Source organism: Paenibacillus sp. J22P90, from assembly GCF_059692195.1.
This window is the reverse complement of sequence record NZ_JCAUAY010000004.1, coordinates 517,870-633,212: the sequence shown is the minus strand read 5'-3', so window position 1 is coordinate 633,212 and position 115,343 is coordinate 517,870. Positions and strand designations below refer to the sequence as shown.

105 protein-coding genes (2 of these 105 only partly in view) are annotated in these 115,343 nt (G+C 45.9%); 89 read left to right on the top strand and 16 right to left on the bottom strand.

From position 1 onward, the window contains the following. The 4 genes in view from AC58UX_RS17245 to AC58UX_RS17230 are tightly spaced (at most 27 nt apart) and all read left to right on the top strand, a layout consistent with a single transcriptional unit that may run on beyond the window. Positions 1–1,497, top strand: partial view of an efflux RND transporter periplasmic adaptor subunit gene (locus tag AC58UX_RS17245; RefSeq protein WP_497254818.1) — the 3' portion only. It extends 267 nt beyond the left edge of the window; 1,497 of the gene's 1,764 nt are visible here — the last part of the coding sequence; its start codon lies beyond the left edge, outside the window; the stop codon is at positions 1,495–1,497. 27 nt (positions 1,498–1,524) lie between these two features. Then, on the top strand, positions 1,525–2,244 hold the full coding sequence (locus AC58UX_RS17240) for an ABC transporter ATP-binding protein (protein ID WP_497254816.1): 720 nt from the start codon (positions 1,525–1,527) through the stop codon (positions 2,242–2,244). Further along, positions 2,241–3,419 (top strand): ABC transporter permease, encoded by a 1,179-nt coding sequence (locus AC58UX_RS17235; protein WP_497254814.1) that lies wholly within the window; start codon positions 2,241–2,243, stop codon positions 3,417–3,419. The genes AC58UX_RS17240 and AC58UX_RS17235 overlap by 4 nt, the downstream gene beginning before the upstream one ends. Before the next feature lie 24 nt (positions 3,420–3,443). Then, the gene (locus AC58UX_RS17230; protein ID WP_497254812.1) at positions 3,444–5,597 is read left to right on the top strand and encodes a hypothetical protein; all 2,154 of its coding nucleotides are present in this window, start codon (positions 3,444–3,446) and stop codon (positions 5,595–5,597) included. 61 nt (positions 5,598–5,658) lie between these two features. On the opposite strand, the gene AC58UX_RS17225 is transcribed toward AC58UX_RS17230, so the two are convergent. Continuing rightward, positions 5,659–6,237 (bottom strand): beta-class carbonic anhydrase, encoded by a 579-nt coding sequence (locus AC58UX_RS17225; RefSeq protein ID WP_497254810.1) that lies wholly within the window; start codon positions 6,235–6,237, stop codon positions 5,659–5,661. A 50-nt stretch (positions 6,238–6,287) separates the two neighbouring features. Next, positions 6,288–6,611 (bottom strand): iron-sulfur cluster biosynthesis family protein, encoded by a 324-nt coding sequence (locus AC58UX_RS17220; RefSeq protein ID WP_497254808.1) that lies wholly within the window; start codon positions 6,609–6,611, stop codon positions 6,288–6,290. Between the two features lie 135 nt (positions 6,612–6,746). Between AC58UX_RS17220 and AC58UX_RS17215 the strand changes: the two genes are divergently transcribed. The 17 genes from AC58UX_RS17215 to AC58UX_RS17135 all read left to right on the top strand — a co-directional run bounded on the left by AC58UX_RS17215 (position 6,747) and on the right by AC58UX_RS17135 (position 28,458). After that, positions 6,747–8,267 carry a carboxypeptidase M32 gene (locus tag AC58UX_RS17215; RefSeq protein ID WP_497254806.1) on the top strand — a complete coding sequence of 507 codons (1,521 nt, stop codon included), beginning with the start codon at positions 6,747–6,749 and terminating at the stop codon, positions 8,265–8,267. Between the two features lie 467 nt (positions 8,268–8,734). Beyond that, positions 8,735–9,748, top strand: a complete 1,014-nt coding sequence (locus AC58UX_RS17210; protein WP_497254804.1) for an ABC transporter substrate-binding protein — start codon at positions 8,735–8,737, stop codon at positions 9,746–9,748. Between the two features lie 52 nt (positions 9,749–9,800). Then, positions 9,801–10,574, top strand: coding sequence for an ABC transporter ATP-binding protein (locus AC58UX_RS17205; RefSeq protein ID WP_497254802.1), 774 nt, complete (start codon positions 9,801–9,803; stop codon positions 10,572–10,574). Further along, complete coding sequence (locus tag AC58UX_RS17200; RefSeq protein ID WP_497254800.1) at positions 10,567–11,391, top strand: ABC transporter permease; 825 nt, start codon at positions 10,567–10,569, stop codon at positions 11,389–11,391. Before AC58UX_RS17205 ends, AC58UX_RS17200 begins: the two co-directional genes overlap by 8 nt. Before the next feature lie 75 nt (positions 11,392–11,466). Continuing rightward, a complete protein-coding gene (locus AC58UX_RS17195; RefSeq protein ID WP_497254798.1) occupies positions 11,467–12,426 on the top strand; it encodes an aromatic acid exporter family protein in 960 nt (319 codons plus the stop codon). A 114-nt stretch (positions 12,427–12,540) separates the two neighbouring features. Continuing rightward, complete coding sequence (cotE, locus tag AC58UX_RS17190; protein WP_497254796.1) at positions 12,541–13,110, top strand: outer spore coat protein CotE; 570 nt, start codon at positions 12,541–12,543, stop codon at positions 13,108–13,110. A 173-nt stretch (positions 13,111–13,283) separates the two neighbouring features. Continuing rightward, on the top strand, positions 13,284–14,753 hold the full coding sequence (locus tag AC58UX_RS17185; RefSeq protein WP_497254794.1) for a putative amidoligase domain-containing protein: 1,470 nt from the start codon (positions 13,284–13,286) through the stop codon (positions 14,751–14,753). A gap of 199 nt (positions 14,754–14,952) precedes the next feature. After that, positions 14,953–17,610: a DNA mismatch repair protein MutS gene (gene mutS / locus AC58UX_RS17180; protein ID WP_497254792.1), complete on the top strand. Its 2,658-nt coding sequence runs from the start codon at positions 14,953–14,955 to the stop codon at positions 17,608–17,610. Between the two features lie 47 nt (positions 17,611–17,657). After that, positions 17,658–19,097, top strand: a complete 1,440-nt coding sequence (locus tag AC58UX_RS17175) for a S41 family peptidase (protein WP_497254790.1) — start codon at positions 17,658–17,660, stop codon at positions 19,095–19,097. A 3-nt stretch (positions 19,098–19,100) separates the two neighbouring features. Further along, a complete protein-coding gene (gene mutL, locus AC58UX_RS17170) occupies positions 19,101–21,188 on the top strand; it encodes a DNA mismatch repair endonuclease MutL (protein WP_497254788.1) in 2,088 nt (695 codons plus the stop codon). Between the two features lie 4 nt (positions 21,189–21,192). Further along, on the top strand, positions 21,193–21,969 hold the full coding sequence (locus tag AC58UX_RS17165; RefSeq protein WP_497254786.1) for a class I SAM-dependent methyltransferase: 777 nt from the start codon (positions 21,193–21,195) through the stop codon (positions 21,967–21,969). Further along, complete coding sequence (miaA, locus tag AC58UX_RS17160; protein ID WP_497254902.1) at positions 21,960–22,931, top strand: tRNA (adenosine(37)-N6)-dimethylallyltransferase MiaA; 972 nt, start codon at positions 21,960–21,962, stop codon at positions 22,929–22,931. The genes AC58UX_RS17165 and miaA overlap by 10 nt, the downstream gene beginning before the upstream one ends. 66 nt (positions 22,932–22,997) lie before the next feature. Continuing rightward, positions 22,998–23,237: an RNA chaperone Hfq gene (gene hfq, locus AC58UX_RS17155; protein ID WP_497254784.1), complete on the top strand. Its 240-nt coding sequence runs from the start codon at positions 22,998–23,000 to the stop codon at positions 23,235–23,237. Positions 23,238–23,497: 260 nt separating this feature from the next. Further along, the gene (locus AC58UX_RS17150) at positions 23,498–26,053 is read left to right on the top strand and encodes a transglycosylase domain-containing protein (RefSeq protein WP_497254782.1); all 2,556 of its coding nucleotides are present in this window, start codon (positions 23,498–23,500) and stop codon (positions 26,051–26,053) included. Between the two features lie 245 nt (positions 26,054–26,298). Further along, positions 26,299–27,039: a peptidylprolyl isomerase gene (locus tag AC58UX_RS17145; RefSeq protein ID WP_497254780.1), complete on the top strand. Its 741-nt coding sequence runs from the start codon at positions 26,299–26,301 to the stop codon at positions 27,037–27,039. A gap of 43 nt (positions 27,040–27,082) precedes the next feature. Next, positions 27,083–27,742: an alpha/beta hydrolase gene (locus tag AC58UX_RS17140; protein ID WP_497254778.1), complete on the top strand. Its 660-nt coding sequence runs from the start codon at positions 27,083–27,085 to the stop codon at positions 27,740–27,742. A 5-nt stretch (positions 27,743–27,747) separates the two neighbouring features. Next, positions 27,748–28,458, top strand: coding sequence for a YdcF family protein (locus tag AC58UX_RS17135; RefSeq protein ID WP_497254776.1), 711 nt, complete (start codon positions 27,748–27,750; stop codon positions 28,456–28,458). A gap of 56 nt (positions 28,459–28,514) precedes the next feature. Here AC58UX_RS17135 and AC58UX_RS17130 read toward each other — a convergent pair whose 3' ends face one another. Both AC58UX_RS17130 and AC58UX_RS17125 read right to left on the bottom strand, forming a co-directional pair. Next, positions 28,515–29,381 (bottom strand): SDR family oxidoreductase, encoded by an 867-nt coding sequence (locus tag AC58UX_RS17130; protein ID WP_497254774.1) that lies wholly within the window; start codon positions 29,379–29,381, stop codon positions 28,515–28,517. A gap of 35 nt (positions 29,382–29,416) precedes the next feature. Beyond that, positions 29,417–30,223, bottom strand: a complete 807-nt coding sequence (locus tag AC58UX_RS17125) for a GNAT family N-acetyltransferase (protein ID WP_497254772.1) — start codon at positions 30,221–30,223, stop codon at positions 29,417–29,419. An 89-nt stretch (positions 30,224–30,312) separates the two neighbouring features. On the opposite strand from AC58UX_RS17125, the gene AC58UX_RS17120 reads away from it, so the two are divergent. The 8 genes from AC58UX_RS17120 (at position 30,313) to AC58UX_RS17085 (ending at position 38,921) form a co-directional block, all read left to right on the top strand. Further along, positions 30,313–30,798: a GNAT family N-acetyltransferase gene (locus AC58UX_RS17120; RefSeq protein ID WP_497254770.1), complete on the top strand. Its 486-nt coding sequence runs from the start codon at positions 30,313–30,315 to the stop codon at positions 30,796–30,798. 17 nt (positions 30,799–30,815) lie between these two features. After that, positions 30,816–31,820 (top strand): lipoate--protein ligase, encoded by a 1,005-nt coding sequence (gene lplA / locus AC58UX_RS17115; RefSeq protein ID WP_497254768.1) that lies wholly within the window; start codon positions 30,816–30,818, stop codon positions 31,818–31,820. A gap of 89 nt (positions 31,821–31,909) precedes the next feature. After that, positions 31,910–32,887, top strand: coding sequence for an AAA family ATPase (locus AC58UX_RS17110; RefSeq protein ID WP_497254766.1), 978 nt, complete (start codon positions 31,910–31,912; stop codon positions 32,885–32,887). Positions 32,888–33,099: 212 nt separating this feature from the next. Next, positions 33,100–34,428 (top strand): GTPase HflX, encoded by a 1,329-nt coding sequence (gene hflX / locus AC58UX_RS17105; protein ID WP_497254764.1) that lies wholly within the window; start codon positions 33,100–33,102, stop codon positions 34,426–34,428. Positions 34,429–34,459: 31 nt separating this feature from the next. Then, a complete protein-coding gene (locus AC58UX_RS17100; protein WP_497254900.1) occupies positions 34,460–35,680 on the top strand; it encodes a methionine gamma-lyase family protein in 1,221 nt (406 codons plus the stop codon). Between the two features lie 95 nt (positions 35,681–35,775). Then, the gene (locus AC58UX_RS17095) at positions 35,776–36,186 is read left to right on the top strand and encodes a MerR family transcriptional regulator (protein WP_028554456.1); all 411 of its coding nucleotides are present in this window, start codon (positions 35,776–35,778) and stop codon (positions 36,184–36,186) included. 56 nt (positions 36,187–36,242) lie between these two features. Then, positions 36,243–37,571, top strand: coding sequence for a type I glutamate--ammonia ligase (gene glnA, locus AC58UX_RS17090; RefSeq protein ID WP_497254898.1), 1,329 nt, complete (start codon positions 36,243–36,245; stop codon positions 37,569–37,571). A gap of 111 nt (positions 37,572–37,682) precedes the next feature. Beyond that, entirely contained in the window at positions 37,683–38,921 is a 1,239-nt protein-coding gene (locus tag AC58UX_RS17085) for an aminopeptidase (RefSeq protein WP_497254762.1), read from the top strand. 401 nt (positions 38,922–39,322) lie between these two features. On the opposite strand, the gene lexA is transcribed toward AC58UX_RS17085, so the two are convergent. Next, on the bottom strand, positions 39,323–39,940 hold the full coding sequence (gene lexA, locus AC58UX_RS17080; RefSeq protein ID WP_497254760.1) for a transcriptional repressor LexA: 618 nt from the start codon (positions 39,938–39,940) through the stop codon (positions 39,323–39,325). A 145-nt stretch (positions 39,941–40,085) separates the two neighbouring features. Here lexA and AC58UX_RS17075 point away from each other — a divergent pair, with 145 nt between their 5' ends. From AC58UX_RS17075 to AC58UX_RS17065, 3 genes are all read left to right on the top strand, one after another. After that, positions 40,086–40,487 (top strand): LysM peptidoglycan-binding domain-containing protein, encoded by a 402-nt coding sequence (locus AC58UX_RS17075; RefSeq protein WP_497254758.1) that lies wholly within the window; start codon positions 40,086–40,088, stop codon positions 40,485–40,487. A 133-nt stretch (positions 40,488–40,620) separates the two neighbouring features. Then, positions 40,621–40,806, top strand: coding sequence for a DUF896 domain-containing protein (locus AC58UX_RS17070; RefSeq protein WP_497254756.1), 186 nt, complete (start codon positions 40,621–40,623; stop codon positions 40,804–40,806). 39 nt (positions 40,807–40,845) lie between these two features. Next, positions 40,846–41,637 (top strand): HAD family hydrolase, encoded by a 792-nt coding sequence (locus AC58UX_RS17065; protein WP_497254754.1) that lies wholly within the window; start codon positions 40,846–40,848, stop codon positions 41,635–41,637. 85 nt (positions 41,638–41,722) lie between these two features. On the opposite strand, the gene AC58UX_RS17060 is transcribed toward AC58UX_RS17065, so the two are convergent. Further along, complete coding sequence (locus AC58UX_RS17060; RefSeq protein WP_497254752.1) at positions 41,723–42,262, bottom strand: 1,2-dihydroxy-3-keto-5-methylthiopentene dioxygenase; 540 nt, start codon at positions 42,260–42,262, stop codon at positions 41,723–41,725. Between the two features lie 331 nt (positions 42,263–42,593). Between AC58UX_RS17060 and metH the strand changes: the two genes are divergently transcribed. The 9 genes from metH to AC58UX_RS17015 all read left to right on the top strand — a co-directional run bounded on the left by metH (position 42,594) and on the right by AC58UX_RS17015 (position 56,642). Beyond that, positions 42,594–46,031: a methionine synthase gene (gene metH / locus AC58UX_RS17055; protein ID WP_497254750.1), complete on the top strand. Its 3,438-nt coding sequence runs from the start codon at positions 42,594–42,596 to the stop codon at positions 46,029–46,031. A gap of 90 nt (positions 46,032–46,121) precedes the next feature. Further along, complete coding sequence (rnz, locus tag AC58UX_RS17050) at positions 46,122–47,051, top strand: ribonuclease Z (protein ID WP_497254748.1); 930 nt, start codon at positions 46,122–46,124, stop codon at positions 47,049–47,051. Positions 47,052–47,323: 272 nt separating this feature from the next. Then, positions 47,324–50,611 (top strand): S-layer homology domain-containing protein, encoded by a 3,288-nt coding sequence (locus AC58UX_RS17045; RefSeq protein ID WP_497254746.1) that lies wholly within the window; start codon positions 47,324–47,326, stop codon positions 50,609–50,611. 163 nt (positions 50,612–50,774) lie between these two features. Beyond that, complete coding sequence (locus AC58UX_RS17040; RefSeq protein WP_497254744.1) at positions 50,775–51,548, top strand: GNAT family N-acetyltransferase; 774 nt, start codon at positions 50,775–50,777, stop codon at positions 51,546–51,548. Positions 51,549–51,565: 17 nt separating this feature from the next. Beyond that, positions 51,566–52,492: a lysophospholipid acyltransferase family protein gene (locus AC58UX_RS17035; protein WP_497254742.1), complete on the top strand. Its 927-nt coding sequence runs from the start codon at positions 51,566–51,568 to the stop codon at positions 52,490–52,492. Positions 52,493–52,508: 16 nt separating this feature from the next. Beyond that, positions 52,509–53,504 (top strand): metal-dependent hydrolase, encoded by a 996-nt coding sequence (locus AC58UX_RS17030; RefSeq protein ID WP_497254740.1) that lies wholly within the window; start codon positions 52,509–52,511, stop codon positions 53,502–53,504. Between the two features lie 188 nt (positions 53,505–53,692). Continuing rightward, positions 53,693–54,244, top strand: coding sequence for a PulJ/GspJ family protein (locus AC58UX_RS17025; protein WP_497254738.1), 552 nt, complete (start codon positions 53,693–53,695; stop codon positions 54,242–54,244). After that, entirely contained in the window at positions 54,228–54,779 is a 552-nt protein-coding gene (locus AC58UX_RS17020) for a PilW family protein (RefSeq protein ID WP_497254736.1), read from the top strand. The genes AC58UX_RS17025 and AC58UX_RS17020 overlap by 17 nt, the downstream gene beginning before the upstream one ends. Before the next feature lie 15 nt (positions 54,780–54,794). After that, positions 54,795–56,642, top strand: a complete 1,848-nt coding sequence (locus AC58UX_RS17015) for a hypothetical protein (RefSeq protein WP_497254734.1) — start codon at positions 54,795–54,797, stop codon at positions 56,640–56,642. A 43-nt stretch (positions 56,643–56,685) separates the two neighbouring features. On the opposite strand, the gene AC58UX_RS17010 is transcribed toward AC58UX_RS17015, so the two are convergent. Beyond that, on the bottom strand, positions 56,686–61,935 hold the full coding sequence (locus AC58UX_RS17010) for a DUF5057 domain-containing protein (protein ID WP_497254732.1): 5,250 nt from the start codon (positions 61,933–61,935) through the stop codon (positions 56,686–56,688). A gap of 298 nt (positions 61,936–62,233) precedes the next feature. Between AC58UX_RS17010 and AC58UX_RS17005 the strand changes: the two genes are divergently transcribed. The 7 genes from AC58UX_RS17005 (at position 62,234) to AC58UX_RS16975 (ending at position 69,719) form a co-directional block, all read left to right on the top strand. After that, on the top strand, positions 62,234–63,898 hold the full coding sequence (locus AC58UX_RS17005; RefSeq protein ID WP_497254730.1) for a GspE/PulE family protein: 1,665 nt from the start codon (positions 62,234–62,236) through the stop codon (positions 63,896–63,898). Between the two features lie 17 nt (positions 63,899–63,915). Then, positions 63,916–64,971 (top strand): type IV pilus twitching motility protein PilT, encoded by a 1,056-nt coding sequence (locus AC58UX_RS17000; RefSeq protein WP_497254728.1) that lies wholly within the window; start codon positions 63,916–63,918, stop codon positions 64,969–64,971. Then, entirely contained in the window at positions 64,971–66,179 is a 1,209-nt protein-coding gene (locus AC58UX_RS16995; protein WP_497254726.1) for a type II secretion system F family protein, read from the top strand. Before AC58UX_RS17000 ends, AC58UX_RS16995 begins: the two co-directional genes overlap by 1 nt. 22 nt (positions 66,180–66,201) lie before the next feature. Further along, entirely contained in the window at positions 66,202–66,681 is a 480-nt protein-coding gene (locus AC58UX_RS16990; RefSeq protein WP_497254724.1) for a type II secretion system protein, read from the top strand. A gap of 70 nt (positions 66,682–66,751) precedes the next feature. Then, the gene (locus tag AC58UX_RS16985; RefSeq protein WP_497254722.1) at positions 66,752–67,510 is read left to right on the top strand and encodes a prepilin peptidase; all 759 of its coding nucleotides are present in this window, start codon (positions 66,752–66,754) and stop codon (positions 67,508–67,510) included. Between the two features lie 15 nt (positions 67,511–67,525). Next, positions 67,526–69,133 (top strand): pilus assembly protein PilM, encoded by a 1,608-nt coding sequence (pilM, locus tag AC58UX_RS16980; protein WP_497254720.1) that lies wholly within the window; start codon positions 67,526–67,528, stop codon positions 69,131–69,133. Next, entirely contained in the window at positions 69,117–69,719 is a 603-nt protein-coding gene (locus AC58UX_RS16975) for a hypothetical protein (RefSeq protein WP_497254718.1), read from the top strand. The genes pilM and AC58UX_RS16975 overlap by 17 nt, the downstream gene beginning before the upstream one ends. Positions 69,720–69,794: 75 nt before the next feature. Here AC58UX_RS16975 and AC58UX_RS16970 read toward each other — a convergent pair whose 3' ends face one another. Further along, positions 69,795–70,388 carry a nitroreductase family protein gene (locus AC58UX_RS16970; RefSeq protein ID WP_497254716.1) on the bottom strand — a complete coding sequence of 198 codons (594 nt, stop codon included), beginning with the start codon at positions 70,386–70,388 and terminating at the stop codon, positions 69,795–69,797. A 210-nt stretch (positions 70,389–70,598) separates the two neighbouring features. Between AC58UX_RS16970 and AC58UX_RS16965 the strand changes: the two genes are divergently transcribed. The 9 genes from AC58UX_RS16965 to AC58UX_RS16925 all read left to right on the top strand — a co-directional run bounded on the left by AC58UX_RS16965 (position 70,599) and on the right by AC58UX_RS16925 (position 80,294). After that, on the top strand, positions 70,599–70,760 hold the full coding sequence (locus tag AC58UX_RS16965) for a hypothetical protein (protein WP_497254714.1): 162 nt from the start codon (positions 70,599–70,601) through the stop codon (positions 70,758–70,760). 59 nt (positions 70,761–70,819) lie between these two features. Further along, a complete protein-coding gene (locus tag AC58UX_RS16960) occupies positions 70,820–73,108 on the top strand; it encodes a DEAD/DEAH box helicase (protein ID WP_497254712.1) in 2,289 nt (762 codons plus the stop codon). Then, positions 73,105–74,538 carry a ribonuclease H-like domain-containing protein gene (locus tag AC58UX_RS16955; RefSeq protein WP_497254710.1) on the top strand — a complete coding sequence of 478 codons (1,434 nt, stop codon included), beginning with the start codon at positions 73,105–73,107 and terminating at the stop codon, positions 74,536–74,538. Before AC58UX_RS16960 ends, AC58UX_RS16955 begins: the two co-directional genes overlap by 4 nt. Before the next feature lie 100 nt (positions 74,539–74,638). Next, positions 74,639–75,442, top strand: coding sequence for an Fpg/Nei family DNA glycosylase (locus AC58UX_RS16950; RefSeq protein WP_497254708.1), 804 nt, complete (start codon positions 74,639–74,641; stop codon positions 75,440–75,442). Between the two features lie 15 nt (positions 75,443–75,457). Further along, a complete protein-coding gene (locus AC58UX_RS16945) occupies positions 75,458–76,318 on the top strand; it encodes a deoxyribonuclease IV (RefSeq protein WP_497254706.1) in 861 nt (286 codons plus the stop codon). Then, the gene (locus tag AC58UX_RS16940; protein ID WP_497254704.1) at positions 76,296–76,649 is read left to right on the top strand and encodes a cyclic-phosphate processing receiver domain-containing protein; all 354 of its coding nucleotides are present in this window, start codon (positions 76,296–76,298) and stop codon (positions 76,647–76,649) included. The genes AC58UX_RS16945 and AC58UX_RS16940 overlap by 23 nt, the downstream gene beginning before the upstream one ends. Positions 76,650–76,668: 19 nt before the next feature. Then, positions 76,669–77,451: an ABC transporter ATP-binding protein gene (locus AC58UX_RS16935; RefSeq protein WP_497254702.1), complete on the top strand. Its 783-nt coding sequence runs from the start codon at positions 76,669–76,671 to the stop codon at positions 77,449–77,451. Between the two features lie 71 nt (positions 77,452–77,522). Further along, positions 77,523–78,560: an SAM-dependent methyltransferase gene (locus AC58UX_RS16930; protein ID WP_497254700.1), complete on the top strand. Its 1,038-nt coding sequence runs from the start codon at positions 77,523–77,525 to the stop codon at positions 78,558–78,560. A 60-nt stretch (positions 78,561–78,620) separates the two neighbouring features. Further along, positions 78,621–80,294: a serine/threonine protein kinase gene (locus tag AC58UX_RS16925; RefSeq protein ID WP_497254698.1), complete on the top strand. Its 1,674-nt coding sequence runs from the start codon at positions 78,621–78,623 to the stop codon at positions 80,292–80,294. On the opposite strand, the gene AC58UX_RS16920 is transcribed toward AC58UX_RS16925, so the two are convergent. Then, positions 80,278–80,760, bottom strand: coding sequence for a TspO/MBR family protein (locus AC58UX_RS16920; protein WP_497254696.1), 483 nt, complete (start codon positions 80,758–80,760; stop codon positions 80,278–80,280). The genes AC58UX_RS16925 and AC58UX_RS16920 overlap by 17 nt on opposite strands. Positions 80,761–80,893: 133 nt before the next feature. Between AC58UX_RS16920 and AC58UX_RS16915 the strand changes: the two genes are divergently transcribed. The 14 genes from AC58UX_RS16915 to AC58UX_RS16850 all read left to right on the top strand — a co-directional run bounded on the left by AC58UX_RS16915 (position 80,894) and on the right by AC58UX_RS16850 (position 95,239). Further along, a complete protein-coding gene (locus AC58UX_RS16915) occupies positions 80,894–81,406 on the top strand; it encodes an acyl-CoA thioesterase (protein WP_497254694.1) in 513 nt (170 codons plus the stop codon). Positions 81,407–81,667: 261 nt separating this feature from the next. Next, positions 81,668–82,798: a P-loop NTPase family protein gene (locus AC58UX_RS16910; RefSeq protein ID WP_497254692.1), complete on the top strand. Its 1,131-nt coding sequence runs from the start codon at positions 81,668–81,670 to the stop codon at positions 82,796–82,798. Continuing rightward, the gene (locus AC58UX_RS16905; RefSeq protein ID WP_497254690.1) at positions 82,779–84,041 is read left to right on the top strand and encodes a TadA family conjugal transfer-associated ATPase; all 1,263 of its coding nucleotides are present in this window, start codon (positions 82,779–82,781) and stop codon (positions 84,039–84,041) included. Before AC58UX_RS16910 ends, AC58UX_RS16905 begins: the two co-directional genes overlap by 20 nt. Beyond that, a complete protein-coding gene (locus tag AC58UX_RS16900) occupies positions 84,038–84,925 on the top strand; it encodes a type II secretion system F family protein (RefSeq protein WP_497254688.1) in 888 nt (295 codons plus the stop codon). Before AC58UX_RS16905 ends, AC58UX_RS16900 begins: the two co-directional genes overlap by 4 nt. 7 nt (positions 84,926–84,932) lie before the next feature. Continuing rightward, a complete protein-coding gene (locus AC58UX_RS16895) occupies positions 84,933–85,796 on the top strand; it encodes a type II secretion system F family protein (protein WP_497254686.1) in 864 nt (287 codons plus the stop codon). Between the two features lie 15 nt (positions 85,797–85,811). Then, positions 85,812–86,039, top strand: coding sequence for a Flp1 family type IVb pilin (locus tag AC58UX_RS16890; protein ID WP_497254684.1), 228 nt, complete (start codon positions 85,812–85,814; stop codon positions 86,037–86,039). Next, positions 86,005–87,033, top strand: coding sequence for a TadE/TadG family type IV pilus assembly protein (locus tag AC58UX_RS16885; protein WP_497254682.1), 1,029 nt, complete (start codon positions 86,005–86,007; stop codon positions 87,031–87,033). The genes AC58UX_RS16890 and AC58UX_RS16885 overlap by 35 nt, the downstream gene beginning before the upstream one ends. 14 nt (positions 87,034–87,047) lie before the next feature. Then, entirely contained in the window at positions 87,048–89,306 is a 2,259-nt protein-coding gene (locus AC58UX_RS16880; protein ID WP_497254680.1) for a hypothetical protein, read from the top strand. Positions 89,307–89,322: 16 nt separating this feature from the next. Continuing rightward, positions 89,323–89,988, top strand: coding sequence for a TadE/TadG family type IV pilus assembly protein (locus AC58UX_RS16875; RefSeq protein WP_497254678.1), 666 nt, complete (start codon positions 89,323–89,325; stop codon positions 89,986–89,988). A 42-nt stretch (positions 89,989–90,030) separates the two neighbouring features. Beyond that, positions 90,031–90,546, top strand: a complete 516-nt coding sequence (locus AC58UX_RS16870) for an A24 family peptidase (RefSeq protein ID WP_497254896.1) — start codon at positions 90,031–90,033, stop codon at positions 90,544–90,546. Between the two features lie 15 nt (positions 90,547–90,561). Continuing rightward, positions 90,562–92,046, top strand: coding sequence for a DUF6382 domain-containing protein (locus tag AC58UX_RS16865; RefSeq protein ID WP_497254676.1), 1,485 nt, complete (start codon positions 90,562–90,564; stop codon positions 92,044–92,046). A gap of 114 nt (positions 92,047–92,160) precedes the next feature. Further along, positions 92,161–93,717, top strand: a complete 1,557-nt coding sequence (locus AC58UX_RS16860; RefSeq protein WP_497254674.1) for an ABC-F family ATP-binding cassette domain-containing protein — start codon at positions 92,161–92,163, stop codon at positions 93,715–93,717. A 28-nt stretch (positions 93,718–93,745) separates the two neighbouring features. Beyond that, positions 93,746–94,036: a Dabb family protein gene (locus AC58UX_RS16855; protein ID WP_497240083.1), complete on the top strand. Its 291-nt coding sequence runs from the start codon at positions 93,746–93,748 to the stop codon at positions 94,034–94,036. 180 nt (positions 94,037–94,216) lie between these two features. Continuing rightward, positions 94,217–95,239: a M42 family metallopeptidase gene (locus AC58UX_RS16850; protein WP_497254672.1), complete on the top strand. Its 1,023-nt coding sequence runs from the start codon at positions 94,217–94,219 to the stop codon at positions 95,237–95,239. A gap of 5 nt (positions 95,240–95,244) precedes the next feature. Here AC58UX_RS16850 and AC58UX_RS16845 read toward each other — a convergent pair whose 3' ends face one another. Beyond that, positions 95,245–95,421, bottom strand: a complete 177-nt coding sequence (locus AC58UX_RS16845) for a hypothetical protein (protein WP_497254906.1) — start codon at positions 95,419–95,421, stop codon at positions 95,245–95,247. Here AC58UX_RS16845 and AC58UX_RS16840 point away from each other — a divergent pair. Beyond that, entirely contained in the window at positions 95,344–97,182 is a 1,839-nt protein-coding gene (locus AC58UX_RS16840) for an ABC-F family ATP-binding cassette domain-containing protein (RefSeq protein WP_497254894.1), read from the top strand. The genes AC58UX_RS16845 and AC58UX_RS16840 overlap by 78 nt on opposite strands. 79 nt (positions 97,183–97,261) lie before the next feature. Continuing rightward, a complete protein-coding gene (locus AC58UX_RS16835; RefSeq protein ID WP_497254670.1) occupies positions 97,262–98,875 on the top strand; it encodes an ABC-F family ATP-binding cassette domain-containing protein in 1,614 nt (537 codons plus the stop codon). 81 nt (positions 98,876–98,956) lie between these two features. Here AC58UX_RS16835 and AC58UX_RS16830 read toward each other — a convergent pair whose 3' ends face one another. Next, entirely contained in the window at positions 98,957–99,178 is a 222-nt protein-coding gene (locus AC58UX_RS16830) for a hypothetical protein (protein WP_497254668.1), read from the bottom strand. A gap of 73 nt (positions 99,179–99,251) precedes the next feature. On the opposite strand from AC58UX_RS16830, the gene AC58UX_RS16825 reads away from it, so the two are divergent. The 3 genes from AC58UX_RS16825 to kapB are packed head-to-tail and all read left to right on the top strand — an operon-like array spanning position 99,252 to position 100,496. Then, positions 99,252–99,773: a hypothetical protein gene (locus AC58UX_RS16825; RefSeq protein WP_497254666.1), complete on the top strand. Its 522-nt coding sequence runs from the start codon at positions 99,252–99,254 to the stop codon at positions 99,771–99,773. Positions 99,774–99,776: 3 nt separating this feature from the next. Further along, a complete protein-coding gene (locus AC58UX_RS16820; RefSeq protein ID WP_497254664.1) occupies positions 99,777–100,097 on the top strand; it encodes a thioredoxin family protein in 321 nt (106 codons plus the stop codon). A 12-nt stretch (positions 100,098–100,109) separates the two neighbouring features. Then, positions 100,110–100,496, top strand: coding sequence for a kinase-associated lipoprotein KapB (gene kapB / locus AC58UX_RS16815; protein ID WP_497254662.1), 387 nt, complete (start codon positions 100,110–100,112; stop codon positions 100,494–100,496). Here the strand turns inward: kapB and AC58UX_RS16810 are convergent. Further along, complete coding sequence (locus tag AC58UX_RS16810) at positions 100,493–100,714, bottom strand: hypothetical protein (RefSeq protein WP_497254660.1); 222 nt, start codon at positions 100,712–100,714, stop codon at positions 100,493–100,495. The two genes, kapB and AC58UX_RS16810, sit on opposite strands and share 4 nt — an antisense overlap. A gap of 255 nt (positions 100,715–100,969) precedes the next feature. Here AC58UX_RS16810 and AC58UX_RS16805 point away from each other — a divergent pair, with 255 nt between their 5' ends. From AC58UX_RS16805 to AC58UX_RS16750, 12 genes are all read left to right on the top strand, one after another. Beyond that, positions 100,970–102,046 (top strand): Gfo/Idh/MocA family protein, encoded by a 1,077-nt coding sequence (locus AC58UX_RS16805; protein ID WP_497254658.1) that lies wholly within the window; start codon positions 100,970–100,972, stop codon positions 102,044–102,046. Positions 102,047–102,062: 16 nt separating this feature from the next. Continuing rightward, the gene (locus AC58UX_RS16800; protein WP_497254656.1) at positions 102,063–102,698 is read left to right on the top strand and encodes a trimeric intracellular cation channel family protein; all 636 of its coding nucleotides are present in this window, start codon (positions 102,063–102,065) and stop codon (positions 102,696–102,698) included. A gap of 50 nt (positions 102,699–102,748) precedes the next feature. Then, positions 102,749–103,228: a hypothetical protein gene (locus tag AC58UX_RS16795; protein WP_497254654.1), complete on the top strand. Its 480-nt coding sequence runs from the start codon at positions 102,749–102,751 to the stop codon at positions 103,226–103,228. Between the two features lie 145 nt (positions 103,229–103,373). Beyond that, positions 103,374–103,529, top strand: a complete 156-nt coding sequence (locus AC58UX_RS16790) for a hypothetical protein (protein WP_497254652.1) — start codon at positions 103,374–103,376, stop codon at positions 103,527–103,529. Between the two features lie 26 nt (positions 103,530–103,555). Then, a complete protein-coding gene (locus AC58UX_RS16785; protein WP_497254650.1) occupies positions 103,556–104,188 on the top strand; it encodes a hypothetical protein in 633 nt (210 codons plus the stop codon). 84 nt (positions 104,189–104,272) lie between these two features. Beyond that, positions 104,273–104,434 carry a hypothetical protein gene (locus tag AC58UX_RS16780; RefSeq protein ID WP_497254648.1) on the top strand — a complete coding sequence of 54 codons (162 nt, stop codon included), beginning with the start codon at positions 104,273–104,275 and terminating at the stop codon, positions 104,432–104,434. Between the two features lie 36 nt (positions 104,435–104,470). Then, positions 104,471–105,361, top strand: a complete 891-nt coding sequence (locus AC58UX_RS16775) for an ATP-binding protein (protein ID WP_497254892.1) — start codon at positions 104,471–104,473, stop codon at positions 105,359–105,361. 28 nt (positions 105,362–105,389) lie between these two features. Further along, a complete protein-coding gene (locus AC58UX_RS16770; RefSeq protein ID WP_497254646.1) occupies positions 105,390–107,294 on the top strand; it encodes a nitric oxide reductase activation protein NorD in 1,905 nt (634 codons plus the stop codon). A gap of 184 nt (positions 107,295–107,478) precedes the next feature. Beyond that, positions 107,479–108,657 (top strand): formate-dependent phosphoribosylglycinamide formyltransferase, encoded by a 1,179-nt coding sequence (gene purT / locus AC58UX_RS16765; protein ID WP_497254644.1) that lies wholly within the window; start codon positions 107,479–107,481, stop codon positions 108,655–108,657. Between the two features lie 54 nt (positions 108,658–108,711). After that, complete coding sequence (locus AC58UX_RS16760; protein WP_497254642.1) at positions 108,712–109,185, top strand: acyl-CoA thioesterase; 474 nt, start codon at positions 108,712–108,714, stop codon at positions 109,183–109,185. A 234-nt stretch (positions 109,186–109,419) separates the two neighbouring features. Further along, positions 109,420–110,256 carry a VanW family protein gene (locus tag AC58UX_RS16755; RefSeq protein WP_497254640.1) on the top strand — a complete coding sequence of 279 codons (837 nt, stop codon included), beginning with the start codon at positions 109,420–109,422 and terminating at the stop codon, positions 110,254–110,256. Then, on the top strand, positions 110,246–111,037 hold the full coding sequence (locus AC58UX_RS16750; RefSeq protein ID WP_497254638.1) for a DUF817 domain-containing protein: 792 nt from the start codon (positions 110,246–110,248) through the stop codon (positions 111,035–111,037). The genes AC58UX_RS16755 and AC58UX_RS16750 overlap by 11 nt, the downstream gene beginning before the upstream one ends. Positions 111,038–111,126: 89 nt before the next feature. Here the strand turns inward: AC58UX_RS16750 and AC58UX_RS16745 are convergent, their stop codons facing one another. From AC58UX_RS16745 to cysT, 4 genes are read right to left on the bottom strand one after another with little or no spacing between them, the layout of a single operon-like run. Continuing rightward, positions 111,127–112,230, bottom strand: a complete 1,104-nt coding sequence (locus AC58UX_RS16745; RefSeq protein WP_497254636.1) for a sulfate ABC transporter substrate-binding protein — start codon at positions 112,228–112,230, stop codon at positions 111,127–111,129. A gap of 43 nt (positions 112,231–112,273) precedes the next feature. After that, positions 112,274–113,359, bottom strand: a complete 1,086-nt coding sequence (locus AC58UX_RS16740) for an ABC transporter ATP-binding protein (protein ID WP_497254634.1) — start codon at positions 113,357–113,359, stop codon at positions 112,274–112,276. Next, positions 113,349–114,179 (bottom strand): sulfate ABC transporter permease, encoded by an 831-nt coding sequence (locus tag AC58UX_RS16735; RefSeq protein WP_497254632.1) that lies wholly within the window; start codon positions 114,177–114,179, stop codon positions 113,349–113,351. The genes AC58UX_RS16740 and AC58UX_RS16735 overlap by 11 nt, the downstream gene beginning before the upstream one ends. After that, positions 114,176–114,982: a sulfate ABC transporter permease subunit CysT gene (cysT, locus tag AC58UX_RS16730; RefSeq protein WP_497254630.1), complete on the bottom strand. Its 807-nt coding sequence runs from the start codon at positions 114,980–114,982 to the stop codon at positions 114,176–114,178. The genes AC58UX_RS16735 and cysT overlap by 4 nt, the downstream gene beginning before the upstream one ends. A 295-nt stretch (positions 114,983–115,277) precedes the next feature. Between cysT and AC58UX_RS16725 the strand changes: the two genes are divergently transcribed. Then, positions 115,278–115,343, top strand: the start of a protein-coding gene (locus AC58UX_RS16725; protein ID WP_497254628.1) for an alpha/beta hydrolase family protein. The gene runs 765 nt beyond the window's last position; the window shows 66 of its 831 coding nt (coding positions 1–66); it begins with the start codon at positions 115,278–115,280; its stop codon lies beyond the right edge, outside the window.

The following is a 115,343-nucleotide window of genomic DNA, read 5'->3' as shown; positions in this document are numbered from 1 at the left end:
GATGTTCTGATCGAGCTGACAAGCTCAAACTTGGAAAATGATCTTCAAGATAACAAAACGACTTATGAGCAATTGGAGAAAGATTTGAAAACGAAGCAGCAGCAAAGAGGAATAACTGGCGTTACTGCACCTATTAGCGGGAAATTAACGTATGCCAATATTGATGTAGGGGCAACGATTAATAAATCAACGAAAATCGCTACGATTGGCGATGCGAGCACACTAACAGTTACCTTGCCATTTTTTGTCGAGGATGCAGCACAATTACATAAAGGTGATTCCATTGACATCACGGTGGATGGCTTCATGATTACCAAAACAGGAACGATTGCAGCCATTTCCAAAGATCCGAAATCGGATGGTAAGGGTGGAAAGCTTTTCGATATCGATATTCAAATTAAGAATGATAATTCCATGGATGCAGGTATGAATGCGTTGGGTTCTGCAACGATCGGTGGACGCACAGTGGATTCGCAAGGGAAAGCAGCACTTCAATATGTACAGGTTGCGACAGTACTTGCAGGAACGTCGGGCAGTATTTCTACCTTGCCTTTTAAAACAGGCGTAATTGTACATCAAGGAGATCTGCTTGCATCCTTCCTAAATGATACCTTAGATGATGATATAACTACGGCGCAAGCTGCACTAGAGCGTCAGAAGCTGAAAGTGGATGCGGCTCAAGATCGTGTAACTGCATTGAAAATTCTTGCTCCTTTCGATGGTGTATTCTCAACAGATTTCGTGAATAAAAAGGTGGATATTCTTGCAAACTTCCGACCAGGTACTAGGGTTTCGAGCGGTACTCAGTTTGGTACAGTGGCAAGCTTTGCCAAAATGCAGCTGCCGGTTCAAGTCGATGAGCTTGATTTACCTAACATTAAAGTTGGGATGAAAGCGGAGATTAAGGTCGATTCATTCCCAGGGCGTCCATTCCCAGCTGAAGTAACACAAGTATCGACAGTAGGTACGACTACGAACGGTGTAACCTTCTACGATGTCATTTTGGCAACTGAAAATAAAGATAATTTGTTGAAATACGGAATGACGGCAACCGGTGAAATTTTGATTCAGGATAAAAAGGATGTACTCTACATACCGCCTGAAGCGCTTCAACTCCAACGTGGTAAACGTGTTGTTACGGTGAAAAAAGCGGATGGCACGTCGGAAACTGAGCATGAAGTGAAAATTGGTATTCGTTCCACAACGCAAATTGAGATCACAGAAGGTCTTAAAGAAGGCGATAAAGTCGTATTGCCTCAAGCTGTAAGAAGACAGCAAAATTTAAGCCAAGATGAGATTAATCGCTTAAGACAGCAGTTCCAACAAGGCGGCGGTGCCGGTGGAGCAGGCGGCTTTGGTGGCGGCGGCGCTGGCTTCCAACAAGGTGGCGCAGGCGGTGCTGGCGGAGCAGGCGGTGGCGGTAATGCCGGAGGCGGAGCTGCACAGCGTACTCAAGTTGGCGGTAATGCTGGTGGCGGCGGTGGCGGTAACAGATAATGCTGGCCGGAAAGGAGCTATTGCGGGATGAATATCATTGAACTAAAAGATATTACGAAAACCTATAGGCGCGGCGAGGAAGATCTTCCCATTCTCCGCAATATATCGTTATCTGTAGCTGAGGGTGATTTTGTCGCCATTATCGGACCGAGTGGATCAGGCAAATCAACCTTGATGAATACGATCGGGTTGTTGGATATTCCGACTTCAGGCAGCTACACGCTGGACGGTGTTGTAACGGAGCGTATGAGTGATAATGAACTGGCGGAGCTGAGGAATCAGAAGATCGGATTTATCTTTCAACAATTTAATCTGCTTCCGCGATTAACCGCTATGGAAAACGTGGAGCTTCCGATGATTTATGCCGGTATTTCGAAGAAAGAACGCAAAGAACGTGCGAATGCGATGTTGAAAATGCTCGGGATGGGCGAACGCGGCCATCATCGGCCAAGTGAGCTGTCCGGGGGACAGCAGCAGCGTGTAGCCATTGCGCGAGCATTGGCAATCTCGCCATCGCTGATTTTAGCGGATGAGCCGACAGGGGCATTAGACTCACGTACAGGCGAGGAAGTGTTGGAGCTTATCCTGCAGCTCAATGCCCAGGGCAATACCATTGTTCTTATTACGCATGATCATCATATCGCTGACAATGCGAAACGTGTCGTTGCCCTTCGTGACGGCGTCATCGTAGATGATTATCGGAATGATGCCAAGAAGGCTCCGTTGCAGCAAGAGGTGACCGTATGAAGGTAAGTGAACTGATCCGGATGTCGCTTCGGACGATTATTTCGAGTCCGTTGCGTACATTTCTGACCATGCTTGGCGTTATTATTGGTGTTAGCTCCGTCGTAACGCTCGTTTCCATCGGGCAAGGTACATCGGAAGCTATCGCGAAGCAATACGAGAACATGGGAACGAATTTACTCGTTGTAACGGCTACGGGGAACGGACGTGCCACGCAGCTCGGTTATGATGATCTCATGAATTTTGAAAATTTCCCGGAATTCAAATCCATCGCGCCGACGATGTCGAAGAACGGCTCTAACGTCAAGTATGATCGTACGCAAGAGAAATATAATGTGCTAGGGACAAATGACCGCTATTTCGACATCATCAAAGCTAAAATCGATAAAGGTCGCAATCTGTCGCCGACGGATCTCGAATTTCGTTCCAATGTCGCAATCTTGGGCAGTGAAGTGACGAAGAAATTTTTCGGGACACTTGACCCGGTTGGCGAAAACATCAACATTGATGGCGTTGTTTTCAACGTCATCGGGACGCTCAAAGAGAAGGGCTCGAACATTGGTGGAGCTTCCGTAGATAGCTCAGTAATCGTTCCGCTAGAATCTGCTAGACGTCAATTTAAACTGGGACAAATTCGAACTACGTACGTCGAAGCGCCTACGAAAGAAGATATTTATACGGCTCAAGAGACAATGAAACAGTACCTGACGTATAAATTCAAAAGCGAAACAGGCTTTGTGTTAACGAATCAGGACGAGCTGTTGAAAGCACGGACTGAAGCAACCAATACACTTACGAATCAATTAGTGGCGGTTGCCTTAATTTCACTGCTCGTCGGTGGAATCGGGATCATGAATATTATGCTAGTTACGGTAAGTGAACGTACGCGTGAGATCGGGATTCGCAAATCGATTGGCGCTAAGCGTCGAAATATTTTGCTGCAATTCCTTGTGGAAGCGGTCGTAATCAGCGGTATGGGCGGTTTAATCGGACTTCTGCTGGGGATTGGTTTCTCGTATGCATTGCCGTATTTCAGCCCGAAGCAGTCAACCAGCCTTTCCTTCGATGTCGGTCTCTATTCCTTCTTATTCTCTGTATTAGTCGGTGTGATTTTCGGCTTATATCCGGCAAACAAAGCATCCAAGCTGCGTCCGATTGACGCATTGCGTTCTGACTAAAATTATCTACAAGGAGGACTCCCTGTGAATCAACAACGTAAGATGAAACGTCTGCTCAGCCGTTCAGCAATTATGCTAACTGCTGCAAGCTTCCTAACACTTCCTCTGGCAACCTCAGCTTTCGCTGGTAAGGAAGGCGTATTTCTCAGTGATTCCGTCTATTTTACATTGGACAAAGTCTCGTTATCGGTAGGAGCGGAGGATGGCTCGCTTCGTTTCTCATTAGGCTTGAATAATCATAGTGATTATACGGTGGATTTCAACAACTATGGTGTCAAAGTATTGGATACGAATGGCATTACTTACACAGCAAAGCTGAATGAAAAGGTCGTTGCGCGTGTGAAGGCAGGAGAGACGGGAACGTTTAAGTTTACGTCAGAAATTCCTAACAATCTTACCCCGGGTGACTTGAAGGTCGATATTTTTAGATGGAATAACAATTCGACTTCAGACATCGGAGCACTTTCTGTCGAATCTGCGATGGTTGAAGCGGGGCAAACGCAGGAGCAGCAAGCGGTTATTAATTTAAAAGAAATTGATACTGCCTTGGCTGAAGAAGTTTTAGTTACCGCTAAGCTTGGACAAAGCTATAAAGTCTACAAAGATGGCGTGTGGATGGTCTACACGGATCTCACATTAGCGAATGAGGGCAGCTCCAGTGTAAAACTGCCAGAGGGTCTTGAACTCAATTTCCAAGACAGCAAAGGATTGACCTATGGTGCTCAGTTTGTTACGAATGTGGGCACATTGCTTCCTGAGCAACCTGTGACAGTGAAGCTGCAAGCAGCCGTACCAGCTTCGCTGGATACGAATAAATTGTCCTTATTGTTCTCACCTAAAGGCAAAGTGAAAACGACGGTCTTAGGTACACTGAATGCAGCGAAAACGTTTGCTGTAGGCAAAATTGGCGACAACGCGGCTTATCCGAATCCCGAAGCGAATGAAGATTTGAATGGTCTTGTCATTTCGACTTCTTGGGCAACGGCCGTTCAACAAACCGATGGGCTGCATGTCCAAGCGAATGTGACATTGACCAACGAGGGTGATGGCATTATTACAATTCCTAACTTGACAGCAGAGTTCCAAGCGAATCGAGGCAATGTTGGTGTGACATCCAGTGATAACGCGGTGCGTGCTTCTTATTTATCGCCAAATGAGTCAACAACGTTCCGTTTCCAAGGCGTAGTGCCTGCGGCGCTAAGCGCTGAAGCTTTACAACTTGTTGTGCTGGAGAAACAAGCTGCAGCTGCTTCCACAACGCCATCAACGGGTACAGGCGGTACAGGCGGTACAGGCGGTACTGGCAGTAATGGCAATTCGGATAGCACGAAACAAGCGTCATCCTTGCCAGTAGCTGTTACTTCGCTTGCTGGTGCAGGTGCTGCTGGTGAAGCTACAACCTATGCGGCTGCGCAAGATTATAAGATCGGTGATGCTTTTAAATTATCATCGACGAATAGCATCGACTCCAACCTTGGGTTGTCGCTCGTTGAGTTTGGTATGAGTGTGAACTCAGACTTCGGCTATAAGACAATTGTTGGAAAATATAAATTGACGAATAAAGGGACGACAACATTGACGTTGCCGGATTTCCAAACGGATTTAACAAACGAAGATGGTTACACCTATGCAGGGGTTCGTCAAACAAATGTGGCGAAGAGTATCGCTCCGAACACAAGCTATGTTTTGAACTACTCGTACATGGTGCCAGATACAGAAGACGCGGATAAGCTTGCGCTGAATCTGTACGATGCGAGTCGATTGGCCATTGGTTCATACAAAGCAGAAGTGCAGCCAGTTCCAGCAACAGGACCTATCTCCGTGTATCCATTTACGATCAACTTTGACAATTATACGCTCAGCACTACCTATAGCAAAGACGGCTCCTATGGTTACCGTTTACGCTTAGATCTGGACTTGGAGCGTCAAGCACAAGTGATCACGGATGCGAATTTCTCTTCACTCTTGTTTGAAGTTGTGGACACAGAAGGACGTTTGTTGAGCTCCAAAACTATGACCTTCACAGGTCAGCAAAAAATTATGTCCGGCGTTCAATTCCTAGAATTTACGAATGTGAGATCCGAGCAAATTACTTCGAATTCTGTTTTTAACATTTATGAAGTGATTGCCACTCCGAATGGGGAAGCAAAACGTTTGATCAGAACGATTACGCCATAAGCTAATCGGTTGAAATGAAAAAAGAGTAGGTCCAGTGTGAACTGGATCTACTCTTTTTAGTTTACAGCGACTCTGGTGATGGGGGATAAGCCGCATCAACTAGATCTAAACGACCAGTTTCCGGATCGATGATCAGGCCGTGAACGGGAAGATTTTTCGGTAATAATGGATGATTTCGTATAATATTTACGCTTTTCTCGATGCCATCACGTACATGATTGAATCCTGTTAACCATTTCTTCAGGTCAATACCAGCATGTCCCAACGTTTCAATGACATCGTCGGAAATGCCTCTGGCCTTCGCATTGGCAATGACAACATCCGAGTTAAGACCTGTCATCCCGCAATCATAGTGACCAATGACGAATACTTCGTCCGCTTCCAACTGATAGACAGCGACAATAATACTACGCATCAGACTGCCAAATGGGTGAGAGACGATCGCGCCGGCATTTTTAAGTATTTTAGCATCTCCGTTATGTAGATTCATGGCCTTGGGCAGCAATTCAACTAATCGTGTATCCATACATGTGACGACAACCATTTTTTTGTCTGGAAATTTGGTGGTCAGAAACTCTTGATATTGCTTCGTTTCTACGAAATCCTTGTTGTAGCTCAAAATCTCATTAATCAAAGTCATGGTATTCCCTCCAAGAAAGTTGATGTGCTGCGTATCTATGTTGTGCAGCGTTATCGTTTATCGACTAAGCTCATACCCGCATTGTAAATCTGATTATTACTCTTCAGTATATAGGATTTATTTCCTTCGTGGAAGTCAATTTTCATATTCTCCTCGAAAAAGATCTCGTCCTTCGCTTTATAAATCAATGGGAATGCGCCTGTCTCTGCAGCAATATCACCAGAATTTGCCTCTGTGACCAACCATAGCGTAGGTACGCCATTTACGGAACAACCGCAGCCCTCAGTATCAAAAACGAGCTTTAATAAGGTGTTATTTTGTTCGAGAAATGGTGCTAATCGTTGTTTAGCTGTATCGGTAAACGTGATATTCATATGTTCATCTCCCTCGTATAGTTACACAAAAAACAGCCTGTCATTCCAAGGCATGTCCTTATTCTACCACAAATTTGATTCTAGCCCTCGTTGGAAGTATGATAATTATTGAAACATTTGGGAGGAGCTGAGCACATGAGTGTTGGTGTTGTAAATGCCAAATTGGCATCGTTCAAAGCTTATGTTCGTAAAATGAAGCAGTACGAAGAGGCAATCTCTTTGATTTATTGGGACATGCGCACGGGTGCTCCGAAAAAAGGGATCGAAACGCGTTCTGAGGTTGTCGGTGAGCTCTCCACCGAAGTATTCCGGATGTCCACCTCAGATGAGATGGGCAGCTATGTCGATTTCTTCATGCAGCCAGCTGAGCTGGAGCAGCTAGATCCTATTTCCCGCAAAATGGTGCAGGAATGCAAAAAGGAATACGATCGCAGCAAAAAAATTCCAGCTGAGAAATATCAAGCCTATGTCGTATTAACTTCGCAAGCTGAATCCGCATGGGAAGGCGCGAAGCATAATTCGGATTGGGCATCTTTTCAGCCATATTTGGAAAAAATCGTTGCAGCTACGCAGGAATTTATTGAGCTGTGGGGCTATGAAGGGCATAAATATAACACCCTGCTGGACATGTACGAGCCAGGGATGAAGGTTGAGAAGTTGGATGAGGTATTCGGTACCTTGCGTGAAAAAGCAGTTCCACTGCTTCAGCGGATTGCGGCTTCGGCCAACCAGCCGAATCGTGCTTTCCTAGACCAGCAATTTGATATCGGTAAGCAGAAGCAATTCTCGCTTTCTATTTTGAAGCAGATGCAATATGACTTCGAAGCGGGGCGTTTGGATGAGACCGTGCATCCTTTTGCAACGGCTTTAAATCCAGGCGATGTGCGGATCACGACGCGTTATTTGCCAAATGATATCACCTCGGCTTTGTTCGGGACAATTCATGAGGGCGGACATGCGCTGTATGAACAAAATATTTCAACGGACCTCGTGGGCACAAATCTGTGCACGGGTACATCCATGGGGATTCACGAGTCGCAGTCCCGCTTCTGGGAAAATGTCATTGGCCGCAGCAAACAATTCTGGGAGCGCTACTATGGCGAGCTTCAGACAACATTTAGCGGGCAAATTGATGATGTCAGCGTAGAGGATTTTTACCGCGCCATCAACCATATCGAGCCTTCTTTGATTCGCATTGAAGCTGATGAGCTTACGTACAACTTACATATCATGATTCGCTATGAGCTCGAAAAAGGCTTATTTAACGGCTCCATTGCCGTAGCGGATTTGCCTGCGGCGTGGAATGCCAAATACGAGGAGTATTTGGGCGTTACGCCTCCGAATGACGGCGAAGGTGTCCTTCAGGACGTACACTGGTCCGGCGGCGCATTCGGCTACTTCCCATCGTATGCTCTTGGGAACATGTACGCGGCGCAATTCACGAACACCTTGCGTAAAGAGCTGCCAAACTTTGATAGTCTGATTGCTGAAGGCAATCTAACGCCAATCAAAGCGTGGCTCACTGAGAAGGTGTACCAGCACGGCAAGCTGCTGACACCGAACGAAATTATTCAACAAGTTACCGGCGAGCCGTTAAATCCGGAGTATTTGGTGGCATATCTGGAAGAGAAGTATTCGGAAGTGTATGGGATTTAGTAGGTGAGTGAAACAGCTACCCGCGACGAATTGATTCGTCGTGGGGGCTGTTTTTTTGTTATGCAAGTTGTTTGCGGCCGAGCATCACCCACCACCTCCGCGTCAAAGTTGCAAATAGGCATCTTTTATCAGCACTTTGCGGGCGTTTAAGCATAATTGATGCAAATAGGCACTCATTTTCGTGATTTCATCCCATTTCGAGCCCATTCTTGAAAAATAGTTGCCTTTTCGCACTTATTTTTCACCTGCGCCTCACGCCACATCAAATGGTTGCACTTTAGCATTTTTGCCTTTAGAGAAGTCGCCAATCCCCCCCAACTTGTCTTCGTACGCGCGCACAACAAAATCAGCCTATTTCGCTTAAATCCCAAATATTATCAGCTTCTTGTGCTTTTCTGGAAGAACCATTAACCGACGTCTGGGCTCCTGCATACGATACATTACAATTCAAATCGGAGGGACGTCCTATGAAAAATCGGAAAAGATGGGGATTCACTTTATCCGTTGTTCTGCTCTTAAGCTTAATCGCTACAGCATGCGGATCGAAAACGGAAGAAACAACAAAGGTGCGTATTGGTGAGGTGACGCGTTCCTTATTTTATGCGCCGCAATATGTGGCGTTATCGCAAGGTTTTTTCAAGGATGAGGGGCTCGACGTGGAGCTGACAACGACGCCAGGCGGCGACAAAACGATGACCGCGCTGCTCTCGAACGCTATTGATGTCGCCTTGGTAGGATCGGAAACATCGATCTACGTCTCACAGCAAGGGTCAGATGATCCGGTGATCAACTTTGCTCAGCTGACACAAACAGACGGAACGTTCCTAGTTGCCCGTAACAAAGTGGATAAATTGGAGTGGAATGCACTCAAAGGGAAAGTGTTCCTCGGACAAAGAAAAGGTGGCATGCCGCAAATGGCCGGCGAGTTCACGCTGAAAAAGCATAACATCGATCCGCAGAAAGACTTGCAGCTGATTCAGAACATTGATTTTGCGAACATTGTATCGGCGTATGCCTCTGGAACAGGTGAGTATGTACAGCTTTTTGAGCCGCAAGCGTCAATCATTGAAAAAGAAGGCAAGGGCTATGTACTTGCATCCTTCGGTGTAGAAAGCGGACATCTGCCGTACACCGTCTTTATGTCGAAGCAAAGTTTCATCAAAGCGAACCCGGCCACGATTCAGAAGTTCACGAATGCGATTCAACGAGCGCAGCTGTGGGTTGCCGCCAAAAGCGTAGATGAAATTACGGAAGCGGTTCTGCCTTATTTTAAAGATATCGATGTTGCGATTGTAAAAAATGTCGTGAAACGCTATAAGGATCAAGGCTCCTTCGCTACGGATGGCATTGTAGATGAAGCAGAATGGAACAATTTACTCGATGTGATGACATCAGCTGGAGAGCTGAAAGAGAAAATAGCATGGAGCAAGCTAGTGAACAATTCATTTGCGGAAAAAGCGAAAGCAAACGTCAAAAAATAAATAAGCGGCAACAGGAGTCACAGTAAATGGAGATAAGAGGAGGTTAGGCGCCATGGACACAGCTGTACAGGTTGGAGATGTCACACAGGTTTACGTAACAGAGGAGCGAGCGACGCTTGCCCTACAAGGCATTTCTTTTGACATTGCGAAAGGCGAATTCATCAGTCTGATTGGTCCTAGCGGTTGTGGCAAAACAACGCTCTTATCGATCATTGCGGGACTCCTCCCGCCTACTTCAGGCCAGATTACTGTAGCAGGTCATCGCGTGCAGGGTCCATCGCCTAAAGTGGGCTACATGCTGCAGCAAGACTACTTATTCCCGTGGCGAACCATTGAAGCGAATGCTTGTATGGGGTTGGAAATAGCAGGCACGCTGACGAAAGAGACAAAGCAGGGAGCACTCCACTTGTTAGAGGAGATGGGCCTTCTCGCCTTCAAAGATTATTACCCGGGGCAGTTGTCAGGGGGGATGCGCCAGCGCGTAGCTCTCGTTCGGACGTTGGCCACAGAACCAGAACTGCTTCTATTAGATGAACCTTTCTCGGCACTGGACTATCAAACGAAGCTGCAACTAGAGGACCTGGTTGTTGAGACGTTACAAGCGAAGAAGAAAACAGCGATTTTGGTCACGCATGATATTTCAGAAGCAATCGCCATGAGCGACCGAATTATTGTGCTGGCACCGAATCCGGGGCGCATTCGCAAGTCCTTCCTGATGCCTGAGGCGGTAAGGGCTGCAGTACCTTTTGAGGCGAGAGAATTGCCTGAATTTCATGTACTATTTCGACAAATTTGGCAGGAATTTGGGGGTGTGCAGCATGGATAGCCAAAGCCAGTTACCAGATGAAAAGTTAAAACAGGACGTACATCAACGTTATCTGAAAGCGAAAAAGAAAGAAACGAAGTGGGTCCGTCTTTGGCAGCTCGCTATCCTGCTGCTTTTTTTATCCCTCTGGGAGCTCGCATCACGTTTGAAATGGATCGATGTTTTGCTTTTTAGTTATCCAACCAAGGTATTTCAACTGCTGTGGGAAAAGCTGCTTGACGGGACGCTTCTTCCTCACGTTGCGGTGACGGTGGAAGAGACGATCATTGGTTTTTTCCTCGGGACAATATTTGGAACGGCACTAGCAGTGGTCATATGGTGGTCGCCATTTCTGTCACGCGTACTGGATCCGTACATTGTGGTGCTGAACAGTATGCCGAAGGTAGCGCTGGGACCATTGTTTATCGTAGGCTTTGGCCCTGGCTTGCTTTCGATTATCGCAACTACACTTTCGATTACGGTCATTATCACGACACTTGTCGTCTACGGTAGCTTCAAGGAAGTGGACCATAACTACGTTAAGGTCGTGAAGTTATTCGGAGGCAATCAGCGAAAAGTATTTCTTAAAGCGATTCTGCCCGCTTCATTTCCAACCATTGTTTCTACGCTAAAAGTAAATGTAGGCTTGGCCTGGATCGGCGTCATCGTCGGTGAATTTCTAGTATCCGAGAAGGGGCTGGGGTACTTAATCATATACGGCTTTCAAGTGTTCAATTTCACCTTGGTAATATCCACGCTATTCGTGATCGCCTTAGTCGCTACAGTGATGTACCAGCTTGTTGCCAACCTAGAGAAGAGACTAACAAAGCATAGGTAGCAGGAAAGGCTTGCCACATCGAAATCAAAATGAAATAATGAGCCCATAGAAAAACCTGTAAAGAGGTGAAAAACTATGGGCTTTCGCGTGCTCAAAACAGCCGTGGCCGTCATAATCGCGATGTATTTGGCGTATATTTTAGGGGTTCATACACCAGCAGCAGCGGGGCTTCTTGCGATTTTGGGCATTGAGGTGACGAAAAAGAAAGGCATCCAAAGCGCCCTTCACCGCATCGCGGCTTCCATTCTGGCACTACTCATCGGATCGCTCTTATTTCACGTACTCGGCTTTCATATTTGGGTCGTTAGTTTATTTATCCTGATCGCTTTTCCCGTTCTCGTGCGCTTACGGATTACGGAGGGGGCGGTTACAGGAGCCGTCGTGATGCTGCATCTTTTTGCCTATGAATCAGCGGGCTGGGCGTCAGTGTGGAATGAATTGTTGTTACTAGTGATTGGATTAGGCTCCGCAACGGTGATCAATATTGCCTATATGCCGAAGGCGGACAGCGCCCTCATCGCGCACAAAGAACAAATAGAAAGTTTATTTTCTGACATTTTTATCAACATTGCACAGCATCTTCGGGATTTTACGGTGATATGGGATGGGAAAGAGCTGCTGGAAGTCAGTGAGGTCATTGAGCGCGGTGCAAGCTTAGCGAAACGTTCGATGGATAATACATTGCTGATTGGTGGAGATCCTTACTGGCGCGTGTACTTCTATATGAGAGGCGAGCAACTGGAATCGATTCAGCGGATGATGGATTTGGTTGCTCAGGTGTATCAGACTTTACCCCAAGGGGAGTGGGTTGCTGCGATCTTCGAAGATATTAGCCAAACTGTGAAGGAAGACTACTATACGGGGGATGCAGAGAAAAGATTGCAAGAGCTGAATGCCCGTTACAAGGGAATGCCATTGCCGGAGAGTCGCGAAGAATTCGAAGTGAGATCAGCGATTTTACAGCTTAACAGAGAGTTAATGCACTATTTATCTATTGCCAAAAAGCAAAAAAAACACCGTCCGGAGGCGGGTTGACTCTGACAGATATAAGTATTTTTGAATCCCAAAAATAATATAAAATAATTGTCACTCTAGACTACTGTCCTGCATACACTTGTAATGAATGATTGTATGGAGGAGGTTGAAAGGATGTCATTAGATAAAGATTTGCAATGCAGAGAGATCATTACAAAGGCTGTCTGCGGTAAAGGTCGCAAATTTTCTCATGTAAGTCATACCGTGACTCCGCCTTTTTCTCCAACCAGTATTTTGGGCGCTTGGATTATTAATAACCAATTCGAGGCAGTCCATTCATCTGGAGAGGGCGTAGAGGTAGTTGGTACTTACGATATCAACATCTGGTATTCTTACGATCGTAACACCAAAACAGACGTAGCAAAAGAAACCGTATCGTATGTAGAAATTGTTGGACTAAGCTACTTGGACAAAAAACATAAGTCGACGACAGCCGAAGTCTCAGCTGTCGCCACCCAAGAGCCGAATTGCGTTGAAGCCAGCGTATCATCCAGCGGCAACAGCGTTATCATTCGGGTGGAACGTGAGTTCCAAGTAGAACTTGTTGCCGAAACGAAAGTCTGTGTAGTCGTTTGCACCAACGGCTGCAATGACTTCGACGACAAGCACGTGGATTTCGATGACAGTGGCGATGGGGATTTTGAGGATCTGGACGCCGATCTGCTTGAGGATGAACTGGATTAAGGGAGCTTTCAGAAATTCGATACTTGATTTCGGAAAGTCTCCTAAGGAATCTTATACGCCATTATATGCGGGCTGAAGAGGTTCGGCAGAGGGCATTTGCCCTCTTTTTTGTTGTATTCGCACATTTGGGCAGGCGCAGGCGTGAGCCCGATGTGAAATGAGGGGTGTTTGCTTTGGAAACCTTCTTGCTGCATGCACAGGAAAAAGAAGCACTTGAGCTCGCGGAGCGCAGCCGCATTCCCAGCGGTACCCGGCTTCCTGAGAACTGGCAGGGTCGAATGATCATTCATTGGGGCGCAGCGCATGATGAGTATCCGCACCAACCTGCTCTGCAGCCCATTAAAGCGATCATGCGTGCACAGAACCGCAAGAAGCGGGATGAACTGCTTAAGCTTCATGGGATGAAAACAATGGCCTCACAAGCCGCCGTAGCGCGTGGGAAAAGAGAAGCTGAGACATTTACGCATAAGTATAAAGTGGCGGTCTTTCATCTTCAAACGCTGCTTATTTATGAGAAAAAGGAGACGCTGCTGCTTTCGGAGAAGACCCTGCAGCAGCAGCGGCAACTAAGCGTGAATGCAGCCTACATAGAGGTTGGGCCAGCCCAGACCAACTTCCACTCGCGCAGAGCAAGCCGTGAGTCGGTCAAAGCGATCTACGCACTCGGCTTAGATTACGGCCTTGTCACGATTGGGATAACGCCAAGCGGGCATACGCTTGTGCTGGACGTAGACCCCGTTCCGAAGCTGAACGGGCGGCTCCTGCAGCTCTTCGCACAAGCGATCGATCTCTATGATCAATCGCTTGCCAAAGAGCTGGAACGGAAAGAGCGAGCGATGCTCGGCTGCGATCCAGAGTTCCTGCTCGTGAACCCGCAGGGCAAGGTCGTCTTCGCCGACCGCTTCCTAACCCGGGATGGCGCCGTAGGCTGCGACGCCATCGTGTTAAGCGGCCATCGCGTCATTCTGCCGCTGGCTGAACTACGCCCGCAGCCCAGCGTGGACCCGCTGCAGCTCACAAGAAACGTGCGAGCAACGATGGGGCTCGCCGCGCGAAAAATCAACGACGAAAGCCTCGCTTGGCTTTCGGGCGGGATGCCCGTGCGGGGATACCCGTTAGGCGGGCATGTGCATTTTAGCCGCTGCTGGATGAATGGACATCTGCTGCGGGCGCTGGATAATTATCTCGCGCTGCCGCTAATCCTGATCGAGGACGAATCTACACGTGGGCGTCGACCGCGCTACGGCTACCTTGGCGACTACCGCAAGAAGTCACACGGGGGCTTTGAATACCGTACACTGCCGAGCTGGCTGGCCTCTCCTGTCGTAACCCAAGGCGTATTCGCACTTGCCTCGCTGATCGTGAATAACTACTGGCAGCTGACCCGGAAGCCGCTTCAAGAACCGGATGTGCAAGCTGCGTATTACAGCGGTGATAAGCGGAGGCTGCAAGATGAGGTCGCGAAGCTTTGGAAAGAGTTGGAGCAGCTGAAGGGCTACGAGGTCCACGCGGCTGATCTGGAAGGTCTTCGTTTGCAGATCACCTCGATGAAGTCGTGGGATGAGAAGGCGGACATTCGGTCCGCTTGGAAAATTGCACCCGGGGTGCGTAAAGAAGCTTTTGACGAAGGAATCATGTTATAATAGATTATCTATCGCATGATAGGTTTATAGAAAAAGATCATGAAAGCAAAGGCTGTACACGATTTCCTCGATCTGCTTGCTGGAGTTCAATTACCTGCGGCAAGCAGAACGATGTCTACTAGGCTGTGTATGGATGAAAATAAGAATGATAGTTTCAAAGAGTTCAAATTTATTTTGGAATAGGTTGGGGGAACACAAGTTGGCTACATATACGCCGATGATTCAGCAGTACTTAGCCGTTAAGGCACAGGTTCCAGATGCTTTTTTGTTTTTTCGTTTAGGAGACTTCTATGAGATGTTTTTTGAAGATGCGATTAATGCGTCACGTGAATTAGAAATTACGTTAACAGGCCGTGAAGGCGGCGGTGACGAGAAAATTCCGATGTGCGGCGTCCCTCACCATGCAGCTGAGAACTATATGTCCCGATTAATTGAAAAAGGGTACAAAGTCGCGATCTGTGAGCAAGTGGAAGATCCCGCTGAGGCGAAAGGTGTTGTGCGCCGCGAAATCGTTCGGATTGTGACACCTGGTACAGTGATGGATAGCAAGCTCCTTGGTGAATCTGTCAACAACTATATCGTATCTCTGGTAAACCAAGCGGATAGCTATGCATTTACGGCGTGCGATATTTCAACAGGGGAGCTTTATACGACGCAATTTGCGCATTCATGGGAGCTCGTCGTCGACGAGTTGAATGTGTATAACCCTTCAGAAATTGTAACGAATCAGTCTTTGCTGACGACAATCCGCGAGTCTGGCGCAGCATGGGGCCGCAATATGGTACTGACGGAGTGGACGCATAGGGACGAAGCGCTACTGGATGAGCATTTTGCCGAAGATGCCGCGCTATCTGAGCTATCTAGTATCAGTCGACAAGGCGTTGCTTTGTTACTTTCCTACTTAAAAGAAACGCAAAAAAGAGCGCTCACGCACGTGAAGCACATACGCATCTATGAGCCTGATCAATTTATGACGATGGACCCGTTTACTCGTCGCAATTTAGAGCTTGTTGAAACCGTTCGTGAACGTGCTAAAAAAGGGTCGTTATTATGGCTTTTGGATAAAACGGTAACCGCCATGGGCGCGCGTATGCTGCGCCGCTGGATCGAGAAGCCGCTGATGAATGTGGCGCGGATCGAAGAACGCTTGGAAGCGGTCAATTTGCTCTACAATCAATTGATTGTGCGTGACGATGTGAAGCAAGCACTGAAAGAAGTCTATGATTTGGAGCGGTTAGTGGCCCGAATCTCCTACGGCAATGCGAATGCTCGCGATATGATCGCGTTGAAGCATTCTTTGCAGCAGGTTCCGATGCTCCAGCAATTATGTGCCACATCAGGATCCGAAACGCTGCGAAAACTCGTTGAAAATATGGACGTTTGTGATGACGTGATGTCCTGGATTGCCAATGCCATCGAGGACGAGCCTCCGGTCTCCATTCGTGACGGGGGAATGATTCGCGAAGGCTATCAGCCTTACTTAGATCAGCTTCGCGAAGCGAGCAAGAACGGCAAGCAATGGATTGCCGAGCTGGAGCGTCAGGAACGCGAGGCAACGGGCATTAAGTCGCTCAAAATCGGCTACAACAAAGTGTTTGGTTACTTTATTGAAGTGACGAAGGCGAACATGTCCGCCCTGCAAGAAGGACGCTACGAGCGCAAACAGACGCTCGCCAATGCAGAGCGCTATGTAACGCCAGAGCTCAAAGAGAAAGAAGCGCTCATTCTGGAAGCGCAGGATAAAATGATTGATCTGGAGTATGAGCTGTTTACGGAGCTGCGCGACCGGATTTCGAAGCATATCTCCAGATTGCAAAAGCTGGCGGAGGTCATTGCCACCGCCGATGTGTATCAATCGCTGGCGACAGTTTCCGCGGCGCATCACTTCCGCAAGCCGGAGATCGGCGAAGGCTTCGATCTTGAAATCGTAGACGGCCGACACCCAGTGGTGGAGGCTGTCATCCAAGACGGCTCGTTCATCGCGAACGGGACGAGCCTGCTCCAAGAGCAGGGCCGCATCCTGCTCATTACCGGGCCGAATATGGCCGGTAAGAGTACGTATATGCGGCAAGTGGCCGTGATCTGCCTGATGGCGCAGATCGGCTGTTTCGTGCCCGCGAGCTCAGCGCGCATACCGGTCACAGACCGGATCTTTACGCGCATCGGCGCGGCCGATGATCTAATCGGCGGCCAAAGTACGTTCATGGTCGAGATGATGGATATCCAGATCATGACGGAGAAGGCGACGAGTCGGAGCCTTGTCATCATTGATGAGCTGGGCCGCGGCACCTCGACGGGTGAAGGGATGGCGATCGCACAGGCCGTCATAGAATTCCTTCACGATCGGATCGGCTGCAAGACGCTCGTGTCGACGCACTTCCATGAGCTCGCCCACCTGGAAGAGAGCCTTGTGCATCTGCGCAACCACTGCATGGCTGTGAAAGAAAGCGGCAGGCAGGTGACCTTCCTGCGCAAGCTCATCCCTGGCGCAGCAAGCACGAGTTACGGCATCTACTGTGCCGAAATCGCCGGGCTGCCCGATACGATCATTCAGCGCTCCTATGCGCTGCTGAATGGTTTTGAAGAGCGGGCGGCGGCAGCAACGCCGCCTGCACAGAAGGCCACGGCGGAACCCGTGGCCGCAGCAGCAGTGTCAGCCACAGTGGAACATGTGGCTGTGCCGATCAAGCAGCTGTCCCTCTTCGAGGAGGACAGTCCACCCGAAGCAGCCGTCAAGAAGAAGCTTGACGGCAAATCGCAACTGGTGCTCGACCAGTTGAAGGGCATTGATCTTATCAATATGACGCCTCTACAGGCGCTTAATTTAGTGTATGAATGGAAGCAAAAGCTGCAGTAATCCTGACTAGACCAGACGATAGATTGTAAAGGAACGGAGAGAGGCATATGAGAGTATCACCAGTCAGCAAGAAAGCTTTTAAGGCTACCTTAGCGCTAGCATCTGCTCTGGCCATCGTGATGCCGGTGAGTGCGATGGCACAAGAGGATGCAAAAACCGTCCTCGTGCGAAAAACGCTTGCCGAAAACCATGTCAGCGGCGTTACGGAAGCTCAGCTTGCGAATCAAACGATTGAGCAAATGCTGGAGGGGTTGAAGGATCCCTACACGGTATTGTTCACGCCTCAAGACTATAGTGATTTTTCCAATTATTTAGAAAATAGCTTTGAAGGCGTAGGCTGTGTTATTGGGCTTGATGATCAGGGTGTTTATGTATCGAGAACGATCCCAGGTTCGCCAGCTGAAGCGGCTGGCTTGCAGAAGGATGATTATGTCCGCGCGATTGATGGCGTTCCTGCCTCTACGACGTCCATTGACGAGGTTCGGAACAAAATCATCGGTGTCGCAGGGACCAAAGTGAAGGTTACTGTCCTACGTGGGGATAAAGAAATTACATTTGAGCTAACGCGCCAAGCCGTAAATTCGCCAGAAGTGTACAGCAGCAGTTTTGCCAATGGTGTTGGTTATGTGCAAATTACGGATTTTTCAGATGAAGCTGATGAGGAATTTGACAAGCAGTTAAGTGCTCTGCAAGCCAAAGGTCTGAAGTCGTTAATTCTAGACGTTCGTGACAATCCCGGCGGTTATCTTGAAACAGCGACAAACATTGCGAAGCATTTTGTGAAAGACGGTGTCCTCATTCATACGCAGGATCGCAATGGTATTGATGATCCCGTACCGATTAAAGATGGAAATCCGCTTGGGATCCCTGTGTATATTTTAGCCAATGAAAATAGCGCAAGTGCTTCAGAGGTACTCTCGGGTGCTTTGCAAGACTACGGCGTAGCGAAAGTGATCGGGATGCAAACCTTTGGCAAAGGAAGTGTTCAGCAGCTTTTCAAGCTTCCGGATTCCAGCATGCTGAAGATCACAATTGAAGAATACTTAACACCGAATAAGCGAAAAGTGAACAAAGTAGGCATTACGCCTGATATGCAGGTTGATGGTGTAGCGGCACAGCTGATTACAGCGCTACATGAAACAGGGATTTCGGATGTCCAAGTGTTATTCACAAAACATGGTGTTAGCTATAACGGCAATGACCTTGGTTATGGCTTCGGCAGCTTCAATGAAAAGGATAAGTTTTTTGCATCAGCACGAGGACTAGCTGCTCTAATCGGGGCTAAGATTACTTGGAATAATACAAATCGCACAGTTGACATTACCGATGAGAAGGGAACGCATGCGTTTCCAATAGAAGCGGACAAGCTGGTGATTGTCAATGGCATGAGCTATATCAATGTCGATTTATTTGATGATTATTTTCCGCAGCTAAAGGTTAATCATCAAGGAGAGAATGTTTCTATACAGGCAGTAAAGGGGAATTAATCCATGGGCAAAATTCAGCTCTTAAGCGAGCATATTGCGAACCAAATTGCAGCAGGTGAAGTGGTGGAACGGCCTTCATCGGTCGTGAAAGAGCTGGTTGAGAACTCGGTTGATGCGGGGAGTACACGGATTGATGTCACGATCGAAGAAGGGGGCTTAACCCTCATTCGTGTGTCCGATAACGGCTCTGGTATGGCGCTGGAGGACTGTGAATTAGCTTTTCAACGTCATGCGACGAGTAAGATCGCGACAAGCAAGGATCTGTTTTCGATCCGTACGCTGGGCTTCCGAGGCGAGGCCTTGCCGAGTATCGCTTCTGTCTCCAGATTGGAGTGTGTTACTAGCGCGACTAGCGATGGACTTGGCCGGAAAATCACCATCGAAGGCGGCACCATTCGCGCTGTGGAAGAAACAGCGGCTTCGCGTGGAACGGAAGTGACCGTGCGGGATTTATTTTATAACACGCCCGCTAGGCTAAAATATATGAAAACGATCCAGACGGAGCTTGGACACATTTCGGATTACTTATATCGGCTTTCGCTCGCTCATCCTGGGATTGCGTTTACCTTAAAACATAACGGCAATGTGCTGCTCCAAACGTTAGGAAACGGGGATCTGCTCCAAGTCATTGCAGGCATCTACGGCACTGCAATTGCTAAACAAATGCTTCCTCTCCAAGTGGAAAGCTTGGATTATACGATCACGGGCTTCGTTGCCAAGCCCGAAATGACTCGCGCGAATCGCGGCGGCATCTCGACCATTGTCAATGGTCGGTATGTACGCAACTTCGCGTTGAATCAAGCGCTTCTGCAGGGTTATCATACCCTGCTGCCGATCAACCGCTTCCCGGTGGCTGCGCTGCACATTGGGATGGACCCTGCACTTGTGGATGTCAACGTACATCCATCCAAGCTTGAAGTCCGCTTCAGTAAGGAAGCGGAGCTTACGGCGTTGATCGAAGCCGAGGTGAAGCGGCTATTCGGCAGACAAGTTCTGATTCCTACGGGAGTCAAGACGACGTCATCAGTGCCGAAAGGCGCTTACGTGCAAGAGCAACTGGAGCTCACGCGTACGGTGGAACCTCCTCCCAAAGAAAAAATCAGTCCATTGCTGGAGCTGGAGGAAGAATTTTTTAAGGATCATAAGGAAGCTGATGACTCGAAGGTTTTGAATGAAGCAAGTCCTGCGCAGAAAGCTGACAACTCGTGGACACCACCTCAAGTGAGGGAAACGGCCCCTGTCTATCGTCAGCAGGCACCGACTGTACCTTTTTCAAATAGTAACCCTAGCCTCTCTAGCCCTAGCTTTAGCGCTAGCTCTAGCACGACTTCGACTTCCTCGTCGGATAATAGTTATGCCGTTAGAAAGACGCCATCTTCCAATCAGGGGTACAAGCCGTCAGTCGATGCTTCGTATCGAAACACGTCCATTCAGCAGCGTCGAACGAATGAGGCGTTCATGGATTTGATGCCTTCAGGTGAGGAGAGCGATGCGCCCAAGCTCCCAACGTTTCCGAGATTGGATCCCATCGGGCAAATGCATGGTACTTATTTGATTGCCCAGAATGAAACGGGCTTGTACCTCATTGATCAACATGCGGCACATGAACGTATTAATTATGAATATTTTTATGAGCGTTTTGGCAATCCTGCTGAGGCGAGTCAAGAATTACTCGTACCGATCACTTTGGAATTTACACCATCAGAAGCAGGAGTTATTTCGGATAAGCTTGCGCTATTTGAGCAAGTTGGCGTTTATATGGAGGCCTTTGGCGGGAACACTTTCCTAGTAAGAGCGCATCCCCACTGGTTCCCGGCAGGGGAAGAGAAGGGGATCGTCGAAGAAATGTGTGAGCTGATTATTTCAGATCGCAAAGCGCTTGATATCGCCAAGCTGCGTGAGAAAGCGGCAATCATGTGCTCATGTAAAGCATCCATTAAAGCGAACCAGAGCCTTAGCACCTTGGAGATGGAGACGTTAATCGACCGGCTTGCAGGATGCCGCAATCCGTATACGTGTCCGCATGGACGACCAATTGTAGTAAGTTTTACGACCTATGAGTTAGAAAAAATGTTTAAGCGAGTGATGTAACCCTGTGTTAGTAACAACTTCGTATAATCCGTCTGCCGAATTGGTAGCGGAGGCCGCACGGTTATCAGCTTTATATGGTGGCCGAATTGTTCCCCGAAAGAAGTATTCTTTGGAACTTCTTAGGAGAAATTATAAGGATAATTCTGTCCTGCTTGTGACTAGAGAAGAGATCAGGTACTATGAAGAGGATCAACCTGCAGTATTTTTCCATCCGAGTATGTCGCTCGTTCGTGTCAAACGGATGCAGCGAGGCGAAACTGATCTCCTCATTGAAGCATCAGGTGCTGCAAGTGGAGACCGTATCGTGGATTGTACAGCAGGGCTGGCATCCGATGCGATCGTCTTCTCCTATGCCGTTGGCTCAGAAGGTCATGTCACTGCGCTGGAGAGTGCAGAGATCCCTGCGATGCTGATCCAAGAAGGTTTAGTGCAGTATGAGTCAGAAATACCTGAGCTGAATGCAGCAATGAGACGCATTGAGGTCAGGCGAACACATCATCTTGCCTATTTGCAGCAATTAGACTCGCAGAGCGTGGATGTCGTGTACTTTGACCCCATGTTTCGCAGCCCGATTGAGGAGTCACATGCGATTTCATCGCTTCGACATCGTGCGAACGATGAAGCCGTCAGTTTGAATTCCATTGCAGAAGCAAAGCGCGTTGCGCGCAAAAGTATTGTGCTCAAGGAAAGCAGAGACAGCACTGAATTTGCTCGGCTCGGGTTTGAGCATGTGTTACGATCAACAACGAAAACAACGTATGGAGTGATTCGATTGTGTTAGCCCCATCAGCCAAGCCGAAATTACTCGTGCTACTTGGTCCCACCGCAGTTGGCAAGACCAAACTCAGCTTGGAAATTGCCAAGCGCTTCAATTGTGAAATTATTTCCGGTGATTCGATGCAAGTTTATCGTGGCATGGACATTGGTACCGCCAAAGCGAGCGAGGCGGAGCAAAAGCTGATCCCGCATCATCTCATTGACATTCATGAGCCGTCGTACCCATTTTCAGCAGCAGAATTCCAAGAGCGAGTCAAAGCGTTGATCCACGACATTCACTCGCGTGGCAAGCTGCCTTTTATCGTAGGCGGCACAGGGCTGTATATTGAATCTGTTTGTTATGATTATCAGTTTACGGATGTCAGCATGGATGAAGCGTTCCGACAGGCGCAAGAACGATTCGCGGATACGCATGGGGAAGAAGCCCTGCATGGCAAACTGCGTGAGATTGATCCTGAGAGTGCTGACCGATTGCATGCGAACGACCGGAGACGTGTGATTCGAGCACTTGAGATTTTCCATATATCTGGAGAAACGATGACTGCTCACTTAGCCTCCCAGAAAAAAGAGTCACCCTACGAACTATGTATTATCGGGCTCACTATGGATCGCGCGCTGCTCTACCAGCGGATTGAAGAGCGCATTGATGCGATGATTCAAGAAGGTTTGGTGGATGAGGTGCAATCGCTGCTGGATGCAGGCACGCCGAAGTCAGCGATTTCAATGCAAGCCTTAGGCTACAAAGAGATTGTTAGTTATCTGGAGCATGAGCTCACCTTCGAGGCGGCCGTGACCCTTCTGAAGCGGGATACACGCCGATTTGCGAAGCGTCAATTGTCTTGGTTCCGGCATATGAAGGACATCAATTGGGTTGATGTAACAGATACAGCAAATTTTTCTGCCCATTTCGAAATGATTAATGATATACTAGCAGGAAAGTTTGTACATAAAATAGAATATAATTAACAAATATCACCATTAGAAAATAGCGCCATCTGGCGAAAGTTTCATTCCATTAAGGGGGACATACTGATGAACCGATCCATTAATATTCAGGACAATTTTCTAAATCAGCTGCGTAAAGAAAGCATTCCCGTAACCGTTTATTTAACTAATGGGTTTCAAATTAGAGGACTTATTCGTGCATTTGACAACTTCACCATTATTATTGACAGCGAAGGCCGTCAGCAAATGGTGTACAAGCATGCCATTTCTACCTTCACGCCACAGCGTGCTGTTTCGTTAATGGCAGCTGCAGAAGGAACGGAATAATCCGTATATCCCGTCATTTTGCAACTTTTTAATGGACTGAAACGTCTAACCGAATAGAAACTTTTGGGAGCAACCTTGAATAGAGGTTGTTCTTTTCTTACCACATAAGAATTAATAATTTTCCGAGGCTCGGAAATACAAATTCTTATTGGCGATAAAAACAACCGCTTAAACGCGGTCGCTCATCTTCGAAGGACTTCGATAGAAGTTTTTCTCAGTTTTTTCTAACTAGAGAACGATACGTAAGGGAGTTGGTGAATATGGATAAACCTACGAGACATCCATCCACGCCGCAAACCAAGCCAAGGGAGCCGAAACAGAGTAGTAATAAAGGCGGCTCTAAGAAGAAGCGATTTAATGCACGTAAGCTTATTATGGGCTCCATCATTGCAGCAATTGTAGCTGTTATCTGTGCGATGGGAATTTATATTATTGTCATCATGAGCGGTTTTAAAATTTTGGATGCCAATATTGATAAAATCGTCAGCACGACAGAGTCCACCCTTATTTATGCCCAAGAAGAAGGTAAGGATAAGGATGGGAAGGACAAACCGGCCACGGAGATCTCAAAGATTTATCGCGGTGAGAATCGGGAGAGCGTGAATATCAAAGATGTTCCTGAGCGCTTGAAGCAAGCGTTCATCGCCACCGAGGATCGTCGGTTCAATGAGCACTCCGGTGTTGATTTAAGAGCAATCGGTCGCGCAATTGTTACGGATGTTATTCACATGAGTTATGTTGAAGGCGGAAGTACGATTACCCAGCAGCTTGCCAAAAACGTATTCCTTAGCTCGGAAAAGACAGCTTTCCGAAAAGGTACGGAAATGTCGATCGCGTTTGCTCTCGATGAGCGGTTTACGAAGGATGAGATTCTGGAGAAATATTTGAATCGTATTTTCTTCGGAAGTAATGCTTACGGCATTAAAGCAGCAGCCAAAGTTTACTTTAACAAATCGAATTTGAATGATTTGGAAGTATGGGAAATGGCGACACTTGCCGCTTTGCCAAAAGCACCTTCTCGATACTCGCCTTTAACACATCCTGATTTATCGAAAGAACGTCGAGCCGTTGTGCTAAGACTCATGACCGATCAGGGTTATATTACGGAGGCTGAGCGTGCCAAAGCCGCTGCAGTCGATTATGTACCGCCCGCACCTTCCGGCTCCAGTACAAAGGAATATGCTTCTTTCGTTGACTACGTCGTGGATGAAGCGGAAGAGATGTACGGTATCGAAGAAGATGAGCTTTTAACCAAAGGCTACCGGATTTACACAACCATGAATATTAAAGCCCAAAAAACGATTGAACAAACCTATGCGAATGCGAGCTTATTCCAAAAGGACGCATCCGATGGTCAGAAAATCCAGAGTGCAACGGTTATTTTGGATAATAAAACCGGTGGAATCATGGGATTAATCGGCGGTCGTGATTATAAGGCCAAGGGGTTCAGTCGTGTGTACTCGAAGAGACAGCCTGGCTCGTCTTTTAAACCTATTGCGGTATATGCCCCTGCTTTAGAGAGTGGTAATTATACGCCATATTCGTTGTTAGATGATACGCAGACGTCTTTCGGTTCGTATTCCCCGCAAAACTATGATCGTCAGACACATGGGCAAGTGACGATGTTCGAAGCGGTCAAGAAATCCTACAATTTGGCACCTGTCTGGTTATTAAGTAAAATGGGTGTTAGAACGGGGACTGCATTTGCTAATAAGTTAGGAACCACCTTAAATGATCAGAAGGATCAAAATTTAGCGGTGGCGCTCGGAGGCTTGACTGACGGCGTATCGCCATTGCAAATGGCTAGTGCGTATACTGCGTTTGCGAATCAAGGCGTACAAAATAAGACGCATGCCATTCTGCGCATCACCGACGCGCAAGGCAAAGAAATTGTTGCTTATAAGCCGGAGAAAAAGCAAGTGATGAAGCCGTCCACAGCCTACTATATGACCTTGTTGTTACAGGGCGTTGTTGAGACTGGCGGCACCGGTGTTAAAGCGAAGTTCAATCGTCCGGTTGCAGGGAAAACAGGTTCAACAGGACTTGATATTAAGGGCATCGAACAGTACGATCGGGATATATGGTTTGTTGGCTATACGCCTGAATGGACTGCAGCGGTGTGGGAAGGCTTCGATAAAGTCGATACCAAGCACTATGTGACCGTCGGAAGTGGAAATACGGCAGCACTTTTCAGGGAGATCATGTCGAAGTCTTTGGAAGGCAAGCCGGTTACGAACTTCGTGAAGCCTGCGAATGTGGATGATTTGAAGGAACCGCCGTCTGGCATTTCGGATGTTGCAGCCACGTATATCCCAGAAGTCAAACAAGTGAAAATAACGTGGACCTCTTTAGGCGATAAGGTTAACTACCAATTATATCGCAAAAGCTCAACTGAGGCTGAAGCGAAAATGATTATTCAGACACCAAAATCACAAATTGAGGACACGACGATTAATAGTGGCGAAACGTACCAATATTACGTGGTACCATTGGAGACGAGTTCGAATACGCCAGGAGCGATGTCGAACGTCGCCACTATCGAAATTCCTAAGGATGATTCGCTTCCTAACGGCGGCATTCCATCGCCAACACCGTCGATCTCGCCGTCGCCATCGCCAGGGAATGGGGGATCACCGTCTCCTTCACCTAGCGGGAAGCCAAGTCCATCGCCATCACCAGGGGCAACGATCAAACCAGGCAACGGATCGGAGAATGGGCCTAGCCCAAGTCCGAGCCCGTCAGCGAGCCCGAAGCCTAGCCCATCACCGACTCCGTCAATCAAGCCGAACGACGATAAGCCGAAGACTGGTACGTAAGGTGGAAGACAGTTGCGCGAGCACAATAGGGCCTCGAAAGGGCCTTATTGTGCCGGCGAAGGACAAGCTTTATTGCTCCAAAAAGGCGCTATCGCCACTATCCCCATCGCTCAGGTCAGCATGGGTTGATCCATCCTGAGCCAATGGGATAGTGCCCAGATACTTGAGCATTAAACTGACGCGTTCTAGCCACAGACGGCTAAGTAACCTACTTTTCAAACAAATTCTATCTGGAGGCTCTACCGATGAATCTATTCGCCAAATCCATGAAGCCCAAAATGCTGCTCACCTCTTCCTTGCTTACCCTAACCCTGCTTGCGTCCGCATGCGGGAATAAGCCAACGGAAACGGCTGGAGGTACGGCAACACCGAGCACTGCCACGAAGGCACCTACAGCGTCAGCGACGGCAGCTGCATCGCCTGCTGCTTCTACTGGGGCAGCTAAGCAGTGGAGCAAAGCGCCTGACATGATCATTGATACGAACAAAACGTATCAGGCTGAGGTAACTACTTCCAAAGGGACGTTTACCATTGATTTGTACGCGAAGGAAGCACCAAAGACAGTTAACAACTTTGTCTTTTTGTCTAAAGAAGGATTCTATAACAATGTAACGTTTCACCGTATTATCAAAACGTTCATGATTCAAACCGGTGATCCCCAAGGAACAGGAAGAGGGGGCCCAGGTTATAAATTTGCGGATGAATTGAAGACAAGTCATACGTATGAGCCAGGTACTGTGGCGATGGCGAACTCGGGACCGAACACGAATGGAAGCCAATTTTTCATTTGTTCAGGGGCGGATTGCGCGTCATTGAATAAGATGCCGAATTACTCCATTTTCGGAAAAGTGACAGCAGATAGTATGGCTACCATTACCAAAATTGCCGAGACACCAGTGGAAAGAGATCCGAATGGTGCGGATTCCTCTCCAAGTAAGCCAAAAGAGAAAGTAACGATTAACACCATTTCCATCAAAGAAAAATAAACTAACATAAATAACGCTTTCATGCTGGATAGGAGTGGATCTCATGAAACAACCGTGCCTATTGTTCCATGGATTTACAGGTGGACCTTATGAGGTTGAGCCGTTAGCTCGTCATTTACGAGAGCGTGGTCAGCTTTGTGAGGTGCCAATCCTTCCGTGGAACGGGGAAAGTCGTCATCAGCTTCATGCTTCGAGATGGGAAGATTGGGTGCAGGCAGCAGAAAGGCATGCGACTAGGATGACAGAAACATACGGCTCCTTTGATATGGTTGGATTCTCCATGGGAGGTCTTCTTGCAGCCTATTTATCGGTGAGGTACCCTGTTCGGAGGCTTATTTTGTTAAATACGGCTGTGATTTATGTCAGCCCAGGCAGGCTGCTGAACGTGCTTCGTGATGAATGGAAGTATCAGCGCAAAATCAGTCTAATCAAAGGGAAATCCACACCGCTCGTGGCCACCTGGCAATTTACGAGGCTTGTCCGACATCTGAAGCCTGAGCTGAGTCAAGTGAATAAACCTACGCTCATCGCGCAGGCGGAGAGAGATCAAGTGATTCATCCCCAGAGCGCGCGGTACATTTATAGCAAGCTAAAAGGTCAACGAGAACTGTATTGGCACGCTAGATCGGATCATTTAATTTGCTTGAGCGAGGATGCGCCAGCCCTATTTCGGCAAGTAAGTGCATTTTTGGATAAGGAGTAGGAAGGATGACGGCAAAGCCGAGCATGAACAAGAAACAACGCGCCATCTCACCCGCGCCAGTCAAGCGGAAAGCCTATTCTGCGAAAGGTAAAACGCCATCCAAGTTCTATCGCATATTTGTAAGGACGTTTCAAGTCATATTGATCTCCTTTACACTGCTGGTTGGTTGGGTTGTATTTATCCAGTGGAAGGTACAGGTTGGGCCTCAACATACGTTGCCGAAACAAGTAGATGTAGGGATCGTTTTAGGGGCATCTTTGCGCCAGGATATACCAAGTCCAGGTCTTCAGGAACGGCTGGACTTAGCCGTGGATTTGTACAAGCAGGGGCGTTTTAAACAGCTCATTGTTACCGGTGGATTGGACCATAACGGCTCTAAGCTAACGGAAGCAGAGGGTATGAGGAACTACTTGGTGAGTAAGGGAGTGCCGAAAACAAGCATATTCCTTGAGCCCAAGGCAACGAGCACATATGAAAATTTACTATTTAGTAAGCAAATTATGGATGAGAAGTCGCTGGTAAGCTCGATTATTATCACCCATAAGTTTCATGGCTCCCGATCACTGGATATTGCAGAAACCGTTGGTTTCCAAGATCCGCTAGTATCGTCGGCGAAGTCACAGGTACTCTTTATGCCTTATCATGATACGAGAGAAACGCTCGCCTACACAAATTGGTATTTGACCAAGCTGCAGCTGAAGCTCGGGCTGAAATAAGAAAAAGCATGACAGGGAAGCGGGAAAATCCGCTGAATGTCATGCTTTTTCTCGCCTTAGCCGTTTACAATTGTGCCGCCGTTAACGTGTAGAATCTGCCCCGCCATATAGGAGGCGTCCTCACTGGCTAAGAACACATAGCTCGGAGCCAACTCACTAGGCTGGCCTGCGCGTTTCATCGGCGTTGTTGAGCCGAATACTTCAACTTCCTGCTCGGTAAACGTTGACGGGATGAGCGGAGTCCAAATTGGCCCGGGAGCTACACCGTTCACGCGAATGCCTTTTGCATTCAGTTGGAGGGAGAGTGAGCGGGTAAAGGTGACGATTGCACCTTTCGTTGATGAATAATCAATTAATTGCTCGTGACCGTGATATGCGGTGATCGATGCGGTATTAATGATCGCACTGCCTGACTTTAAATGCGGAAGGGCGGCTTGCGTCATATAAAAGTAGGAGAAAATATTCGTCCGAAATGTGCGTTCCAGCTGCGCTGACGTAATATCTGTGATGCTTTTTTGGGGATGCTGCTCGGCAGCATTGTTCACCAGGATATCGAGTTTTCCAAACTCTTTGATCACTTGGGCAACAATTTGCTTACAGAAGCTCTCATCGCCAATGTCTCCCGCGACGTGCAAGCATTTGCGTCCGGCTTGTTCCACATGGCGATGGGTTTCTTCTGCGTCCTTATGCTCATTCAGGTAAACGATGATCACATCGGCTCCCTCTTTGGCGTAGGCAACAGCAATTGCGCGCCCGATGCCGCTATCACCTCCGGTGATGATGGCGACTTTATCCTTTAGCTTTCCAGCTGGTTTATAACTCGACTTCTCGAATTCGGGAAGTGGCTTCATTTCGGCTTCAATGCCTGGCTGCTGGTTCTGGTGCTGCGGTGGGAATACAGGTTTTTCCTTTGTGGCTGGCAAGTCAATTGGCTCCTTTCATCCTTAGAAATTCTTAGTTAGGATGATACAAGAGCAGCCAAATCATACTTCACTCGGTAATGATAGCCATATTTCGTTTGATAGCCAAGCTTCGCATATAAAGTGACTGCAGACACATTGCTTGCGATAACCTGCAAATATTGCTTGGTTGCACCTTGCGTAATGCTCCATGCCGTCAATGCATGAAGAATGGCATAACCGTAGCCTTTGCCGCGGTAGTCTTCATGGACAATGACATTGACGAAGCCAGCCCATTCGCCTTCTACTATGGCTGTGCCTAATGCGACAATTTGCCCTTGTTCTTTCAACGTGATAAAAGCTTTTCGAGTTGGCATCCTTTCACATAAGCCTTGATAGATGCTCCGACGTTCCTCTGGGTACTTCTCAAGCGAGAGAAATGCGTCGAGCCACTCATCGGTAACCGTAGGTGAATTCACAAGTTCAAGTGACAAGGCAGTCGGGTATTGTTGCTGTATGCGCTCTGAAGCGTAAGAAGCGATCTGCTGGCTATTACCTACCATGATGTCGCAAGGGGTATCCAATTCGTATCCTTGGGCTTGCAGGAAACGATCTAACTGTTCAGGTGAAGCATCACTAATATGAAAAATAGCAGGTAACCCGTGACTGTGGTAAAATTGTTCAACGCGCGATAGCCAATTGTCATCACTAGGGTAAGACCCGACGGCAAACACACTGTTTGCTCGTTTAGTTACCCCTTGTGTAGCTCTGACGAGCCACTGATCGATCATTGTGTTCGTTTCAGCAGGCCAAGTATTGGCTGCAATCCGATCTAATCTTTCGCAAAAATCACGTTCTGTTCCCATGAATATTTGCCTCCATCCCAATTGATATTACATAAATATACAGTTTTATGCATAAAAATTCAATCATGATTTTAAGGAGGAAATCTGCCTTGGAAATACAACTACGACTGCGATCGGCCACGCTGGAAGACTACGAGGCTGTGAATACGATCATTCGTGAAGGTCAAGAAGAGCATGCGGAGGCGTTGCCGGATATTTTTGCACGATTGGATCATGTTGTAGCGATGGGTTGGTATCGAAGCTTCTCGGACAAGGCCGACAAGGAAATTATAGTGGCGGAGCTTGGATCTGAAGTTGTTGGCGTTGCCATGTTAGAGATGAAGCATAGTCCCAACTATGAAGCACTCGTGCCTCGCAGATATGCCTATTTGAATGAGCTTGCGGTTTCCTCCGCATATCAACGGCAAGGCATTGGCAAGAAGCTGTACCAGGCGGCCGTCCAATGGGCGCGCGAACGCGATGCTACATCTTTTGAGCTCAATGTCTGGGAATTTAATGAGCGTGCTTTGCGCTTTTATGCATCCTTAGGTATGCTAACATTAAATCGAACCTTAACGACAAACTTAAAGCTATAGAACGAAGGAGATCACTTATGCTTTTTATTGATAATGAAGGAATTACGGATCCAAGGATTAATCTGGCAATTGAAGAATTCGCCTTGCGCAATCTCCCGGCAGGGGAGAGTTACTTGCTTTTTTATATCAACGAACCTTCGATCATCATCGGCAAAAACCAAAATACGCTGGAAGAAATTAATGCAGAATATGTGAAAACGAACAACTTGCATGTCGTCCGTCGCTTGTCTGGCGGAGGTGCGGTGTACCATGATTTGGGCAACCTGAATTTCAGTTTTATTACGCAGGATGATGGCAATTCTTTTCACAATTTTCAAAAGTTTACGGCCCCCGTTGTTGAAGCGCTGCAAGCACTTGGTATCCAAGCTGAATTAACTGGTCGCAACGATATTCAAGTGGGTGAGCGCAAAATTTCGGGTAACGCGCAATTTGCAACGAAGGGTAGAATGTTCAGTCATGGCACGCTGCTATTCGATTCTGATATCGAGAATGTCGTTTCGGCGCTGCGGGTTGATCCGGATAAAATCCAATCTAAAGGCATTAAATCGATTCGCAGTCGGGTCGCGAACATCGTTGAATTTCTGAAAGAGCCGATTACAATGGAGGAATTCCGCGTTAAATTGCTGCTTTCCATTTTTGACGTAAATACAGAAGAGGATGTATCTACTTATCAGCTTACTGAGGATGATTGGGCGCAAATTCATCAGATATCCGAAGAGCGTTATCAGAATTGGGATTGGAATTATGGCAAATCGCCGAAGAGCACCGTTCAACATGCTAAACGAATCGAAAGCGTTGGAAGAATTGATGTTCGCTTATCAATAGAGGAAGGACATGTGCAGCAAGTCAAAATCTATGGCGATTTCTTTGGAGAGCATGATGTGGCAGAGCTTGAAGAGAAGCTCGTAGGTATGCGGTATGAGGAGTCAGCGCTGCGTGAGCGATTGGCAGGTGTAGAGTTGAAGCGCTACTTTGGTGCTTTGGATGAGGAGACATTCATCTCGTTGCTGATGTTGACGTAAAGTACAAGGGTTGCGGTCTAAAATGGGTTTCACAAGCGTAGGATGGTGGATACGAACTAATAAACCATCATCTAAACGAGGTGATCCTCATGAGTGGTAGAAGCTTGCCATCCAGACAAATCAACATCGTTTTACGGCAGCCGGAACCTGGCAGTCAGCGGCGTACTGTTGAGGGATTAGGCGGGCAATCAGGCGCTTCACCCCTTGCTGACGCCGAGCCCATGATCTCTGGTAAAAGGACGCCAATGGAAGGTCCGCTATCGGATATTTTCAAAGAGCTGAATGCGCTCATAGGCTTAGAAAATGTCAAAGAGCTGGTGCATGAAATTTATGCGCTCCTCCAGATTTCTCAATTTCGTGCTGAAGCTGGACTTTTGAGCAATGCTCATGTGTACCATATGATTTTTAAGGGCAGCCCTGGGACAGGGAAAACGACCGTTGCAAGACTGTTAGGACGTATGTTTCATGCGATGGGTGTGCTGAGTAAGGGGCATTTCATCGAGGTAGAGCGTGCAGATCTTGTAGGTGAATACATTGGACATACCGCGCTGAAAACTCGTGAATTGATGAAAAAAGCGATGGGCGGCGTCCTATTTATTGATGAGGCGTATAGCTTGGCACGAGGTGGAGAAAAGGATTTTGGGAAGGAATCGATCGATGCGTTGGTAAAGGGAATGGAGGATAAGAAAAATGAGTTTATACTCATTCTAGCGGGATATAGCGACGAAATGGAGCAATTTCTAGCTACAAATCCTGGGCTCCCTTCACGGTTTCCCATTCAAATTGATTTCGAGGATTATCCCATTGATCAATTGATTCAAATTACGGAGTTGATGGCGAAGGAGCGAGAGTATGTCCTTTTGCCCCAAACGCTGGCGAAACTGAAGCAGCATCTATCTGAGGAAAAAGCGATGACCTGGCGTGCATTCAGCAATGCGAGATATGTTCGGAATATTTTGGAAAGAGCGATGAGACATCAAGCAGTACGACTGTTAAGCCAATATGTGAATGCACCATCCAAAATTGAACTGATGTCGATTCGTCCTGAAGATGTGAAATTTAAATGAATGCGAACGTAACGTTTGAAAACATTGAAACCATTTAACCTACTCTGGTTAGTGGTTTTTTTGCGTTTTCCAGAGGAAGTCCGTTATAATCGAATTTTCCTGCCAGGCAAATTGACTTTCCTAATCATTTCCTCCACAATGATGAAGGAATAGGCCGATTTGGCCTTATTTCCGTCATTATTAGCATTTTGCAGGAAGTAAAGGAGACGACTATGAAAACAACTTCACATATGGTTGAAAAAGATATTGATGACAGAGCGGTACTCGTCAGTCTAATTACGCAGAAGCAGAAGAAGAATGAGCTGCTGGCGGAATATTCGCTGCAGGAGCTTGTGAAGCTGGCTGAAACAGCTGGCGTTCAAGTACTGGAGACGATGACGCAGAATAAAGAAGTCAAGGATACGAAGTGGTTTATTGGTAAAGGGAAAGTCGAGGAATTAAAGCTGCGATTGGAGGAGCTTGGCGGGAATACGGCCATCTTCGACCAGGAGCTGTCAGGTGCACAGGTTCGTAATTTGGAAGCGGCGCTCGATGTGAAAATTATTGATCGGACGCAGCTTATTTTGGATATTTTCGCACAGCGTGCCAAAACGCGTGAAGGGATTATTCAGGTTGAACTGGCGCAGCTCAGCTACTTGCTTCCAAGGCTTTCTGGCCAAGGAAAAAACCTGTCTCGTCTAGGTGGCGGGATCGGGACAAGAGGACCCGGGGAGTCGAAGCTGGAAACCGATCGCCGGCATATCCGCGGGCGTATTGATGAACTGAAGGCGCAGCTTGAGGAAGTAGTTCGTCATCGTAATTTGCATCGTGAACGCCGGAAGAAAAGCGGTGTTTTCCAAGTCGCTTTAGTTGGGTATACAAATGCAGGGAAATCTACCTTGCTTAAGCAGTTAACACAAGCGGATGTTTATATTGAGAATCAATTGTTCGCTACCCTGGATCCGACTTCTCGGACGATGGTATTGCCAAGCGGTAAAGAAATTGTCCTAACAGATACGGTTGGATTCATTCAAAATCTTCCGCATGATCTCGTTGCATCATTCCGAGCTACGTTGGAAGAAGCGAATGAGGCGGATTTAATTCTTCATGTGGTGGACAGCTCAACGGATATGCGCAACGAGCAAATGCGCGTTGTACAAGAAGTGCTAGAAGAGCTTGGCGCTCATCAAAAAGAGCAAATTACTGTATTTAATAAAATCGATCTTTGCGAGCAAGCAGAACGGGAGATGTTATCTGCGGAAGGCGAATTCATGAAAATGAGCGCCTATACGCCAGAGGATTTGGAACGTTTACGGATCACCATTGAAGATAAGCTAATGGGGGACAGCAAGGAGTTCCGCATTCCGGCTAACAAAGGAGATATCATCGCGCTTATGTACCGCATTGGAGAGGTGCTTGAAACCGATGTGGATGGGGAAGACATGGTGTTCAAGGTTCGTGTGAACAAGGAAGATTATGTCAAGCAAGCTTATTTGCTAGTTGATTACGATCAATCGGTGGCAAAATCAGAGCAGGATGAGAACGAGGGAGAGAGCAACTAAGATGCAATTCGGGGATACAGTTCTTGCAAGAATGGAAAAAGCAGAGCAACGCGTAGAGAGCGCATTTCGTCAAATCGAGAAAACGATAGATCTCAATCAGTGGAAGGTGATTCGTGCCTTTCAGGAACATAAAGTAAGTGATTATCATTTTGCTTCTTCGACAGGTTATGGCTATAATGATCGCGGTAGAGAAGTATTGGACCTTGTCTATGCGGATGCTATGGGCGCTGAGGCGGCGCTTGTACGCCCGCATTTTGTGTCGGGCACGCATACGATCGGTACCGCTTTGTTTGGTGTTCTGCGTCCTAGCGAACATCTACTTTACATCACGGGTAAGCCTTATGATACGTTGCACAAGGTCATTGGCAAGCCTGGCGACGGCACAGGCTCGCTGCAAGACTTTGGGATCGGCTACAGCGAGGTCGACCTGCTTGAGGATGGCTCGCCAGATTGGCCGGCGATCACTGCAGCCATTCAGCCGAACACGAAGGTGATCGGCATTCAACGTTCCCGCGGCTATTCGTGGCGGCCGTCGTTCACGATTGCTCAAATCGGCGAAATGGTCCGATTTGTGAAAGAGATCAACCCCGAGCTCATTGTCTTCGTTGACAATTGCTATGGGGAATTCACCGAGCTGCAGGAGCCGACGCAAGTTGGCGTCGATCTGATGGCTGGCTCGCTGATCAAAAACCCCGGCGGCGGCATCGCCCCTTCGGGCGGCTATATCGCCGGGCGACGCGACCTCGTGGAGCTCGCCGCGTACAGACTGACCGCCCCCGGCATTGGGGGCGAGGTCGGGGCCATGCTCGGCGCGACGCGAGCGATGTATCAAGGGCTATTCCTTGCCCCGCATTTGGTGGGGCAAGCGGTCAAGGGCTCGGTCTTCGCGGCGGCGATGTTCGAAGACCTCGGCTTTGTCAGCCATCCGCGCTGGGATGCGGAGCGAACGGATTTGATTCAAGCGATCCGCTTCACGTCCGCGGAGCATTTGATCACGTTCGTGCAGGGCATCCAGAAGGCGTCTGCGGTGGACTCGCATGTGGTCCCAGAGCCTTGGGACATGCCTGGCTATGAGCATCCCGTCATTATGGCAGCAGGAACGTTCATCCAAGGCGGCAGCTTGGAGCTGTCTGCGGACGCGCCAATTCGTGAGCCTTTTATCGCGTACATGCAAGGCGGCTTGACCTATTCACACTGTAAGTTAGGTGTACTAACGGCAATCCAACATATGGAAGACAAGGGATTACTGTGAAAAATTAAACTGTGAACAAACCTGACACTCCTTGACACGTATTTGTTAGAAAGGTACAATGAGAGAGAGGTACTTACTGACCAGGAGTGATTAGCATGAGTGATGAAATACGTAGAAATATGGCGTTATTCCCTATCGGAATCGTCATGAAGCTGACTGATTTAACCGCAAGACAAATTCGCTACTATGAGCAACATGAATTGATCATCCCAGCTCGGACAGCTGGTAATCAACGGCTCTATTCGTTTAATGACGTGGAACGTCTTCTTGAGATTAAAGATTTGATCGAAAAAGGTGTAAACATTGCAGGTATTAAGCAGGTTCTTATCCCGGTTGATAAGGATTCTGAGGATGCAACGATTCTGAACGAGCACACCGAAGTGAAACGTAAAGAATTGACCGACTCTCAATTGCACAAAATGTTGAAGCAGCAATTGATTGGCGGGGGGAAACGCCCGGATCAGGCTTCCTTGATTCAAGGACAGTTATCCAGATTTTACAAATAGTATCGTATGTCAAACCGCTTAACATTTGAGAGGAGAATGCACACGTGAGCTATAACATTAATTATTCCAAAGAAGATATTCTTCGCATCGCTAAAGCAGAAAACGTTCGTTTCATCCGTTTGCAATTCACAGACTTGATGGGAAGTATTAAGAACGTAGAAATTCCTTTGAGCCAACTTGAGAAAGCGCTTGATAATAAAATGATGTTTGATGGATCTTCCATCGAAGGTTATGTTCGTATTGAAGAGTCGGATATGTACTTGTATCCGGATTTAGATACATGGGTTATTTTCCCATGGGTTACTGAAAGCAAAGTCGCTCGTTTGATCTGCGACATTTATATGCCGGATGGCACGCCATTCGCTGGCGACCCACGCGCGATTCTGAAAAACGCGTTGAAGCAAGCTGAGGAAATGGGCTATACAGCAATGAACGTTGGACCAGAGCCTGAATTCTTCTTGTTCAAAACAGATGAAAAAGGCAACCCAACAACCGAGTTGAATGACCAAGGTGGTTACTTCGATTTGGCGCCGATGGATCTTGGTGAGAACTGCCGTCGTGATATCGTATTGACACTGGAAGAAATGGGCTTCGAAATTGAAGCGTCCCACCATGAAGTAGCGCCAGGTCAACATGAAATCGACTTTAAATATGCTGATGCAATTAAAGCTGCTGACCAAATTCAAACGTTCAAACTCGTTGTTAAAACGGTAGCTAGACAGCATGGTTTGCACGCAACGTTTATGCCGAAGCCATTGTTCGGAATGAACGGATCCGGTATGCACTGTCACCAATCCTTGTTCAAAGGCGAGACAAATGCATTCTATGATGAGAGTGACAAATTAGGCTTAAGCACAGTAGCAAGACAATATATGGCAGGCGTTCTTCGTCATGCGCGTTCATTTGCAGCGATTACGAACCCTACGGTTAACTCCTATAAGCGTCTAGTTCCTGGTTATGAAGCACCTTGCTATGTGGCATGGTCCGCTAGTAACCGCAGCCCGATGATTCGGATTCCAGCTTCCCGTGGCCTAAGCACACGTGTTGAAGTTCGTAACCCGGATCCAGCGGCAAATCCATACTTGGCATTGGCAGTTATGCTTGCAGCTGGTTTGGATGGCATTAAGAACAAAATGCAGCTTCCTCCGCCAACAGATCGCAACATTTATGTGATGACGGAAGAAGAGCGTGAGAGCGAAGGCATCCCGAGCTTGCCGCTTAACTTGAAACAAGCATTAGACGAGTTGCTTCGTGATGATGTTGTTTGCGATACACTCGGTGAGCATGCCCTTGCACATTTCTACGAGTTGAAAGAAATCGAGTGGGATATGTACCGTACACAAGTTCACCAATGGGAAAGAGATCAGTATCTGTCTCTGTACTAAGAGTTAGCTTGATCCATGAAGTTTGAATGTTGACAACTAGATAAGATAAGCCCGTCAGACTCGAAATCGAGATCTGATGGGCTTTTTAATGCGAAGGAGACTAATTGAACTATGGACAATTTTAATCGTAATTTGGAAAAGTATGCAGAGTTAGTCATTCGCGTCGGGGTTAACTTACATAAAGGCCAAGATTTGTTGGTGGAAGCTCCTATAGAGACATTGGATTTAACGAGACTTATCGTGCAAAAAGCCTATGAGGCTGGGGCAAATTTTGTCCATGTGCATTGGCAAGATGATGTCGTTACACGTAATAAGTTTGACTATGCGCAAGATGATGCGATGGATTACTATCCAGAGTGGTATACGACGATGCTGGAGCGTTTTGTTGAAAACGGCGGAGCGTTGTTGAACATTAAGGTACCGAATCCGAATCTTTATGATGGTATTGACGCCAGTTTGATTTCTAGAGCATCCAAAGCTGCTTCGACAGCTAGAGCGAAGTATCAGCAATATGTCCGAACAGGTGCATTTAGCTGGTGTTTGATCAAAGCGCCAACAGAAGCATGGGCTAATATTGTGTACGGGGATCTGCCAGAAGAGCAGCGAATTGCTGCGATGTGGGATGCGGTATTCAAATTCAACCGCGTCTATGAAGACGATCCTGTTGAAGCTTGGCACAAACATTTGGATACGCTGAAGGCGACGCACAGCTTATTGAATGCAAGAAGCTACAAAGCACTGCGTTATCGTGCTACGGGTACGGATTTACGTGTTGAGTTGCCAGAGGGGCATATTTGGCTAGGTGGGGATAATGAGAACGCGCGAGGCATCCGTTATGTGGCGAATATGCCGACAGAGGAAGTGTTCACGATCCCGAACCGAACAGGTGTTAGCGGCAAAGTGGCGAGTACAATGCCATTGAATATTAACGGAGCGTTGGTGGATAAGTTTACCTTTACATTTGAAGCGGGTAAGGTTGTAGACTTTACGGCAGAGGTGGGGTACGAACATTTGGCTCGTTTGCTGGATATGGATGAAGGGGCGCGCTACTTAGGTGAAGTTGCACTTGTTCCTTTCGATTCTCCGATTTCTAATGTAAATCGTATTTTCTACAATACAGGCATCGATGAGAATGCTTCCTGCCACTTGGCGTTGGGGAGCTGCTATCCGATTAATTTAACGGATGGTACCAAACTGACGAATGCGGAATTGAAAGCTCGCGGAGGGAATAGCTCATTGATTCATGTCGACTTCATGATCGGTTCAGCAGAGCTTGAGATCGATGGGGAATTAGCGGATGGGACAATTGAGCCGATCTTCCGTGCGGGGAACTGGGTGTTAACGTTCTAATTGTGATTGAAATGTAAGCGAATGGGATCACAAATTGACGAGGACGAAGCATTATGTTCAAAAGTGCAAAAATGCAAAAATGCAAAAATGCAACTCATTACACGAACGTATGTTTGATATGCGAAATGCTTGCAAATAGGCAACTTTTTCTGTGAGTATTCGTCGTTTTGGTGCATCATCGGTCCTAGATGGTGCTTTTTTGCACTAATTTAGTCATTTTGGGGCGTTTTCCCCGAAAGTAAGTGTATTTTTGCATCTTTGACCTTTTGTCCCTTGCGGCTTAGTCAAACCTGTAACCAACTTCTGAATAAAAAAGAGGAGCTACGTGGCATATGCCGCTTAGCTCCTCTTTTATGCTTTTTATGGGCGGATTCCCCCACATTTGTTCGCCTACATCGATGCTACATATCCCGGAACAATCCAATCACGCGACCAAGAATCGTCACATTTTTCAATAGAATCGGTTGCAGCGCGGAGTTCTCTGGTTGAAGGCGGATATGATCCTTCTCCTTGTAGAAACGCTTAACTGTTGCTTCATCGTCTTCTGTCATAGCAACGACAATATCGCCGTTATTAGCTGTTTGCTGTTGTTTTACGATGACATAGTCGCCATTATGAATACCAGCTTCAATCATACTGTCACCCATAATGCTGAGCATGAACACGTTGTTGTCACCGACCATGCTGGAAGGAAGCGGGAAGTAGTCTTCGATATTCTCAGTGGCTGTAATAGGAACACCAGCCGTTACTTTACCTACGAGAGGAACACGAGCGACGGACACTGCGAAATTAGATTCAGCACCATCAAGTCCCAGGATTTCGATTGCACGGGGCTTGGTTGGATCTCGACGAATCATGCCTTTTTTCTCAAGACGCTCCAAATGCCCATGTACGGTCGAACTGGAGGCTAGTCCAACAGCTTCGCCGATTTCTCTAACGGAAGGCGGGTAGCCTTTGTCTTTCACTTCGTTCTTAATGAATTCCATGATGGCTTGTTGACGCTGCGAAATTTTACTCATAAGTTATCACTCCAATACTGGGAATCATTACCCAAAGTATAACATAGAACCCGAGTTCGTACAAACATAAGTTCGAAAAACGATTGACTCAAACATGTGTTCGTGTTATTCTAATATCAGAACAAATGTTTGGGGGATGAATTTTATGTATATGGCTTACTCACAATCGAACGCAACAACTACACGTCAAGGTGCTGCTCACACATCCAGAGGGATGAACAATAAACGAGGTTATGCGAAGTTACTACTTCGTTTCTTGCTGATCGCAGTCATACTTGGTACTGTGTTTTCGTTTGGTGCGATTGTACAAGCCTATGCAGGTGATGGGAGCGTTACAGTAGCTGCATCAACTGCTTCTGTTCAACCATCGGAGAAAGTTGTCCAGCACGAGAAGATTGTCATTCAAAGCGGTGACACGCTTTGGGGAGTCGCAGAACTGCACAAAAAGAAGGGTGAGAACACGCGTTCTTACATCGAGAAATTGAAGTCATTTAATCATTTATCGAGCAACTCATTGCAAGCTGGACAAGTTCTAGTACTTCCTTAAATTATTGATTTATTCATATAAATGAAAGAGAGACATGGCGCTTGAGCTATGTCTCTTTGTGTCTATCCTTGACATTCCTAATCGGTGATGGCAAAGTAGTACTCATATTGAAATTTTGACTGGGAGGATTACAATGAGTGACAGCATGGATAAGACGATTGCGCGTATCAATGAACTAGCTCGTAAGGCGAAGGCGGAAGGCCTGACAGATGCTGAGCTAGAAGAGCGTAACGAATTAAGAAAGATCTATATCAATGCCTTTAGAGGAAACCTGAAGGTCCAACTCGATTCCATTAAGTTTACTGACGAAGAGAAATAAGCCTACATATAGATACTACATTCAAAGGGGAAATGAATGATGACGTTGAAAGCTGTGCTTTTTGATTTGGATGATACTTTGCTATGGGATGATCGCAGTGTAGAGGAGGCTTTTGCTGCAACTTGTGAAGAAGCGGCGAAGCATGTGAATGTAAATCCAGAGGAGTTAGAAGCATCTGTTCGTAAAGAAGCTAGAAGCTTATACGAATCCTTTGAGACGTTCCCATTTACCAAAATGATTGGAATCAATCCTTTTGAGGGTCTATGGGCGAATTTCACACAAGGTGAGGACGAAAACTTCCGCAAACTAGAGAAATTGGCACCAGGCTATCGCACAGAATCATGGACGAGAGGGCTTGCTGCGCTGGGGATTGAAGATCGTGAGCTAGGTTACAAGCTAGGTGAGTTGTTTGCAGCTGAACGTCGCAGACGTCCCTATGTTTACGAAGAAACGTTCCGTGTGTTAGATGCTTTGAAGGGCAATTACAAGCTGCTTCTATTAACGAACGGTTCTCCTGATCTTCAAAAGGAGAAATTAGCAGGTGTTCCTGCGATTGCTCCGTACTTTGATCATATTGTGATTTCCGGTGAATTTGGACAAGGGAAGCCTGCTGCGGCTATTTTTAACTATGCCTTAAGTCTGCTTGAGATTGATGCTGCGGAAGGCATTATGATTGGGGACAAGCTGACGACTGATATTTTGGGATCGGGAAGCATCGGCATGCGTAACATTTGGATTAATCATCACGGATTACAAAGTGGCGACGAGATTGTACCTGCCTATGAGGTGTCCCGTCTGCAAGACATTTTGCCGATTATTTCGAACGGTTAGGTCAGCAGCAAGAAGGTCAAGAAGAAAGCCCAGCAGCTATTCAAGACGTTATGTCTTGCGCTGTTGGGCTTTTTAATGTGTGTGACTATGCTTTAATAAATTGTGGATCATCAACATTGTAAGCGACCCAACCATCTTTTTCGATGAATAGGCGAACAGCAACGATTTGACGGTTATCCATCAAAGTGAAGAAGTGATTTGTGTTCTCAGGAACGGAGATCACGTCACCTGGCTCAAGTTCAACATCGAAATAGCCAAGTTCTTCGGATTTGATAATGAAAATCCCTTTACCAGAAACGATAGCGCGGATTTCATCTTCGGTGTGCGTGTGCACTTGTTCGAATTTTTTAAGAAGCTCTTCTATATTTGGAGTTGCATCAGAAAGTGAGATTACGTCCCAAATTTCATAGCCGCGTCTTGCAGCCAAGTCTTTAATTTCACCTTCATAAGTGGAGATGATTTCTGCTTTCTCTTCATCATTCAGTACGAATTTCTCGCGAAGTGCTACAGGTAGCTTATCAGCGTCCCAGTGCTCATAGACAACCTCTTGACTATCCAAGAAGGCTTTAACTTCCGCTTCGCCCTCGATACGTTCATTGGTGTTGCGAATTCTAATTTGTGCCACGTTACATCCCTCTTTCATAAATAAATATATACATATTATAGAGGATATCGGGCTGACTGTCGATGGAGGGATATAAATTTTTCCGATAAATCCTATAGGAATTTACCTCCACATCATAAAGCATATTTTCGTTTACCGAAAATGACTTTATGATTGGCGATAAAAATAACCTTTTAAACGCGGTCGATAATCCTGGAATTACATCGAAGTAAGTTTTATCATAATTCAAAATCTTTTCATAGAAGCCGTATTCTGTTACACTAAAACTTAACATAATTTGTCGATTTTTTTCTCATTTTCGGTTAAGGATAAGTTGAAAGGGAGTCTTGCCATGAAAAAACCACCGATTCAAGAACAGCTTAAGAAAAAGATTATGATCCTAGATGGTGCCATGGGTACGATGATTCAGCAGGAGAACTTGACCGCTGAGGATTTCGGAAGTGATGATCTGGACGGATGTAATGAAATTCTATGTGTTACGCGCCCAGATGTTATTCAAAAAATTCATGAAGCTTATTTCGCCGCTGGCGCTGATATGATAGAAACGAATACGTTCGGAACGACGAGTGTCGTTTTGGCGGAGTATGACTTGCAAGATCGTCATCGGGAGTTGAACATCGCTGCTGCGAAATTGGCGATTGCTGCCGCTGAGAAATATTCAACACCAGAATGGCCGCGATACGTCATTGGTGCTATGGGGCCGACGACTAAAACTTTGTCCGTGACAGGCGGCGTAACGTTTGAGCAATTGGAAGAAAGCTATTACCAGCAGGCGCTTGCCCTTGTTGAAGCAGGCGTAGACGCGATGCTGCTTGAGACTTCCCAAGATACGCTGAATGTTAAAGCGGGCAGCATCGGGATTCGCAGAGCATTTGAAACATTAGGCGTAGAACTTCCAATTATGATCTCAGGTACGATTGAACCAATGGGCACAACGCTAGCTGGGCAAAATATTGAATCCTTCTATATCTCGCTCGAACATTTGAAGCCGATTTCGATGGGCTTGAACTGTGCGACGGGTCCTGAATTTATGCGCGATCACATACGTACGCTTTCCAGTATTGCGGACACAGCAATCAGCTGTTATCCCAATGCAGGCTTGCCGGATGAGAACGGTCACTATCACGAATCACCGGAATCGTTGGCGAAGAAGATGGCTGGCTTTGCGGAGCAAGGCTGGATCAATATTGCCGGTGGCTGCTGTGGAACGACGCCTGATCACATTCGTGCGATGGCAGAGACGCTTGCGAATTATAAACCAAGAACAGAGTTCGGTACCCATCCTCCTGCGATCTCCGGGATTGAGACTGTATATATCGAACCAGAAAACCGTCCAATCATGGTTGGTGAACGGACGAATATTTCCGGATCCAGAAAATTTAAGCGTCTCATTAAAGAAGGCAAGTTCGAAGAGGGCTCAGAAATCGCTCGTACACAAGTGAAGAACGGCGCACATGTGATCGACATCAATTTACAAGATACGGATATTGATGAAGCATATGCCGTAGAAGAGTTCATGCAAGAGGTTGTGAAAAAGGTCAAAGTGCCATTAATGATTGACTCGACTTACGATCACATTATTGAGCTTGGACTCAAGTATTCACAAGGAAAAGCGATTATCAACTCGATTAACTTAGAAGATGGCGAGACGAAATTTGCAGGTATTTTACCTCTGATTCATCGCTACGGGGCATCGGTTGTTTGTATTCTCATTGATGAGCGTGGGCAAGCGGTATCGCGTCAGGCGAAAATCGAAGTGGCCACACGTTCGTATGAACTTTTGACTGGCAAGTATGGCATGAATCCAGAGGATATTATATTTGATCCGAATATGTTCCCTGTCGGCTCAGGAGATCCGCAGTACATTGGTTCCGCTGTGGAAACCATTGAAGGTATTAAGATGATTAAAGAGAAGTATCCGCTTGCCAAGACGATTCTTGGATTAAGTAATATCTCCTTCGGTTTGCCGGATGCGGGTCGTGAAGTTCTGAACTCTGTCTACTTGTACCACTGTACGAAGGCAGGACTTGATTATGCGATCGTAAATACGGAGAAACTAGAACGGTATGCTTCGATTCCGGATACAGAGCGTCAACTAGCAGAGGATCTCATTTATAATACGAATGATGAGACTTTAGCGAATTTCGTAGCTCATTTCCGTGAGAAAAAGGTGGAAAAGAAGGAGAAGATTTCGAATCTATCTCTGGAGGAGCGACTGGGCTCTTACGTGATTGAAGGTACGAAGGAAGGTTTAATTCCGGACTTGGACAGTGCGCTTCAAACCTATTCCCCGCTAGAGGTTATTAATGGACCGCTGATGAAGGGAATGGAGGAAGTTGGCCGTCTATTCAATAACAACGAACTCATCGTTGCTGAGGTGCTTCAAAGCGCCGAGGTTATGAAAGCATCCGTTAATTATTTAGAGCCGTTCATGGAGAAATCTGAGACAGCGGTGAAGGGTAAAATCATTTTGGCAACGGTCAAAGGGGACGTTCACGATATTGGGAAAAATCTCGTGGAAATTATCCTTTCCAATAATGGTTACAAAATTGTCAACCTGGGGATCAAGGTACCGCCAGAGCAAATTATTGAAGCATACCGCAAAGAGCAAGCAGATGCTATTGGTTTGTCAGGCTTGCTGGTGAAATCAGCTCAGCAGATGGTTGTTACTGCGCAGGATTTACGCACAGCAGGCGTGGATGTGCCGATTCTCGTTGGTGGTGCGGCGTTAACGCGCAAATTTACCAAAACACGGATTCAGCCTGAGTATGAAGGCGTAGTTCTCTATGCGAAGGATGCGATGGATGGCCTTGATATTGCGAACAAGCTTAGCGATCCTGAGCAGCGCCAACGTTTGATTCAAGAGCTAAGAGAAAGCCTAGAGTCAGATGTGATGGATACAGGTAAAAAAGAAGAGAAGCTGCCACAGCTTACACGTGTGAGTTCATCCGCTGTGTCCAAGGATTTGCCAGTACAGGTGCCGCAAGATACAGAGCGTCATATCTTACGAGACTATCCGATTGGTCATTTGATGCCGTATGTGAACATGCAGATGCTGTTAGGGCATCATCTTGGGTTAAAAGGCAAAGTGGAGCAGCTGCTCAGCGATAAAGATGCCAAAGCACTTCAGTTGAAAGACACGGTTGACTCGATCCTACATGCGGCTCAACATAATGGGATTATTAAAGCTCACGGCATGTATCGCTTCTTCCCGGCGCAATCTAGTGGCAATGATGTGATTGTGTACGATCCATCGGATACAAGCAAAGTGCTCGAGACCTTTACGTTCCCTCGTCAAGATAAGGAGCCGTACCTCTGTCTAGCTGATTATTTGAAATCAGTCGAAAGCGGCGAAATGGATTATGTTGGATTCTTGCTTGTAACAGCCGGTCATAACATTAATGAATTGGCCAAGGAATGGCGCGACAACGGGGATTACTTGAAATCCCATGCACTGCAAGCGACTGCGTTAGAAGTCGCGGAAGGTTTTGCTGAGCGCGTTCATCACATTATGCGCGATGTGCTTGGTATTGCGGATCGTGTTGATATGACGATGCAAGAAAGATTTGGGGCGAAGTATATCGGACAACGCTTCTCGTTCGGTTACCCAGCTTGCCCTAATCTCGATGATCAAGCAAAGCTGTTTAATTTGCTGAAGCCAGAAGATATCGGCGTTGAATTGACGGAGTCGTTCATGATGGAGCCGGAAGCTTCGGTGTCTGCAATCGTCTTTGCACATAAAGAAGCACGTTATTTTAACGTAGGATAAGTAGGCGAGAGCGAGGCAGCTAGCAGGAACAATCGTGTTCCGCGGCATCCTCGCTTTCCGTTTTACTCTCTGAAGAATGGGGTTTGGCTTGTGGATTTGTACTTTTTGGGAACGGGGGCTGGCATGCCCTCCAAGCAAAGAAATGTAACTTCGATTGCCTTGAATTTATTAGACGAACGGGGAACCTACTGGCTGGTGGATTGCGGGGAAGGAACGCAGCAGCAGATTTTGAACTCGCCAGTGAAGCTGGGGCGAACGGAGAAGATTTTCATCACCCATTTGCATGGCGATCATCTATATGGGCTGCCAGGTTTATTGACGAGTCGCTCCTATTTAGGCGGCGATACGCCTTTGACGCTGTATGGGCCACGTGGACTTAAGCAATTCGTGGACACTGCCTTAGAGGTCAGCGGGGCACATCTCGGCTATACGCTGCACCTTGTTGAACTCGATGAAGAGGGCATTATTTTCGAGGACGATAGCTTTGTAGTAGAAACGGCTCGATTAGAGCACCGCATCGAATCTTTTGGTTTTCGCATCGTGGAGAAGGATCAGCCTGGCAAGCTTCTGAATGAAAAACTTAAGGAGCTTGGCATTCCGGCTGGTCCGATTTATGGCCAATTAAAGCAAGGGCAAACTGTACAGCTTGATGATGGTCGGATCATAAATGGGCAGGATTTCTTAGGCGCTCCCGTCCCTGGTCGAGTGGTTGTCATTCTAGGGGACACACGCTACTGTGAGGGAGCCAAAAAGCTTGCCCGCGGCGCGGATGTTCTCGTCCATGAAGCGACGTTTGCGATGGATAAACAGGAGCTTGCTTATGCGTTTGATCACGCGACGTCAACCGATGCCGCGCGGACAGCGCAGGAGGCAGGAGCGAACGCCTTGATCATGACGCATCTTAGCTCTCGTTATCAAGGCGAGAGCATCAATGTGCTGCTGCACGAAGCACAGCACATCCACGCTAACAGTCACTTGGCGAAGGATTTCTGGAGCTTTGAAGTACCGCGCAAAGTGTAATAAAATAAGCTTCTTTCGCTCTTTTCTTGGCGAGAGAAGCTTATTTTTTGCTTTTTAGCTTCAATTTCTGATGTTCACTTCATACACTAAACAAAACCAACGGAAATCGAGGTGGAGTATGGAGATTACACTCGGCGAAGTGCTGCTTTCTATCTTTATATCCTCGATCTTCTTCATCATTATTAAGCAAATTTGGAAGTCTTACAAAGATTCAGAATAGTTTGAAAAGTTAGCGTGGAAGCCCTATACGGAAGGCTAGGGCTTCTGATAAAATGATTGTAACCGCTTTAGATATGGGGGTGGACATGACGTACTCGGTTTACAGAGCAACTGTATACCAGATCTCCTTTTTTATTTTGATTTGTGCTATATTTGGAATTTTATGTATATCAAAGGAAGCGTATGCCAGTGAAATACCAGTTTCACAAGGTAAATCTGCAGTAGCATCATCGGTTACAGGAGTTACATATAGTGCAACCCAAGCGGTGGATGGATTTATTTATACGAAATGGGCAGCAAGTACGTCACAACTTCCACAATGGTTAACGGTAGACCTTGCGCAGAATGTCCATGTTGCTCGAGTTGAAACCGTATTTGAACATGTGAATAGTTCCTATGACTACAAGATTGAAACTTCAATTGATGGTATTAATTGGAGTGTTTTTGCAGATCGTTCGGCGAATTCAGCGATCAACTTTCCCTTTTATTTGGATGATGGTGATGTTCTCGCAAGATTCGTTCGACTACAAGTACTGGGGGTAGGCTCACCGGGCGATTCAGCTAGTGTTTATGATTTTCGCGTGTATTCAACAAGTGAACCTCTAGCGCTGCTGTCACAAAATAAAACTACGGCGGCTTTTAGCAGCTTTTCCGGTACTTGGGGCTCCGACAAAGCTGTGGATGGTCAATTGTTATCTAGTTGGGCACCAAGCAGTACTTCACTACCTCAGTGGCTAGTGGTAGATCTCGGTCAGCTGCGGAATGTGCAGCGATTCGAAACGACCTACACGAATCAGCAAGATGTGTATGGGTACAAAATTGATTTTTCAGTCGATGCACTTACCTGGTATACCTTTACGGATCGTACAGCGAATATGCAGAGGGGAGACCCGCGTTATGTTGATGATGGGAATGTCACGGCGCGATATTTCCGACTCACGACGACGAGTGCGGCCTCGGGAGGGTATGCAAGCGTAGCGGAATTTCAAATTTATGGACCTGATAACGGTTCGAGTGGGGGTACGAATCCCCAGACACTCACTAGCGTCTATTTAGATGAGGAGAGCTACAGCGTACAACCTGGTGAAGCGAGATCCAGCTTTTTATCAGGTGTTTACGCCAATGGGCAAACGAATAGTATTCAATCAGGCGCCACCTATCGAATGGCAAATACTGCAGTAGCAACAGTCAATGCGAGTGGTGTGATCACGGGAGTCGCTGCCGGCACAACTACGTTGACCGTGACCTATAATGGGAAAACGACATCTGCTAGTATTACGGTGACATCTCTTTTGACGAATGTAAATCGCATTGCCTTCGATGCTTATTCGTATACGTTCCCAATTGGTGCCACTAGATCACCTTCTATCATTGCGTATAAGTACGACAGCACTACACAAACGCTATCAACTGGACTTACTTATTCGAGTTCAAATCCTTCAGTGGCTACTGTGAACGCAAGTGGCTTGGTGACAGGTATCTCGGCAGGTACAACGACAATCACCGCTTACTATGGCAATTTTACGGCGTCAGCAAGTGTGCAGGTAACAGTTCCAGTAAGTCGAATCGAACCCGACGAAAGTTCATTATTGTTGGATGTAAATGCGACACACTATCTTGCCATCCGAGCTTATGATAGTCAAAATAATTCCTCCGATGTCACTTCCAGTACGAGCTTCATAACTTCAAATTCATCTGTCGTCACCATCAGCAGCAGTGGTTATATCACAGCCGTAAGTGCAGGAAGTGCCATTATCACTGCAACGTATAGTGGTATCTCTACAACGGTGTATGTGACAGTAGGCTTCAGAGACATCATAGCGCCGGTTTGGAACTATGGTTCAAGTGTTACAGTAACGCCAGAATCAAGTGGTTCTATTACACTAACCTGGTCCGCGGCAACGGATAACGTTGGGGTCACATCCTATCGGGTCTATATGGATTCGGAGCTAATGACGACTGTGTCTGGAAGTGTGCTCTCCACGCAGCTAACCGGATTAATGACGGGCACGGCTATAAATTTCAAAATAGAAGCGGGCGACCTAGCGAACAACTGGTCATCTACAGGTCCAACAACCTCCTACACGATAACCGATGTTGTGAAGCTAACAAGCAATTCCACAATTTTGCTTACGGGCGAGCGGGTGCGAGAAGCTGCTCCTGACGGAAGTATGCTTTCAAGAATTCATATCGATGAGAATGAGATACGAGATGCTTTTAAAGCTTTAAACAATGGCACAGCTTCGTTATTGTCGCTGCAAATTCAGGATGATCATGATACAACAATCGTCGAATTTTCAGCTAGTGTCATGAATGATCTATCTGGAACTGGAACGAATGGAAGTCTTCAACTGGATTTGTCAGCGATTCAGGTTTCAATTCCATGGCTCCTTTTTAAAAATCATGTAACAGAAGCTGAACAATCGAATGGGCTATTTTCAGTTAAAATTCGGCATGAAGCGGGTCAAGTTGCGGAAGCTTTACAGCGGAAAGCAGACCAAGAACAAGCAAATTTGCTGCTCACGAATCCAATCGAGTTCGAAATCCAAGCAGGCGGTCAATCTATTCGATTTTATGACAATATGCACATGGAAAGATCCATTGCACTTCCAGGTACATCGTACACACCTAATGTGACTGCTGTTCGATTCGATGAAGCTTCAGGTGAAATATCCTTTGTCCCCTCACGACTCACAGGTGGCGATAACAATTGGAGAATGGTGATTAAAGACCAGTATGGCGGATTGTACTCTATCCTTCAGAAGGATAAGCATTTTGATGATATGGGTACACACTGGGCGAAAGAGGACGTACAGATCCTTGCTTCCAAAGGCATTATTACAGGAGTTGATGATCTACGCTTCGCGCCTGAGAAAGAAATTTCACGTGCTGAATTTGCTACATTGCTCATTCGCGCGCTTGGTATGCGAGTTAACGGATCTGTTCAAGAGGCTACTGGATTCAAAGATATCCACGCGACAGACTGGTATGCTCAAATGGTGAGCACAGCGGCGAAATCAGGCTTAATTGAAGGGTATGAGGATGGTACCTTCCGACCTTCGCTGCAAGTGACACGCGAACAGATGGCAGCTATGATCAACCGAACGATTCAAACGACTGGTGCCCAAGAAGAAAGCTATGCACAGGATGCGATTCTGAAGTCGTATACCGATCAACATGCTATAGATAACTGGGCAAGAGAAGCGATGGCGTTTACTCTGCACAAAGGGCTGATTCAAGGAGTCACGGAGACGCAGCTTAGTCCTAATGCCTCCGCGACGCGAGCACAAGCGGCTGTTATGTTGAAACGGTTACTCATTTATTTGCAATATATAAATTAACTTAGGAAGAGAACGCAATTCGCCAGTAGGCGATAGCGTTCTTTTTCTCATTTTCGAGGCGGATGTCACGATGATTACAAATTCTTCATAACACGCAAATCAGCAGAAAATAAAGCTCTGGTAATCTAAGATTGTAAACTCTAGTTGAAGGGCGTGAGGAAGAATGAACGGAGTACCTCTATTAACGGCGCCACAACCTGCTAAACTGATGGTGAAGCTGGCAACCCAAGCATCTGAAATCGAACAAGCGATGAGACTGCGGTATCAGATTTTTGTGGAAGAAGAGAAGAATTTACTTCTTCGTAATGAGAGTAGGTTGGAAATGGATGCCTACGACGTTTATTGTGATCATCTCATTGTCAAAGAGCTGGAGTCAGATCAAGTTATCGGTACGTATCGTCTTCTTCCAGGAGACCGTGCTAGCGAGGGAATTGGGTTTTATTCGGAAACTGAATTTGACTTAGGCAGCTACAGTCATTTTAGAAAGCAATCCTTAGAGTTAGGCCGTAGCTGTATCGCACCTGAATATCGCGGCGGTAGAGCCATTAGTATGCTCTGGGAAGGGATTGCTAGTTATATTAGCAATAGCCATTTTACGCATTTGATCGGTTGTGCCAGTGTTCACATCCCAACGATAGAGGAATTAAATGAAATTTATACAATGCTTTGTCAGAAGCATGTTCTGACGGAGCGCTATGGGATCAAGCCTCGCGAGACACATCGAATCTCTGGACTTGCTCAGATTGATCTTGCTGGGAAAGAGAAAGAAATGTTTCGAAAGCTGCCTCCATTGATGAAAGGCTATCAACGGCTAGGGGCTGAAATTGGCGGAGATCCCGCGTATGATGAGCTATTTGGGACTGTAGATTTTTTCATAATCTTTCAAAAAGATCACATCACAAGTCGGTACAAACGACACTATCTGGCTACAGACTAAGAGGAGGAGGACATGTCTTGTACGAGTGGATTGCCAAACTTACTTTAAATGAGAGTAACGGTGCACAAAGCCGTTTGGCACGTGTGCTACCCATTTTCCCATTGTGGATGATGTCCTGCTTATGTGTCATGATAGCCTCGATATGGTGTGTAGCTTCACGAAATGGGTTTCTTAAGCGTGTGGAACATAATCTTGCTGATCTATTAGGACCTATTTCTAAACGCAGGCTACGGAGGCTCAGAAGACGTTACGTGAAAAATGTGGTGTACTCGTTTTGTGAGATTTTACTTTTGTCGAACCGCATGCATGAGCGGAATTTCAAGCTGCAGGGTGAGGAGCATTTGCTGGAAGCGGAGCAATTGGCTAAGGGCAAAGGATTTATCATTTACGCGCCTCATGTTGGTAACTTCTTTAGTTATTATTGGTTCTTCACCAAAAGATACGATTGCCTCACTGTCGCTTCCGCAGGAAGTCCGGAGCTGTTGCCGCTGTATATGAAATTTGCTGAGCTAGGATGTAAAGGCTTAGATTATGACAGTGTGCCCCCTCTTGAGCTGTACCGGACATTGAAAAAGCATGTGCAATCCGGTGGTGTCGTCTTCCTGTTAGGCGATTTCTGGCGATCTTCATTTCCGCTATCAAAATTATTTGGCAGGGTAACCCGAACGCCGGAAGGTGCGGCGATGTTATCACTGGAACAGCAGGTCCCCATTGTGCCGTTTTATGGGTACAGGAAGCGAAACTTTCAACATCAACTCATTGTTGGAGCCCCAATTAACTTGAGCTCCCAAGTAGAGCGAGTATCGCGATCGGCAAGAGCCGAGATGAACCTTATCCTAAATAACTTTATTGAAAAGGCTATTCGAGAACAACCAGCTTCGTGGTTTTATTGGTTTAATGCTCATGAGCGTTGGGAGAATGTACATCATCAAGTAAGAGCATAAGAACGGAGGGGTATGAATGGATTCAGGTAGCCACTTATTGTTTGGTGTTAGCCTAGCAGGACTTGCGTGTTTACAACCGGCCGTCGTTCAAGAGCCAGTGCTGTTGCAGGCGATTCTTGCGGGAACATTAGTAGGATCCTATGCGCCCGATTTTGATACGGTTGCTCGCTTGCGAGGGTATGCCAGCTATGTCCGTACGCATCGAGGCGTGACACATTCTTTGCCAGCATTATTGATATGCCCGTTATTGATCAGTTTGCCGTTCGCGGCGGTTTTTGGTGTGTGGGAGCACTTTCTTAGTTTATACCTTTGGACGTTTCTAGCAGTCGTTTGTCATGTAGGCTTAGATGTACTGAATGTTTATGGAGTACAATGCTTGCGGCCATTCACGAAAAAATGGTTTCATCTCGATACACTTTGCCTGTATGATCCATTCCTATTTGGGCTTCATGGGTTAGGTGCCATCCTATGGATTGTCGTTTGGCGAGGGGCATCAGGAGAATATATTGGTGAAATGTACGCGCTCATTTTTGCAGCTACACTGCTCTATATTGCCATCCAAGCCTCTGGGCGTAATAACCTGATGAAGCTTGTACGAAACGAGTTAAGGCTCTCAAATGGCGTCTGCCACCTTGTGCCGAGCTTAAGTTGGTTCTACTGGCAGTTTATTTTTGAAAGTGAGACTAGTTTCTATCTGGGTGAGATTCGCGCGGGCAAGGTGACCGTATTTGAGCAGTACAGTAAGCAAGATTACAATACGCAAGGTTCCCATCCGATTGTCAAAGCAACCATGGGGACAGAGGCTGTTCGTTCTTTTCTGCATTTTGCTCAGCACATTTATGTGAGTTGGAAAGAGAAGAATGGCGGGTACGAGGTGCAGTGGCGTGACATGCGGTTCTGGCACAAACGAAAGTTTTCTTTCGGGGTCGACGTTCACCTGGATAGTAACATGAATGTGGTGAGTGATCGGATTGGAATGGATAAAAAAGCATGGGATCCCCCTTATGTGTAAAAAGTGGTTGAGAAGCCTCATTCCTATTGGAATGAGGTTTTTACGTTTGGTGTGCACATACTAAATGTGCCCAATTTGTCATTTTAAAAAAGAGGGGAATAGGCTGTTCAGGTTGAAAATATGGTACAATAGTCCTAGGTAGGTTGATGTGTTTACTTTTAGAATATGTAACATTGGAGCGGGGATGAATGAAGAGAAGAGAACCGCATGATGAAGGTTTTACGCTAGTTGAAGTTCTAGCAGCAACCGTTATTTTGGCAGTAGTTTCGATGGCGATGATGGCATTCTTCATACAGGCGATGTCCTATAATAAAGGCAATCAGAATAAGACTGTCATGATCAATTTGGCGAGAAATGCTTTGTTTTATATGGAGAGGCAGTCGTTTAATGAGATGCGGGAGTACTTTATTACTGGAACGGTCGTACATACAGGTATAGATCTGAAGGAAGCTCAATGTAGTATGGACTCCGCTGTGCTCAAATGCGATACAAATTATAAGACCCTAGAAAAAATGACTGGGCTTTGGGATGTGTTTAATCCTGAAGTAAACGGGAAGCAGTATGAGGTGACAGTAAAATATCAGAAAGAGTTAACAGTGGATACGGAAGTAATAAATCCTGAAAAATTCACCTATTTGATTCCGATATCTGTCACTGTGAAAGACAAGAACGCTTCAGACAATAGCTCACGCAATCAAGCAAACGTGGAGGGGTATATTCTGGATGAATCGATTCGTTAATGGGTTTTTAAAACGGGAAGAAGGTCTATCGTTAGTCGAGTTACTCGCTGTGCTGACTATTCTTTCGTTAGTCATGGGAACGATTTATGGTGTCATTACGTTTGGTTATACCTCTTACAATAAAGTAAAGGTTGAGAATGAGCTGCGGGATGAGGCAGATATTGTCATGTCAACGATTATGACGGAATTGTACACGGTTGGCCCGACGACGATTGAAAGTAAACAAGGTGTGAACGGCATTACGCTAACACGCAAAGATCTCGTTGATGCTGAAACCTCGTACAGTGAAATCTACTTTGATCCTGTTCAGCCGGGTGTAATTAATCAGCTTCGACTAGGTGATCCGAAGGAAGTTCCGTCAGCGGTAAAAGCACTCGAGATTGCGTCTGATCTGAAGGGTTCAACTATACAACTTGAATGTGGCTCCATTATGCAGTGCCATAACGGACTTATCGTAGTCGATTTACATCTCATGCAGAAAGATGCCAAAGGGATCGCGCATACGTTGAACTTAAAAAGCAGATTCGGTTTTTAATGGGGGAGTGCGATTGTGATCAAGCGATTAAAAGATGAGCGAGGCGCTGCACTGCTGCTTGTGCTTTTTATCATTATTATATTTACGTTGCTGGGGATGGCGGTCATTAGCGCTAGTATTGGCGGGGCTGTTCGAACGCAAACGAAGCAGAAAGATGTTCAAAGCGTACACTTGGCTGAGAAAGCATTGAATGAGGCAGTTGCGATTATTCAAGGTATGCTGGCGGATCAAAGGTCGATTAATTTGGAGCTCCTGAAGAGTCAATTGGAAGCTGTGATGATTGTGGTGAATAAACCAAACGCCATAAGCACCGATTATGATCAGCAATACGGGGAGGGTCAATCCAACGTCAAGACGGTGGCCAAGCTGGAGGATAAGAAAGATCCACTAACGATCACAGTTAAAGTGACTGCTTCCATTCAAGGTGTAACTCGTACATTAGAGCAGGCTCTAGTTGTAAATGGGTATCCTGATGTGCTGAAATACGCTGCGGGTTCAGAGGATGGTAATTTAATTATTAACGGATCGCCCTATTTTTTTGGAGAAGATAGCAATGGTGGAGGTCTCTACGCAGGTAAACAATTGTTAATTAAAAACGAAGCTGAATATTTTTACGAGAGTGAAACAAAGAAACACGAGCCAACCAAGTTTCCGGATCTTGTAGGTACAGCTTATGTGCAATCGTTATCCGATATTAAATACTGTGATACGCCCAAATGTACAACGTACAAAGCAATTCAAGAGGTCAGCGGAGACAGTGAAGCCAAAAAGGCTGATAACATACTTGGTCAAACCAGTGTGCGACAAATTAAAAGTAATAAAGATTTCATTGGAATTAATATGGATGAATCGTTTATTGATAAGCTGACTGAAGCCATTGGTGGCGGAGGCATCGAATGGACGGAAATGGAATCCAGATACAAACATCAAATGAGTGATGTCATTAATTATTTATTGGGATCACCTGACAAATTTGAAACAATTAGTCCACTGCAACCTGTAACGAATGAGGAAGCTGCGGTATATAATCAAAAATTAGCGGATTATAAAAGATTAATTGAATCAGGCCGTTTAGATGGTTCGGTTCTGCATCGGGGTGATTTTAATTTGAATAATTTGGATTATTCGAAATTATTATATAGTAACGCCGATGATAGTGGGAAAAAGTTAAGAAGGGATACCAATTCAGACGGTTATTTTAAAAGTAATTGGTTTATCATCGATGGTGATTTGAACATTACGAATACATTTACATCACTGGGTTCAGAGATTCCAGTAAGAGCAAACATTCTAGTGACTGGGGATGTTCATATTACGGGCAATGTAAAGATGGATGCTACTATATTTGCGTTGGGTGATACCGTAATTGAGGATGCTTCAATCAAGGGCTTAGACGACCGTGAGCTTGTTTTGATGAGTAAAGGGAGCATATTAATCACGAGAGTAAATACGAACGGGAATACGGACGAGGATTCGAGCGGAGAAGGTATGTTTAAAAATATTGACGATGAGCAATACCAGAAAGCTTTTGCAATAACGCAAGATCATAGTGCTCGTATTCAACGTTTGGATGCTTTCTTTTATACGGATTCTACGGCTGAATTGTACGGTGTAGGATCCATTTTCTGGATTAAGGGCGGTTTTTTCGCCAGACGTGATCTTACGATTAATGCCTTAAGGGGATATGCACAGGTAACAGGCGGAAACATTGAAGGGGAGGCAAATCAAACTTCGATACCTGGCACGCGAGCCAGATTCATTATTTCGTATAACAATGATATATTTGATCATCAAGCTGCTGCGTTGCCGCGTATTAAGACAGTGCAATTGATCAGAGGGAAGAAGAAAATGACTAACCAATAATAATAATGAAAAAGCTGCCGATTTCTCGGCAGCTTTTTTCATTTTAGTATCTGTTTTGGAATTTCTTCCGCTCCTCGACAATAATTTGAACAGAATCGGAGAGAGCTGGATTGTTCTTATCTGTTACGGTAACTGTGGCTGTACCGACACGTTCAGCTTTCACTACGCCATTTTGAAGCGAAATAATGCCTGTGCCGTTGATCTCCCAGTCTAACAGTGATGACGCACGATCTTTGAGTTCGCTCGGGACGACTCTTAAGAGAGTCAAAAGGTCACTCGTATTTTCAGTCGGACTGTCTACGAATAACGTAATTGGGCCTTCTGGAAGGAAAATGCCTGTAAGAACTTGCTTAATCTCAATCGTTTTCGTATCGGATTTACCGCCAACCAGCACCTTAACAATGACTGTGCCTTCCGCTTTTCCGGTTAGTTTTCCTTCACTCGGCGTGTTCGTCGAAGCAGTCCAATCTGCTAAGTTGGATGCGCTAGAATTATCATCCTTCAGTATGAACCATTGGAAGCCGGTATGAACCGCATCCGGGCGCGTAATGATAGCCTTCAAGTTGACGGAATCGCCTACTTTGATCTGAGTAGGCGCACCTGTGATAGCAACACTTTTCACAGGATTCGTAATGTTAATTGTGAAACTTTCCGTATAAGTTGCACGCACATGCGAGACATTGTGTTCGGCTATGAGCGTGACACTACCTGTTACATTCCCGGCTTTAAGTCCTTCGAAATGATGGTGTGAGCTGTCGCTTCCTTGACGATCATCAACTAGATTACTCGGATCATTAACGGTCCAATTGACCGATCCAGAGACGATAGTTTGATTCGTCGATTCAAAGGAGGCGTTCAGCTCCACGGTGTCTCCAACTAAAAGTTCAGTAACTCCATCTACCCCAAGATTGCCATTTCCATTTCCGTTGCCATTGCCACCAGGAATTACAATGTGAATGGCTGGTTGAATAACAGTAATATCACCTGAAGCGGTAATCGATGGGTCGGACTTCGATACAATCGTAATGGTTGCTGTACCTACTTTAAGGGCTTCAATATGCCCGTTTGCATCCACTCTGACAATGCTTGGATCACTTGAAGTCCAAGTGAAGTCAGACTGGATCGTACCTACTGGATTAATAATCGGACTTAGCTGGGCTGATTCACCTAAGTCTATCCTTCTGTCTTCTAAATTCAACGTGAACACTGTTACAGATATGGAGTCACTATACGGATTGTTTTTATTCGTCTTTAGTGAGAGTGAAGCCTGTACCACTCCTGGTGTTATGCCAGTAATGACGCGTTTATAAGGATCTCCAGGAACTGTATTCCTAATAAACCCAGGTACTTCCTTTTGAGGTGAATCCCATTTAATCGTTTCGGGATCTACTTCTTCATTAACGGTAGTTAATTTTCCTGTAAGCACCATCGACGCCCCAACTCGAAGAATGGAAGAGGAGTGCTCAATGGTCAATGCTGGTTGCATGACTTTAATCTCTGCTGTAGCGGATGCGTTGGAACCATCTTTGGCTTTTGCTGTTAGGTTGGCTGTCCCAGCGGCTACACCGCGAATATTTCCGTTCTGATCGACAGTGAAGATTTGTGTGTTCGAAGAAGTCCATTCCAATGATTTATCACTTGCATTATTAGGCAAAATAGTGGGCGACATTTGGAACGTTTCTCCCACACGAATGGTGGTAGTCGTTAACGAAATGGATGTAATAGGAACTGCTTTTACCGTAACTGCAAATGGTGCTGTATACTGACTTCCTTTATTCGTCCTAATTTCAACAGTACCATTGACGGTTCCAGCTTTTTGGCCAGTCAAGATTCGTTTCATATCTCCGTCCGTGGCAAAGCTGACATTAACTCGATTATCAGGGAGCCAAGTGATCGTGGAAATTTCTTCATTCACGGTATTGAATTTGGCTTCTAATGTAATTTTTTCACCAATATTCACCGTATTCGGACCATCGACAGTAAATGTTGGCTGCATGACCGTTACCGTTGCATGACTGCTTTTATTAGAACCATCAGTCGAAGTAACAGTAACTTGTGAGGAACCTACAGCTTTACCAGTTACTCTGCCTGTACCATCGACGGTGACGAAATCCGTCCGATCTGAACTCCAAGCGAAAGTTGGATAATCAGCATTGGCTGGCAAATAATTCGTTGGTAATTGCGCAGTTTCGCTAACACGAATGGTGGTGTTCTCTAGCGTAACCGATGAGACAGGTATGAACACGGTGACGTCATAACCTTTGGTGTAAGTTCTTTTATTCGTCACTACCGTTGCTGTGACTGTTACTGTTCCTTTTTTATGACCTTGCAACGTGCTGGTGAAGGAAGCGCTTGAACCATTAATGAAACTTGCTATGCTTGGATCGGATGAACTCCAGCTTTTCGAAGTCACTTCTTCATTAGCTGTTACAAGAGTTGCTGTAAGGTCAATAGAAGAATTAACCGCTACTTGTGTTGGCCCCGTAATGTTTAGACCAGGTTGAATGACAGACACGACGGAGGTTGCTACGAGTCCACTGCCATCTGTAGCGGTCGCCGTAATGTGTGCTGTTCCTGCATTTAGTCCGTTAATTTCGCCGCTGGCGTTAACCGTAACGATAGATGTATCGTCGGAGACCCAAGTGAAGTGTTCATTCGTTTTGTATGTCGCATTAGCCGGTAATACCTTAGGGATTAACTTCGTTGTATCCCCTTTTGCGATAATGATATTATCCAACGTTAAGCTAGTTAGCTTGATGTAAGATGTAATAACTTTGTTAGTGAAAAGGACGTTTTGATTACTGGAAGCAAAATCGTTATACTTCAGATTTGCATTGGATAGTGAATAATCGCCGCTACTAGTCGGTTTTACAACAATGGTAAAGCTGGAATTGTTTGCGACAAATTGATTGCCTTCCCTGCGATAAGGGATATTGGCGAGATCACCTTCGATTGTATATCCAGAAGCAAGGTTGCCGACTTTCGTAACGTTGGTTAAATTAGCAGGCAATGTGACAATGTCTAAATATGGTGGAAACACTTCTTTGAAATGTAAACCACTAATGGTTAAGTCAGAAATGTTCGTTGCAGCACTATATGTTTTAGCCGTGGGTTTAACAAGATAATTGACGGTAACCGGTAGATTAACTTCAATTTTCTCTGACGAGATCGTTCTCTCAGGAGTTAAGCTAGTTGAGGTAATGACATTAACTATGACCTCTTTCGTTTCAAGTGCACCTGACGCATCTTGCGTAGAAACAGAGATGGTTAGGTAACCGCCGGTTGTTGAGAGTGGATTGGTGAATGTGCGATTGATGGTTTCCCCTTTTTTCGTCTGCAAGCCACTTAGCATACTCTGTGTCCGATTGTTGCCTTGACTGTCTATGTACTTAAAGGTAACGGAAGAAGTGAGATTTTTATCATTGAGATCCAAGTCATCTGGTTTAAAACTAAGTGAAATATCACTATTCGCCGAGATGTAGTTTTTGGAAGTAGAGTTAAAGGCCACAGGTGCTAAAATGTCTAACGTTGGCTTATGATTCGATCCGATAAAAGCGCGATACATCGTATTTACGAACAGTTTTTGTTCCCATTCAGGAAAGGCATTTCCGTTATAAGTGTTGCTGATACTCGTGTTTACGAAATTATGACCCGTACCTGAATAAGTTACATTTCCTTTAGAATAGGTGTAGTAGTGGTTCCAACTATCTTCAATATCCCGAGGACTTCCGTCAATATTGTACCAAGGAATTACCGTGGAATCCTCTAAGTTTAATTTGAAATACTGGTCATGTGTATTTGCGACTTTAGGCGTCAAATCACTAAGGAAAAAAGGGAATTGAGTTAATAGCCCTTCATTCACTTTTACAGTAGTGGTTGACGGATTGGGAGCACTTAACCCCATGTTCGTCATAGATCCGGATTGACCTGTAATTTCTTTGAAATTCGTAATCCAAGTTTGATTTCCCTGATAAACCGTATCATGCGTAAACATGACGCCTTGACCTGTTCCAATGAACGATTTGACTGAAGCAGCAGCCGTGTCAGTAATATTTCCAGTTCCATTATAGGAGTCATTAAAACCAAATATTACCATGTCATATTTACTGTTTAGCGTGCTATATTCCGTGGAATTAAATGTAGTAAAGTCGACGACAGTAAGATTAATGCTGTAATCATCTGTTTGTAAATAACTTTGAGTCATATTGGTTTCTTTGAGTAGACTACTCGTTTTAGCACTGGATTGGGAATTCGGTAATACTTGAAGCACTTTAATAGTTGGAGCCTGGTCCTTGAACCGAAAAACACCTGAAGCGGCGTCTTTCAGCTTTCCAGTACTTGTTTGGTCAACAAGCTCTAAGCGCCAGTAATAGAGACCGGAATAACCTTTTGGCAGGGTAAAACTAATTGTATTATTTGTAAGTGAAGTAACGGTTACAGATTGGACCAATTTCGTCGCGTCGAACGTTAAAACACTATCAATGCCAAGATACAAGTTCGCGACAAGATTGCGACCTGCAATTGAAGTAACATTTTTGACATCAAATGTGTAGGAAAGTGTGCTGCCAGGGGTATACGTTGATGCACGATTGGCAGACAACGTGTAATCCACAGGTTTGCTCGTGACACTTAACCGAGGTCTGTTCGTAGGATTCGAAATAAGCTTGGTTTTGTTAAGAAATGCACTTGATGAATCGATTTGATCATCATTAACGAATATGACACTGCTTTGATTAGACGTAGTATTATAAGGACTAAATAAATTATATAAATTTCCAGTCTTTTGCACCCAGTTATTATTACTATCCAAATATCCTTGATACAGAGCACCTCGTTTTTTTGAGTTGTCACTGTAGACAATAACAGGAAGTCCTTTTGCAATGTACTTATCTTTGATCTCATTCGATTTGAGCAGTGTGATATCATTCTCTTTGTAGCGAGTATTATGATCGTTACCAGCCTCAAGCGTAGGGTTGAATAGGCTCTTACCGAAATAGATGGCATCATATTTACCGTCAAGTTCCTCACGAAGTGCCACAAATTTCTTAATACTCATAGTCTCAATCTTAAATCGAGTATCTGAGCCAAGTATTGATGAAAGATCAGAAGTGACTGCGGACGCATCTCCATTATTCGGCTTCTTTAAATCTTTAATTTCGAGGATTTTTATTGCCTCAGTTTCCCCAGTTGCAGATACTGTTTGAGTTAACGGCCCCCCGAAGAGACCGAACAATGATGTAAGCAAAGTCATTATTAGTAAGATGCTTATTTTTCTCTTTGTGGACAACAACATAAATGCTCCTCCTTATTCATAAAGTCAAGTTTCTGTATGAGACTATTTTACTACTTTTGTGATGAAAAAATATACACTTTGTGCACGTAAAATTGATTTTTTTTATGAGATCCTAGATTTTGTGACCGAAAATACCTATTTACTTATTGATTTCCGGGAAGGAATTTGTGAAAAAAGCGCGAAGATATATACAAGAACGTATCCTAATGTTGTATAATGAATTTTGTTGACAGAAAAATAGGTATATAGTCCTATAAGGAAAAGATTACCTTGATATTCAGGGATGGAGTTGAAGGGTATGGCGCTGGTTAGAAAAAGATTGGGAGACTTATTAGTCGAGAGCGGAATTATTTCGGAGGCTCAACTCCAAGAGGCGCTGCAGGAGCAAAGAAAAACGAAACAAAAGCTTGGTGACCATCTGATCACACAAGGTTATATTACAGAGCAGCAATTGATCGAGGTCCTTGAGTTCCAACTTGGCATCCCACATGTGAGTTTGTTCAAATACCAGATTGATCCTGAGATTACGAAAATTATTCCTGAAAGCATGGCGAAGCGCTTCCAGGCCATCCCTCTTCAAAAAGAGGGCGGCAAGCTCATGGTTGCCATGGCAGATCCGCTTGATTATTTTGCAATCGAAGAAATGCGTATGAGTACGGGTTATCGAATTGAACCGGCGATTTCGAGTAGAGATGAGCTGCAGCGAGCGATAGCACGCCACTACGGTCTTCAGGATTCCATGACTCAAATGATGACCGATATGCCTACATCCGATGATATTAAAGAAACCGAAATCACGGATGAGGATTCGCCCGTTGTGCGACTTGTGAATCAAATGATTCAGCAAGCTGTGCAATTAAAAGTTTCTGATATACATGTAGACCCCGGTGAAGCTAATGTAGTCATTCGCTATCGATTGGATGGTCATCTCCGAAACGAGCGTGTCATTCCGAAACAAATGCAAGGGTTTATCACGGCACGGCTGAAAATTATGGCCAAGCTCAACATTGCTGAACGAAGATTACCTCAAGATGGCCGTATCAAGATGCAAATTGATTTCAAACAAGTCGATATTCGTGTGTCTTCCTTGCCGACGATTCATGGGGAGAAGATGGTACTTCGTATTCTAGACTTGTCGACAGGCGTTAAGCCGATCGATCAGTTGGGCTTTGGAGATCGCAACATGAGTGTGTTTCGTGAAATGATTGAGCAGCCTTACGGCATTTTACTTATAACGGGACCAACCGGAAGTGGAAAGACAACCACACTTTATTCTGCGCTTAGTCATTTGAATCGTGAAAATGCCAACATTATTACGATTGAGGATCCTGTCGAGTACCAATTGCAAGGTATCAATCAAGTGCATGTCAATCCAACCATTGGTCTTAATTTTGCAGCAGGACTCAGGTCCATTTTGCGTCAAGACCCGAATATCGTCATGGTCGGTGAGATTCGTGATTCGGAAACAGCTGAGATTGCGATTCGCGCTTCCTTAACAGGTCATCTCGTCCTATCGACGTTGCATACAAACGACTCGGTTAGTACCATTACACGGTTTAGAGATATGGGTGTTGAACCGTATTTGATTGCTTCTTCATTGATTGGCGTTGTGGCGCAGCGACTTGTTCGAAGAATTTGTTCAGAGTGTAAGACTGCTTACACACCTACCGATCAAGAATTGATTTTTATGAAAAATAAAGGGATTAAAGCTGACAAACTCTACAAAGGCAGTGGTTGCGGCAATTGTAATCGTACGGGGTATCGTGGACGCTTTGCGATTCATGAAATCCTTGTGATGAACGAAGGTTTTCGGCAATTGATCAGTGATAAAGCATCCATTCAGGAGATGCGGGCTTCAGCAGCGAAATTTGGCTTAATTCAGTTGATGGATGACGGAATTGAAAAAGTGAAGCTTGGTATTACAACTATTCAGGAAGTCATTCGTGAAACTGTTGCTTATTAGAGAAGAGGGAGGTAGCCATGATTTCTAATTCGTTAGCGCGTATGTTAAACCTATTGCAGCAAGCGCATGAGTCGAAAGCTTCAGATTTACATCTATCTGTTGGCTCACCACCGGTATTACGTGTCCATGGCGCTTTGCAGCTTGTGGGTCTAGAGCCATTATCGGCTGATGACACGCGAGGAATGGCCGAGGCATTACTGAGTCCTACGCAAATTGAGCGTTTCCAAGCTGCAGGTGAATTGGATTTCTCCTATGAGTTAGAGGGATGTTCAAGATATCGGATCAACGCATATCGACAAAGAGGACGGGTCAGTGTGGCGATACGTACCATTCCCACGACGATTCCATCGTTGGAGCAGCTACAACTTCCGTCGATTATTTCAACTTTAGCATTAAAGCCGCAAGGCTTAGTACTTGTAACGGGTCCAACGGGTAGCGGGAAGTCATCTACGCTTGCAGCCATGATTAATTACATTAATCGCAAAGAGAAGAAGCATATTGTCACACTGGAAGATCCTATCGAGTTCCTACATACGCATGCGTCTTCAATCATTGATCAACGTGAAGTTGGCAGCGATACAAAAACGTTCTCCAATGGGCTACGCGCTGCGTTGCGGCAAGATCCAGATGTCATTTTGGTCGGAGAAATGCGTGATCTCGAAACGATATCCGCAGCGGTGACGGCAGCTGAAACTGGACATTTAGTGTTTGCGACGTTGCATACATCTGACGCTCCTCAGACGATTGACCGTATCATCGATGCGTTCCCTGCTCATCAACAAGGCCAGATTCGGGTGCAGCTTGCTGCTGTTCTCGTGGCTGTCATTTCGCAGCGGTTATTTCCTAAACCAGGTGGTGTTGGCAGAACTTGCGCAACTGAAATTATGATTAATACGCCAGCCGTAGGTAATTTGATACGTACAGAGAAAATTCATCAAATTAAGAGCGTGATGCAGACTGGCCGTAATTTAGGGATGCATACGTTGGATATGTCTATCAAGGAGCAAATGCAACAAGGACTAATTGATCCGATCGCAGCAAGAGCTTATCTTGCTGAGGGTGGTGTCTTGTAATGTCGGAGTATGTGTACGAGGTTAGGGGCAGCGGTGGCAAGCAGTTGAAGGGTAAAATTACTGCTTCAGATAAGCCGGCAGCAGTCGATGAGCTTCGTAAAAAAGGATACATTGTTTTATCCGTTAGGGAAGAACAGTTCAAGGCACTAAAGACGGAGATTTACATTGGTAATCCAGTCAAAACGATTCATTTTATCGTGTTCTGCAGGCAATTTGCGACGTTGGTTCGAGCCGGTGTGAATATCGTAGAGGCGACGACTATTTTAGCGGTCCAAACGGAGAGTAAGCCCTTAAGAAAGGCATTAACTGACGTTGCTTCGAACATTTCCAAAGGGATTCCTTTCTCACAGGCTATTTCCGAACATAAACGGATTTTTCCGCCGATGTTTATTAACATGGTCCGAGCGGGAGAAGAGACCGGGGATTTGGAAGGCACGTTAGACCGTTTAGCTAAGTTTTTTGAGAAAGATCATGTGACGCGCGAGAAGATTAAGTCAGCCATGACCTATCCAGCAACGGTTGGGGGGCTCTCCATCATCGCCGTTATTTATCTTTTGAAATCGGTTGTGCCCCAGTTCGTGAGCACCTTTGAATCCCTTCATGCTGAACTGCCGATGATTACACGCGTTGTACTTGCACTGAGCAATAGTATTCAGAATCAATGGATGACATGGTTGCTCGCGATTGTTGCCGTTATCGTCGTGTACCAAGTTGCGAAACGCAACAACAAAGGCGCCTACGCCATTGATTACATGAAATTGAGAATCCCGATTTTCGGAAAGTTGAAGCAAAAAGGGTCTGTGGCCCTGATGACTAGGACGCTTGCCTCACTCTATTCAAGTGCTGTGCCCGTTCTTCAATCATTAGCTATTGTTGAAGAGGTCGTAGGTAATAAGGTCATCGGTAGTTACATACGGAAATCAGCTGAGTCCTTAAGACAAGGCAATCCGTTGTCGGAACCTTTAAAGAAAGCGTGGGTATTTCCACCACTAGTTACACAAATGATAGCAATTGGCGAAGAGACAGGTTCATTAGATCAGATGCTAGAGAAAATCGCCGATTTCTATGAAATGGATGTCGAGAATACCGTAGATCGTTTGAAATCGTTGTTGGAGCCTTTATTGTTAGTTATTTTGGCGGGATTAGTTGGAGGTATTGTAGCTGCGATTATGCTACCGATGTTTAGTATGTATTCCAATTTGAGCTGATATAAATATGGAGGTAATAACTATGTTAATGAAAATGATGAATCGTTTGAAAAAAGAAGAAAAGGGTTTTACGCTGATTGAGTTATTGGCGGTAATTGTTATTTTGGCGGTTATTGCGGCGATTGCTGTGCCTTATATTCTGGGGGTAATTAACAAATCGAAGAAGGATGCGGATGTTGCAACGGCTCGTCAAATTTATGATGCTGCTAGGTTATATGTCACTTCTGAGCTGAATGGGGATCCGAGTGGAAAGACTATTGCTGTTAAAACTGACACTACTGATACTTCTATGGGGCTAACTAAAAAAGGATACTTGGATGCTGGACTCGTTTTACCAAGCTCTAAAGAACCGATTATTGGTGGAGAAGTGAAGTTTAATGCTACAGGTGTACTGTGGTATGTGTCATTACAAACAACAACTGGAGGTACAAAATATCTAAGTGGTGCTGATGTTATAGCAAGTACTGGAACATTTGCAACGGCAACACCAACTAGTCCATAAAATAAACCATCCAAAGGAATCGGTCCATTCCGATTCCTTTTTTAAAATCAATCGAAAGCGGCATAAACATATGACCATGCTAATCGGCATTTATGTTCTCATCCTTGGACTTGTTCTAGGTTCGTTCTTCAACGTTGTAGCGCTACGCGTGCCAGCGAAGCAGTCGATTGTGAGTCCGCCATCGGCATGTCCTTCTTGCCAGACACAGTTAAAATCACGGGATTTGATCCCAGTGATTAGCTACCTTTTGAGCAGAGGAACGTGTAAATATTGCGGGGCGAAGGTTTCCATTTTATATCCGATAGGGGAATTGGTAACGGGTTTATTATTTCTATGGGTGTATATGCATTACGGAATAACAGGGGAAGCTCTTGTTGGTCTGGTGTTGGTGAGTTTATTAGTAATAATTACAATTTCGGATTTGACAGTTATGAGGATTCCAAATCCAGTTCTGCTGTTTTTCTTTCCAATTTGTGTGATTGTCAGGTTTGTATTTTCCGGTGATCAGGCTTGGTGGAGTTATGTACTTGGCGCTGTCATTGGAAGCGGGATTGTTGTGCTGATTTCAATACTTTCACGCGGTGGTATGGGCATGGGAGATGCCAAGCTCCTGTTGGTCTGCGGTGCGGTCGTAGGCTTAACTCATATTCTTGTGGCTTTCGTTTTAGCGTGTCTGATCGGCAGTCTGGTTGGCGGATTGTTGCTGCTGCTAAACATTATTAAGCGAAAACAACCTATACCATTTGGCCCTTATTTGGCAATGGGTGTTCTTATATCTTATGGATACGGATCGAATCTTATAGAGGCTTACCTCAATTTAATCGGATAGCAGGATGTGATGGGGATGTTCGGACTTGGTAAAAAACAAATCGGTATAACGATTGATCAATCGGGTATCCGATATGCAACGGCGAAGAAAAGAAAAGTTTGGGAAATCAGATCGAGCGGATTTTTGCCCATTCCTCCAGGCATGATCGTGGAAGACCAGATTTTAAACGCAGAGTCATTAAGTCTTCAAGTCAAGCAATGGGTGAAAATGGAGAAATTGCGCGGGGCTACGGCCACGATTGCCATTCCGACTTCGCAAATCATTATACGTAAACTTCGTATTCCAAGCGTCAAGACGCATGAGCTTAGACAGCTTGTGGAGCTAGAGGTTGAGACGGCGCTTCGCTTGCCTTTTGACGATCCCGTTTACGATTTTATAAGTATAGGACAAGATGATGAAAGTACACAAATTCTCGTGTTTGCTGCTTCGAAAAAATTAATTCAAAGCTACGTGCGCATTTTTGAGGATGCGGGAATTCATGTGAAAGCTGCGGAAATTTCCGCGACGTCGCTCACGAGAGCAATTTCTACTCAGCAGGCAGATTTTTTCAAAGAATCGATGCTTATTTCGTTGGATCAGAATTCATTGGAAGTCTATATGCTGCAAAATGGGAATCCGATTTTTATGCGTACGATTACATTAGTAGAACACGATACCACTGAAAATGAGGAACTGACTTCCGATCAATTAGGCGAAATCATCGCTGAAATCTCAAGAATGTTAAGCTTTTATCAATATAGTATTCAAGAGGGCGCAAGCCGAATCTCTCAAATTATTATTACCGGAACAGGAACGAAGCATGCTAGACTTCAGCTGCACAAGGAATTGCAAGCTAATTTAGTAGAGATTCAAGTAGAGACGGTAGATTTTAATGATTTCACCAAAGGTCGTGCTAGAAGCTTTAATGCGAATCCTTTTCGCGTTGTAATCGGTCTCGCGATGTTTACAAAGCGGTTTGCGCAAATTAATTTGCTGCCGCAGCGGAAAACAGAAACGAAGATTAAACTGTTTGTCTTACTAATTTTTTCCATTGCATGGGTGGTTTGTATTGGTTTAAGCGGGATGACGTACCTGGAAAATAGGAAAGAAATCACCTCAAATGAGACGAAGCTTGTACAGTCCAAACAGGAGAAGTCCGTACTTGAAGCCAAATTGATGGTCAAACCGGAATCTTCTTCGGATCCAGCTAATTTCATTGCAATAACGAAAGCTGCGCGTAAAGACGTGGTATCCATTGTGAATGATTTGAAAAAGCCGCTGCCTGTTGATGCGCAAATCAGTACGTTGGCCTATGCGGCGAATGCTCAGATTTCATTAACGGTTCTATTTTCAAGTATGGAAGATTCCGCACGTTATTTATTTGATTTAAGGAAATTGGCTTTTGGTGAAAGTACCGTTCTGCAATCTATCACAGAAACGACAGGTGGAAAAGCGCCTGCTAATGGTGCTACAGACGGGGCGGCAGCGAGTGCAACACCAACTAATTCCAATACAGGGCAAGTGTCATCCAAGCAATATACGGTGAATTATATTATTTCTCTGAAGAAGGATGCAGCGACTTCGACGAAGGTAGAAGCTACAGATGTGAAAGGAGCGGCGACGACCAATGGCGGGCAAAAATAATAAGCAATCAGTACTGTTGATTTGTGCTATGCTAATCTTTTTGTGTCTTTTCGTTTTTTATTATTTCGTGCAGCTTCCTTCCACTTCTAAACTGGAGAAGCAAGCGAGTGAACTGAGTGTACTCCAGAAACAAAATCAGCTCCTCACCCAAAAAGTTAGTGAAAAACAGAAGACATCCGTAGGCCCTTCTATGAAAGAGATTCAGGCGGCCATGCCTGTATGGGATAACACGGAGCAATTAACGCTAGATTTGAACAAAATTAGAATGGATCAGAACGTATCGCTAAGCAACGTTGCCTTCACCGTAAATGATAAAGCTGCTCAGCCTGCGGATGCGGCGAAAAAATCCACCTACCCGAATGTGCGTGAGGTAAAAGGGACAACGACACTAAGCGGTACGTTTAAGGAAGTGACGGCAGCGATTACACAGTTGCAAAATCTTCCGCGGTTGATCACGATAGATGCCGTGAATTATGGCAATCTGCCAAAGGATGAAACGAAGAAAATTACGATTAATCTTACGTTTACCGCTTATTTTGATCCGTCTTATAAATCAAAGGTTGATAAAATCGAGTCGCCGTATTAACGGAGAGATCGGTTAAAAGAAAACAGGACACCACTTGTTGAAGTGAGGTCCTGTTTTTTTGCTTGCTGAATGAAATTACTCAAATTGTCCTGCGTAGATGAATTCTTTAACTTCACGTCGACCTGACGGGATTTCGCGTTCTTGCAAATTTTCTGGCAGTGCATCGACTGGACCGCGATAGCCAATAGCAATAACAGCGTGAAGCTGATAATCGGCAGGAATTTGCAATGTTTCACGGGCTTTATTCGGATCAAATCCACCCATCGCGTGGGTGATTAGCCCTTGATTATTCGCTTCAAGCGCTAAGTATCCCCAAGCTGTGCCGGCATCGAATGCATGACTTGGATTGTCTGTCCCTTTTGGCGTTTTGGTATGTGAAAAAGCGAGCGTCAATACTGGGGCTTTTTCACACCAGACAAGATTGGATGGATTTATGAAGGTGTAGAATTTGGCTAGCTGCTCTGGTGTGCGTGCGACAATGTAGCGCCAAGGTTGATGATTACTCCCAGAAGGTGCCCATCTCGCTGCTTCAAATAAGCTGAGCAAAACTTCCTCGGACACTTCTTGGTTGGAGAAGGAACGTGGGGACCAACGCTCAAGAAACTGAGGATTGATCTCATGGTCAGGTTGGCGGTGCGCTTCAATTTCATTTGGTAAAGATGTGGACATAACGATTCCTCCTTTTTTTGGATCTCATCCTAATTTTACCTGATTATTAGTTCGTTTACGAATTTCATAGTTTTTTGGAGAATTGTATGGGTTTGGCGCAAATTGGCAAAGCTAGTTGTTATGAAAATGATGGACTAAGAAGAGGTGCGAGAAGCCGTGAATTTCACGAGTCATGATGTCATTATCATTGAAAGAGCTTTAAGAACTGCCATGAAACATGATAGAGAAGAGCACCGAACTAGAGACTATCAAGAAGTTTTGTTTAAAATGCAGGAAAGTGCAAACCAAGCGCTATCGGTCTCAGCTCAGATTACAAGCGATGATCATGATGGCATTCGATACGATTATGATGATTCAGCCGATTTAATGTAGACATACGAACGTATATTCTGTAAAATGGAAGAAACGAAATGGGTAAGGAGATTCAGTGTATGAATCCTTTCACAGGTAAAGTTTCTTCAATGATAGAGATGATTGAGGGGCTGCGCAAATCGCCTGAAATCATGGAACAAGTAACCTATTGGCACACCATACCCCCACGGGATCCGAAGCTGGCTCATTTTCCAGAAGGATTGCATGAGGGTATTCGTGCTGCTCTTCAATATAAAAATATTAGCCAATTATATACGCACCAAGCGGAGTCTTTTCGCCAAGTGAGGGCAGGGAACCACGTAGTAACGGTTACTCCGACGGCGTCTGGCAAGACGCTTTGTTACAACCTTCCTGTTGTTCAAAAGATTTTAGAAAACGATGCTTCACGAGCACTCTATTTATTTCCTACCAAAGCATTGGCACAGGATCAAGTGGCTGAGCTTCAAGAAATGATTACATTTATGGACGTTGATATCAAAACGCATACGTACGACGGCGACACGCCGCCAACGGTACGACAAGCGATTCGCAATGCGGGGCACATTGTTGTTACGAACCCAGACATGCTTCATTCTGCGATTCTGCCGCATCACACTAAATGGGTGAAACTATTCGAGAATTTGAACTATATCGTAATCGATGAGGTGCATTCCTATCGAGGGGTGTTTGGCAGCCACGTGGCTAATGTCATTCGGAGATTGAAGCGAATTTGTCGCTTTTATGGTTCCAATCCTCAATTTATTTGTGCCTCAGCGACCATTGATAACCCGAAGGAGCATGCTGAGCGTTTGATCGGTGAAAATGTCGCACTGATTGATAATAATGGGGCGCCGGCAGGGGAGAAGCACTTTGTATTTTATAATCCGCCAGTTGTTAATCAGCAACTGGGGATTCGTAAAAGCTCCGTCTTGGAGACGCGCAAGCTGGCAGGCAAGCTGCTGCGGAGCGGAATCCAGACGATTGTTTTTGCACGGAGCCGCGTGCGCGTGGAGATCTTGCTGACCTATCTGCAGGAGCTCGTGAGTCACGAGCTGGGCAGCAAGTCGATCCGCGGCTACCGCGGCGGGTATCTCCCGAAGCTGCGCCGGGAGATTGAACGGGGCTTACGCAGCGGGGAAATCCGCGGCGTTGTCAGCACGAACGCGCTGGAGCTGGGCATCGACATTGGCCAGCTGCAAGCGTGCGTGCTCAATGGCTATCCAGGCACGATAGCCAGTACTTGGCAGCAGTCCGGGCGTGCCGGACGGCGGCAGGAGACCTCGCTGACGATTCTCGTCGCGAGCAGCAATCCATTGGATCAATATTTGATCCAGAATCCGCGGTATTTCTTCGAGCGCCCGCCAGAGCAGGCGCGCATTCATCCTGACAACTTGATCATCCTCGTGGATCATGTGAAGTGTGCGGCGTATGAGCTGCCTTTTGAAGCGAATGAGAAGTTCGGTGAGGAGTCGCTCACCGATGTGCTTGAATATTTAACCGAGGAGCAGGTGCTCCATCAGGTGAATGATCGTTGGTATTGGATGGAGCAATCATTCCCAGCGCATAACATCTCATTGCGCTCTGCGGCGCAAGAGAACTTCATTATTATCGATATGACCAATGGACATCGCGTTATTGGGGAATGTGACCGTTTTAGTGCGCCAACTTTGATTCATGAAGAGGCGATATATATCCATGAAGGAATTCAATTCCAAGTGGAAAAGTTGGATTATGAAGAGAAGAAAGCTTTTGTCCGTCAAGTGAGTGTGGATTACTTCACCGATGCGAGCATGGCCGTACAGCTGAAAGTACTGCATGTGAATCGGGAGGGACGTGTTGGCTGTCTTCTTCGCCAATTGGGCGAGGTGACGGTGAATGCGCAACCAACGATTTTCAAGAAAATTCGTTTAGGTACGCACGAGAACATCGGCTCTGGGCCGATTCGATTGCCAGAGGAGGAGCTGCATACGAGCTCCTATTGGTTCACATTCGACGAGGCGATGGCGGCAGGACGTTCGGCTAATGACATGCAGCATGCGCTGCTTGGCATTGCCAACGTGTTGGCGCATTTGGCGCCGCTGTATTTGATGTGCGACCCGATGGATATTCGGGTCGTTCCGCAAGTGAAGGCGGTGCATAACAAGCTGCCGACGGTGTTTTTCTACGACCGCTACCCGGGCGGCGTAGGTCTTAGTGATCGGCTGTACGAGGTCCACGGACAGCTGATGGATCAGGCGCGCAGCCTGATCAGGAGCTGTGGCTGCATCAGTGGCTGCCCAGCCTGTGTCGGGCCGATCGAAGAGGTCGGCCTGCTGGGCAAGAAGCTCGCGCTGGAGCTGCTCGCAGAGCTGGAAGGCGGTGCCCGATGAGCGGGCTCCGCGAAAGGCTCGGCCGCTTGCGGGGACCCGCAGCGGCTGGGGCAACACCGCCGCCCCCGCCGGAGGCAGGGGGCGAGTGGGCGCAGCTCGGCGCCCATATTGCGACGAGCCCTGCGGGCTCGTTCGTCATGCGGCGCCGCCAGTACGGCGCGGACAGCGCGCACGGCAAGTATCGGCTGCGTGAGCTTGCCGATGTTGCGCCGCAGCTGTCCAGCTTCCACGACGGGGACGCCGTCGTCCGGCTCGAAGAGCTGCTCTTCTTCGATACCGAGACAACCGGACTCGGCGTCGGTGCAGGCAACGTGCCGTTCATGGTCGGCATCGGCTACTACACAGGCGAGCTGTTCACGGTGGAACAGCTCCTGATTCGCAACCCTGCAGAGGAGCATGCGATGCTGGTGTACCTGCAAGAGCTGTTAGGACGATATACGCATATCGTCTCCTATAACGGCCGGACGTTCGACTGGCCGATTCTCAAAAATCGCTTCGTCCTGAATCGTCTCACCTTAGACGATTCAGAGCTGCTGCAGCTTGATCTGCTGTACCCTTCACGAAGTCTGTGGCGCAACTCACTGCCATCTTGTCGTTTGAGTAAAGTGGAGGAGAGCCGGCTTGGTTTTGAGCGCGTGGATGATGTACCAGGGTCGATGGCGCCTGCACTTTATTTTCAATATTTGGCAGAGAAGGATCCCTCAGTTCTTCAAGGCGTATTCATTCATAATGAGCATGATATTGTGACGTTGGCTGCGTTGACGATCCATTTTGGTAGATTGCTGCGCCTAGAAGAGGATCCTATAGATGAAACTGATGACTACTATGGATTAATGGAGCCATCTTCTGATCTTGACCTCGAACATCTCGATACCGAAGAGCTTTTCCGTACGGGACTATGGCTCGAAAAAATGGGTATACCTTCTAAGTCGGAGCGATATTTCAATAAGTTATATGCAAGACTTTTAAGTCCGGATTCTTCGATCCCATCGAATGACGACGAACATGCTTATCTTCAATTGGCTGGCTACTACAAGAAAAATGGTCAGTATCCCCGAGCAATCGCGCTGTGGAAGATGGCTATTTTGCTGAAGCCTTCAAGTATTTCCTTGCAGCTGGAGCCGTATTTGGAGCTAGCGATGTATTATGAGCATCGGGAAAAGGACTTAGGGCAAGCGGTCTTTTATGCGGAGGAAGCGTGGGCGAAGCTCTGGCGGCGACGGGCGCTTCACCGTGGTGATCGCAAGGTCAACGAAATTGAGGAAGCGTGGGAAAAGCGCATGGCACGTTTACAGCAGAAAATGCGCAAGAATGATCTTAATTCGAAGTTTGAACACAGTACTCACGCCATTTTAGCGGACAAAAGTATCGCAAAAAAACGAAAGCCGAAGGCACCAAAGCCAGCCTATGTTAGCGAGGGCTTAATTTAACGATGACATGTCGCGTTTCATCCAAATAACCTTCTTTTGCGTGTTTACGCATTCCGCCATTTGGTTATACAAGGTATAAAAATGGCAAGGAGCGATTCTCGTGCCTGAACTTCCAGAAATGGAAACGTACCGTCAGCAATTGACGCGATTCATTATAGGTGTTCCGATTACGGGAGTCGATGTGACACGCCCGAAATCGTTGAATGTCGCCCCTGAACAACTGGCTGAAAAGCTGATTGGCAACCGATTTGTTCGAATTGAGCGAAGAGCCAAGCACTTATTGTTTCATTTGGCCTCCGGTGAAATCCTGCTGCTGCATCTCATGCTAGGCGGTTGGATGTTCTTTGGAACGCAAGAAGAGAAGCCAGATCGAACTGTACAAGTGGAAATCCACCTAGGTTCACGAAGTCTATCTTTTATTGGGCTGCGATTAGGCTATTTGCACATGCATAGTGCAGAAGAAATCTCTGAGCTTTTGAAAAAGTTAGGGCCAGAGCCGTTCGAATTAAATGTGGTACAATTTCGAAACGTCTTGAGACCAAAAAGGGGAAATCTCAAAGTTACGCTCGTCGATCAAACCTTTCTTTCTGGCATAGGGAATTGTTATTCTGATGAAATATGCTTTGAAGCAGGCATCCTCCCAACGCGCAAAATTCCTTCCCTAAATGAGTTGGAACAATCCCGGTTGTATCAATCCATGCAGTCTTTACTGCGTGAGGCGATTGCAGTCGGCGGCTACATGGAGGAACCCTTATTTGTGGGGGATCGGCTAACAGGACAATATAATGCGAAATGCCGTGTATACGATCGCAATGATGAGCCATGTCTACGCTGTGGACATCCCATCATTCAAATCGAGATTTCAAGTCGTAAATGCTTCTATTGTGCTCATTGCCAAACGTGAAAGGTCGGATGGAACATGTTTATCGGCGCCCATGTAAGTACGCGTGGAGGTTATGTGAATGCTGCTAAAACCGCCCTGGCCATTGGGGCGAGTGCCTTTCAATATTTTCCAATGAATCCTCGAAGTTTGGCGATGAAAGCTGTTAATCATAAAGATACGAGCGCTTGCGCGCAGTTGTGTAAAGAGCAAGGGATTCTTTCGATTGGTCATGCACCTTATGCACTGAATCCTGCTGTGGACGAACTTGAACGTGATACCATGGTGAACTTACTAAAAAATGGCTTAGACATAACAAATGCCTGTGGTTCTGTTGGACTTGTGGTGCATTTTGGGAAATATACAGGAAAAGACCCGTTACAAGGCTACAAAAATATAATACAATGTTTGAATAGAGCTACGGAGGGTTACACGGGAGCTTCTTTCATTTTGCTCGAGAATCAAGCGGGGGAAGGATCTCAACTGGGATTAACCATGGAAGAAATGGCGCAGGTTCGCAAGCTATGCGACTCCCCCGAAAAGATTGGCTTTTGCCTCGATACTTGTCATGCCTTTGCAAGCCGACTTTGGCAAGGCTCGGATTGGCACGAGTTGGAATCGAAGGGAGAGCAGCTTGATTATTTGCCGCATTTAAAGGCTGTTCACTTAAATGATTCGGTCTATCCGCTAGGCTCACGACGTGATCGGCATGCCAACATAGGTACTGGATATATTGGCATTGCGAATTTCGGGCGGCTGTTAGCATCCCCCTTTTTACAAGACATTCCGGTTGTTCTTGAGACAGGTGCCGGCGTTGATGGCACGCATCGAGAAGAGATTGCGCTCGTAAAATCGTTGCTGGAAAGGAAATGTGCGGATGATTCATGTATACTTAGATGATTCACGTCCTTGTCCCCAAGGATTTGTCCTAGCCAAAGATGCTAAAGAATGTATAACACTGCTGCAAGATTGTGAGGTCGACATTTTATCTCTAGACCATGATTTGGGTTGGATGTCGAAGCAAACCGGTATGGATGTTGTCATTTGGTTGACGCAGCAGCGTAAATTTCCAAGAACGATTTATATTCATACCTCCAGTCCTTCTGCATGCTCACAGATGTATCAGCTGTTAGATGCCGTCAAGCCACAAGGAATGGGGCTATATGCGCATCGAATACCAGATGATGTATTGCTGGGAGTTGCACAAGGAAACTATCCAAGTAAACCGTAATCTGAAAGGAAACGAACTCATGATCCATTTATCAGGTATTCATTTTATACGTGGCGAACGCCATATTTTGAACGATGTGAATGTACATATGGAATCCGGTGAACACTGGGTATTGTTGGGCCGTAACGGCTCTGGCAAAACAACACTGTTAGAAATGATGAATGGCTATGAATTTCCGAGCCGTGGTACAGTGGATGTACTTGGTAATCGCTTCGGTCAAGTTGATGTCAGGGAAGTTCGCAAGAAAATTGGATACATTTCCCAATCTCTGTTTGAAAAATTGAATTTGAGTGACCCTGTGCTTGAAGTCGTGGCAACGGGTGAGTATGCGTATCTGCGATTTTATCAAGAAATTCCACAGGAAGTGAAGGACCGAGCGCAAGCGATGCTTGAACGTGTTCGCATACCTCATCTTGCAGATCAGCCTTTAGGCACGCTTTCACAAGGTGAGCGCAAGAAAGTTATGCTGGCCAGAGCTCTAATGATGAAGCCATCTCTCCTCATTTTGGATGAGCCTGCGGCTGGCCTGGATTTATTTGAGCGTGAGCGTTTTTTATCTGACGTAAATGAACTTAGTAAGCAAGATATTACGGTCGTGTATGTCACGCATCACATTGAAGAAATTATGCCTTTATTTACGCATGTCGCCATTATTGAGCAAGGAGAAATCATTGCTTCAGGTCGCAAGGAAGAAGTATTGACGCCAGCGAATATTAAGCAAGCTTTCGATATTGATGTTTCCATTGAATGGTTTCAGGATCGTCCATGGATCAAAGTTGTTGATGGCAATTTCGCTAAGTAAGCTGATAAAGCGAACTAATCAAGCTAAGCAAGCTGGCTAAAAGGAAAGTAGATTATTTAAAGGATGCGGCTATGACACAATTAACGACCTATATTGGAACTTCGAATCACGGGTTCGCACAATATGCGCAAGATGAACTACGGAAGCTGTTTCCTCACACGAAATTTGCCTTATTGGTGCCGACGGAAGTGTTTTATTTTCAGGTTCCTGATGATACGGCAGATGTGATTTCAACAATGAAAGAGAATGAACCGATTTTTCTTCGACATGTTCAACCTGTTCATCACCAATGGGAGCTTACCCGAACGGATGCAGATATTGCGCATGTTACGACATGGCTTCGTGAAGCATATGCCGCTGGATTATTTCAATTTGGCGAGAAAATCGCAACGCAAATCCGTAAAGAAGAGCGGGCAGATGTCCCCTATGCACCTTTTTCGATTAAGGCGGCCGTAGATGAAATCCTCGTTGCGGAATGCGGTGGAGAACCTGTTGTCCGATATGCGGACCACATTATTTCGGTGTACATAAGCGCCAATAAGATATTTATCGGAATCTCAAAGCCACAAGAAAATTTATCCGATTGGTCCGGCGGAGCGATTCGCTTCATGAAGGAAGAGGATCAAATTTCTCGTGCCAAGTTTAAGCTTCTGGAAGCAGAGCAGCGTTTTGGAATCGACTTCAGTATCGCACGCAAAGCAGTTGATATTGGGGCTGCACCAGGCGGATGGACTTCTTTGTTGCTAGAGCGCGGTTTGAAAGTGACTGCAATTGATCCAGCGGCGCTGAACCCACGGCTGCTAGGCAACCCATTGTTAACATTCCTGAAGAAAAATGCAGGAGATGTGAAGCTGCGTCAGAACGAGTTTGATTTGCTTGTTTGTGACATGAGCTGGGATCCGCGGCAGATGGGGCGTCTTGTAGAGGATTTACTTTTCTCCTTACAAAGCGGAGGGACTGCGATTATCACGGTGAAGCTTATGCATAAGAAACCGTTTCAAACGGTTCGTGACGTTATGCGTATTTTCGAGGACTCGCTCTTTCTGTTGAAGGCGAAGCAGTTGTTTCACAATCGAGAAGAGCTAACGCTCTATTTGCAAAAAATATAAAAAGTGGAAAAATAGCTAGATTTTCCATGTCGCCTCCCTTATAATCAAGAGCATTATGGCTTGGATATAAGAGGAGGTTTTTTTATAACTTGGAATCAACAACCGAAGTGGCAAGGCTCCATAGTAGGAGGGAGATATAGGCTCGTCTCTATGCTTGGACAAGGTGGCATGAGTCAAGTGTATCTCGCAGAAGATCAAAAGCTAAAAGGAAAGCGCTGGGCTGTAAAGGAATGTTTTTGCGCTCCCTCTGACAAGGCATCCTTCTTGGATGAGGCGGAAATGCTGGCCAAGCTCCAGCACGCACAGCTTCCACAATTGGTCGATTATTTTATTAGCGATGAGGGTAAAGGTTATCTGGTCATGGACTACATCGAGGGGCCAACGCTTCAGGATCTTTTTGAAAAAAATCATCGCGAACTGCCGATTGCGCAAATTGTTCATATCGCTTTTCAAATGCTCGATATTTTCCACTATTTACACACGTTTCAGCCTCGACCGATTATCTACCGCGATCTTAAACCTTCCAACGTGATGCTCAATCAACACAATCAAGTGCGATTAATCGATTTCGGTGTAGCTAGGCAATTCAAGCAAGGACAAGCTTCGGATACGATGCAGATGGGGACAATTGGTTTCGCTGCACCTGAGCAATATCTCGGAATGCAAACGGATGCTCGAACTGACCTCTATACTTTAGGGGCCATGTTGTACTACTTATTGTCAGGCGGTCACTATGCGCACAGCAAGGCCAAGCAAGTCGAGTTGCGAAAAGTAGGAATACCAGAAGCTTTACGAACTACCATCTATTTTCTCCTGCAAGATCAACCACAGAACCGCTGCCAAACGGCCATGGAAGTCAAACTTAGACTTCGCTCCATTTACCCCGAAGCTAGTCTCATCGTTTCAGAAACTAACACTCAAACACCATCATTCCCAGCTCAAATGACTGATAGGCTAATTGTAATTGGCGGATTGTTCGCAGGTGTTGGTGCAACATTCACTGCAATAACTTTAGCGAGAATCCTACATGCACTCCAAATCCCCAACGCGCTTGTCGAGCAGCCGACGATCGAACCCGATTTGTATATGCTGCTTTACGGTGATCGAAATGCCCCGGCTTCCTACACATTTCCAACTGATCACATTCGTGACGCTTCTTCCACTTCCACAGTACATTGGACAAGCGGTTCTACAACTTGGGCTCCCATTAATCCAGATGGTTTTCAAGGTAACTGGCAGGCTGCCCATGCATTTAAACTTCTACACTTGATGAAAAAGCCGATCGTCCTTTGGGATATCTCGACGCAGTGGGAGCATCCTACTGTGCAGGAGCTTTGTTTTAGTGCCGATGACATTATCGTCATGGTTGATAGCTCGCCTGGAAAATGCGACCGACCCAGCTCACGAAGGTTGATTGAGATGTTCGAATCTTACCGGCAGCGAGGAAAAAAATTGCATTATATCGCGAATGGCGCTTTACCCACGCATTTTCAAAGGGAATGGCAGGAATCGCTTCCGTATTTACCCCTCTGTACGTTGCCATACCTTCCAAGATCCGAAGTCATGCAAGCGGTTTGGGAAGGGGAATGTATCCAAGATCAGCCTCCTTACTTGAACGCTTTTTTTGAAGCATTGAAACCTTTACTCCGTGAAATTCTCCCGCATGAACGTGTTAACCAACTCACTGGTCGACATAGGAAGTCGATACTTTCCCTTTTCAATAAACGCGGTTAGTGCTTTTGTTTAATTGATAAATTGTCCATGCTAGTAAGGTGGCGAAACATGACCATAATAAGTAAGGAACCAGTAGCCAAGCGGCAAACTTGGAATAAGGAATAGTTGCATAGATCAACATGAAAGTCGTAATGGCCACAAGGAAAGTATCAAGAAAAGCCAATCGTTCATTTTTTAATTTGAATTGGAAAAAGGTAAAGGCTTGGTTAGCGATGTAATTCACTATTAAAATTAACACATACACAGAGGCTGCCTCTTGAAAGCCATCTGTTTTCGTGTATACAATGGCGACGGATGCGGAAATTAACGCATATAAGATCCCCCAAGCGATACCGAAAAGCTTAGCAGGAGGAGTCCAACTTGGCTTTTTCAGAGTAGCATAGTAGGCAAGGTCAGTAGGAAATACAACACTGGAAACTGAGAATAACGCATATGTAATCAAGAACACGATGATAAAGGTTAACACAGTACACACCTCCTATTTGTGAGTGAAGCTTGTATTACTATACTACTCAGGTGAACAAAGTTATAACCAAATCTAGCCAAAAGTGTGGTATGATGAGTCATATTTTGAACGAGAGAAATAGGGGGAAACAGCCATGGAGCAGCGCTACTCAAGAGAATCCAGATGTTTCAAAACATCGCGTATTTTTCCGACAGATGTAAACAACCACAATACACTTTTTGGTGGAAAGCTGATGTCCTACATCGATGACATTGCTTCAATTGCGGCACATAAGCATTGCCGGAGGTCGGTCGTAACGGCATCCACGGATTCGGTTGACTTTTTGTCGCCGATTCATACATCGGATTCTGTATGTCTAGAGTCATTCGTAACGTGGACAGGCAAAAGCTCGATGGAGGTATTCGTTAAGGTTGTAACCGAGGATCTGAAATCAGGTGCAAGGAAGATTGCAGCCACATCTTTCCTAACCTTTGTTGCGTTGGACGAAAATAAAGTCCCTGTAGAAGTGCCGGATGTGATTCCCGAAACAGAAGAAGAAAAAAAGCTACACGAGTCTGCGCCGCATCGCGCTGAGATGAGACGTATTCGCCGCGTGGAAAGTAAGAAGCTGGCTAGCTTTTTCACAATGAAGTATCCGTGGGAATAAAGTCATTGATTTATTAGTGAAATGTGGTACAATTTGGATAATTAAACATCGGACAAGCGGAAGCACCGCTGATGATAGAGACATATTCTCTATAGTCAGCGGTGCTTTTTTGTTGTTCAGAGGCGGAGAGGAGGGAAATATGAGAATTGATACAAGATCATTTATCGCGATTGTCCTTGCCGTCATGAGCTTTGTACTCATCGGCAGTGGTATTTATGCGAAATTCGCTGGGTCGTTTTAAGTGCGAAGGAGGAGAACGAAATGAATAAACTTCACTTGTATGTTTTAGATGATGATTTGGCCTATGCAGAGCGATTAGCAGTATTCATTCGGGCAACAGAGTTCGCTGAGCGTGTACAAGTAAAGCTCTTCTCGCAGGTTGAACTCCTCATCCAGGTGTTGGAGGATCCCACCATTAAAGGCGTACTCTTGTTGTCTGAAGCTTATTATCCGTTATTACAGCATCGTCGTACATCGCTTTTCAAGATGGTTTTAAGTCAGAACATCGCCAACTCCGCTGCGCCGGAAACTGTACTTCCGTTTTTATTTCGTTTTCAACCACTGCACCAACTTATCACACGTATTCAAGCGCTGTATGCTGAGGGCATTCCAAGCGAGCTTCGTTCAAATGCTCATAACAGCTCGCGCGTGATTTCTGTCTATAGCAGCAGCGGCAACACGGGGAAATCGATCACAGCGGTTCATATGGCGAAACAACTGGCATTCCGTGGGGAACGTGTGTTGTATTTGAGTTTGGAAGCCGTAAGTGCAGCGTCGCAATGGTTGAAGGGTGATGGAGGTCGGTTGTCGCAGCTCCTCTATTATTTGAAAAGCGCTCCTGAGTCGTTGGGGCCGAAGCTGGCTCTTTTAAAATCGTACGATGCCATTCGTCGATTTGATTATTTGACACCTCATGAGCAAATGAGGGAAATGCAAGAAATGAGTGGGGAACAGGTCAAACAACTCATTACATCCATCGTTGGCTTGTCCATCTACGATACAATCATTGTTGATCTCGAATCATCTGTTCATCCCAGAATCGTCAAAAGCTTAGAAATTAGCGATGCGATCATCTGGCTCATTCGAGATGATTGGAACGATGCATTCAAAACAAAGTCGCTCTACAAACAAATGAGTGCGTATGCTCACATTCATTTTGTGATAACCAGCTATAGGGGCAGCCTTGCGAATTCTTTTGAGTTTCTAGGCAAACCAATCACGTACAAGCTTCCCTATATTCCAGAATGGAAAGCGATGAGTTCAGATGAGCAAGTGTGGCAGTCGGATATTTACTCGGAACAGGTGTACGAAATGTTAAAGCATGTTTTCAATACGGATTCACCAATTCCGATGGAGGAGGCTGCTGCTTACTTTGAATCAAGAGCAGTTTAACCAGTTAAAACAGGAGATCAAAGAGAATCTCGACCTTTCCAATGAGTTAAGCGACGATCAATTACGTGGATATATCGAAGAAACGATCTTTCGTGTTGCGGGTGCTCAAGGATGGACGTCGAGCGAAATACATGCCGGTGTCAAGCGTATATTTGATAGCTTTCGCGGATTGGACATCTTGCAGCCGCTCATCGACGACCCCACAGTCACAGAGATTATGGTGAATGGTCACACTTGTATTTTTTTTGAACGAAAGGGCCTAGTAGAACGCTATCCTTACGAGCTGGAAAGTGCAGAAAAGCTGGAGGATCTGATCCAAATGATTGTCTCTAAAGTGAATCGTATCGTGAACCAAGCCACACCCATTGTTGATGCGAGGTTGAAGGACGGTTCTCGTGTGAATATCGTGCTCCCGCCAGCTTCCCTTAGTGGTCCGACCCTAACCATACGTAAATTCCCTGAGAAACCCATGAACATGCAGGATTTGATCGGGCTTGGCAGCATCTCCAAGGAAGCTTCAGAGATACTGCGTTTAATGGTTGAAGCGGGATTTAATGTGTTCGTTGGAGGTGGAACGGGTTCAGGGAAGACGACATTTCTCAACGCTTTAAGTGCTTGGATACCTGAGCATGAGCGCGTCATTACGATTGAGGATTCTGCAGAGCTACAGATTCAAGCTGTACCTAATCTAGTTCGTCTGGAAACGAGGAATGCGAATACGGAAGGAAAGGGAGCGATTACCATGCGAGAGTTAATTCGATCTTCCCTGCGGATGCGTCCCAACCGTATTATCGTTGGTGAGGTGCGAGGTGCTGAGGCATTGGATATGCTGTCGGCCATGAATACGGGACATGATGGAAGCTTAAGTACCGGCCATGCAAATACCTCTCTGGATATGCTCAGCAGGCTGGAAACGATGGTTCTAAGTGCAGCCCCATTGCCCATCGAAGTCATTCGTAAACAAATTGCTTCAGCGCTAGATGTAATTGTGCACATATCCCGGATGAGAGATCGCTCACGAAAGGTGACGGAGATTCATCAAGTGGGCGGTATAAAGGATGGTGAAGTCGAGCTGCAGCCGCTTTTTCTGTTCGAAGAGAGCGGGGAGACCCCTACAGGTAAAATTATCGGAGCACTCCGATATACAGGGCAAGCTCTCGCGAACATGCACAAGCTTCAAATGGCAGGTAAACAGCTTCCAAAATGGTTTGTACAGCGTGAAGTCGGATGTGAGACGACATGATGATCTGGCTGTTGCTTCTTCTGATAGGTGGTGGAAGTTGGCTCATTCTAGCAGCTCTAGCACGCCGCAAATCCCTTCCGAAATCTCACGACAATACCTCTGAATCTAAGTCGAACACTATCCTTCCAGTTCCAGTTGTACCTTACATCGATTACAACCAGTATCAGTTATCCTCCAAAGAGAGAGTAGCTGCAATTCTGATGCTTGCTTTCCCGGCATTCCTGATCGGCTATATTTTTTACCAAAATATCATCCTCGCTACTGCCCTTGCATCAACGGGCTTTCTATTTCCTCGTTTTCGTCGGCAGCAACTCATCCAAAAACGCAAAAATATGCTCTATGTGCAATTTAAACAAGCACTTAGTTGTTTATCTTCCTCGATGACAGTGGGGAAATCGATTGAAACAGCATTCCGAGAGGCATGGGAGGATTTGAAGCTGTTGTATCCTGATCCTGCCTGTCTCATCGTCATTGAGTTCGGCATGATTTGCCGCAAAGTTGAAAATGGCGAACCTATTGAGGCTGCACTTAGTCATTTTGCCGCTCGAAGCCATCTAGAGGATATTCAGAACTTCACTGACGTCTTTATGACCTGCAAACGTACGGGAGGTAATTTGGTCGAAGTCATGAAACGAACAGCTACGGTAATCGCTGAGAAGCTAGAAATAACGCAGGAAATTTCCGTGATGATTGCTCAGAAGCGTTTTGAATCGAGAGTGCTAGTTGTAGCTCCCATTATCATTGTTGCATTATTGGCATTTAGTTCGCCAGATTATATGGAACCTCTTTACAAGGGAAGCGGTATTCTCATAATGACCGTCAGTTTACTGTTACTTGGCACATGTCTTGTACTTACCCAAAAAATTATGAATATCAAGGTGTAGCATGTGGATGTGGCTAATCGCTTTAGCTCAAGTCGTCCTTAGTTTGGTAGTATTCATGCTCGGGCGTAGGAAATACAAGGAGCTATCTCAAGCTCATATGTATCCATTTAAAATGAAGTTTCTTTTACCATACAGTTATTACTTAATCGATAAGCTTCAATTGATGGAAAGGTTTCCGGATTTCACCTCGAAAATCCATCATAAATGCATAAATTTGTTCGGCAGAAGCTTGTCCTCGCAAGGCAGCAAGTGGTTCATGGCAGAGTTGATTTCTGCGGGTACTTTGTCCTTAATCATTACTACGTTTCTAGCCTGTCTTGCTGGGGAGGACAGTTCCTTACTAGCATTTGGCGCGATTGCGTCGCTATGTGTTCCTATCGTGATGGTTCGTGATTTAGATATCAAAATCAAAAAGAAACAGCAAAGAATGATCCTTGAACTGCCAGAGTTTTTAAGCACCATAGTGCTCTTAGTGAACGCTGGCGAAACCGTCAACCGTGCTTGGATTCGGTGTGTTCAGGCGAAGCCGCAAATGACAGATTCTCCATTATTTAAAGAATTGCTTATCGCTGTCCACGAATTGGAGATGAATATCTCGTTCACGAAGGTTTTGGAGGATTTTAGTAAGCGTTGTGCGCTGCATGAAGTGTCTTTATTTACCTCAACGCTCAGTTTGAACAATAAAAGGGGCGGGAATGATTTTGTCATTGCCTTGCATTCGCTTTCGTTGGAGCTTTGGCAGCGGAGGAAGAGTGTTTCGCGAACTCTAGGGGAGGAAGCATCCTCCAAGTTAGTTTTTCCTATGGTCTTAATTTTTGTTGTGGTGATGATGATTGTCGCCGCACCAGCGTTACTGATGATGAACCAATAAGAGAGGGATGTTGATATGAAACCGATAATTGTAGGCTTTAAACGTTTATGGCAAGAGGAAGATGGACTAGGCACGTTAGAAATTTTATTAATTGTAGCCGTGCTCGTTGCTATAGCGATTATTTTTAGAAAGTGGATCGTATCTTGGTTTCAAAAGCTCATCGGCGACGCGAACTCTGATTTGAAGGATAACAGCGCGGTTGCACCTTGTGCGCCAAGTCCAACTACCAGCTGTGCGCCATAGTCCGTTCGCTCGTTTCTCTAGAAATGAGCAAGGTACGTTTACGTTAGAAGCGTCACTCGTATTTCCGGTCATATTAATCTGCACAGTGACACTGTTGTTCGTTGGGATGTACGCCTATCAGAATGTATATCTCCAGCAATTGGCACGATCATCTGCAGTCAAGCTAGCTTTTATATGGACGAATAGCCATAAAGATTTGTCGACAGGAAGCTTTGATCCGCGGGAAAATGACAGCTTGTACTGGCGCCTTACGCAGGACAATGTGAGCGACTTGTTTGGCTTTCTAAATGAAAACAATGGAACTCGAATCGCTCTCCCAACGACTCAGGTCAATGGCTTGGTGGAGAAAAAACTAGCAAAAGCCGCTGAGTTACTCCCAATGGGTGTTACGGGTGAAGCAACTTACACCAACTATCTACTCGATCATCAAGTTGAAGTTACTGTAACCAAGTCATTCCTTATGCCTTCCATTTTGCAGAAATGGATGCATTCGGCCCAGCCAGAAGGTAGGGCTGTTGCCCACGTGGTGGATGCTGTAGAGCTAATCCGCACCACAGATCTGACGCGGACATATCTGCCCACATTGGCAGGTCGCATCTCTCCCCAGAAGGCAAAGGCAGCGCTAGTTGATCCTGTTCAGCATGATTTGTCAGGACCTAGTGTGACGATTCAATCCGAACGTCAGGCGTCCGCCTATTTGCGAGCTCTAGTTGGTGGATCGGAGGTGGTGAAGACGACTGCATCTGGTAAAAGTAGAAAAATTGATGCTCTGGACACACGTGGCATTGGGCATCAAGCCTTTTATAGTATGACAGAAGCTCAGCTTCGAACGGAACAGCTGCCGAAGGACATCGAGTTGCTCCAGCAGGATCCGACAGTGAAAGGGATTGTGTGGCACTTTTTTAAGAAGGATGCCAGTGGTAAAGGGATGCCTACGGTTGCTTTTCGTAAAGAACTCGAACGTAAAGGGATCGTGGTCGTTATTCACAATTAGAAAGAGGGGAGCTTTTGAGGAGATTTTTATTTGAAGAGAACGGAGCGGTATCCGTTTATTTGATCCTTATTATCGTGCCGATTTTTTTATTTCAAGCGGTGTTTATCGATTTTGCCCGAATTAAAGCCGCTGAGAGAGAAACAGAATCGGCAATTCAGGCGGGGGCGCGCTCCGTGATGTCAGCCTTCGATACCGAACTGCAGAAGAGAGGACTTTATGGCATGGGTCTCTCTCAGGAAGATTCAGAACAATTGCTTAGTGATGTTTTTGTCAAAAACTTATCGAGCGGTGTTTCAACGAATGCCTTTCATTTTATTGATACAAAAGCAGTTGATGGAGCTTTCCATGTTACACCCGTGTATTCACTTGCTAGTCATGGCATTTTGGAGAGTCAGCTTCTCGAAGATATGAAAATAAAAGCTCCGATTGAATACACCTTAGAAATCGTAGATAAATTCCAGAAAAGTGGCGTCCGAGCGCCGTTTCAAATGGGTTCGCAATTTGCTAAGGATGCCGCGGAATTGGAAAAGCTTATCGAGCAGCGCGAAACCGCACTAGACGATGCGTGGCAGAGTGCGGAGGAGCTATATGAGAAAATGACCACCTTTCATCGGTATTACAGCGCAAGAATTGTGGAATTGGATGATTTGGCAGCACAAATCGGCATTCATACGGTAGAGGAAGTTCGCGCAGAGATCATTCGTGTTCGTGATGAATTGCAAGCTGTTACGAACTCGATTAGGAATATGGATCTTTCCTTAGCTTCGTTGGCACAAGCAGGTCCTGAGGCGGCGGCTAGTATGCAAGCCATTATTGCTGGAAAACAGACGCTGGAGCTGCAGGTTAGTACTCTTACTCAAAAGCTGAACGAACTAGAAGCTCTAGTTCAACTAATCTTGAAGTACACAGCACTTGTCATCAGTTCAAAGCTAGAGGTATCAGCCAATGAAAGTGATGTTCGGCAGCTGCAGCAAGACATCGAACCCAGCTTACGACTAGCTAAGCAAAAAAATGATGAGATTCGAGTGAAGTTAACTGGAATTTCGAACGCATCCACAAATAGTGATTCCAATGCGAATGCGGTATTTCAACATGTTGCCGTCATGGGTGATGATTATTTCTATAGCTATCAAACCTCAATTGCACGTATAACTGCACTATTTTCAACTTTCCAGTCCTCGGTTGAACGCGTCATCTTGTACACGGCAGAGCATACAAACCAGGTTAATCAAGCCAATGATGCTTATTCGGCAGCTGCAACTGATTTTTACAGCACACAGAGCCCAATTGAGAAATCCAGAATGGACAAAAATGAAGCAACAACGATAAATAAACGGACTCACAAGAATGCTATCCAGGCTGTTTTGGATCAAGCGAAGCAAGCAATTGGTAGTTGCAGTATGACCGAGTCACAATTGGGTGATGCAGCCCACTATAGCAAGCTCCAGGGAGAGTCGGGGTTATATCAAAAATATCAACAAGCGAATGCGCAAGAAACAATGATCGGTAATGAGGCTATCTATGATCTAGAAAAAGCCGAATCTACCAGTTTTAAAGCGATGGATATGCTGGGAGCTATGAATCAGGCCGCAGCCGTGCTGCGAGATGAACTTTACGTCAATGAATATGCGCTGACGAAATTTAATTATCGAACATTTGGGTTAGAGAAAGAGCCAAATGGGCAGCCCAAATTGTCTAGAGAGCTTGCAGACCCGGGTACGCATAAGTTAGCTTACCAAGAGGTCGAGTATCTCTTATATGGGTTTTCCTCATGTGCGGCTAACATCTCGTCGGCTTATGCTGAAATGTTTTCATTTCGTTTAGCGATTCGAACGTTGGAAGGGTTATTAGATCCCAAAAAGGAGATGCTCAACATCGGCTCCCCTTTACTCGTCTTATTAGCTGCGGCGGCCCAAGGTGCAGCGGAGGCGCTAGCTGATATGAATGCGTTGGTGAAGGGAGAAGCCGTTGAATTATCGTCCAAGCTGACGGTTGCTGCGCTTAAATTGACTTACAAAGACTATTTACGGATATTTCTCATGCTGCACAGCAATAATGCGAAACTGTTCTCCAGAATGCAAGCACTTATTGAATTAGAAACAGGTAAGAATCTTATTCAACAAACATCCTACATACAAGCGAATGCGACGAGTGAAATTAGGCTTTGGTTCATTCCTCAGCTCATGAAGCTTCTAGATGGGACGGGACTTTTAGGCTGTAAAGTAGTCGGAACACAGTGCCAAATGAATCGAACGGCGGTCGTTTCGTATTGAAGAGGGAGGCCAGGAGTTGCTTCGAAAACTGAGCAAAGGGCAGGAAGGCGGTATTGTGTTGGAAGCTTCGCTCATATTGCCAATATTTCTGGCATTCGTGATGGGGCTTGTGCTTTTCATTCAAATCGCCATTATCGAAATGGTAATGCAGTCAGGTGTTTCTGAGGCGACAAAGTCCATTGCGGGTCAACTGTACCCGGTTCGAATTCTAGTTCAAGAAGCACGGACGACCTATGATCAAAGCCGCGCCGCGGACATCCTTAATACAGCTGTGAATCAAATCCAATCTGCTCGTAATCATGTGACGAGTGCAGAGGATTTTGTGGATGACTACGCAGCATATATTCCAGATTCCTTAGTTGAACTTGTACGTTGGGAAAAGGAGAAGCGAGAGCTTGGAGAAGGTTTGGCACAAGATGAGCTGAATGGACTCTTTGAGTCACAGGTGAAACCGCGTATGCTCGCTGCCTTTACACCGATCGTGTTTGCGTTTTGTGATGAGGCGCTCGTGAACAAGAACAATTTTAAAGTTACTACTGTAACGTTGCCGAGTATGGAACAAGGCGGTGAGGCTTTCTTTGGGCTTGAAGCGCAACTAACTTATAAGCTTTCGATCCCTTTTATGAGTCAAACGATTGTGGTGAAAAAGCGGGCCTTTGAGCGGGCATGGGTAGGGGCTTAACACGGGCTTAACAGAGGTTAAAAAGATGGGAGGACGGCCAGTATTTTATTCATTCATAGTTTATTTATTATTTTTATCGGCATTGCCTTTATGATTGATGTGCGGCATGCCATACTGCCGAATAAGTTGACGACGTGCGGGGCTATAGTAGGACTCTTTTTCCACACATCGACACAGGGCTGGAACGGATTGTTGTTTTCTCTTTTTGGTGCGCTTACAGGTTTTAGCATTCTACTCGTATTGTACATGCTAGGTGCGCTAGGAGCAGGTGATGTCAAGTTGTTCGCAGCAATAGGCTCCATAATGGGCGTTGCTTTTGTCTTACAAACACTGATTTATGCCATTTTGTGCGCGGGGCTCATCGGACTTTTTTTACTTTGTATTCAGAAACAAATAAGTGCAACTGGTCAAAAGCTTATAGGTTGGCTGATCTCGATTGTGATCCACAACAAGCTCGAAACATTTCGTGAGATCAAGCATCAGAAAAACATCAAATTTCCATTTATGTACGCGGTTTTTCCAGCGGTAGCTATCACGTTTTATTATTCCTTGCTTTGAAAATGAGGTGATGGTATGACACAAGAAGTGTTTGGACTTCGGTATGAGTTTGTTTATCAACATGGACACCATATGGAGTTATCTAAGGAAGGTGGATTAGAGTTCAGTGAGTTATCCTCCTTGCAAGTACGCATGTTAGAAGCGAATCAGGTACCAAGGCTGCTGCCGCTCGATATTCTTGAGGTGGATTCCCGTTGTCGACTGCAGTATAAATTAGCTTCCAAACGGATGCTGTCACATGTACTGAAGGTAGATACATTCTCAATCCAACAATTTGCTAAGTTGATGTATGCGATTGTATGTACGCTTGATGAGTGCAAAAATTATATGCTCAATGAAATGAATTTTGTGCTGAAGGATAATTTCATTTTCATTGGTCAAGATTGGGCTGACGTTTACCTGACGTATGTACCGCTGGATATATCCCATGCGAATGATGATATGTATCCTTCAATAGATGCACTTCTCAAGAAACTTTATTTACACGTGCAGCAAGAAGAACAAGATCAATGGGAAAGCTGGGTTTCAACACATCTAGCTAATAAAAGTTTAGAGGGGTATAAGGAAGCTTTATTAAAGTTAATGGACAAGCCAAATTTGGCGCAAAATCCAAAACCTGAAACGCTATCAGAGGCAAGAGAGACTGTATTACCAGAGCAAAGTCAAAGCTTACCTAAACCACATTGGAAACGAGACGAAGTGTTGACCGAATCCGATCCCAAACCTGAGTCATTGCCACTCATAGATCGCCACAGTCAAAAGTCCCCAGAATCCAAAGATGTTGGATTATCGCTATCATTCATTCCCCTAAACCAGCGATCTCGATGGATCATTGTAGCGACAATACTCGTATTATCTGCTTTTCTTTGGCAGCTTTACTTCACGTCACCCTCGACGAGCACATTACAGCTCATTGCAGGTATCACCTTGCTTTTGGTAGATGTAGCCTTTGTTCTACTGGGAATGGGACGTCCTGTGATGCTAAGAGCAAAACCATTAATCCCTATGCAAAAGAAACCATTACCCGTAAAGCATACTCCTTCTGCGGACATTGCAAATACCCCTAATTCCTCACCAACTGCTGTCCCATCAGATATACAAAACTATTACGCCAATCTGTCGAGGCATACAACCTTACTCCAGCCCTCAAACTCAAATGCTACTGTTTTTCTGGGGAATTCCCCTAAACATAAACCGCTCGGCCCCCGATTGGAATTTAGTGTGGATGATGTGAGTCGAATCGTTCCTATTGATCGTGAAATTTTCACAATTGGGAGAGGGGATACAAGCAGCAAGATCGACTATGTGATGGAAGTGGCGGGTGTTTCCCGGATTCATGCGGAAATTGTACAAACGAGCAACGGTTTTCAGTTGCATGATGTAGGTTCAACAAACGGAACGTATTTGAATGATCACCTCCTAGTTTCCTATCAAGCATACCCGCTCAAAGATGGGGACATTGTGCGAATTATTCGACAAGAAATGACTTTTCGGCTCTAAATCGGCTCTATTACAAATAGTTCTACTTCCTGTCTGACATAAGCAGTGGTATAATAAGAAGTCGCGAGTATGATACGTGAATATCTTAGACTAGACAGGGGTTTGTTTTTTCAAATGAGTCTTTTAACCATTGAAGATTTAAGTCACAGCTTTGGGGATCGTACATTATTCAAAAATGTATCGTTCCGCTTACTAGCTGGCGAGCGCGTTGGTATCGTTGGTGCGAATGGCGTGGGGAAATCCACGTTGATGAATATATTAACAGGCAAGCTTTTGAAAGATACAGGAAAAGTAGAATGGACGCCAAGAGTCCACTATGGCTATCTAGACCAGCACTCTGTGCTGGCTGCAGGCAGAACGATTCGCGATATTTTGCGTGATGCGTTCCTTCCCTTGTATGAAGAAGAAAAAAGAATGATGGCGATTACCGACAAAATGGGAGATGCCACGCCAGAAGAGCTTGAAGTTCTGCTGGAAGAAATGGGCGAAATTCAAGAACGTTTGGAAATTGGTGATTTCTATCTTCTTGATGTGAAAATCGAAGAGATGGGCAATGGTCTTGGATTGAATGCAATCGGTTTGGATCGCGATGTTACATCCCTTAGCGGTGGGCAGCGTACAAAGGTTCTTCTAGCTAAGCTTTTACTAGAGAAACCGACTGTGCTGTTGCTCGATGAGCCGACCAACTATTTGGATGTTGAACACATTGAATGGTTGAAAATGTACTTGAAGGACTATCCGTATGCCTTCATGTTGATTTCACATGATACCGAATTTATGAATGAAGTGGTTAATGTTGTCTATCATTTGGAGTTTTCCAAGCTAACACGTTACACGGCGAACTATGAGAAATTCCTTGATATGGCTGAAATGAACAAGGCGCAGCACATTGACGCTTATGAGAAGCAGCAAGAGTATATCAAGAAGCAGGAAGATTTCATCGCGCGCAATAAAGCTCGTGCCTCAACGTCAACTCGTGCGAAAAGCCGCGAGAAGCAATTGGATCGAATTGATCGTATCGAGCGTCCAGAGACAGCAATGAAGCCTACATTTGTATTCAAAGAATCGCGTACAAGTGGTAGAATCGTATTTGAAGCGAAAGATTTGGAAATCGGTTATGATCGCGCGTTGCTTCCGAAGATGAATGTGACGATTGAACGCGGCGAGAAAATTGCCATTGTTGGCTGCAATGGGGTAGGTAAGTCCACCTTATTGAAGACGATTCTCGGGAAAATCGATCCTTTCAGCGGTTCAACGTATCACGGTGACTATTTGAGTCCTGCGTACTTTGAGCAAGAGGTCAAAGCGCCAAGCATGACGCCGATTGATGATGTGTGGAATGCCTTTTCCTCAATGACGCAAAACGAAGTCAGAGGAGCGCTTGCGCGAGTCGGTCTCAAGAATGAGCACATCACGCGTGCGATGAGCATGTTGAGTGGTGGCGAGCAAGCGAAAGTTCGCCTATGCAAGCTGCTCATGCAAGAAAGCAACTGGCTGCTATTCGATGAGCCGACGAACCATTTGGACGTCGTTGCCAAAGAAGAGCTTCAGCGCGCATTGAAGGAGTACAAAGGTACCATTCTGCTTGTATGTCATGAACCTGAGTTCTACGAAGGTTGGGTTACACGTGTTTGGGACGTTGAAGCATGGTCTGCTAAAGTAACGAATTAATCATTTCAGCTAATCGGAGGAGATAACGATGTTAACGCATGTTGTATTTTTTAAGCTCAAAGATCGCAGTCCTGAAGCCGTGGAAGTAACCAAAGCTGTTCTTACGAATATGGAAGGTAAAATTCCAGTGTTAAGACACATCGAGGTTGGGACAGACATTCTTCATTTAGAGCGTTCCTACGATATCGCATTGATTACGAAATTTGATTCGCTAGACGATTTGAAAGTTTACGATACACATCCCGTGCATGAAGAAGTCAAGGCTCATATGAAAACAGTTCTTGATGGAACGTCCATCTGTGTTGATTTTGTAAGCTAACTCACGTTTGAAAAACATAGGAGAACAGTGTAGTATCCTTAGAAGAGGCTCGTTCTTGACGTTGTCAGGCGCTAGCACAAATTCTGTGGCTGCACTGTTTTTTGTGTGTTTAGCGCAAAACTAATTTACATAGGCATGGGGAGAGGAATCCAGTTGAAGTCCAATTTAAATAGAGCTTATATGACAGAAGTTCTTGAAATGCTGCTGCGGACACCAAGTCCGACAGGGTATACGCATCACATTATGCAAAAAGTAGAGCTAGAAGTAAGCAAGCTTGGCTTCGAGCTTTCGTATACGAATAAAGGCTGCGGCATCGTGACGATTCCTGGTACAAGCTCTGATCGCGTAATTGGCATTTCAGCGCATGTGGATACGCTAGGTGCCATGGTTCGTTCCATTAAAGAGAATGGCACATTGAAAATCACGTCGCTTGGCGGGTTTATGATGGGTGCCATTGAGAATGAGTATGTGCAAATTCATACGCGTGATGAGCAAGTATTTGATGGCACAATCCTGACGTCGAGACCATCTGTTCATGTTTACGAAGACGCGCGTGAGTATAAGCGAGATGAAGCGAATATGGAAGTGCGCATTGACGAGCTTGTTAGCTCCAAAAAGGATGTGCAAGCACTCGGTATCCGAGTTGGCGATTTCATCTCGTTCGACCCGCGCGTTCAGGTGAAGGACAATGGCTTTGTGAAATCGCGCCATTTGGATGATAAAGCGAGTGTAGCGTCCCTATTTGGTCTTCTTAAGTTGATTAGAGAACAAGGCTTACAGCCTCATTACACAATCAAGCTGTTCTTCTCCAACTACGAAGAAGTGGGTCATGGCTCCTCATTTATCCCTGAGGATATTACGGACTTTATCGCGGTTGATATGGGTGCGCTTGGTGATGATTTGAGCGGGAGTGAGCGCGATGTTTCGATTTGTGCCAAGGATTCCTCAGGCCCATATGATTATGCGATGACTTCCAAAATGATCGAGCATGCAGAAAAATTAGAAATCGGCTATGCCGTTGATATTTATCCGCGCTATGGCTCGGATGCGTCGGCAGCACTCAGAGGCGGCCGCGACATTCGCGCTGCGCTTATAGGACCTGGCGTTCACGCGTCACATAGCATGGAGCGTACGCATATGGATGCTGTAGTGAATACAGCTGCCCTTCTTGCCGCGTACATCATGGAGCCGGTGCAAGGATGAATATACTAAGCGCGGTCGATATAACCAAAACCTATGGCGACAAGGTGCTCTTCGATGATATCTCGTTCACTCTGAACGAGAAGCAGCGCATCGGCCTCATCGGCGTGAACGGCACAGGCAAGTCCACGCTGCTGAAGATGCTGGCGGGTCTGGAAACCCCGGATCGCGGCAAGCTCGTGCACGCGAACCATTTCCGCGTGGAATACTTGCCGCAAAACCCGGAGTTCGATCCGAACTCCACAGTGCTCGAGCAAGTATTCCACGGCGATTCACCGCTCATGAAGACGCTGCGCGACTATGAGCTGGCGCTCGCTGAGCTGGAGGCGGATCCCTCCAACGAGAAGAAGCAGTCGCGCCTATTCAGTGCCCAGGCGCGCATGGATGAGCAAGGTGCTTGGGAAGCCAGCACCTTGGCTAAAACCGTGCTGATGAAGCTCGGCATCAGCGAGTTCGACAAGCCGGTCGGCCTGCTGTCCGGCGGCCAGCGCAAACGCGTCGCTATGGCGCGCGTTCTGATTCAGCCTGCCGATCTGCTCATCCTTGATGAGCCGACGAACCATATTGACAACGAGACGGCCATCTGGCTCGAGGAGTTCCTCAGCAAATGGCGCGGCGCCTTGCTGCTCGTTACCCATGACCGGTACTTCCTAGAGCGGGTCACCACCCGCATTTTGGAGCTGGACCGGGGCAAGATCTACAGCTATGAGGGGAACTACGAGTGGTTCCTCGAGAAGAAAGCGGAGCGGATGGATTCCGAAGCCGCTAGTGAAGACAAGCGGCAGAATCTTCTCCGCCGCGAGCTGGCCTGGCTCCGTCGCGGCGCGAAGGCGCGCACGACGAAACAGAAGGCGCGCATCCAGCGCGCCGAGGATTTACGGGACCGCAAGGTAGACGGTCCCGCTGACAAGCTCGACATGGCGCTGGCAGGCAGCCGCCTTGGCAAAAAGGTGATGGAGCTGGACGCCATCTCCAAGTCTTTCACAAGCGGGAAGCAGCTGCTCAGCGGATTCAGCTACATCGTGATGCCGAAGGATCGCCTCGGCATCATCGGTCCGAACGGCAGCGGCAAATCGACGCTGCTGAACATGCTCGCCGGGCGCATTCAGCCCGATAGCGGCACGATCGAGACCGGCACAACTGTGAAGCTGGCCTATTACACGCAAGAAAACGTCGAAATGGACGAGAAAATGCGCGTGATTGAATATATCAAGGAAGCCGCAGAGCAGATTCGCACGTCGGATGGTGAAACCATTTCGGCCGCACAGATGCTAGAGCGCTTTATGTTCTCGCCAAATCTGCAATGGTCACCGATCGGTAAGCTTTCCGGTGGGGAGCGTCGCAGACTCTACTTGCTTCGTACATTGATGGGGGAACCGAATGTTTTGCTCCTCGATGAGCCGACGAATGATTTGGACATTCAAACTTTGACGATACTGGAAGATTATCTGGATCAATTCTCTGGGGCTGTGATCACGGTTTCCCATGATCGATACTTTTTGGATCGCACAGTGAACCATCTATTCGCATTCGATGGAAAGGGTCATATCGAGCCTTATATCGGTACGTACTCCGAGTACTTGGAAGAGAAGCGGGAAGAAGAAGAAGCGGAGCAAGCAAGAAAAGAAGTCATGCGTCAAGCTGCAAGTAAACAAGCAAGCTCAAGCAATAACGCGACTTCTTCCACCAACAGTTCTTCGACTCGTCCGAAGAAGCTTTCTTTCAAAGAACAGAAGGAATGGGACGAAATCGAGAACACGATTGCTGCGCTAGAGGAGAAAGCAGATAGCTTGAAAAAGCAAATCGAAGCCTCAGGAAGCAACTTTGATCTCGCGCGCGACTTGTATGAGCAAGAGCAACAAAACGCGGCAGAGCTTGAAGCTGCGATGGAAAGATGGACTTATTTATCAGAGTTGGTAGAACAAATAGAACAAAATAAGTTATGATAGAAGTAGTAGTTCAAAAACCCGACTTTTTGAACATTAAATTAGAAGAAATTATAATAAAGGTAGGTATATACTCCCCATGATTAGTGTAAATAACGTGACGCTTCGTTACGGCAAGAGAGCCCTATTCGAAGACGCCAACATTAAATTCACACCAGGAAATTGCTACGGTTTGATCGGAGCTAATGGTGCTGGTAAGTCCACATTTCTCAAAATTCTTTCCGGTGAGATCGAGCCTAACACAGGTGAAGTGAGCATCACGCCAGGCGAGCGTATGGCTGTCCTTAAACAGAACCATTACGAATTTGATGAAATCGAAGTTTTGAAAACTGTCGTTATGGGTCATTCCCGTTTGTTTAAAATTATGGAAGAGAAGGATGCATTGTACGCGAAAGCTGATTTCTCTGAAGAAGATGGCATGAGAGCTGCTGAGCTGGAAGGTGAATTTCAAGATCTTGACGGCTGGCAAGCAGAATCCGACGCGGCAGAGCTTTTGATCGGTCTAGGAATCCCGACCTCCCTACACGATACGAAAATGAAGGATCTTGATGGTAACGAGAAAGTTCGCGTACTCTTAGCGCAAGCGCTTTTCGGTAATCCGAACATTCTTCTACTCGATGAGCCTACCAACCATTTGAACATGGAGTCCATTAAATGGCTTGAGCACTTCTTGTCCCGTTTCGAAGGCACTGTTATTGTTGTATCACATGACCGTCACTTCTTGAACCAAGTGTGTACACATATCGCAGATATTGACTTTGGGAAAATCCAAATGTACGTTGGTAACTACGATTGGTGGTATGAGTCCAGTCAATTGGCTCTACGTTTGGCACGTGATGCGAACAAGAAAACAGAAGAGAAACGTAAAGAGTTGGAAGCCTTCATCGCGCGCTTTAGTGCGAATGCCTCCAAATCCAAGCAAGCGACTTCCCGTAAAAAGCAATTGGAGAAGCTTACGCTTGAAGATATTCGTCCGTCCAGCCGTAAATATCCGTTCATTCACTTCAAAGGTGAGCGTGAAGCTGGTAAGCAATTGCTAGCGGTTGAAGGTCTTACTAAAACTATTGACGGTGTTAAAGTCTTAAATAATGTTTCGTTTACCCTTAACAAAGGCGATAAAGTCGCTTTCGTAGGCATTGACGGTATTGCTAAAACAACGCTATTCAAGATTTTAATGGGCGAAATGGAAGCAGACAGCGGTACGTTCTCATGGGGTGTTACGACATCGCAAGCGTATTTCCCAAAAGACAGCCAAGATTACTTCAATTCCGAATTAACTTTGGTGGATTGGCTGCGTCAATACTCCAAAGATCCGGATGAGTCCTTCCTTCGCGGATTCCTGGGACGCATGTTGTTCTCAGGCGAGGAAGCGTTGAAGAAAGCGAACGTCCTTTCCGGAGGAGAAAAAGTACGCTGCATGTTCTCCAAAATGATGTTGAGCGGTGCGAACGTGCTTATCCTTGATGAGCCAACGAACCATTTGGATTTGGAATCCATCACTGCGCTTAATAATGGCCTTGTTGATTCCGATTGTACAATGTTATTCGTTTCCCATGACCATCAGTTCATTCAAACGATTGCGAATCGCGTTATGGAGTTGACACCGAAAGGTATCATCGACAAAATGCTGACATACGATGAGTACTTGGAAAGCGAAGATGTGAAAAAACAACGCGAAGTTCATTACGCATAAGTTAAGAAGTAAAAAAGTATAAAAGGTAAAAGCGCCCTGAAGTGTTTCTCTCAGGGCGCTTTTACCTACATAACGTGTAGTCTAGCTTCCGCCAGTACGACGGCGTTGATTATTTACTTTTTTTGTCATTTGGCTTTTCGCAGTTTGATTGTTATTACCAGCTGCTTTAGGGTTGGCACGCGCTGCGGCTTGATCCGCTTGCTTCTGAGCTAGCTTTGCTTTAATGGCATCGGCTAAGCTTACTTTTTTGACTCCTTGCGGCTCGACCTGGTCGGCCTGTCCAGCTTGTGGATTGTCTGACATAAGAACACCTTCTTTACGTGGTATATCCATAGTATAATCGAATCATAGAAAAGATGAAAGAAGGTGTGTGGGGATGTTTGATCCGACGATCTATGACAACATCAAAGTTGTGCTCGAAGGAGCCGTCTATGATTTGGATTTGGAAGGTAAAATCATCATAACACGAAGAGAAGATTTGATTGACTTGTCATCGATGTCTCGCACATTTGCTATCGAATTTGCTAGAAGATTAGGACTGCCTAGCCAAGCGGAAATTTATTTGCATGTCCATTTGAGTGATTTGGCTGCAGAGATTCTTGAAAATCCCACGGCTAAGCCGGGTTGTACGCTGTTAATCAAGCTGCACACGCATGTGAGTGATCCCGAATTAGATTGTCCAATGATCGAAGCGCAATTAAACGCCATTTGGGAGCAACGACCGCGAATTACACAGCAAATTTCATTTCTGTATGGAGAACAGCCAGAGGAGTATCGCAATCTCATTACATTGTCCTTTGGTCGTAAAATTGATGAGAGCCACCTCGATGACTTTTCTGATTTAATCGACTATGCTTTCGAAAGCTTAGTGTGGCTGGATGGAAGAGGGGCACTATAAATCATGGAGGAATTATCGCAACAAGAGCTGCAGGACAAAGTGAGTCGAGCAAATGGTTCCTTCGCCGTCTTTATGTACACACCGCTCTGTGGCACATGCAAGGTAACAGAGCGAATGCTGGACATCATTCTAACGATGAAGCCAAGCCTCCCGCTAGTGAAATGTAACATTAATTTTCTGCCGCATATCAGCCAAGAATGGCAAATTGCAAGTGTCCCTTGTGTTGTTATCGTGAAACCAGGAGAAGCCAAACAAATGATTTATCGAATGCAATCCGTGGATGAGCTATACCGTAAACTACTGCCCTTAGTAGAAAAAGAATAGGAGTTGGCAATTATGAATTTTCAAATCGGAGATCACGTTATCGCTGAGTATAAAACAGGAGTTTATTTTGGTGAGGTCGTTGAATTGACTTCCAGCATGAAGGCGGCTGTTCGCATTCTAGCCGTGAAAGATCACCCAACACAAGGAGATTTACATAATCCGATGGATCCAAGCGTAGCTTTTTTTCATCAAAGAAGAGCGTTGTCCTATCAAGAAATTGCTTTAATGCCTTTGGCAACGATTCGTCCTTATGCGGGTGAGGTTCCAGATTACCAAGTGTCTCTGAAGAGAGCGCTAATGGCTCAGATCGATAAGCTGACGGACATGGAAGCATGGGCCCGACGCTCTCTGCAGGAGCTTGATCAGCTGAATAAAGAATATTTTCCACCGTCCAATTAGGAAACTTCTAAGTACAACTTGGTGCCATCATTGTATTTGAAAATAGCCACATCACCAATGATCTCGATCATCGAGATCATTTTTAATTTTCTGCGGAATTCAAAATGCAGCTCGTATTCCTTCAATTTACTCGAAAGTAATTCCATCTGGGAGCGTTTATGAGTAAAATTCATCACAGGAATCGATTTATTCTTGAAGCGGATTGTATTTGCTTGCATATTCAAGTCCTCCTTTGCTAAGTTACTACTGCTTTTTCACTTCTTTACACAATTTAGGATACATTTCAAATGTTAAATATGTTCGAGTGCAACTATTAAAAAAGTTTTAGCATTTTATTATATGTGAATAATAGCGCTACAGGGCTAGTTCCGATAAGATAAATTTTAGCGGGGCGGATTCGTGGTTGCGGGGAAAGTTAACCCCATTTATAATAAATAAGATTGTATTCTAACAGGTTCTGGAGGGTCATAGAAATGTCAGCAGCACAACCAACTCGTATTGGAATTATCGGCGCCGGTAATATCGGGAATGTACATATGGAATCCTTTAAAAGCATACCCGGAGCACAGCTTGCGGGTGTGACGGACGTGTATATACCGCTTGCTGAAACGAGAGCGAAAGAGCATAACATTGAGCAGGTATATGCAAATTCAGATAAATTGTTAGCGGATCCTTCGATTGATGCAGTCGTTATCGCCGTATCGAATGAGTGGCATGCGCCAATTGCTGTTCAAGCCTTAGAAGCTGGAAAGCATGTTCTGCTTGAAAAACCGATGGCGATTGACTTAGCTTCAGCTCGTCAAATTGTAGAAGCAGAGCGCAAAGCAGGAAAGATTCTCATGATTCCGCACCAAATGCGTTGGGAAGCAGCTGCGATTGCTGTGAAGGAACAGGTGGAAAAAGGTGCACTTGGTCATATTTATCATGCAAAAGCAAGCTATTTGAGACGTAAAGGTATTCCAGGCTGGGGAACTTGGTTTACACAAATGGAGAAATCGGGCGGCGGTCCCCTTATCGATCTTGGTGTTCATATGTTGGATTTAACGATGTATTTGATGGGGAATCCGAAGCCGGTTTCAGTATATGGAGCAACGTATGCAGAATTCGGGCCGCGCAAGCAAGGGATTGGCACATGGGGAGCTCCGAATTGGCAAGGTAAATTTGATGTTGAGGATTTAGCAACGGCTTTGATCAAATTTGAAAATGGGGCAACGCTTTCCCTTGATGTCAGCTGGGCAGGGTTATTGGAAACGGATAACCAGCCTGTCGTACAGCTTCTTGGTACTGAAGGCGGCGCTTATGTGAAGGGTGCGAGAGGAAAGCTTTTTGCAGAAAAATTTGATCGCATTGTAGAAACGGAGCTTTCCGCTCCAGCTGCTAATGATGATCCGCGTGCACGAATGGTGCAGCATTTCTTGTCTAGTATCGCTAGCGGCTCACAGCCGATTACATCTGTCATGACGGGCTACACGAATAATTTGATCCTAGATGCGATTTACCGTTCATCGCAAACAGGCGATGAAGTGAAATTGAACTGGGACATCGAGTAGACAGGGGCTGCAAGAAGTGAACTGGGAGTTATTTAGTATCATCGGAACGATTGCCTTCGCAGTGAGTGGAGCAATCGTAGCGATGGAAGAGGAATATGATATTCTAGGTGTTTATGTACTGGGTCTAGTTACGGCGTTTGGCGGGGGGATCATCCGCAACATGCTCATCGGGAAACCAGTTGTGCTGCTTTGGGAGCAAGGGATGTATTTTCAGATCGCATTGTTTGCCATGACGATTGTTTTCCTGATGCCAGTGAAATATATTCGATTGTGGAAAACCTGGGAAGCTTTCTTCGATGCGATTGGCCTAGCGGCGTTCGCGATCCAAGGGGCTCTGTACGCTACGAATATGGGGCATCCATTAAGCGCGATCATTGTCGCGGCGGTCCTCACAGGGATTGGCGGAGGTATGGTCCGCGATGTGCTGGCGGGTCGGAAGCCACTGGTGCTCAAGGATGAAATTTACGCGGTTTGGGGCATGCTCGCAGGTGCATTAGTTGGATTGGGATGGTCTCAAGGCGCTTGGCAGCTTGCTGTTCTATTTGCTCTTATCGTTATTTTGCGAATGTTCTCTGTCAACTATAAATGGAAGCTGCCGAAACGATCCTTGCGCGAATCAATGATTGAATCCACAAGAAGATCAGATTCTTAGCTGATTCATTTTTTACGCTCGATACGGCTTAGAGAAAGGAGGAATATCAGTTGGAGGCATCTTTAACACAACAGCAAAAAATTTCTGCAGAAACTATGGCCACACGTATGACGCCTGTGAAGGAACTGTTGCGAACAGAGTTAGATCTGTACGAAATATCCAAGGATTCAGAGACAGGCGAGCATTACTTACATTATGCGTATATGCATCGTGATTTCTCGAATACCGGAGAGCCAGAATCCTTTCATTACTTATTACCAATTGAGAATGATGATGTGCTCGGAATGATTTACGGTGAGCAGGGATATGCCTATCCTGAGCATTGGAAATCCTCTTTTTTACGCAACGGTCCAGAAGGCTTCTATATTTGGTTTGACCCTTCCCATGAAGCTCAGCAAAGCGAGGATGAAGCGATTGCGGCAGATTTGATGCAGAAGCTTAGAGCTTTTCATGAGCAAGGCAGTGTGGATCCTGAAGCGGTGCGTAAGCTTTTGGAATCCATGGACGAAACTCGGAAGAAAGAAGAATAAAAAGTTAAGGATGAACGCTACGTACTCCACAGAAACTGCGATTGTGCAGATTTTGTGGAGTTTTTTTATTTAGTAAAAATAAGGGAAATGGACCATATTAACACTAGAAGTAACAGGTTACTTAGAAAGGGGGGAGACGTTTAATATGGATATGGCCTCGTATCATTTTGCGAATTTAGGCATTCATGAGGAACTTTTGCAGGATCTTCGCAATCTGGAAACTCGGATGAAAGATGAATTAGGGTATGAAATTGCGCTAATTGCGTATACAAAAGAAGCAGATGACCTCACAAACAAGTAAGGATATAGAGATATAGGGGGATGACGATGAAAGCTATGAAATTATCGGCCATCATGACGGCTGCAATCGTCGGCTTGACAGGGTGTTCCGTTACACAAACAAATCCATTAGAAAAAGCGTCGCTTTCCATTCAAAGTGTTGGGTTATCGGATTCGAGTGGAACCCAGCTGCGGGAAGTTAGGCAAAAGCGAACAGATGATAACCTGCTCCACCAGAATACGTATCTTTCGTTGAACCGTGAAGTGGCCGATCAGTTGATCCAGGAAGCGCATCTAAGTGGTGCATCCGTTGCTTTGACGGATACGAATATTTATGTTGCGGTCGATATGGGGGAGCTTCCGGACAAAGAGACCAATGTTCGCATACAGCAGCTAAGCCAGTATCAAAATCCAGCGTCGGAAGCGGGATTGTTCGGTGCAGGTGTTGGCCAGCAAATGGATTGGGTGACGGCAAAGCCTTTATCAGCGCAAAGTGTCAACACGATTAAGCATGTCTTAACGCGTATTTATCCAGATTCGCATATTTATATTTCAACGAATACGCTTTTTGTGAAACGAATGATGTTCTATGACATGCAGCAGCAAAAAAATAAACGGATGGACACGTTTTTGCATGAGTTTAATACGATGGTGCAGTATGCGTTTCCTAGCAGCCGATGAGCGATAAATACAAGGTTCGCGCCTACTGCAGCTCGAGAATTTGTGAGTATGTCCACAAAGAAGATGTCATGGTTGCTATTAATTATGAAACGGCCTATGGCTTGGCACAGCTATATAACGAATTTCCTTCAAAACCAAGCTGTCCTGCCTGTGGAGAAGTCATGGCTTTCTATGCTCATTCAGTCATCGAAGAGCCGTGGCTCTCCTGAGAAGCTTGACAATTCGCGCATTCCTGATAATAGTTAGAGAATAATGCAATCAGGAAGGATTCCCAACGCGATGATGACAGATGTAAATCAAATAGATATTTTACCCGTAGAAGTTCGTACAAGTTTGGACGAGCATAGGCAGATCGTACATACATCGGAAGACCGCAAGTTGATTGGTGTCGCTGCGTATGAAGCACCCACTGAGGAGCTACTCACGGATGCGATTGTTTCTCTATTTCTAGGCAAAAATGTACTGCTGAAGGGGCCAACGGGTTCTGGTAAAACGAAGTTAGCGGAGCACGTTTCAGCCGTTTTCAATCAGCCGATGCATAACGTCAATTGTTCCACGGATTTGGATGCGGAAGCCTTGCTCGGATTCAAAACATTAACGCACGACGAACAGGGACGAAGTCTGATCGTGTTTATCCCTGGCCCTATTATGAAAGCGATGACCAAAGGGCACTTCCTCTACATTGATGAGATCAACATGGCTAAACCGGAAACACTCCCATTAATTAATGGCGTGCTGGATCACCGCAGATCCATAACAAACCCTTTTACGGGTGAAGTTATTACAGCGCATCCGAATTTTAGAGTCGTAGCAGCGATTAATGAGGGCTATATAGGTACGGTACCTCTAAATGAAGCGCTGAAAAATCGGTTTATCACGATTGAAGTGCCGTACTTGCAGGGAGAGCTCTTGTTTCAGTTATTAAAAAGTCGGTCCGTCTTGCGTGATGAGAAGCTGATCCGCACCTTCGTGCAGCTTTCCGCTGATTTGCTATCCCTCATTGAGATGGGACAACTGCCAGATGAAGCGGGTTCAATTAGGGCCTTGTTAGATGCATGTGATTTGGCAGCTTATATGCCGCCTATGCGCGCTGTAACGCGTGCAATTGCCGATAAATTAGAGGATGAAAGGGAACGTGCGGCTGTGTTAAATACAGCTGAAACGTTACTATAACCCCATGTTCGTAGGAAGCCTGAGCCGATTGGATGACAAAATCGACGCCATGCTGCATATGCAGCTGGTGGATTTGGCGCGTTTATTTACGAAACGCGGCAAGCTTGAAGTGGAAGCAGCCTTTCATGCGCATTATGATGAGTCAGCATTGAAGATGACAGTGAGTCAGTTTTGGTGGGATTATTCACTGCGCGACAAAACAGCGGGAATGAAAAGCGATGTGTACTTACGCTGTCTTGGCAGTGCTTGGTTTACGGGAAGGGAAGCGGTAAACGCGTATCTTCAATACAGTTCCAATGCGAAGTTTCCCAAGCTGGCCAATAGCTTATTTTCGCTCTGCGAAGATATGCGTTTAGAACGGATTTGTCGCAGTCAACGCCCAGGTACAGGACCTGTGTTTGCTCATCGGCACCGCATTTTAGGGGGATATTTTCAACATAAACTGCGAACGCATCTAAACAAAGGAGAGTTCGCGGATGCCGTGCTACTGCTGGTGTATGGCTGGTTTACTGGAAAGTCATGGCAGAATGAGCTGTCTGCTACTGCGCATGGGAGTGAGCTGACAAGCTGTTTGATTAGCCTCTATGAGGTGCTGGAGCAGGTAGAGGAAGCGGCCCATACGGATGAGGTTGCGCGATTATGTGAACGAATGAACGAGGCGTTGAGCGTTTGGCTGAAAAGAGATGCGGTTGCTGCGTATTTTTGGACGCAGCAGGGGAGCGGCATTGCAGATCCCCTTCCTGCGGATTACAAAGGCGAGCTGAAGCGCGCGAAGCGGCTCGCCAACGATGATGTGCTCCCCGAGCAAGAGGGGGAGCGTCAATTACCAGGCCAAGAGCGGCTGCCGACTTGGCATCGCGAGAGCAGCGACCGCAGCCCGGGGCTGCTGCGGTTTGAGCTGGAGCGCGGCTCGCGCACAGCCGCGCAAGGGTCTGCGCCCCGTGAAGGCGATGCCGCCGACCAGGCGCTCGCCATCACCCAGGGGCGCTCGCAGCGCGCCCAGCGCACCGGCGCCGCCGCTGAGCGGCGCCAGGGGGCTTCCGTGCCCGCGGCTGCGGGGCACGGGGAGGGCGAGGTCGCCGCGTACGCGACGGCGACCTGGCTCTTGCCTGAACGTCCTACTGCTGCGCAGGAGGACGGGTTCAGGCGCTTGAGCGAGCGCGCAGCGCCGCTCGCGAAGCCTTTGCAGCGTGCGATACGACGCACGCTGGAGCAGAAGCGGATCGCCCCGCGCGGCGATCGCTTATTTGGGCGGCTCGACAAGCAGCTGACGCGAGCCGTCACGCAAGAGCTGCCGCGGCTCTTCTACAAGAAGCGCGCGCCGGTACCCCAGCTCGACGCAGCGTTCGCGCTGCTCGTCGATTGCTCAGCATCCATGTATGACAAAATGGACGAAACCAAGCTCGGTCTCGTGCTATTTCACGAGACCCTCCGAAACCTGCGAATCCCCCACGAAGTCGTGGGGTTCTGGGAAGACGCGGACCGCGTGACAGAGCAGGAGGCACCGAACCTGTTCCAGGTTGCGGTGGACTTCGGCTCCTGCCTCGCGGCCTCGAGCGGTGCGGCTCTGATGCAGCTGGAGCCGCAGCAGGACAATCGCGATGGCTTTGCCATTCGCGAGATGACGAAGCGGCTGCTGCTGCGCACAGAGCGGCAGCGCATCCTCCTTGTGTTCTCGGATGGGGAGCCTTCGGCAGCCAACTATAACGATGTTGGCATCCTAGATACGCATGAAGCCGTCCTGCAGGCCAGACGCATGGGGATCGAAGTCATCAGCGTTTTTCTTGCAAATGGAACCGTGCATGAAACACAGCGGAACGCCATGCGTAATATGTATGGGCGAAGCAGCATCGTTGTGCCGCATGTTGAAGAGCTGCATGAACAGCTGGTTCCGATTTTACGCAAGCTGCTGCTGAAATCGATTCAGACATGATCTCATCTTTCTTTTACCCTCAAAATCCAGTACAATAGATCAGGGTTAATCTCGGTAAAAATCGCCAAACTCCGACAAAAAACGGATAGCAGGGATCATCATTTTTCATAGTTACTTATTACATAAGCCATACCATTATTCATAGTATTCACTTATAATCATTCCACTAGGGGGAAATATTCTCATGTACGGTGCACCATTATCCAACAAAGCGAAAAAAATTATGCTGCTTGGCTCAGGAGAGCTAGGAAAAGAAGTCATCATCGAAGCACAGCGTCTTGGTATTGAGACGATTGCTGTAGATCGTTATGCGAATGCGCCTGCTATGCAGGTTGCTCATCGCAGTCATGTCATTTCGATGCTGGATGGCGAGCAGCTGCGCGCGATTATTGAACAAGAACGCCCTGATCTTATCGTGCCTGAAATCGAAGCGATTGCAACATCTGTTCTCGTTGAATTGGAAAAGGAAGGCTACCGTGTCATCCCAACGGCTACAGCTTCCCGTTTAACGATGGATCGCGAAGGAATTCGTCGACTTGCAGCGGAAACATTGGGCTTGCGCACAGCTCAGTTTGAATTTGCTAATAGTCTTGAAGAATTGCATGCTGCTGTAGCAAAGATTGGAACACCTTGTGTGATTAAGCCAATCATGAGCTCCTCCGGTAAAGGACAAAGCGTTTGCCGCACACCTGAGGGTGTAGAAGCATCGTGGAACATCGCGATGGAGGGTGGACGTGCGAAGAACGCGCGTGTTATCGTCGAAGAATTCATTCATTTTGATTCGGAAATCACGTTATTGACCGTTCGTTCGGTCTCAGGAACAACGTACTGCGAGCCGATCGGTCACATCCAAAAAGACGGCGACTACATCGAATCCTGGCAGCCGCATCAGATGTCTGAGCAGCAAATTATCGATGCGCAGCATATGGCTAAAACAATTACAGATGCACTTGGCGGGTATGGACTCTATGGAGTTGAACTTTTCTTAACGGCGAATGGCGTTTATTTCAGTGAAGTTTCACCGCGACCTCATGACACGGGCATGGTTACGATGGCCACGCAGGATCTAAGCGAATTTGCGCTGCATGCGAGAGCGATTCTTGGATTCCCAATCACAGGCGTTCGCTTGTTAACACCAGGCGCAAGTTATACACTGAAAGCAGATCGTGAGCAAGTTGAATATACGATCAGCGGTATTGAAGAGGCCTTATCTGTACCGAATACGCAAGTTCGGGTGTTTGGTAAGCCGGAAACCAAAGTAGGTCGACGCATGGCCGTAGCGCTTAGTTCCGCTGAAACGGTGGAAGAAGCTCGCGGATATGCGAAAGAAGCGGCAGGCAAGCTCACTTTAAATTACAACTAAACAGTATGACAGCAGTACCCTAATGTCTGAGGTCATCATCCGGAGGCAAACACTATGGACCCTAAAGCAGCAAGACTGTCTCGAACTGTGTTGACAGAAATTATTTTGCCGGCAGATACGAATTACCATAACACTGTGTTTGGCGGTCGTGTCATGCAATATATAGATAAAGTTGCAACGATCGCTTCCATGCGTCATTGCCGCAAGAGTGTTGTAACAGCATCCAGCGACTCCTTGGATTTCTTCGCTCCAGTTAAGCTTGGCGAGGCGATTCAGTTGGAAGCCTTTGTCACTTGGACGCACCGCAGCTCGATGGAGGTTTATGTGAAAATTGAGTCGGAGAACTTGTTAACCGGCGAAAAGAAACATACAGCCACTTCGTTCCTTACGTTTGTTGCGTTAGATGACAATGGGCAGCCTTGTCCTGTTCCAGGCATCCTTGCCGAGACGGAAGAAGAGAAGAAGCTGTTCGAGTCAGCCGAAGCGCGGTTTAACGCGCGAAAACTGCGCAAGGAAGCACGTCTATAAGTGGTCATCTCGCATAGGATAGTTAGCAGTTCCTCTTGAGGAACTGCTTTTTTATTTATTTTAACAATAAAAATTTATTGTTAAACGATATATTTTGTGCTAAGATCATGTAGTCATTAAATAAGCGAGGTATTGAATAGTAGTGGGGAGACGCAACTTTTTTATCCATTGTGCAGTCAAATTGAGAAAGGTTACGCACCTCCATTACATGCTCGTAGATAAGGATGAAATTCAATGGAACTCAGGGATATTAAGCAGCGAATTGGCAAGCGTTTTCCTTTCTTGTATGGGCTTCGTGTCAGGCAGCTCATGCTGCAACGACATCTCATCAATCTAAATCCCAAGATCAAATATGCGGGCATTACAATGTCTCAGAGGCTTCCTTACACAGCAAAAAAGCACAAATCCATATTACGGCGTGTACTTGGAAACACGGATCCTATTTTACAAGAAAATAAGATCGTGAATTTGAAAATCGCTTTAAAACAAGTGGATGGGCTTGTGATCCAACCGGGTGAAACGTTTTCTTTTTGGAAGCAGATCGGTGTGACGAGTAAAGAAAAGGGCTATATCGAGGGGCTCATGCTCTCCCATGGCGAAGTTCGCGTAGGTACGGGTGGTGGACTGTGTCAACTGGCGAATATGTTATATTGGCTCGCTTTACATACGCCGCTGGTCATCAAAGAAAGGCACCATCACAGTTTCGATCTCTTCCCTGACGACCGCAGAGTAATTCCTTTTGGGACAGGGACGAGTGTATTTTATAATTACGTAGATTTGCAATTTTATAATCCAACGGACCGTAGTTTTCAATTTCAGCTGGATGTCACTGAGGAGTATTTGGAAGGCTCAATTAACTGCGATAAAGAATTACTTTATGTGTATAGAGTGAAAGAGAAGAATCATGCGTTCTACCAACGGGCTAGCAAATGGTACAGAGGCAACGAAATTTGGCGACAAACGTGCAGCAAGCTGGATGATTCACTCGTGGATGAAGAGCTGGTTAACGTAAATCACTCCGAGGTTAAATATATGAAATCTAATGGAACACAGGAGAACCATGAAGAGTGAACATGTGAAAGACTTTTTCATTTTCGGGTGGAAACAGGCGCTGTGCTGTATTTTTCCTGTAATTATCTTTTTGACGTTGGCTGTGTCCAAGGTCGTGTCGCTGCCATTTTTGCATCGCTATGATTTCATTTTACTTGTATGTATTCTTGCGCAAATTGTGTTGGTGTGGACGAAGCTAGAAAGTGTGGATGAACTCAAAGTTATCACGGTTTTCCATATTATTGGACTTGGGCTGGAGTTGTATAAAGTACACATGGGCTCTTGGTCCTATCCAGAGGAAGGTTGGACGAAAATCGCCGGCGTCCCGCTGTACAGCGGCTTCATGTATGCGAGTGTGTCCAGTTATGTGTGCCAGGCATGGAAACGATTCAATTTGCATCTCATCCATTGGCCTAGAACTTCCATTGCAATCGGGATGTCAGTTGGTATTTATGCTAATTTTTTTACCCATCATTTTGCTTATGATATCAGATGGATTCTGATTGCTTTGATTGTGATATTGTTTTACAAGTCACACATTCGGTTCACGGTCACGACCCAAACCTACCGGATGCATACGATCCTTTCGTTTATGTTAGTTGCTTTATTTATTTGGTTGGCTGAAAATATTTCAACCTTTCTTGGCGCTTGGCGCTATCCAGATCAAGAAATTTCGTGGCGGATTGTACATTGGGGTAAAATTAGTTCATGGTTCATGTTGGTCATTATTACTATTATTATTGTGGCGGAATTGAAGCGGATCAAGTATCCGGAGCAGGTAAAGGGTGCGGTTAAAAGTTAAGCTAATCCTTGTATTTTTGGAAAAAACAAATTCCAAGCTCAACGAAAACCCCAGAGCATAAGTGCTCTGGGGTTTCATCTGTTTCTGAATTACTTCGCTCCGCCTTCGGCAAGAATCGTTTCCCAAATAGCGCCTTTACCGTAAAGATCTTTATTTACTTTATCCCAACCGCCAAGGTATTCGATGTTGAAAAGACCAGCAGGCGTTGTGTAGTTTTTCTCATATTGTTTTGCCACTTCTGGAAGCACAGAGCGGAAGCCTTTGTCAGCGAACACTTTCTGAGCATCAGCAGAGAATAAATAGTCATAGAAAGCTTGAACAGCTTGACGATTACCGTGTTTATCAACGTATTTATCAATGATGGCAACTGGGTTCTCAATGGATGTTGTGTATTGTGGAATGACTTCCACATATTTCTTACCAGATTGAACACGAGCTATTAGCTCATTCTCGTAAGTGATGATCGCATCGCCTACACCTTTGTCGAAGGTTGCGAGGGAGTCAGCGCCGCTCTTATCGAGAACTTTAATGTTTTTGTAGATTTTAGCTACGAGATCTTTGGCAACAGCGGGATCTTGTTTGCCAGCTGCTTCGGAAATTTTGAGACCAGCACCATAAACTGCGTTAATGTCCCATTTCGCGCCGCCAGATGTGCTTGGATTCGGGATCAAGACTTCTACGCCTGGTTTAGTCAAATCCGACCAGTCTTTAATGCCTTTCGGGTTACCTTCACGTACACCAATCGCTGCAATTGAAGTTGTTACGAAGCCTTTGAACTTGTTATTTTTCCAGTCATGAGTGATTAAGCCTTTTTCAACGATCTTTTGGATATCGCCTTCAAGAGAGAGAGGCGCGATGTCGGCTTCAAAGCCTTGAATGATGGCAGTCGCTTGGGAACCGGAAGCCACATAGGATTCTTGGAATTCAACCGTTGTACCTGTTTTCTTTTTATAATCTTCTTTAAATTTAGGCAAAATGACTTCAAAGGAATCCTTCAAAATGGAGTATGCGCCGATCGTAATCGTCACTTTTCCTCCATCAGCCTTCGGCGCAGCGCTTGCAGTTGCAGCCGCTGCCGCAGTTGGCGCACTTGTGCTAGCTGTTTTTGTTGTGCCGGATCCGCAAGCTGTAAGGGTAATACTTGCTGTGAATAAAGCTGCAGTAACGAGGCCAAGCGATTTGAATTTTTTCATGGTTAACAACTCCCCTTCTTTATGAAAGCTTATTTTTCAAAAATCATATGAAGACAGGCTGTGGATCTTGTTTTGCCTGATTATCAATCCAGGTTGTTCCTTCTGGGGTGAAGACAGATATTTGGTGAATCAGGATGTTCACTTCATCGCCAACTTGATAAATGCGTTCTTTTACTGGCTGATAGGCGAAAAGCTTGAATTTATCAGTTTCCATTTCGAGATACCAGGAATCTCCGCGGAAATGCACATGTGTGACTTTACCTTTTTCACCAGCTGTCGCTAGGTGACTGACGTTGTGCGGTCGAACTTCGATATTCTCAGGCCGTATGAGCACATTCACATTTGGAAGCCATTTTCCATCTTGATGAAGATCTTCGAGTGTAGGGAATCCGACTAGTGGTGAATAGGAAGGAAGAATGTTCGATTCTCCAATGAACGATGCTGCGAATGAGGAAGCAGGCTTCGTGTAAATTTCCCAAGGGCTGCCTTGCTGTTCGATTTTCCCGCCTTGGACCAAAATAATCTCATCGGCCACCTCGATCGCCTCATCCTGATCGTGGGTAACGAATAGTGTCGTTACTTTGAATTCATTGATCAGATTTCGCAGCCAAACGCGAAGCTCTTTCCGAATTTTGGCATCGATCGCGGCGAATGGCTCATCAAGTAGAAGCAGCCGCGGTTCAGGCGCTAAAGCTCTAGCAAAGGCAACCCGCTGACGTTGTCCGCCTGACAACTGGTGCGGATATTTCCGCTCATGGCCGGCGAGCCCCATTAAGTTCACTAGATAAGCAACGCGATCCTGAATCTCCGCCTTCGATTTTTTAAGCACCTTCAACCCGTAAGCGACATTGTCAAACACCGTCATATGCTTGAAGAGGGCATAGCTTTGAAAAACGAACCCTATGCCTCTTTCTTGTACAGGGAGGTGTGTGGCGAGCTTGCCATCGAAAAAAATGTCGCCGCCAGTCGGCGCTTCGAGACCAGAAAGCATCCGGAGGATGGAGGTTTTGCCACCACCGCTCGGTCCAATCAATCCGACTAGGTGCCCTTCTTTTACTTTAAAATTCACATCTTTGATCGCATGAAAATCGCCGTAATGTTTATTTAGATTGGTGACTTCAATGAGCATGCGGGGATCCTCCTCCATGGTTTCTTGTTGCTTCACTTCTGCGTTTCAACCATTCTAGTGATAATAAAATCGTGATGGATACAAGACCTAATACGAAAGCTACGCTATTGGCAGCTACGAGCTGGAATTGTTCTGCGTCTTGATAGACGAGTGTCGTAGCTGTTTGTGTTTGATTAATGATGTTGCCAGAAACGACTAAAATAGAACCGAATTCACCGAGTGACCGAGCGATCGTCAAAATTAATCCATACACAACGCCCCAACGAATACTCGGCCATGTCACTTGGAAGAACGTACGCCAAGGTCCTGCGCCTAAAGTTGCGGATGCTTCTTCGGATTGTGTTCCAATCTCCTCCAGCAATGGGACAACTTCACGAACCATGAGCGGGAAAGTGATGAACATCGTCGCAATGACCATACCGGGAATTGCATACACAATTTTCATATTATGATCTTCTAGGAAAGCGCCTAGTGCCGTGTTTGGACCGAAAAGCAAGATAACCATTAAACCCACGATGATCGGTGATACAGCAAAAGGAAGATCAATCAAAGCGTTAATGATAGGCTTCAACCAACGTGAAATCCAAGAGCCCCTTACAATTTCTAAAGAAATATAAATTCCAATAATGGCATTAAGTACTGTAACGATGGAGACAATAATCAACGAGATTTTCATCGCGTGAAGAGCTTCAGGACGAACAAGCGCATCTAGAAAAGCGCTAGGACCTTCTTCAAACGCTCCGAATGTTATTCCTAAGAAAGGCAATGCAATTAGTAGGAATATAACCAAAAATGAAATACCGATCAATAATCTTCTCATGCTAGTCGCCCCTTTCCTCGAGTCCATACATGGATGAACCATAGTATCAGGACGGAGAGTGTCAGGAGAACCAAGGAGATAGCAGCTGCACCTTCGGGATTATAGTTCTGCGTTTCACCATATATATAGACTGAGGCTACCATTGTTTTCCCTGGTAAATTACCGGAGATCAAGGCGATAGCACCAAATTCTGCGAGTGAACGGGAGAAAGCGAGCATGCTGCCGGCAATCGTGCCTGGTAAAAGTGCGGGCAACACGATGCGATAAAACGTATAAAACCGATTCGCTCCTAGCGTAAAGCTTGCTTGCTCTTCTGCGGGATCGATCTGCTCTAGAAGTGGTTGAACTGTTCGTACGACGAATGGAAAAGTGACGAAGACGAGTCCGATTACAATGGCTGTTTGATTGTACAGAAGTTTAATGCCAACAGAGTCAAGCCAAGCGCCTAGTGGACTTTGTGGTCCTAATAGGGTCAGAAACATTAAGCCTGCGACGGAGGTGGGAAGTGAGAAGGGGAGATCTACCATGCTGTTCAGAATGCTCTGTCCTCGAAACCGATAGCGGACAAGGACATATGCGATGATCGTTCCTACCACTGCTTGAATCACCGTAGCGATAACACTGAGTTTTACTGTCAATAAAATTGACTTCCATGCTAAAGGTCCTGTGACTTCTTTCCAAAATGGCTCCCAGCCTAATGAAAATCCTTTGACATAAATGGAGGCTATTGGGATAAGAAGAAACACTATTAAGTAGCCTATAAGCACGGATCGAACCGTCGCTTTGAAAACCTTATTCCGCATGGAACACCACCTATTCTCATAAAGCATACCAACTTACTTGGTTTAATTAAAATGACTATAACAGCGACAGGATTAATCTGTCAATAAGCAATTTAGCAAAAAATGCGGTGTGTAAGGTATTTCTTTTTGCATATAGTAGAAGAAACGAAATGGACGATATAAACGATCCAGATCAATGGAAAATTTAAGTAAAAGGGACATTGACACCTTTCAGTTGCCATGATAATATGGATTTAAATTCTAATTCCGAGTAAAAACATAAGAATAATATGAGTAATGAAAGGGAGTTACCATCATGGAGCATGCCATCACGATTCAAAGCGACAATGTCGAATTAGCCGCAACGTTACACTACCCTACA

What these genes read in the sequence shown, in the direction of transcription:
- AC58UX_RS16975 (WP_497254718.1), top strand. Translation starts at nt 69,117, where the DNA reads ATGGCGGGCAAAAATAATAAGCAATCAGTACTGTTGATTTGTGCTATG.
- lexA (WP_497254760.1), bottom strand. Translation starts at nt 39,940, where the DNA reads ATGAGTAAAATTTCGCAGCGTCAACAAGCCATCATGGAATTCATTAAG.
- AC58UX_RS17135 (WP_497254776.1), top strand. Translation starts at nt 27,748, where the DNA reads ATGACGGCAAAGCCGAGCATGAACAAGAAACAACGCGCCATCTCACCC.
- cysT (WP_497254630.1), bottom strand. Translation starts at nt 114,982, where the DNA reads ATGCGGAATAAGGTTTTCAAAGCGACGGTTCGATCCGTGCTTATAGGC.
- AC58UX_RS16960 (WP_497254712.1), top strand. Translation starts at nt 70,820, where the DNA reads ATGAATCCTTTCACAGGTAAAGTTTCTTCAATGATAGAGATGATTGAG.
- AC58UX_RS16855 (WP_497240083.1), top strand. Translation starts at nt 93,746, where the DNA reads ATGTTAACGCATGTTGTATTTTTTAAGCTCAAAGATCGCAGTCCTGAA.
- AC58UX_RS17085 (WP_497254762.1), top strand. Translation starts at nt 37,683, where the DNA reads ATGGACAATTTTAATCGTAATTTGGAAAAGTATGCAGAGTTAGTCATT.
- AC58UX_RS17140 (WP_497254778.1), top strand. Translation starts at nt 27,083, where the DNA reads ATGAAACAACCGTGCCTATTGTTCCATGGATTTACAGGTGGACCTTAT.
- AC58UX_RS16820 (WP_497254664.1), top strand. Translation starts at nt 99,777, where the DNA reads ATGGAGGAATTATCGCAACAAGAGCTGCAGGACAAAGTGAGTCGAGCA.
- AC58UX_RS17070 (WP_497254756.1), top strand. Translation starts at nt 40,621, where the DNA reads ATGAGTGACAGCATGGATAAGACGATTGCGCGTATCAATGAACTAGCT.
- AC58UX_RS16805 (WP_497254658.1), top strand. Translation starts at nt 100,970, where the DNA reads ATGTCAGCAGCACAACCAACTCGTATTGGAATTATCGGCGCCGGTAAT.
- AC58UX_RS16940 (WP_497254704.1), top strand. Translation starts at nt 76,296, where the DNA reads ATGATTCATGTATACTTAGATGATTCACGTCCTTGTCCCCAAGGATTT.
- AC58UX_RS16900 (WP_497254688.1), top strand. Translation starts at nt 84,038, where the DNA reads ATGATGATCTGGCTGTTGCTTCTTCTGATAGGTGGTGGAAGTTGGCTC.
- AC58UX_RS16955 (WP_497254710.1), top strand. Translation starts at nt 73,105, where the DNA reads ATGAGCGGGCTCCGCGAAAGGCTCGGCCGCTTGCGGGGACCCGCAGCG.
- AC58UX_RS16785 (WP_497254650.1), top strand. Translation starts at nt 103,556, where the DNA reads ATGAAAGCTATGAAATTATCGGCCATCATGACGGCTGCAATCGTCGGC.
- AC58UX_RS16775 (WP_497254892.1), top strand. Translation starts at nt 104,471, where the DNA reads ATGACAGATGTAAATCAAATAGATATTTTACCCGTAGAAGTTCGTACA.
- AC58UX_RS16790 (WP_497254652.1), top strand. Translation starts at nt 103,374, where the DNA reads ATGGATATGGCCTCGTATCATTTTGCGAATTTAGGCATTCATGAGGAA.
- AC58UX_RS16890 (WP_497254684.1), top strand. Translation starts at nt 85,812, where the DNA reads ATGAAACCGATAATTGTAGGCTTTAAACGTTTATGGCAAGAGGAAGAT.
- AC58UX_RS16760 (WP_497254642.1), top strand. Translation starts at nt 108,712, where the DNA reads ATGGACCCTAAAGCAGCAAGACTGTCTCGAACTGTGTTGACAGAAATT.
- AC58UX_RS16835 (WP_497254670.1), top strand. Translation starts at nt 97,262, where the DNA reads ATGATTAGTGTAAATAACGTGACGCTTCGTTACGGCAAGAGAGCCCTA.
- AC58UX_RS17215 (WP_497254806.1), top strand. Translation starts at nt 6,747, where the DNA reads ATGAGTGTTGGTGTTGTAAATGCCAAATTGGCATCGTTCAAAGCTTAT.
- purT (WP_497254644.1), top strand. Translation starts at nt 107,479, where the DNA reads ATGTACGGTGCACCATTATCCAACAAAGCGAAAAAAATTATGCTGCTT.
- AC58UX_RS17195 (WP_497254798.1), top strand. Translation starts at nt 11,467, where the DNA reads ATGGGCTTTCGCGTGCTCAAAACAGCCGTGGCCGTCATAATCGCGATG.
- AC58UX_RS17030 (WP_497254740.1), top strand. Translation starts at nt 52,509, where the DNA reads ATGGATTCAGGTAGCCACTTATTGTTTGGTGTTAGCCTAGCAGGACTT.
- metH (WP_497254750.1), top strand. Translation starts at nt 42,594, where the DNA reads ATGAAAAAACCACCGATTCAAGAACAGCTTAAGAAAAAGATTATGATC.
- lplA (WP_497254768.1), top strand. Translation starts at nt 30,816, where the DNA reads ATGCTTTTTATTGATAATGAAGGAATTACGGATCCAAGGATTAATCTG.
- AC58UX_RS17110 (WP_497254766.1), top strand. Translation starts at nt 31,910, where the DNA reads ATGAGTGGTAGAAGCTTGCCATCCAGACAAATCAACATCGTTTTACGG.
- hflX (WP_497254764.1), top strand. Translation starts at nt 33,100, where the DNA reads ATGAAAACAACTTCACATATGGTTGAAAAAGATATTGATGACAGAGCG.
- kapB (WP_497254662.1), top strand. Translation starts at nt 100,110, where the DNA reads ATGAATTTTCAAATCGGAGATCACGTTATCGCTGAGTATAAAACAGGA.
- AC58UX_RS17005 (WP_497254730.1), top strand. Translation starts at nt 62,234, where the DNA reads ATGGCGCTGGTTAGAAAAAGATTGGGAGACTTATTAGTCGAGAGCGGA.
- AC58UX_RS16830 (WP_497254668.1), bottom strand. Translation starts at nt 99,178, where the DNA reads ATGTCAGACAATCCACAAGCTGGACAGGCCGACCAGGTCGAGCCGCAA.
- AC58UX_RS17150 (WP_497254782.1), top strand. Translation starts at nt 23,498, where the DNA reads ATGGATAAACCTACGAGACATCCATCCACGCCGCAAACCAAGCCAAGG.
- AC58UX_RS17095 (WP_028554456.1), top strand. Translation starts at nt 35,776, where the DNA reads ATGAGTGATGAAATACGTAGAAATATGGCGTTATTCCCTATCGGAATC.
- AC58UX_RS17040 (WP_497254744.1), top strand. Translation starts at nt 50,775, where the DNA reads ATGAACGGAGTACCTCTATTAACGGCGCCACAACCTGCTAAACTGATG.
- AC58UX_RS17065 (WP_497254754.1), top strand. Translation starts at nt 40,846, where the DNA reads ATGACGTTGAAAGCTGTGCTTTTTGATTTGGATGATACTTTGCTATGG.
- AC58UX_RS16985 (WP_497254722.1), top strand. Translation starts at nt 66,752, where the DNA reads ATGACCATGCTAATCGGCATTTATGTTCTCATCCTTGGACTTGTTCTA.
- AC58UX_RS16850 (WP_497254672.1), top strand. Translation starts at nt 94,217, where the DNA reads ATGACAGAAGTTCTTGAAATGCTGCTGCGGACACCAAGTCCGACAGGG.
- pilM (WP_497254720.1), top strand. Translation starts at nt 67,526, where the DNA reads ATGTTCGGACTTGGTAAAAAACAAATCGGTATAACGATTGATCAATCG.
- AC58UX_RS16825 (WP_497254666.1), top strand. Translation starts at nt 99,252, where the DNA reads ATGTTTGATCCGACGATCTATGACAACATCAAAGTTGTGCTCGAAGGA.
- AC58UX_RS16945 (WP_497254706.1), top strand. Translation starts at nt 75,458, where the DNA reads ATGTTTATCGGCGCCCATGTAAGTACGCGTGGAGGTTATGTGAATGCT.
- mutL (WP_497254788.1), top strand. Translation starts at nt 19,101, where the DNA reads ATGGGCAAAATTCAGCTCTTAAGCGAGCATATTGCGAACCAAATTGCA.
- AC58UX_RS17125 (WP_497254772.1), bottom strand. Translation starts at nt 30,223, where the DNA reads ATGGGAACAGAACGTGATTTTTGCGAAAGATTAGATCGGATTGCAGCC.
- hfq (WP_497254784.1), top strand. Translation starts at nt 22,998, where the DNA reads ATGAACCGATCCATTAATATTCAGGACAATTTTCTAAATCAGCTGCGT.
- cotE (WP_497254796.1), top strand. Translation starts at nt 12,541, where the DNA reads ATGTCATTAGATAAAGATTTGCAATGCAGAGAGATCATTACAAAGGCT.
- AC58UX_RS16810 (WP_497254660.1), bottom strand. Translation starts at nt 100,714, where the DNA reads ATGCAAGCAAATACAATCCGCTTCAAGAATAAATCGATTCCTGTGATG.
- AC58UX_RS17235 (WP_497254814.1), top strand. Translation starts at nt 2,241, where the DNA reads ATGAAGGTAAGTGAACTGATCCGGATGTCGCTTCGGACGATTATTTCG.
- AC58UX_RS17045 (WP_497254746.1), top strand. Translation starts at nt 47,324, where the DNA reads ATGATTGTAACCGCTTTAGATATGGGGGTGGACATGACGTACTCGGTT.
- AC58UX_RS16910 (WP_497254692.1), top strand. Translation starts at nt 81,668, where the DNA reads ATGAATAAACTTCACTTGTATGTTTTAGATGATGATTTGGCCTATGCA.
- AC58UX_RS16735 (WP_497254632.1), bottom strand. Translation starts at nt 114,179, where the DNA reads ATGAGAAGATTATTGATCGGTATTTCATTTTTGGTTATATTCCTACTA.
- AC58UX_RS17020 (WP_497254736.1), top strand. Translation starts at nt 54,228, where the DNA reads ATGAATCGATTCGTTAATGGGTTTTTAAAACGGGAAGAAGGTCTATCG.
- AC58UX_RS17145 (WP_497254780.1), top strand. Translation starts at nt 26,299, where the DNA reads ATGAATCTATTCGCCAAATCCATGAAGCCCAAAATGCTGCTCACCTCT.
- AC58UX_RS17210 (WP_497254804.1), top strand. Translation starts at nt 8,735, where the DNA reads ATGAAAAATCGGAAAAGATGGGGATTCACTTTATCCGTTGTTCTGCTC.
- AC58UX_RS16750 (WP_497254638.1), top strand. Translation starts at nt 110,246, where the DNA reads ATGAAGAGTGAACATGTGAAAGACTTTTTCATTTTCGGGTGGAAACAG.
- AC58UX_RS16755 (WP_497254640.1), top strand. Translation starts at nt 109,420, where the DNA reads ATGGAACTCAGGGATATTAAGCAGCGAATTGGCAAGCGTTTTCCTTTC.
- AC58UX_RS17240 (WP_497254816.1), top strand. Translation starts at nt 1,525, where the DNA reads ATGAATATCATTGAACTAAAAGATATTACGAAAACCTATAGGCGCGGC.
- AC58UX_RS16995 (WP_497254726.1), top strand. Translation starts at nt 64,971, where the DNA reads ATGTCGGAGTATGTGTACGAGGTTAGGGGCAGCGGTGGCAAGCAGTTG.
- AC58UX_RS17200 (WP_497254800.1), top strand. Translation starts at nt 10,567, where the DNA reads ATGGATAGCCAAAGCCAGTTACCAGATGAAAAGTTAAAACAGGACGTA.
- AC58UX_RS16745 (WP_497254636.1), bottom strand. Translation starts at nt 112,230, where the DNA reads ATGAAAAAATTCAAATCGCTTGGCCTCGTTACTGCAGCTTTATTCACA.
- AC58UX_RS17225 (WP_497254810.1), bottom strand. Translation starts at nt 6,237, where the DNA reads ATGACTTTGATTAATGAGATTTTGAGCTACAACAAGGATTTCGTAGAA.
- AC58UX_RS17025 (WP_497254738.1), top strand. Translation starts at nt 53,693, where the DNA reads ATGAAGAGAAGAGAACCGCATGATGAAGGTTTTACGCTAGTTGAAGTT.
- AC58UX_RS16930 (WP_497254700.1), top strand. Translation starts at nt 77,523, where the DNA reads ATGACACAATTAACGACCTATATTGGAACTTCGAATCACGGGTTCGCA.
- AC58UX_RS16970 (WP_497254716.1), bottom strand. Translation starts at nt 70,388, where the DNA reads ATGTCCACATCTTTACCAAATGAAATTGAAGCGCACCGCCAACCTGAC.
- AC58UX_RS17175 (WP_497254790.1), top strand. Translation starts at nt 17,658, where the DNA reads ATGAGAGTATCACCAGTCAGCAAGAAAGCTTTTAAGGCTACCTTAGCG.
- AC58UX_RS16780 (WP_497254648.1), top strand. Translation starts at nt 104,273, where the DNA reads ATGAAACGGCCTATGGCTTGGCACAGCTATATAACGAATTTCCTTCAA.
- AC58UX_RS16935 (WP_497254702.1), top strand. Translation starts at nt 76,669, where the DNA reads ATGATCCATTTATCAGGTATTCATTTTATACGTGGCGAACGCCATATT.
- AC58UX_RS17000 (WP_497254728.1), top strand. Translation starts at nt 63,916, where the DNA reads ATGATTTCTAATTCGTTAGCGCGTATGTTAAACCTATTGCAGCAAGCG.
- AC58UX_RS17010 (WP_497254732.1), bottom strand. Translation starts at nt 61,935, where the DNA reads ATGTTGTTGTCCACAAAGAGAAAAATAAGCATCTTACTAATAATGACT.
- AC58UX_RS16865 (WP_497254676.1), top strand. Translation starts at nt 90,562, where the DNA reads ATGACACAAGAAGTGTTTGGACTTCGGTATGAGTTTGTTTATCAACAT.
- AC58UX_RS16990 (WP_497254724.1), top strand. Translation starts at nt 66,202, where the DNA reads ATGTTAATGAAAATGATGAATCGTTTGAAAAAAGAAGAAAAGGGTTTT.
- AC58UX_RS17220 (WP_497254808.1), bottom strand. Translation starts at nt 6,611, where the DNA reads ATGAATATCACGTTTACCGATACAGCTAAACAACGATTAGCACCATTT.
- AC58UX_RS17075 (WP_497254758.1), top strand. Translation starts at nt 40,086, where the DNA reads ATGTATATGGCTTACTCACAATCGAACGCAACAACTACACGTCAAGGT.
- AC58UX_RS16965 (WP_497254714.1), top strand. Translation starts at nt 70,599, where the DNA reads ATGAAACATGATAGAGAAGAGCACCGAACTAGAGACTATCAAGAAGTT.
- AC58UX_RS16740 (WP_497254634.1), bottom strand. Translation starts at nt 113,359, where the DNA reads ATGCTCATTGAAGTCACCAATCTAAATAAACATTACGGCGATTTTCAT.
- AC58UX_RS16915 (WP_497254694.1), top strand. Translation starts at nt 80,894, where the DNA reads ATGGAGCAGCGCTACTCAAGAGAATCCAGATGTTTCAAAACATCGCGT.
- AC58UX_RS17205 (WP_497254802.1), top strand. Translation starts at nt 9,801, where the DNA reads ATGGACACAGCTGTACAGGTTGGAGATGTCACACAGGTTTACGTAACA.
- AC58UX_RS17100 (WP_497254900.1), top strand. Translation starts at nt 34,460, where the DNA reads ATGGAAAAAGCAGAGCAACGCGTAGAGAGCGCATTTCGTCAAATCGAG.
- AC58UX_RS16895 (WP_497254686.1), top strand. Translation starts at nt 84,933, where the DNA reads ATGTGGCTAATCGCTTTAGCTCAAGTCGTCCTTAGTTTGGTAGTATTC.
- AC58UX_RS16860 (WP_497254674.1), top strand. Translation starts at nt 92,161, where the DNA reads ATGAGTCTTTTAACCATTGAAGATTTAAGTCACAGCTTTGGGGATCGT.